Raw genomic sequence first — 115,343 nt, forward strand, 5'->3', positions numbered from 1 at the left:
CGCGGCGTTCTTGTAGGCACTGGGCAGTTCGGAGATGTCGGTCACGCCGCAGAAGAAGCGGGCGTCGATGCCCCTGGTCTCTTCGGCGAAGATCTCCTCGTTCGTCCGTCCCGCCTTCTGCCTGCGGTGCTGGGTGCGCGAGAAATTGCGCCCGGCACCGTGCGGCGAGAAGCCCAGTCCGTTCGGGGCGTTCTTCCCGCGGGCGATCAGCACCGGCTCCGCCATGTTGAGCGGGATCAGCGTCAGCTCCGTCGCGTCATCGGCCCAGTTGTCGAAGGCCGGCGTCGCACCCTTGCCGTGGTAGAACAGCCCGTCGGAACGCCTGAAGACGAAGTTGTGCTCGTTCCAGAACCGGTCCGCGACCTTGGCCGACAGGCGTTCGGCGGCCATGTCATGGATCAACTCGTGGTTCGCCTTCGTCCAGGCGCGGATCGTCTGCAGGGCTTCCCAGTAGTCCTCGCCCTCGCTTGTGTCGGCCGGGATCCAGGCATTCTGGGGCAGCGTCTCAGGCGAGAGCTGCTTGCGGTAGCTCTCGGCGATCTTCATGCCCTTGCTGTAGAGCCTGGCGCCCGGGGCTCGCGAGCCATGATGGGTCACCAGTGCCGTTTCTCCCGTCGACTTGATCGTGCCGACGAAGGCGAAATGGTTGCCGTCTCCCTGCGTGCCGAAATGCTCGATCGCGGCGCTCATGACGTCGCGCAGCAACGGGTTGGCGTCGATGCGCTCGGCAACATCCTTCGGCGGCCGCACCTGCTGGCCACGCGGCCGGCCGCCCGGACCAAAATGCGTCACGGCGTGAACGGCATCGAGCAGTGCAGCTGGCGCCACGCCCGGAAAGGTCGAGATCGCCATCGAGCAGCAGATGTCGGCCGAATGCATGCCGGGGTGGATGGCCTCGGAGATCGCCACGCCACCGACCGGGATCGTGCCGGATGGACCGGCAGGGCACGCATCGGGCATGATCGCGCCGGCCTTGATGACCGGCGTGCGCATCAGCTCCGTCATGCTCCGGCTCACCGCCTCGACATTGGCGGCTTCCTCGGGCGTTTCCGCTTCGATGTTCACGTGGAAAGGCACCGACCCGGCAGGATGCAGGGCAATCACCGGCGGCGGCGCGAAGCCCTGCGCCACCTGCATCGCTTCATCCATCGAGCCGCCGCGTTCGAGCACGGCATTGGCCGCGGCCAGCGCCTTGCCGAACCACTTGCCCTGCGCCAGTCCGGCGTCGATCAGATCCTGTCCACTCAATACGTCAACCATAACCTCATTCCCTTCAATCGATCGTGATGGCCGAATAGCGGCCAGGATCGGCAAGACTTGTTCCGCCACTTCGCAACCGCTGCGAAGGAAGGACACGAACCTTCACGTCTTTCGACACCTGCCTGCGCAGGTCGCGTCTACCTGTAGTCTGGCCTGCATCCGCCATTCGGCCAGGAAGACGACAAGTCCCTGCAGGACAATTCGGCGGAAGCCGCCTGGCGGATTCGAACCGCCAATCCCAATGTAGTCCTGCGTTCATTCGTCTTCCCCGCGAACACGGCGACAAGATTTGCGAGACAGTACTGAGCTACTTTTCCGGAAAATCCGGAAAGGGGTGGATTGAACACCCGACCTCCTGCCTCTCTCAAGGCAGGCGCTCTATCCCTGTAGTCCCGCAGGCATTCGCCGCACCGGCGACGAGATCGGCAAGACCGTTTCTGCTGCGCCACTTCGCCCGACGGCGAAGGGATGATTTGAACATCCGACCTCCCGTCTTGCGACGGGCGCGCTACCTGTAGTCCTGCCAGCATTCGCCGGTTATTCGTAGCCGCGGCGACAAGGATGGACGAAACTCCGGGATCCCGCTCGTGCCAGAGAGCGCCTGCAAGGCGAGGAGTCGAACCTCGCGGATTTTCCGATGAGTGCTGTAGTTCCGTCCGGCATTCGCCGCGTCTGTCTTTCTGTAGCTTCCAATGATCCGAGGTCATGACGACAAGAATGATGAAACGTCGCCGGTCCGTTCGGATCGGCACCTGCTCTAACCGCTGAGCTACGGACCCGTATCTGGTGGATCCGGCGGGATTCGAACCCGCGACCTGGAGGGTAACAGCCTGTAGTTCCATCGGCATTCGTCATGCCTTGTTCGATATCTCCGTTTATCGATCCCGGCGGATCATCCGCCGGGATCGTCGCTGGGGCGTTTCCATTTTTCATGGAAACGCTGAAACGCTGTAACTCTTTGTCTTGCTCTAAAGTTCGGTCGCCTCGATGGTGCGGACCCAATGGTCCGGGTCGCCCTTCGAGGAGAGCATTGTCCCGACCACGTCGAAGACCCTGTCGGAGAAACCGCCGACATTCAGGATGTCGGCTTCCGGCTTGGCCTGCACCGTGGTGTAGGGCTGGATGTCGATGCAGACCAGCTTCGCCCCAGGATTCAGCGCCTTGAGCTTGCGCCATTCCTGTATCGTCGCCGTTCCCTGGTGCGGATGGGAGGTCCCATCAACCCAGGACTGGTTGTCCGAAACGAACACCACGAGGTCGACCTTGGCACGCTCCTTGACCAGGCGGGCGAGCGGAGCCGAGCAGTTGGTTCCGCCTCCACCGACCGCTGCAAGCTTCTGTGCGTTGGTCATCACCGAGTCGCGAGCGTTGAGGCGGACATCCACCACATCGTTCTCGAACGGCAGCACCTTCGCCGTCGGGTTGCGCCGCAGCAGCGCCGCCGCCACCAGGGCCGCCACGTCGATGCAGCGCACGACCGAGGTCGACCCCTTGCGGTGGCCGGTCACGGGCGAACCCATCGAGCCCGACACGTCGGGCGCCACCACGACATGGCCGTTCACCTCGGGTACGTTGCCGAGCGCGACTTCCATCGCGTACTGCAACGCATCCCGCACGACATCCGGCACACCGGTGCCGATGGTGCTGAATGCAACCATCAGCTGGTAGGGAAAGACGCGCGCGCGCTTCACCTCCATCGGATCACGCAGCCGAGCCGCCAGCTTCTCGGCGAAACCCTCCACCTCGAACACGCCATTGCGTGCAAAGGTGTTGAGGTTCTGCCGCAGCATCTGCCATCCGGCCGTCTCCGCGATCTGCACCCAATGCGCCTTCGTCAGCGGCATCGAGGTCAGCATCTGGAACGGCACTTCAGGCGCCGGCAGCGACGGATCGCGCTTGAAGGCCTCGAAGGCCTTCACCAGATCCGGCAGCGCCAGCACGTCATGCGGCTTGCCGATCAGGTAGCCGTAAAGCGCTGCACGTGAGGCCGAAGCCGGCTTCGGGTGCATCATCTTCACGACATCGGCTAGCGAAGGGTCGTTGCCGACGGCAGCCCGCATGATCTCGAGGTCCGAGGCGCGCTCGAGCCAGTTGAGCACGAGGCGCTTCGGGCGCGTTCCAAGCGACTTGCGTCCGACCGCTCCCGAGCGCATGACCTGCACGAAGTTGCGCAGCATGCGCCCGTTCTTCACCACTCGCGTGAAGGCGCGTTCGAAGGCGTCGCCCTGCATCATCGACAGCACAGCCAGCAGCAACGCCGGCATGTCCTTCATGTATCCGGTCTCGTAGGCATGCACGGCGGTCTTCGCCAGGAATTCCGGCTCGACCTGCCAGGCCAGCTTCAGAACCTCGTCCAGCTGCTCCCGCGGCTCGGCATAGAAGGTCGCGTTCATCGTTCCCGTCGATGCCAGCTGCGCCAGGGCCTGGTGCGGTGTCAGGGCATAGGCCTGGGCACCCGCATGGTTCATGGCGTCAGCGCGCGGGAGCAGCTTTCCCTTGATCGTCGCAAACACGGATTTGTTTGCCATTGTTCTCGTTCCTTCTGTTCACGCCATCTACATTCCAAGTTGCGTGCCAACTTGCATGCCAAGCACCGGACGAAGGCTCGAATTCTTCGTAATAGTATGATTCTGCTACCATAAAAAAATCATGCCGGTTCGCTGTTCAAAGCGGCGCGATTGAGTTGGTTCCTGGTTCGTGATATTGAGAGATAAGAGATTAGATTTTTGGATAAGAAATGCGCCGTCGGGTCGCTATCGGTTTTCTTGGGACCACGCTGGATATGGGGCGAGGCGGGCGCTGGCAGCGCTGGCGCCCGACCGTCGCACTATGCCAGCAGCCCGACCTCTTCATCGACCGGCTCGAACTGATCCATGGCACAGGATCGGCCGCCGGGCTGGCAGCGCAGGTGACGGCCGACATCGGCGACGTCTCCCCTGCGACCGAGGTGCGGTCGCATGTGATCGACTTCAGGGATCCGTGGGATTTCAGCGAGGTCTACACCAGCCTGCACGCATTTGCCCGCGGTTATCCGTTCGATCCGGACCGCGAGGACTATCTCGTCAACATCACCACCGGCACGCATGTCGCGCAGATCTGCTGGTTCTTGCTCACCGAGGCGCATTTCATTCCGGCGCGGCTGCTGCAGCTTTCGCCGCCGAAGGATCGCGGCGAAGGCGGCAGCGTCGCCGGCAGTCATTCGATCATCGATCTTGATCTCTCGCGCTACGATGCGATCGCGACGCGCTTCGCCGCCGAGCGCGAGGATGCCGCGTCCTTTCTCAAGTCAGGCATCGCCACCCGCAATCCCTCCTTCAACTCCATGATCGACCAGATCGAGAAGGTTGCGATCCGCTCGCGTGCGCCGGTGCTTCTGACGGGCCCGACCGGAGCCGGAAAGTCGCAGCTTGCGAGGCGGATCTACGAGCTGAAGAAAGCCCAGCACCAGGTCAGCGGCGCTTTTGTCGAGGTCAATTGCGCGACGCTGCGCGGTGACCAGGCAATGTCCACCCTGTTCGGTCACGTGAAGGGCGCCTTCACCGGTGCGCAGGCCGCCCGCGCCGGATTGATGAAGGCGGCGGACAGGGGCGTGCTGTTTCTCGACGAGATCGGCGAGCTCGGTCCCGACGAACAGGCGATGTGCCTGCGGGCGATCGAGGAGAAGCGTTTCCTTCCGGTCGGAGCCGACCAGGATGTCGCTTCGGACTTCCAGCTGCTGGCCGGTACCAACAGGGATCTCTCCGTTGCGGTCAGGGAAGGGCGCTTCAGGGAGGATCTGTTCGCGCGGCTCAACCTGTGGACGTTCAGGCTTCCGGCGCTGAGGGATCGTCGCGAAGACATCGAGCCGAATCTCGACTTCGAGCTCAGGCGGTTCTCCGAACGCGAAGGGCAGAACGTGACCTTCAACAGGGAGGCTCGTGACCTCTATCTCGCCTTCGCTATGATGCCGGACGCCGCCTGGCGCGCGAACTTTCGCGATCTCTCGGCATCGGTGACGCGCATGGCGACGCTGGCGCCGGAGGGGCGCATCAACGAGCAAACCGTTCGCGACGAGATCGGCCGTCTCAGGCAACTATGGTCGACGGGCGAGGTTGAGGCATCACCAGACAGGGGTTTGCAGGCGATCCTTGGGGCGGACAGCGTCGAGGCGATTGACCTGTTCGATCGCGCGCAACTGGCGGCGGTGATCGATGTGTGCCGCCAAAGCGCCTCGATCAGCGCTGCCGGCCGCAAGCTCTTTGCCGCCTCCCGTCTCCAGAAGACAAGCGGCAACGATGCCGACCGCCTGCGCAAATATCTCCTGCGGTTCGGGTTGGCGTTCGAGGACCTGACCCCGACGCCGGACAGATGACCCCTCGCTATTGAAGGCAAGGTCTTTCCCCATTTCTGCATTGAAGCAGGGCCCGGCTTCGTCTATGAAGCCGGTGACCGGCTCCAACGGGCTGGTTCGTTTTCTGGATCTCGCGATCCCGGAAGCACCCGTAGCTCAGCTGGATAGAGTACTGCCCTCCGAAGGCAGGGGTCACAGGTTCGAATCCTGTCGGGTGCGCCAGCTTTCCATTTAGGTTGCGAGCTTGGCAGACTTTTTACTCGCCGAGCACATCAAACTTAAAACCTATACTGGCGCAAGGTCGGCCTTTCGACGCTTTACCCCTGTCATGACCCCTCTCGTGGTTGGCGCCTCTGATGTCTCGCCGTCGACGACGATGCAGCCACACCGCTGGCATTATGTAACGGTATCTGCCGAAACCATACCTTGAAAACCATCGGCACCTACCAGCGGAGATCACGTCAGGGCCTATGGTAGGACGTGGCGCCAGCGGATCGGCCACCATGTCTGCCTGAGCCAATCCGATCGGAAATCGACGCCTTGCACGACATGCGCGAATGATGCTTTCTTCCGATGTGGGAGGAACCTATGGCAGATTCGAAGGCCAAGATTGCTCATGACAGAGCAAACGAAAGGTATGAACGACAAACAGACGCGGGAATTCAGTTCGCCAAACAGTCTTTTCAAGCACTTTTGCTGCTGAACGGCGGTGCTTGCATTGCGCTTCTCGGCTTCCTTGCTAACACTTTTGCTAAAGAAAACATGCCGCAGGCGCAGCAACATCTTCTCGCAAGCATGGTTGCATCCTTGCGTTGGTTTGCGCTTGGTGCCTTTGTGACGGTGCTCGCGACCGTAGTGGCTTTCCTGTCCAATCGGGGTTATGCCGATGAAGGTTTGGCGAGAGCTCGAATTGATATTCCGCCATACCTCGTCGAGACGCGAGCCTCACGCATATGGCATCTTTGGGCAACCGCTACATTTTTGGTTTCGTTGATAGGAGCATTGGCAGGCTTGGGTTTCTTTATGGTTGGCCTAATGTCGATCAACGCTTTTATCTAATGGGAAGGTCGCCAAGCCGGGCATCGGCGAGCCCATTCTGTCGACTACAGTCTCCGATATCGTAAGGCGGGTGTGTTCCACATCGAGCCATCTGTCCTCCACAACCAAGTTTCGGACCGGCGCGATCACATTCCGATGACCGCGCGCCGCCGCTTCCCTCGGCATGGAGCTACGCGTTGACGTATCGCAGCAGGGTGATGCCGTCGCCGAACTGTTCGTTCTCGACCAGCGCCAGCCTCTGCGCGTGGTTTTCGGGAAACAGGCGGATGCCGCGCCCGAGGACGGTCGGGTACACCATCAGGCGGTATTCGTCGATCAGGCCATGAGGGGCCAGCTGATGGACGATCGAGGCGCTCCCGTAGATCAGGATGTCACCCTTCGCCTCGGCCTTGATGGATTTCGCCGCCTCGATGAGATCGCCGGCGATCAGCGTGGAATTGTTCCAGCCGGCGGTTTTCAGCGTGGTGCTGGCCACGAACTTGGGCATGGTGTTGATGCGCGCGGCGAAGCCTTCGGGATCGTTGACCGTTGGCCAGACCGCCGCAAAGCCGTCATAGGTCACGCGGCCCAGGATCAGCGCTTCGGCATCCATCAGCTCCTGATGTTTGAACCGGTCCCCCTTGGGTCCGCGGCTGAAAGGGCCGGTCCAGTCGCCAAGGCCTGAGCCTTCCATGCCGACGGGATCCTGGATGACGCCGTCGACGGAAATGTATTGGGTCGTGATGATCTTGTTGGTCATGATCGTCTCCTGTTGGATGTGGGCAAGAGCTACGATGACCTGGGGGCCGGGTCTTGAAAGAAAGCGACAGCGAGGTCTCCCCGCCCGGCGAGCTGGGTGCACACTTTGCAGCCTGTCGGCGGACGGAGTAGGTTCAGCCGATGGAGTGGGCAACCAGGATCTTCTCGGTTGAAAGCCGCACGGAGCCGTCGGAGTTCGTCGAACGGATCTGGCGGACATGGAGCGTGCCCGAAGAGAACATGCTGTCGGTGGCGTTGCCTCACTGGCAGATCGTCGTCGTCAAACCTGCGAACGGCCGGCCGATGACGGTCGTGCGTGGACCGGAGACGACGACGAGCGTGACCGGCATACCGCAGGATGCGGAATTCATCGGCATCGAGTTCAAGCTCGGCGCGTTCATGCCCACAGTCGCGCTCGACGCACTGGTCAATGTCGGGCGGGAACTGGACGCCGTTTCGGCCAGCAGGGTCGCCTTCGCAGGAAGAAGCTGGGAAATCCCGAACTTCGACAATGCCTTCGATTTCGTCGAACATCTCGTGCGCGAGGGTGCGCTGGTCCGCGATCCGGTCGTGCAGCAGGCGATGCTGCGCAAGCCGGTAGCCGTCACCGAACGGTCGGTGCAGCGGCGCTTCCTGCGTGCAACCGGACTGACCTATGGCACGGTGCGCCAGATCGAGCGGGCGGAGCGCACGGTCGAACTGCTGTCGGCAGGGGTGTCGATCCTCGATACCGTCGACATTGCTGGCTATTCCGACCAGGCGCATATGACGCGATCGCTGCAGCGCTTCGTCGGCAGGACGCCCGGGCAACTGGCCGTACGCACGCGATAGCCCCGCATCGCCCTAGCCGGCAGCCGGGATCGAATGATGCTCATGCATGAAAAGCCATCGGTCTCCGGCCTTGCGCAAACCGATGGTCAGCCGGAAATCCAGGTCGCTGGCTTGCCCGTTCTCGACGACGACACAGCGCATCAGGGCAACGGCGAAAGCGACGTCGGTGCCTGCCGTGACGTGGAGCTCGCGAATGTCGAAAACCGGAGGCGTGGGCGAAGCCGCGAAGAACAATGGCCAGGTCGCCCGATAGGCTTCGATGCCCCTGCACCACAGCGGTGGCGGCAGGTCGAACATGACAAAGTCGTCGGCGTGGTCTCGAAGGATCGCGGCCATGTCCTTGCGTCGCACGGCCGCGGCCCAGGCTTCGATCTGTTGCCGGATCTGCGCCTCGTTGTCGGCAGCCAGGTCGTCGCTCATGGTCATGCCCCCTAATGGAATTGAGACAGGTGATGCCTGCTGTCGCGGAAGCGATTTCCGGAACCGGTCTCCTGAACTCGGACCGGATAGGCCCAACAATTTAGCAAATCTAATAATTAGTTAATCTAACAATATTGGCAGCGAAATAAATGTCAAGCGATCCGAAGGAGGCGTCATCGGCGCGATGGCACCGCGCTGCTGCACTCGCCGCGCTGGCAAGAAATCGCGGAGGGTGAGACACCCCGGCGACGACTGGTCGGTCCGTCTGCCGCGAATTTCGCCCTGGATCACGCGACATGCCCAGCGGGCAGGGCGTTACAGGCCGTTGAAAAAGGCCGTCAGCCGTTTCATCCCTTCTTCCAGCCGCTCGTTCGATTCCGAGCCGAAGCAGATGCGCAGATGGCCTTCGCCGGCCTCGCCGTAGAAGCTTCCCGCCTCGACCACCACGTGCGCTTCCCGCAATATCCTGTCGGCGAGTTCCTGCGACGGGATGCCGGTCTCGCTGATGTCGGGAAAGGCATAGATCGTGCCTTGCGGCAGCGCGCAGCGTACGCCGGGCATCTGGTTGAGCGAGCGCACCACGAAGTCGCGCTTGCCGCGGTCTTCCGCGACAAGCCCTTCGAGCACGGCCTCCGGTCCTTCGATCGCGGCGCGGGCGCCATCCTGGACGAAGGTGTTGACGTGCGTCACGTCGTTCATGGCGATCTTCAGCAGGGCCGGCATCAGCCATTGCGGTGCCGCGAGATAACCGATGCGCCAGCCGTCCATGGCGTAGGATTTGGTGAAGGCGAACATCGTCACCGTGCGGTCCTGCATGCCGTCCAGCGCGGCGATGCTGATGTGCCGGGCGCCGTCATAGACGATGTCCTCGTAGACTTCGTCGGCAATGACGATGAGGTCATGGCGTGTCGCCACATCCGCGAGCGCCTGCAGTTCGACACGGCTGTAGACGCGTCCGGTCGGGTTCGACGGGTTGACCAGCACGATCGCACGGGTGCGGGGAGTGATCCTGGCCTCGATCGCCGCGGCGTGGATGGTGTAGTTGTCCTTAGCGTCGAGCGTCGCAAACACCGGCACCGCACCGGCCAGCTCGATCTTGCCGACATGCTGCGGATAGTGCGGCTGCAGCAGGATGACCTCGTCACCGGGATCGAACATCGCCATGAAGGCGACGAAGGCAGCGTGGGTGACGCCGTTGGTGACCAGCACATCCTGCGGGCCTGCCTTGATGCCGTTCTGCCGTGTGAGCTTGGCAGCCAGGGTTTCGCGCAGTTCCAGCGTGCCGCGCGGATCCGAGTAATGGACCTTGCCGGCGTTGAGCGCCGCGATCGTCGCCTGCTTGATGTGGGCCGGCGTGTCGGCATGTGGCCTGCCGACCTCGAGATGAATGAGGTCTTCGCCGGCAAGGCGTGCCGCCTTGTCATACATGCCGAAGCTTTTGGCGGATGTCTGCGATATCCGCTTGGCGACGCGACGCATCTTCAATCTCCTGGGCGAGAAGCCTGTTGCGCCGGAAGCGCGGCTTGGCGGCTCACAGATCCATTCCACCTCGCGGCGGAACACCTTGTGCCAACTGTAAGCGAGGCTGAAAGGCGCTGTAAAGAAACTTTGATCAAAAAATCAAAAAAGCTCCGACGCTTGATGAAAGTGTGGTGATCGCGAAAGTGCGCGTCCAATGCGGTGAAAGCGGGCGAGGATTCCATACCTGGCGCCGATTGTCCTTCGCGCCGCCTGGCATCCAGGCGGTAGGGCAAACGTCAAAAGCCCGCGCGGCTGCACGGGCTTCTCTGAAATGGTTGGCGCTGCAATGTCGGATTGCCGCCCGGGCGGAGCGGGCCCCTAACTGTCGATGATCAGCCGCTTGATCTCCAGGCCGCCCGACTGGCGCTTGGCGGATTCAAGCTGCTTGTCGGCGACGCGCAGCAGTTCGGTGACGGTGGTGGCGTCCTCGAAGGAAATCCCGCCGACCTGCACGGCCAGTTCGATTGCTTTCCCCTGTGGCGCGAGAAAGACCTTGGCCACTTCATCGCGGATGCGCTGACCGACGTCCCGGGCTTCCTCTTCGCTGGCGTGATGCAGGAATATACCGAACTCCGTTTCGCCGAGCCGGCCGACGAAATCCTCCTTGCGCACCGATGCACGGATCGTCGTCGCTATCTGTCTCAGCGCTTCATTGGCCCATTCGAAACCATATTGCTTCGCGGTGGACTGAAGTTGGCCGGCGTTGACCACCAGCAAAGCGCCTCGCGGGCGGGTTGGTCCCATCGGTGCACGGATGCGGCGATCCACAAGGGAAGAAAACACGTCGGCGTGGTAGAACTCCGTTGTCCTGTCGTGGCTGGCCGAATGGGTCAGCTTTCTCCTGAGCCGGCGAATCTCATCGATCTTCAAGCTGAGCAGTGTGAAGACGGGCACGCCAATGATGACAGGCACCGCGAATGCGGTGATGGTTGTTTTTTGTATGGGGGTGAAGGCGCCGAACGACAGCAGGTAGTTGAAGATCGCGGACACACCGATGCAGACGACAGTCCCGATCAGCACCAGCTTTGCAATCAGCAGCCGGTCGGTGGGATATCGGCTTTCATGGTCCTCGTGCGCCAATTGTCGTTCTCCATGCCAACAACAGGGCGAATACACCACGATACGTTCAGCCCTGGTTTCGAGAACCGCTCGTATTGAAGACAGTTTTCAATCTTCTGCGCAGCCTCCGGCAGAGGCCCTACGCAACCAGCGGTTCACTGCAGCCAGTTTACCCGTCCGCCGCAACTTCGACAATCGACCGTTCTCCGCTCCGGTTCCGGTCTCCGACATCCGCGAGAGGCAGCCATCAACATGCGCCGCGCTTCCTTCGAGCTGCTGCGTCGCCGATTTCACCGCTTCTGGAAAGTGAACACTATTTTGCGTCGGGACTGATGCCGGCGAATGCGGCATGCCGCTATCCGGCACGATACGCGGGAAGATCACAAATCCGGCGGCGGGATGGGGATTTTCGTATCCCGCCGGGATCGCGCGGCTCAGCCCTTGGCCTTGCCCCGCCCGCGCTTGGTGCCGGGCTTCCTGCCAAGCCCTAGCTTCTTGGCCAGTTCCGAGCGCTTGGCGGCATAAGCCGGCGCGACCATCGGGTAGTCGACCGGAAGTCCCCATTTGGCCCGGTATTCCTCCGGGGTGAGACCGAGCTTGCCGAGATGGCGCTTCAGCGTGCGGTACTGCTGGCCGTCCTCGAGGCTGATCAGATAATCGTGGGTGAGCGATTTCCGGATCGAAATTGCCGGTTTCTGAGGTTCCGGCGCGACCTCCGCCTGGGTCTGTCCCAGCCTGCCGATGCTGTCTGCCACGCTGGCGATGACGCCAGGCAAATCGGATACCGGAACCGGATTCTTGGTGACATATGCACCCACGATCGCTGCGGTAAGTTCGGTTACCAGATCGTTGGAAACCTTGTTGTCTTCGGCCATGATTGTCCCCTTGCTGCCCACCACTTGCCTAGCCGAGAAACGGAAACTCCGAAAGCTGAAACATTAATTCAAAAGGGAAATAATCCCCTTTTGCGCGGCTTTGAGCCAATTGTGCCGGCTGTGCGAAGCATCCGCTGCTCTCAGCCCGATGCCGGAGACTTCAATCGGGCAGGTATGCTCAAGCGCAGCTGCCGGCGGATATTGCGAAGTGCCTTGCGTGTGCAGCCATCCCCGGAAAAATGAACCCGGAGATCAAACGGCTGGCCGACAGCATGAAACGGCTCCGAACGTCCATGACAGATGGGATGCGAAAACCGGGCAAGCACGGCGCCATCCCGTCCGCCGCGGGCTTCCCTTTCGGCGTTTGTCACAAGAGATCGGGTCGCAAGGCCCTGTGATGCAACCTTTTGTTGCTGGAATGCAACAACGGTCCGCCTTTGGTTGCACGGGTTGCGAGATTGGATTGTAAAATGGATTCGTTTTATACAAACGTCCAATAATGAGTATTTCGATTCGAATATTAGTGCAGTTGAATAGTAAAATCATTCAATATTAGAGTCTCGTCATATTAGTCTTAAATTTCTTTTGGGCCTGCGGAGGTGCGCTTCCGCGGGGAGGATTTCTATTCACTTTTTCTAATATACAAGGTCGGGGGAAGTATTTGGAATTTTGGCGCGAGCGGATCGATTTCCCGGAACTGGGTGGGGTCGCCCATAGGGCATCTCCAGAACACTTCTGCGAAAAGCGGGCGGCTTCCCGCGCCGTTTCCTGGTTCCTCGCGCTGATCGCCGTCCTGATGTTCGTTGTGCCTTCGCAGGCGCAGGTACAGCGCAGCTTCATCAACCAAGGCTTCGAACAGCCCGTTCTCGTTCCTTCCAATGCGGCGAACGGATGTTATGTCCAGGTCACGGACGGCACGGTTCCCGGCTGGTCGACGACACATCCAAACGTACAGGGCAGCGGCAACTGCACCTCGCCTTCGGCGGCCTCCGGCGCGTTGATCGAGCTGTGGCGCGCGCCGTTCAACGGCGTGACGGCAGCCGAGGGCAGCCAGTTCGCCGAACTGAACGCCGAGCGCGCCTCGCGCCTCTACCAGACGGTCTGCCTCGTCGCCGGTGAGCAGTTCGCCTACCGTTTCAGCCACCGCTCGCGCTCGGGCGGCAATGAAGTTGCCGACTTCAACATCGCGCCGACAGCCAATGGCACGCGAACGCAGATCGTGAGGTCAACTGTCTCGGGGTCCGCCTGGGCAAACCGGACAGGCACCTACACGTTCCCCGGCCCATCCGGGGTCCAGACGCTGGGTTTCGAAGCCATCGGCGGCACGACTGCCGGCAATTTCCTCGACAACATCCAGATAACGCTGACGCCTTATCTTGAATTCGTGCCCGGCAACAGTTCGGGCCTGGAAAGCATTGCCACAGCCAACCTGCCCGCGCTGCGCGTGGCCGGCCTTTTGAGCGCACCGACGTCCGTCGAGATCCAGATCACCGGCGGTACTGCCACGCTTGGCACCGACTACACCACGCCATCCGGGACAAACACATTCACGGTCACCATTCCAGCCGGCAACTATGATGGCACCCAGCCGATCGCCACGGGCATGGCCATCATCAACGACACGCTGATCGAGCCCGACGAAACGATCCAGCTGACGATCACGCCGAATCCGGCAAGCTACACGATCGCCAGCACGCAATCCTGCGGCGCCACGCCCTCCGCCACCGGCACCTACACCATCATCGACGACGATGCCCGCATCACGGTGCAGAAGACGCTGGCCGGTCCGCGCGTGGCGGCGAGCGATCAGTTCGCCCTTTCGATCGCCGGTACCAACGGTCCCGTCAACGTCAACACGACGGGAGCCGGCACGACGGTCAACGGTCAGGCGCAGCTTTCAAACATCGCCGTCAACACCAACTATACCATTTCAGAAGCGATGGCGGCCGGCAGCGCCAGCCCGCAGAGCAGCTATGCACCGACCCTGACATGCAGCAACGCCAAGGCGGGCTCGCCCACGGTGTTGCCCGGCGGCGCGGTGCGGACAGGCACGATAAGGCCCATTGCCGGCGACGACATCACCTGCGTCTTCAACAATGCGCCGCGAAACCCGGCCATCACCATCGCCAAGAGCGCGGGCGCGATCGCCGATACCAATGGCAGCGGCGCTCAGGATGCCGGCGACCGGGTCCCCTACACGTTCACGGTCACCAACAGCGGCAACACGACGCTGACCAATGTCCGGATCAACGACGCCAAGCTGGACGCCGCCGCCGTCTGCAGCCCGACGACATTGGCGCCCGGCGCGGTTGCGACCTGCACCGGCACTCACACCCTGACGCAGGCCGAGGTCACGGCCGGCCAGGTGGTGAACACCGCGACGGCGACCGGGTCGCCGCCGGAAGGCGGATCCGACGTCACCAGCCCGCCGGCCACCGCCACCGTGCCGATAACCCAGGCGCCGAAGCTGACCATCACCAAGAGCGCCGGCCCGATCGTCGATGCCAACGGTTCAGGTCGCCAGGATGCCGGCGACAAGATCACCTATACATTCACCGTCAAGAACACCGGCAACGTGCCGTTGACCGGGGTCAATGTCGATGACGCGCGCATCGGTGTCACCGATCTAGCCGTTTCGCCTGCCACGCTGGCGCCCGGCGCCACGGGAACGGCAAGTGTCACCTATACGCTGATCCAGTCCGATATCGATTCCGGCACCGTCAACAACAGCGCCACCGCCAGCGGCCGGCCGCCAAGCGGCGGCGAGGTGACCAGCCCGCCATCCACGACGACCACGCCGATCACCGGCGCGACCTCGATCGTGCTCACCAAGACGGCCAGCGCGATCAACGATCTCGACGGCAACGGGCCGGACGAAGGCGACACCATTTCCTACACCTTCACGGTGAAGAACACCGGCACCGTCACGCTCAACCCGGTGACGGTCAACGATCCGTTGCTCGGCGGCGCCATAACCTGTCCGGTCGCACCGCTGGCTGCGGGCGCTACCGCGTCCTGCGGCGCCGCCGTCACCTATACGCTGACCCAGGCCGACATCAACGCCGGCCAGGTCGTCAACACCGCGACCGCGACAGGCACGCCTCCGTCCGGCCCGCCGGTAACCAATTCCTCCAGCACGACGACACCGATCGCCCAGACGCGGCAGTTGACCGTGACCAAGACGGCGAGCCTCGCCGATACCGTCGTCGTCAACGGTACCGCCGACGCCGGCGAGGTGATCACCTATGGCGTTTCCGTCAAGAACACCGGCAATGTCACCGTCACCGCCCTGACCGTCACGGACAGCCTGGACAGCGCCCCGGCGACGACGCTCAGCTGCTCGCCGCAGACACTGGCGCCAGGCGCAACCGCGACCTGCACGGCCTATACCCACACCGTCACCCAGGCGGAGATCGACCAGCAGGCCGCACTGCGCAATGTCGTCACCGCGGCCGGCAACACGTCGGCCGGGCGTGTCACCGGCACCGACACTAAGACCGTGCCGCCGACGCGCCGTTCGCCGGGCGTCTCGATCACCAAGACGGTCGACAGGAACACGATATCGGCGCCGGGGACGCTGAACTACACCATCGTCGTCAGGAACACCGGCAACACCACGCTGACCGGCGTGAACGTGACCGACACGCTGCCGAACGGCGACCCGGCGACTTTGCCATTGCCCAATGAGAGCGTCACGACCAACGGTGTGCTCGATGTCGGCGAAAGCTGGACCTACACCCTTGCCTATCCCGTCGACCAGGCAACGATCGACAACCCGGCCAACACCACGCTGACCAACAGGGCCTCGGTCACCACCACCCAGACACCGACGCCGGCAAGCAGCCGGGCCGATACCCAGATCGTCCGCAACGCCGCCTTCACGACCAAGAAGACCGTTGACAAGGCGACGATTTCGGCACCCGGCACGCTGACCTACGCCATCGTGCTGACCAACACCGGCAACGTCTCGCTGACCGGCGTCACCCCCACGGACACGCTGCCGAACGGCGACCCGGCGGTGCTGCCGGCACCCACCGAGAGCATCTCCGCCAACAACGTGCTCAATGTCGGCGAAACCTGGACCTATGTCTTCACCTACGCCGTCGACCAGGCCGCCATCGAAACTGGCGGCACGCTGGTCAACACCGTCCAGGTCACGACCACGCAGACGCCGTCGCCACAGGATTCGGCAACGACGACCATCACCCAGTTCCATTCGCTGGCTGTCGAGAAGAAGGTCGACAAGGCCTCGGTCAGCGCACCCGGCCTGTTGAACTACACGATCACCGTGAAGAACACCGGCAATGTCGCGCTGAGCAATGTGACGCCGGTCGACACGCTGCCGAACGGCACGACCGTCACGCTCGCCAACCCGACCGGAGACGTCAACGGCGACGGCAAGCTCGATGTCGGCGAAACCTGGACCTACACGACGACCTACAGCGTGACGCAGGCCGAGATCGAGGCCGGCACCAGCCGGGTCAATTCCGTTTCGGTGACGAGTGCCGAGACACCGACGCCCAAGACGGCCGACGCGACCACGACCATCAGCCAGGCGCCGTCCATGACGGTTGCCAAGACCGTCGATACAACGGCCATCTCCGCACCGGCGACGTTGAACTACACGATCACGGTGAAGAACACCGGCAACGTCTCGCTGGGCAATGTCACCCCGACCGACACGCTGCCCAACGGCACGACGGTGACGCTTGCCAATCCGAGCGGAGACGCCAACAACAACGGCAGGCTCGATATCGGCGAGACCTGGACCTACACGACGACCTATGCCGTCGACCAGGCGCAGATCAATGCCGGCACGGATCGCGTCAATTCCGTTACGGTGACGGCAAATCCGCCAAGCGGACCGGCGCTGTCGGGCAGTTCCTCGGCGACGACGACGATCACGACGACCCCGAAGCTGACCATCGCCAAGCGTGTCGACAAGGCGACGATTTCGGCGCCCGGCACGCTCACCTACACCATCGAAGTGCGCAACACCGGCAACGTGTCGCTGACCGGTGTCAGCGTCACCGACACGCTGGCGCCTGGCGCCCGTCCGATCAATGTCGGCTCGCCAAGCGAAAGCATTTCGAACAACGGCGTGCTCGACGTCGGTGAGACCTGGACCTACACGGCGACCTTCGCCGTCGCCCAGTCCGATATCGACGCAGGCACCAGTCTGGTGAACACCGCTTCGGTCACCAGCACGCAGACGCCGACCCCGGTCGATGCGTCGGCGACAACGACCATCAGCCAGGCGGCTTCGATGCATGTCGAGAAGGTGGTCGATCTCCACTCGATCGCCGCACCCGGCACGCTGACCTACACCATCACGGTCGAGAACACCGGCAACGTCTCGTTGAGCAACGTCACCCCGGTCGACACGCTGCCGAACGGCACCACCGTCACGCTCGCCAACCCGGGCGGAGACACCAACGGCAACGGCAGGCTCGATGTCGGCGAGACATGGACCTACACGACGACCTATGCCGTCGACCAGGCGCAGATCAATGCCGGCACCGACCGCGTCAATTCCGTCACCGTCACGGCCGACCCGCCGAGCGGCGGCGCTGTCTCGAAGACGGACACCGCCACGACGACGATCGCCACGGCGCCGAGGCTGACCGTGGACAAGCGTGTCGACAAGACCGTGATCTCGGCACCCGGCACGCTGACCTACACCATCGAAGTACACAATGCCGGCAACGTGTCGCTGACCGGTGTCAGCGTCACCGACACGCTGGCGCCTGGCGCACGGCCGATCAATCCCGGCTCGCCGGTCGAGAGCGTATCGAACAACGGCGTGCTCGACGTCGGCGAGACCTGGACCTACACGGCGACCTTCGCCGTCGGCCAGGCCGACATCGACGCCGGCACCAGCCTGGTCAACACCGCTTCGGTCACCAGCACGCAGACGCCGACCCCGGTCGACGCCTCGGCGACCACGACCATCAGCCAGGCAGCCTCGATGGAAGTGGTGAAGACCGTCAATCCGACGGCCATCACCGGACCGGCGACGCTGACCTACACGATCACCGTGAAGAACACCGGCAACGTCTCGCTTGGCAATGTCAACCCGACCGACACGCTGCCAAACGGCACGACGGTGACGCTCGCCAATCCGGGCGGAGACGCCAACAACAACGGCAGGCTCGATGTCGGCGAGACCTGGACCTACACGACGACCTATGCCGTCGACCAGGCGCAGATCGATGCCGGCACCGACCGCGTCAACGCCGTCACGGTCACGGCAAATCCTCCGAGCGGACCGGCGCTGTCGGGCAGTTCCTCGGCCACGACGACGATCACCAAGACCCCGAAGCTGACCGTTGCCAAGCGCGTCGACAAGACATCGATTTCGGCACCCGGCACGCTGACCTACACCATCGAGGTGCGCAATGCCGGCAATGTTTCGCTGACCGGTGTCAGCGTCACCGACACGCTGGCGCCCGGCGCCCGTCCGATCAACCCCGGCTCGCCGGTCGAGAGCGTGTCGAACAACAACGTGCTCGATGTCGGCGAAACCTGGACCTACACGGCGACCTTCGATGTCCTCCAGGCCGACATCGAGGCCGGCACCAGCCTGGTGAACACCGCTTCGGTCACCAGCACGCAGACACCGACCCCGGTCGACGCGTCGGCGACGACGACCATCAGCCAGGCACCGGCCATGCTGGTCAAGAAGGCGGTCGACCGCCAGTCGATTTCCGCACCCGGCACGCTGGCCTACACCATCACGGTCGAGAACACCGGCAACGTCTCGCTTGGCAATGTCAACCCGGTCGACACGCTGCCGAACGGCACGACGGTCACGCTTGCCAATCCGGGCGGAGACACCAACGGCAACGGCAGGCTCGATACCGGTGAGGTCTGGACCTACACGACGACCTATGCCGTTGACCAGGCACAGATCGATGCCGGCACCGACCGCATCAATTCGGTCACGGTCACGGCAAATCCGCCAAGCGGGCCGGCGCTGTCGGGCAGTTCCTCGGCGACGACGACGATCACGTCGGCACCGAAGCTGACCATCGCCAAGCGTGTCGACAAGACCTCGATTTCGGCACCCGGCACGCTGACCTACACCATCGACGTGCACAATACCGGCAACGTGTCGCTGACCGGTGTCAGCGTCACCGACACGCTGGCGCCCGGTGCCCGGCCGATCAATGTCGGTTCGCCAAGCGAGAGCATTTCGACCAACAACGTGCTCGACGTCGGCGAGACCTGGACCTACACGGCGACCTTCGCTGTCAGCCAGGCCGACGTCGAGGCCGGCACCAGCCTGGTGAACACCGCTTCGGTAACCAGCACGCAGACGCCGACCCCGGTCGATGCATCGGCGACCACGACCATCAGCCAGGCGCCGGCCATGCAGGTCAAGAAGGAGGTCGACCGTCAGGCGGTCACCGGGCCGGCGACGCTGACCTACACGATCACGGTCGAGAACACCGGCAATGTCTCGCTGAGCAATGTCAACCCGGTCGACACGCTGCCGAACGGCACCACCGTCACGCTCGCCAATCCGAGCGGTGACACCAACGGCAACGGCAAGCTCGATATAGACGAGATCTGGACCTACACGACGACCTATGCCGTCGACCAGGCACAGATCAATGCAGGCACCGACCGCGTCAATTCCGTCACCATCACGGCAAATCCGCCAAGCGGCGCCCCTGTCTCGAAAACCGATACGGCCACGACGACAATCTCGCGCACGCCCGGCCTAAAGCTGGTCAAATCCGCCACCTCCGGCAATGGCTACACCGCTGTCGGCAATGTCGTCACCTACAGCTATCTCGTCACCAACAGCGGCAACACCACCATCACCAGCCCGATCAGTGTCGCCGACGACAAGATCGCCGCACCGAACACGGTCAGCTGCCCCGCGCTTCCGGCCGGCGGGCTGGACCCGGACAAGACGCTTACCTGTACCGCCAGCTACACCATCACCCAGGCCGACCTCAACGCGGGCAAGGTGACCAACACCGCGACCGCCACCGATGGCACAACCACTTCGCCGCCTTCCACGGTGACGGTGACCGCGGTGCAGTCGCCGGCCCTGACGCTGGTCAAGAACGTGACCGCCGGCGACCCCTATGCTGCGGTCAACGACGTGGTCACCTACAGCTACGTCGTCACCAACAGCGGCAATGTCACCATCACCGAACCGATCTCGGTCGACGACAACAAGATCACGCCTGTCAGCTGTCCGGCCCTGCCGGCCGGTGGGCTGGAGCCCACCAGGACGCTGACCTGCACGGCCAGCTATACGGTCACCCAGGCGGACCTCAACGCCGGGTCGGTGACCAACACCGCGACCGCCACCGACGGCGCAACCACCTCCTCGCCGGCCTCGAAGACGGTGAATGCCACGCAGCGGCCGACGCTTACCCTGGTCAAGACCGCGACCGTGCAGGACACCAACGGCAACGGGCGAACGGATGTGGGTGACACCATCGTCTACGCCTTCCGTGTCGAGAACACCGGCAATGTCGTGCTGCGCAACGTCAAGGTCACCGACACCCTGGTGGATATCGTGCTCACCGGCGGCCCGATCGCGACGCTGCAGCCGGCGGCCGTGGACACGACCACGTTCAAGGCAACCTATCTGATCAAGCAGGCGGACCTCGACAATGGTTCTGTCGTCAACCAGGCGACCGCCAGTGGTGCGTCCCCGGCTGGCGGCGCCGTGGACAGTCCGCCCAGCGCCGTGACCACGCCGCTGGTGTCGGCCGCGAGCCTGACGTTCAAGAAGACCGCCGGCAAGATCATCGACGTCAATGGCAATGGCCGCACCGATCCCGGTGACACGGTAACCTACGACTTTGCTGTCACCAACACCGGCACCGTCACCTTGACGAACCTGAAGATCGACGATGCCCGCATCGGCGTCGCCGGGCTCGCGGTGACGCCGGCGACGCTTGCGCCGAACGCCGCCGGCACCGCCACGGCCACCTATGCGCTGACACAGGCCGATATCGACAGCGGTCGCGTCGTCAACCAGGCGACGGCGACGGGCACGCCGCCGAGCGGACCTCCGGTGACCGCTACCTCCGATGACCCGACATTGCCCGGCGACAGCGACCCCACCGTCGTGCCGATCGACAGCAAGCCGGCGTTGGCGCTGAAGAAAACGGCGGATGCGCTGCGCGACGACAATGGTGACGGCGTGGTCGGTGGCGAGGGCGACAAGATCACCTACCGCTACGAGGTGACCAACACCGGCAGCGCGACGCTGCGTGATGTCGCGCCGCTGGACGATGGCCCGACTTTCAACGGAAAGCCGGCCGCCAACAAGCTTTCGAGCTTCTCGCCGGCAAGCGTCGCCGTGCTGACCCCTGGTGCCGTGGCAACGTTCAGCGCTACCTATGTGCTGGGTACCGCCGACGTCGATTCCGCGGCCGGCATAGCAGACGGCGTGAAGAACACCGCCACGGGCGAAGCCTACGCCAATGGCGACCGCACCTCCGGCACGCGCATCGTCTCGCCGGCCAGCACCGCCCTGGTGGCGCTGCCGACCGGCAAACCCGGAACGCTGACGCTGGTCAAGCAGGCCGGGATCAGGCAGATCCGCATCGGCGAGAAGGCGCCGTTCGTCATCTCCGCCACCAACAACGAAGCCCGCAATGTCGGGCCGGTGACGATCGTCGACACCATTCCCGTCGGCTTCCGTTTCGTGGTCGGCTCCGCCTCCATCGACGGCACCGCGGTGACCCCAGAGGTCTCCGGCCGTCAGGTCATCTTCAGGAACATCAACTTCGGCCCGAATGCCAAGGTGCAGATCCGCCTGCAGATGCTGGCGCTGAACACCGCTGGCCCGGGCCGGCACACCAACCGGGCACTGGCGACGGACGAACGCGGCACGCCGCTGTCGGATGAAGCTTCGGCGTGGGTCGAGATCGTCGCCGAGCCGGTGTTCGATTGCGGCGACATCATCGGCAAGATCTTCGACGACAAGAATGGCAACGGCTACCAGGACGAGGGCGAACCCGGCCTGCCCGGCGTGCGCGTGGTGACCGTCAGGGGACTCCTGATCACCACCGATCAATACGGGCGCTTCCATGTCGCCTGCGCCGACCTGCCGGACAAGCGCATCGGCTCCAACTTCATCATGAAGCTCGACGAACGCACCTTGCCCAGCGGCTATCGGCTGACGACCGAGAATCCGCGCGTGGTGCGCCTGACCGCCGGCAAGATGACGAAGCTCAACTTCGGCGCCCGCATCGGCCGGGTGGTGCGCCTCGACCTGAAGGACGAGGCGTTCCAGCGCGGTTCCACGGCACTCGATCCGAAATGGCGGAAAGGGCTCGATCAGCTGATCGCCGTCCTGGCCAGGGAGCAGTCGGTGCTGCGCCTGAGCTACATCGAACCGGGTGCCGACGAGCAGCTCGCCCGCAGCCGCGTCCAGCAACTGGAGAAGGAGATTTCGCAACGCTGGTCGGCCGTCGACGGCCGCTACAGGCTCGAAATCGAAACACGCATAGAGACCGGCCGATGAAAGCAGCCCGCTACCCCCACATCCAGTCCGGGCTGCGCAAGGCTGGCATCGATGCCGCCACGCGTGCTGGCTTCCTGCTGGCCAGCTGTGCCTTCGTCATGCCGGCAGGTATTGGTAGCGCGCTTGCCCAGGGTGCCTGCCTGGAACGCGGATGCGAACCCGCCATCCGCGGCAAGGTGCTGGATGACAGCTCCAGCGAAACGGTGGCGCCCGGCAGCAACACCGAGACCGAGAAGCCTGGCGAGCAGGGCAATATCCCCTTCTCGATCAGCGTCGATGGAGAGCAGGTCGACCGCAGTCCTGGTCAGGAGAACCGGGAAGCCAGCCCCCGTTCAGACAAGGACAATCGCAAGGGACCGCGGCCAAAACCGTCCGGCAAGTCGGTGGACGCCCAGCGAAAGGCCGATCTCGGCCTCAACGCCGTCGACATCCAGGTCAAGTATGACGGGCTGGAGAGCCGTCCGACCCTCAACATCTCCACCACGCCGATCCGCCGCGTCTACAAGGCAGGCGAGCGCATCGATTTCCTGGCCACCGCCAACTATCCGGCTTTCATCGAGCGTTCGGAAATCCGCATCTATCGCACGAACAAGCGGGAAGGGGAGCCGGCGCTGGCGGTGCTCCCTGTCGCCATCAACGGCGAGGGAAACTGGGTCATGCCGGATGAGCGCGACCCCGACACCGGCAAGGAAGTCGGCTATTTCTACGTGTTGCGTGTCTATGACGCGCAGGGCCGCTACGACGAGACGGTGCCGCTGACCATCGCGCGAACCGATGCCGACCTGAAGCCGGTGGCGCCGCGCGAGGCGACGGCACCCGGCATGGGCGAGGATCGCACGGCGCTGCGCAACATCCCGATCCGCGGTGGCGCCGTCACCGTGTTCGGCCGCAACGTGCCGTCCGGCCACCAGGTGGTGGCGCTGGGCGAGACGATACCGGTCGACCCGAACCAGGCCTTCGTCGTGCAGCGCATCCTGCCGCCCGGCGAGCATGACGTCGATGTCGCCGTGCGTGGTGGTGCCAAGACCGGAGCGCTGAATTTCAGCCGCCAGATCAACATCCCCAACAATGACTGGTTCTATGTCGCGCTCGCCGACCTGACCGTCGGCAAACGCTCCGGCGATCCCCAGATCGAGGACGTACGGCCGGGCGAATACGACAAGGTCTATACCAACGGACGGCTGGCCTTCTACCTGAAGGGCAAGATCCAGGGCAAATATCTGCTCACCGCCGCCGGCGACACCGGCAACGACAAGTTCGAGAACATGTTCAAGGGGCTGGATTCGAAGGATCCGCGCCAGTTGCTGCGCCGTCTCGACCCCGATGATTACTATCCCGTCTATGGCGACGATTCGACCGCCATCGAGGACGCTCCGACCAAGGGCAAGTTCTATGTCCGCCTGCAGCGCGGCGACAGCCATGTCATGTGGGGCAACTACAAGACGAGCATCACCGGCACGGAATTCATCCGTTCCGAGCGCGGCCTCTACGGCGCCAACGCGGTCTACCGCTCGGAAGAGACGACCACCTTCGGCGAGCGCAGGACCGAAGCCACCGTCTATGCCGCGCAGCCCGACACGCTGCCGCAGCGCGACGAATTCCTGGGCAGCGGCTCCTTCTACTGGATGAAGCACCAGGACATCACCATCGGCTCGGAAACCATCACGCTCGAGATCCGTGATGCGGTGACCGGCCGGGTGGTGGAGCGGCGCAACCTGCGCTACGGCGACGACTACTCGTTCGACTACATGCAGGGCACGCTGCTGCTGACGCGGCCGATCTTCTCCACGACCGGCTCCAGCGATCCCGTGCGCGACGGGACTCTGGGCGGCAACAAGGTCTACATCATCTCCCAGTACGAATACACGCCGGCCGTCGGCGAGGTCGACGGCTATGTCTATGGCGGACGTGGCCAGCACTGGATCAACGACAAGGTCCGCGTCGGCGTGACCGGCATGGACGAGAACACCGGCGAGGCCCACCAGCGCGCCTATGGCGCCGACATCAAGCTGCGCCAGTCGGACCGCACCTTCCTCGAGGCTGAGGTTGCCCACTCCAGGGGACCGGGTTTCGGCACCTCGCGCTCGGTCGACGGCGGTCTCTCCATCGAGGACATTCCCACCACCGGATCGCGGGACCACTCCGCGATGGCCTGGCGCATGCGCGGCCAGGCGGCGGTGGACGAGCTGTTCGGCGGCGGCCCGAAAGGCGTCGTCGGCGGCTATTTCGAAAAGAAGGACGATGGCTTCTCGACGCTGTCCACGCAGGTGGATGGCAACGAGCGCAGCTGGGGCGCGTTCGCCGATGTCGCCGTCAACAAGGATGTCGGTGTCAAGGTCACCTATGACGACTACCGGGTCGACGATTACAATCGCTATGTCGCACCGCTTTCGGGCATCGATGATCCAGCGTTGAGGACACGTTCCAAGCGCAAGGGCGAAGGCGTGCTGAGCTGGCAGTGGGACGAATACTGGAAGGTTTCGTTCGGCGTCACCTATACCGAACTGTCGGATCCGCTCCGAGCCCGGGGATCGGGCTTCCGTTCCGGCTACAATGGCGACAGGGTCGATGGCGGCGTGCGCGTCGAATACCGGCCCGACAGCGACCAGCTGTACTATGCCTTCGGCCAGGGAACGATCAGCCGCTCCGGCGACATCGACCGCAACGACCGCTTCGGCGTCGGCACCGAATACAAGCTGACCGAGAAGATCGGCCTCAACGGCGAGATTTCCTACGGCACCGGCGGTGTCGGCGGCCTGGCCGCCATCACATACAACCCCACCGCCGACGACCAGTATTACATCGGCTACAGGCTCGACCCCACCCGCGCCTTCGATCTCGATCGCAACTATGACCTGATCGGCAGCGACAGCGGCCAGATCGTCGGCGGCGTCAAGCGCAAGATCAACGACACCTTGTCGGCATTCTCTGAAGACAGCTACGACATGTTCGGCAGCCGGCGTTCGCTGAACCAGACCTATGGCGTCATCTACACGCCCGACGCGATGTGGACCGTCAACGCCTCCTTCGAGGCAGGCCGGGTCGAGGATGACGGGATCTATGCCGTGCTCGACCAGAACGGCAAGGAGACTGGCCAGTACCAGCGGCGCGACAGTTTCAACCGCAGGGCGGTGTCGATGTCGCTCGGCTACAATGACGAGGAAGCGGGCATCACCGGCCGCGTGCGCGGCGAGGCCCGCTTCGACAGTTCCAGCACCGGCCGCGGCGACGTCAACACCTATCTCTTCGCTGCCGGCCTGTCGTGGAAGACGGACCCGAACTGGCGCGTGCTCGCCAATCTGGAGGGTGTCTGGTCGGCATCCGGCAATTGCGACGCCAGCATCATCGCCAACAACTGCATCAACTCCTTCCGCGATGGCGACTATGTCGAGGCATCGCTCGGCTACGCCTACCGTCCCGTCGACAACGACCGGCTGAACGCGCTGTTCAAGTACACCTGGCTTTATGACCTGCCCGGAAACGATCAGGTCAGCGCCGTCACGGGCGACCGTTTCGGGCCCTTGCAGCGCAGCCACATAATGTCGGCGGACTTCACCTACGATCTCGTGCCGTGGCTTTCGATCGGCGGCAAATACGGTTTCCGCATCGGCGACGTGCGTTATCGCGAGCGTGTCAGCGGCAACGACGTGGCCATCGATCAGGGCTGGCAACGGTCATCGGCGCATCTCGGCATCGTGCGCGCCGACCTGCACATCGTGAAGCAATGGGATGCGCTGGTCGAGGCGCGCGCCCTGGCGATGCCTGAGGCCGACACGGTCGACTACGGCGCACTCGTCGCGCTCTATCGTCATGCCGGGGAGAACTTCAAGGTCGGCGTGGGCTACAATTTCGGCCGGTTCTCCGACGATCTTCGCGACCTCACGCTCGACGACAGGGGCGTGTTCCTCAACGTCGTCGGCAAGTTCTGAGGCGGTCAGACGAAACCTGGACAATCCCGGTAGGGTGAGGACAGGAGGCAAGGCTCGCCTTGCCTGATTGCCCGCCTCGGCCGCCCGATCTTGCGCATGTCGTTCCTAGCAGGATCGCAGCGCGGCAGGTGTCAGTCGGCCGGGCTTTTCTCCTGCCAGCCGCGGTCGATCGCCTGTCCGGCGATCCACAGTGCGACAAGCGTGCAGATCGCGCCGGAGAGCAGATAGGCGCCGGCCGATATCAGGCCGAAATTGGCTGACAGCAGCAAGGCCGCCAGCGGCGCGAAGCCGGCGCCGAACATCCAGGCGAGGTCGGACGTGATGGCTGAGCCGGTATAGCGGTAGCGACGCGAGAAACGCGAAGCCACCACGCCGGAGGACTGGCCGAAGGAGAGGCCGAGCAGGATGAAGCCCAGCACCATGAAGGCGATCTCGCCCGCGGTGCCGCCGTCGAGAAGCTGCGGCGCGAAGCCGCTGAAGGCGGCGATCGCGATGGCCGTGCTGAACAGCAGCGAGCGCCGGCCGATGCGGTCCGCGATCAGGCCGGACGCGACGATCGCCAGCAGGCCGAACACCGCGCTGCCCGCCTCGATCAGCAGGAAGCGCCCTGGACCTTCCTTGGTGAACAGGAACACCCACGACAGTGGAAACACCGTCACCATGTGGAAGAGGGCAAAGCTCGCCAGCGGTATGAACGCGCCGATGCCGACGACGCGGCCTTCGGCCTTGATCGTCTCGCGGACACGTGTTGGCTGGAGTTCGCCGCTCTCGAACAGGCGCGCGAATTCCGGCGTCACCACAAGGCGCAGCCTGGCGAACAGCGCAACGACATTGATGGCGAAAGCGACGAAGAACGGATAGCGCCAGCCCCAGCCGAAGAAGTCCTCGGCCGACAGGTTGACGACGAAGAAGGCAAACAGCGTGCTGGCCACGATCAGCCCGATCGGGGCACCGAGCTGCGGCACCATTGCATAGAGGCCGCGCCGGTTCTCAGGCGCATTGAGCGACAAAAGCGACGGCAAACCGTCCCAGGTGCCGCCCCAGGCGATGCCCTGGCCGATGCGCGCCAGCGCCAGCAGCCAGGCCGAGGCCGCACCGATGGTGGCATATCCCGGCAGGAAAGCGATGGCCACGGTCGAGGTGCCGAGCAGCAGCAACGCGATCGTGAGCTTGGCGCTGCGGCCATAGCGGCGGTCGACAGCCATGAACAGGATCGTTCCGAGAGGCCTGGTCAGGAAGGCGAGCGCGAAGATGGCGAAGGAGTAGGCGGTGGCCGTCAGCGGATCGGTGTTGGGGAACACCAGCTTCGGGAACACGATCACCGAGGCGATCGCATAGACGAAGAAGTCGAAGAACTCCGACGTCCTGCCGATGACGACGCCGACGGCGATGTCGCCGGGATTGACGTCGTGGTGGTCGCCGTGCGCGTCGGCTTGTGTGGCTTCAGTCATTCCAGCGGTGCCGTCCCAGTGCAGAAGCATGATCCCGAACCGAAGGTCCGCAAAGCAAAAAGTTGCAGACTTTCCGGAAGAGGATCATGCGGCAAAAAACAAGGCCGCGGAGACATACCGCGATGCACCTAAAATCTTGATGCATCGCACTCTCCAGGGGGATTGGACAAATTGTCCAATGTCGGTGCCGTGTCCGGCTCGGCTACTCCATCATCTATCTTGCAGTGCACAATGACGGGCGGACGCTTTCATGTCCACACATTGGTTCTCTTCACATAGACTCGGGCGCAGGCTCGCCAGTCTGCTGATCCTGCCGCTGGCGGCGATTCTCAGCGGCTGCGATTTCGTGGTGCTGGCGCCTGCCGGCGACATTGCTGCGCAGCAGCGCGATCTGCTCGTGGTGTCCACGCTGCTGATGCTGATCATCATCGTGCCGGTGATGGTGCTGATCGTGCTCTTTGCCTGGCGCTATCGGCAGTCCAATGCGTCGGCCACCTACGCGCCCGACTGGGACCATTCCACCAAGCTGGAACTCGTCATCTGGGCGGCTCCGCTGCTCATCATCATCTGCCTTGGCGCGCTGACCTGGCTCGGCACGCACCTGCTCGATCCCTACCGCCGCCTCGACCGCATCGCGCCCGGACAGCCGGTGACCGAAGAACACAGGCCGCTCAGGGTCGAGGTCGTGTCGCTCGACTGGAAATGGCTCTTCATCTACCCCGAATACGGCGTTGCCGCGGTCAACGAGATGGCGGCACCGGTCGGCAGGCCGATCGATTTCCGCATCACTTCGTCCGGCGTGATGAACTCCTTCTACATCCCGGCGCTCGCCGGCATGATCTATTCCATGCCCGGCATGGAGACCAAGCTGCACGCGGTGATCAACCACGAAGGCACCTACAAGGGGTTCTCGGCGAACTACAGCGGCGCCGGCTTTTCCGGCATGCGCTTCGATTTCCATGGCCAGTCGGAGACTGGTTTCGAACAGTGGGTGGCGAAGGCCAAGGCCGCCGGCCAGACGCTGGACCGGGCGCACTACCTGGAGCTGGAAAGGCCGAGCGAGAACGAGCCGGTGCGCCGCTACGGCGCGGTCGATCCCAACCTCTACCAGGCCATCCTCAACATGTGCGTCGAAACAGGCAAGATGTGCATGAACGAGATGATGTCGATCAACGCCAAGGGCGGGCTTGGCCTCGAAGGCGCCTATAACACCTTGCCGCTCGAATACGACAAGTTCGCCCGTCGCGGTTCGATCCTCGGTCCGCGGCCATCCTACGTCGCCACCATCTGCACGGCCGAGGAAGCCGAAGCCGCGTTCCGCGCGGCGCGCGCCGCCGGCGACGACGCCATCGGTCCCAAGGACCATTCTCCGCTCCGCGGTGCCGGCATGCTCCGGCCGTGGATGCGCCCCGAACTGCCCGGCGCGATGTCGCAAATCGACGTCCCCGCTCTTTCTTCAAGGCTCTGACGCATGGCTGTCCCGCAAAACGTGGAAACCACTTTCCTTTTCGGACGTCTGACCTGGGAAGCATTCCCGCTGCACGAACCGATCGTCGTCGCGACCTTCGCGGTCGTGGCGCTGGGCGGCGTGGCGTTGCTTGCCACGCTCACCTGGTTCCGGCTCTGGGGCTATCTGTGGCGGGAGTGGTTCACCTCCGTCGACCACAAGAAGATCGGCATCATGTACATGGTGCTGGGCATCGTCATGCTGCTGCGCGGCTTTGCCGACGCCATCATGATGCGCCTGCAGCAGGCGATGGCCTTCAACGGTTCCGAGGGCTACCTCAACGCCCATCACTACGACCAGATCTTCACCGCCCACGGCGTCATCATGATCTTCTTCGTGGCGATGCCGCTGGTCACCGGCCTGATGAACTATGTCGTGCCGCTGCAGATCGGCGCACGCGACGTGTCGTTTCCGTTCCTCAACAATTTCAGCTTCTGGATGACGGTCGGCGGCGCGGTTCTGGTGATGGCTTCGCTGTTCGTCGGCGAGTTCGCGCAGACCGGCTGGCTCGCCTATCCGCCGCTCTCCAACATCGGCTACAGTCCGTGGGTCGGCGTCGACTATTACATATGGGGATTGCAGGTCGCCGGCGTCGGCACGACCCTGTCGGGCATCAACCTGGTGTGCACCATCGTCAAGATGCGCGCACCCGGCATGTCGCTGATGAAGATGCCGGTCTTCACCTGGACCTCGCTCTGCACCAACGTGCTGATCGTCGCCTCCTTCCCGGTGCTGACGGCGGTGCTGGCGCTGCTCTCGCTCGACCGCTACGTCGGCACCAACTTCTTCACCAACGACTTCGGCGGCAACCCGATGATGTATGTGAACCTCATCTGGATATGGGGTCACCCGGAAGTCTACATCCTCATCCTGCCGCTGTTCGGCGTTTTCTCGGAAGTGACATCGACCTTCTCCGGCAAGAGGCTGTTCGGCTACACCTCGATGGTCTACGCCACCGTCGTCATCACCGTCCTGTCCTATCTCGTGTGGCTGCACCACTTCTTCACCATGGGCTCGGGCGCCAGCGTCAATTCCTTCTTCGGCATCACCACGATGATCATCTCGATCCCGACGGGCGCCAAGATATTCAACTGGCTCTTCACCATGTATCGCGGCCGCATCCGCTTCGACCTGCCGATGATGTGGACCGTGGCCTTCATGCTGACCTTCACGGTCGGCGGCATGACCGGCGTGCTGCTGGCGGTTCCACCGGCCGACTTCGTGCTGCACAACAGCCTGTTCCTGATCGCGCATTTCCACAACGTCATCATCGGCGGCGTGCTGTTCGGCCTGTTCGCCGGCATCGCCTACTGGTGGCCGAAAGCGTTCGGCTTCAAGCTCGACCCGTTCTGGGGCAAGGTGTCGTTCTGGTGCTGGGTGGTCGGCTTCTGGCTCGCCTTCATGCCGCTCTACATCCTCGGCCTGATGGGCGTCACCCGCCGCATGCGCGTGTTCGACGATCCGTCGCTGCAGATCTGGTTCATCATCGCCGGTCTGGGTGCTGCCCTGATCGCGGTCGGCATTGCCGCCATGCTGCTGCAGTTCTTCGTCTCGATCATGCGGCGCGAAAAGCTCGCCGACGACACCGGAGATCCCTGGGATGGCCGCACGCTCGAATGGTCGACCTCGTCGCCGCCGCCGGCCTACAATTTCGCCTTCACGCCGGTCGTGCATGACAACGATGCCTGGTGGGACATGAAGAAGCGCGGCTACAGCCGGCCGCTCTCCGGCTATCGCCCGATCCACATGCCGAAGAACACCGGCACCGGCGTCATCCTGGCAGGGATCAGCACCGTCGTCGGCTTCGCCCTGATCTGGTACATCTGGTGGCTGGCGGCGGTGGGCTTCTTTGCCCTGCTGGTCGTCGCCATCGGCCACACCTTCAACTACCACCGCGACTTCCATATTCCGGCCGAGGAAGTCACGCGCGCGGAAGAGGCGAGAACCCAGCTCCTGGCGGTGCGGTCGTGAGCGCCGTCGCGGTGACGGCCGCCGAAAAAGCCGTTCCGACCTTCTATGTGAAGGATGAGCACGACCACGCCGAGGGCGGCAGCACCATGCTCGGCTTCTGGATCTACCTGATGAGCGACTGCCTCATCTTCGCGATCCTGTTTGCGGTCTATGGCGTGCTCGGCACCAATTATGCCGCCGGCCCGGCACCGAAGGACCTGTTTGACCTGTCGCTGGTGGCGGTCAACACGACGATGCTGTTGCTGTCGTCCATCACCTATGGTTTCGCCATGCTGGCGATGGAGAAGAACCGCGTCGCGGCCACGCAGGTATGGCTCGGCGTGACGGGCCTGTTCGGCCTCGCCTTCCTCGGCATCGAACTCTACGAATTCGCCCATATGATCCATGAAGGGGCGACGCCGCAGCGCAGCGGCTTCCTGTCGGCCTTCTTCACCCTGGTCGGCACGCACGGGCTGCACGTCACCTTCGGCATCATCTGGCTGGTGACGCTGATGATCCAGGTCGGCCAGCAAGGCCTGATCGCGGCCAACCGCCGCCGCCTGATGTGCCTGTCGATGTTCTGGCACTTCCTCGACGTGATCTGGATCGGCGTCTTCACCTTCGTCTACCTGATGGGAATGCTGCGATGAGCGCGCACCACGATACCGCCGCCGCCCATGACAAGCATGACGCCCACAGCGCGCATGCCCACGATACGCATGACGACGGCCATGGCCATGCCTCGCTGAAGGGTTACCTGACCGGCTTCGTCCTGTCCGTCATCCTGACGGCGATCCCGTTCTGGCTGGTCATGACCGGCGCGATCGAGAACAAGCAGGCCGCCGCCATCGTCATCATGGTCTTCGCGGTCGTGCAGATCGTCGTGCACATGATCTACTTCCTGCACATGAACTCGTCGTCGGAAGGCGGCTGGTCAATGCTGGCGATGATGTTCACCATCATCGTGGTGGTGATCGTGCTGACCGGGTCGCTGTGGGTGATGTATCATCTCAACACGAACATGATGCCTGGGCTGCACGAAATGAGCGAGATGCCGTGAGCGCCGGCGAGGGCGCAGGGGGAACCGACGTCGGCGAAAACAGCAACGGATCGAGAGAAGCGGGGGAGCTTCGCCCCCGGCGCTCACCCGTGATCCGTTTCGTGCCCCTTGCGCTTTCGCTGCTTTGCATCGCCACCCTGATCGGCCTCGGCATCTGGCAGGTCGAGCGGCGGGCATGGAAGCTGGACCTCATCGCCCGTGTCGAACAGCGCATCCATGCTCCGGCGGTTGCGATGCCGGGGCCTTCCGAGTGGAGCGGGGTCACCGCGCAAAGCCATGAATATCTGCGGGTGCGCCTGAATGGCTCCTTTCTCAATGATCGCGAGACGTTCACGCAGGCGGTGACGGCTTTAGGCGGTGGCTTCTGGGTGATGACGCCGTTCCGGACCGACGAAGGCTCCATCGTCCTGGTCAATCGCGGTTTCGTGCCGCCTGATCGCAAGGCTGCTGCCACACGGCAGGCCGGCCTCGTCGAAGGCGCCACCACCGTCACCGGCCTGTTGCGCATCAGCGAGCCGGGTGGCGGTTTTCTGCGCGAGAACGATCCGGCCCATGATCGCTGGTATTCACGCGACGCCGCTGCCATAGCTGCCGCGCGCGGCCTTGCCGGTGCCGCCCCCTTCTTCGTGGACGCGGATGCGATCGCCGATGATGCCTGGCCGCGCGGCGGCCTGACGGTGATCAGCTTCCGCAACAGCCATCTCGTCTATGCGCTGACATGGTTCGGCCTCGCCGCCATGCTTTCGGCTGCATTGGGCTTTGTCCTGTTGCGCGGCCGGCATCACGCCGCCGATGGGAAGCGCCGATGACCTTGACGCCGCCGCCACGCTGGAAGACACACGCCTCGACCGGGTCCGCGACAAGCGGAAACGTTCTGGGGAGGACGATCATTTTCAATCCGGATGCCACCAACAGGAAGAACCTTCTTCTGTTGATCCAGCTGCGCTGGCTTGCCGTAGCGGGACAGGTGATCACGATCGCGGCGATCGAATGGGGGTTCGGCATCGACCTGCCACTGCCGGAAATGGCCGCCGTCGTGCTTTCGCTGGTCGGCCTCAACCTGGCCAGCCTGCTGTTCCTGCGCATGGCAAGACCCGTGTCGAACGGCGTCCTGTTCGCGTCGCTGCTGCTCGACATGACAGCGCTGACGGCGCAGCTCTACCTCAGCGGCGGCGCTTCCAATCCTTTTGTCTCGCTGTATCTGCTGCAGATCACGCTTGGCGCGGTGTTGCTGGCACCCTGGTCGACATGGGTGCTCGTCGCTGCAGCCTCGCTCTGCTTCGTGCTTCTGACGATGGTGTTCCTGCCGATCGAGATGTCGCATCACGGCGGCGATCTCCTCGACCTGCACATTCGCGGCATGTTCGTCTGCTTCATCCTGGCGGCGGGGCTGATCGTGCTGTTCATGACACGCATCAACCGCAACCTGCGCGAACGCGACGCCTATCTGGCGGACCTGCGCCAGCAGTCGGCCGAGGAGGACCACATCGTTCGCATGGGCCTGCTGGCTTCGGGCGCCGCGCATGAACTCGGCACCCCGCTCTCCACGATCTCCGTGCTGCTCGGCGACTGGCGCCATTCCGACATCATCGCGCGGCATCCGGAACTGCTTGGCGATGTCGACGAGATGCAGGCCCAGCTCGACCGCTGCAAGCGCATCGTCTCCGGCATATTGATGTCGTCCGGCCAGGCACGCGGCGAGGGCAGCGTCCACACCACGGCGCGCGGCTTTCTCGACGGGCTGGTCGCCGAGTGGCGCGATCACAGGTCGCCGGCGCAGCTCGACTACGACAACGAGTTCGAACCGGATGAGCCGATCGTGTCCGATGCGGCACTCAAGCAGGTCATCTTCAACGTGCTGGACAACGCGCTCGAGGCATCGCCGCAATGGGTGGGCGTCACCGCCAGGCGGCAGGGGCAGGCCCTGGTGCTGATGGTCCGCGATCACGGCAAAGGGTTCGACAAGGAGATACTCGCGGCGCTCGGAAAGCCCTATATGTCGAGCAAGGGGCGCGAGGGTGGAGGGCTCGGGTTGTTCCTGGTCGTCAACGTGATCAGGAAGCTCGGCGGAACCGTTACCGCGCGCAACACCGGGCGAGGCGCCTGCGTGACGCTGACATTGCCTCTCGATGCCCTGGCGGCAGGAGATGAAAATGGCATCTGACCGTTCGCTCGTGATCGTCGAAGACGACGCTGCTTTCGCGCGCACGTTGGCACGCTCTTTCGAGAAACGCGGCTACCATGTCGATGTCTGCGACAGCGTCCAGGCTCTCACCGACTTTCTCGAACAGGGCACGCCGGAATTCGCGGTTGTGGACCTGAAACTCGGCACCGGCTCGGGCCTCGAATGCGTCAAGGCGCTGCACGGACGCGACCCGTCGATCCGCATCGTCGTGCTCACCGGCTTCGCCAGCATCGCCACGGCCGTCGAGGCGATCAAGCTCGGCGCCAGCCACTATCTCGCCAAGCCCGCCAACACCGACGACATCGAGGCCGCCTTCGGCAGGACCGAGGGCGATGTCGACGTGCCGCTGTCGCAGCGCCCGACCTCGATCAAGAACCTCGAATGGGAACGCATCCACGAGACGCTGGTCGAGACCGACTTCAACATTTCCGAGACGGCGCGCCGGCTCGGAATGCACCGCCGCACATTGGCACGGAAGCTGGAGAAGCGGCCGCTGAAGTGAACGGCCGAGGCTTTCTCGGATGATGGCGTGCTCCTATCGACCTTGCGCGCGCCTCGGCAATCAGTACTCCACCACCCGGTTGTCGTGCGGGTCTGCCCAGCGGGTGTTGGGCACGACCGAGAACCAGCCCGGGCGGGACGGGTCGCGGTCGTAGGGGTAGCCACCGATCGACTTGTAGAGTTCGGCATACTTGCCGAGCTTGTCACGGTCGATCTCGACGCCGAGGCCGGGCTTTGTCGGCACTGCGATCGCGCCGTTCACATATTGCATCGGGCCGCCGACGATGATGTCGTCGACGAGCTGGTGGTAATGCGCGTCGGCATGGAAGACGAGGTTCGGCACCACCGCGCCGAGATGCAGCATGGTGGCCAACTGGATGCCGAGTTCGCCGGATGAGTGGACGGCGATGCCGAGCTGGAAGGTCTCGCAGACGCCGGCGGCCTTGATGCAGGGCCGGATGCCGCCCCAGAAGGTCGTGTCGAGCAGGATGACGTCGACCGCCGGATTGAGGATGTTGGCCGACAGCTGCTCGAAATTGATGACCACCGTGTTGGTGGCCAGCGCCATCGACGTGTTCTCGCGCACGCGCCGCATGCCGTTGAGACCCCAGGTCGGGTCCTCGTAGTAGTCGTTGTTCAGGTCCTCGATGCCCTTGGCGAAACGGATCGCCTCCTCGACACTGAAGGCGGCATTGGGATCATAACGTACGCTGTCGCCGCCCAGCGCCTTGGCCCAGGCGCGGTAGACCTCCAGTTCGTAGTCGGGCGGGAAGACGCCGCTTTTCAGCTTGTGGGAGGTGAAACCGCATTTCTTCTTCAGCGCCAGGGTCTGTTCGATCAGCTGGTCGGCGGTGCGCGTCTCGCCCTCGCCGGTATCCTTGTTCGGCAGGCGGAAGAACATGTAGCTGGCGAAAGGCACCATGTCGCGCATCTTGCCGCCGAGGATGTCATAGGCCGGCACACCCAGGAACTTGCCGATGATGTCGATGCAGGCGAACTCGATCGCCGCATGCATCTGCGTGCGGTTGTTGTACAGGCTGGCGGTCGGATTGCAGATCGCGAAGCGCAACTGCTCGAGCTCGAACGGATCGTGGCCGACGAGATAGGGCTTCAGCGCACGGAACGCAGCTTCCGCGCTTTCGCCGCCGCCGCCCATTTCGCCAAGGCCGATGATGCCGACGTCGGTTTCGATCTCGACAATCGTACGCACGAAGCGCCCCCAGTGCGCACCGTTGGAATGGCGCAGTGGCGCCTCGAGCGGAACCGTGACTGTTGTTGCGCGGATATCGGTGATCTTTGGCCGCTTCATGGAAGGCTCCTGGCATGCGTTTCGAATGGGGTGCCGGCCGCTGCCCCCAGCGGCCGGCGGCCGGTGGGAGACACCGGCTAGCTGATGATGCGGGTCATCTCTTCGACGCTGACGTCGTCGCGCGGCACGTCGAGTACCTTCTGGCCACGCGCCATCGCAACGATACGATCGGAGATCGGGTGGATGTGATGCAGGTTGTGGCTGATGAAGATGGAGGTGACACCCTGCGCCTTCAGTTCGACCACGTGGTCCAGCACCTTGTTGGTTTCCTTGACCGAGAGATGGTTCGTCGGCTCGTCGAGGATCAGCACCTTCGAGCGGAAATGCATGGCGCGGGCGATCGCCACGCCCTGACGCTGGCCGCCGGACAGCGCTTTCACCGGCGTGTCGGGCCCACGCAGGTGCAGGCCCACACCCTTCAGCCCCTCCATGGATTCGCGCCGCATCTTGTCGCGATCGACGACGCCGAGACCGGGACGGCCGAACTTCAGCGGCTCACGACCGATGAAGAAGTTCTGCGCGATCGTCATCTCGGGGACCATCGCCGTGTACTGGTAGATCGTCTCGATGCCGAGGCGCATCGCGACCTCCGGTCCGGTGATGGCGACCTCGCTGCCTTCGATGAAGATCTGGCCCTTATCCTGCGTATGCACGCCCGACAGGATCTTGATCAGCGTCGATTTGCCGGCGCCGTTGTCGCCGACCAGGCCGATGACCTCGCCGCGTTCGGCATGGAAGTCGACATCCTTGAGCGCATGCACCGCGCCGTACCATTTCTGCAGGCTGCTGCACCGGATGATCGGGTTGGCCGATGGCTGCGCGGTGATGACGGGTGCGATTTCGCTGGCGATGGTGCTCATCTCACGCTCCCTTCATGCTTTCGGCCTTGAGCCGGGTCTGCGTGTTGAGAACGACGGCGATGACGATCATTGCGCCGACCGCGAACATGAACCAGTTGGCGTTGACGCCGCTCAGCACGAGGATGTTCTCGATCACCGCGATCAGCAGCGTGCCGACGATCGCGCCGAGGATCGAACCGACCCCGCCGGTCAACGCGACGCCGCCGATGACCGCCGCGGCGATCGCCTGCATCTCCAGCCCGGTGCCGAGGTTCGGCACGATCACCTTGACGCGGAAACTCTGGATGATGCCGGCGAAACCCGCGAGTGTCGCGCAAAGCACGAAACAGGCCATCTTCACCCGGTCGGTCTTGATGCCCATGTCGCGTGCCGCCTGCGGCTGGCCGCCCGTCGCGTAGATCCAGTGGCCGAAATCCATGCGTCGCAGCACGAAGCCGAGCGCCAGCGCGATGGCGATCATGTAGAGCAGCGAAGCGCGCGGTGTGACGATGCCGAGGTCGAGACGTCCGACCAGCCACGATACGTCCAGTTCGCGCGGGAAGATCGGCGGGAAGCCGCCGGCCAGCACCACGGCGAGGCTGCGCGCCATGAACAGCATGCCAAGCGTGGCGATGAAGGAGGGTATCTTGAGCCGCAGCGTCATCAGGCCGTTGGCGACGCCGATGGCCGCTGCCACCAAGAGGCCGATCAGGATCGCGGCCGCCACCGGCCAGCCGGCCTGCATCAGCAGCACGGTCACCATGGGCGAAAGGCCGAAAACGGACCCGACGGACAGGTCGAATTCGCCGGCGATGATCAGGATCGTCATGCCAATGGCGACGATTGCGAGTTCGGGGATCGGTTGCAGATAGACGGTCATGTTGCCGGTCGTGAAGAACCGGGCGTTGAGGAAACTGAACAGGACGACGAGCACGAGGAAGATGGCGAGCGCAGCCATCTCAGGACGTGCCATCAGGGATCTTAGCTTGACGTTCATGAGCTGAACCTTGCTGGAGCAATTCCAGGAAAACGCGTGGCGGCTTCCGTCTGGAGTTGCATGAAAAACAAAGAATTGGATCGGTTCCGCGTTCCCGTGAAAACGGAAGGGTTCCGTGCCTCCCGCCTCAGCGGGAGGCTGTGTCGACGAGGGAAGGCAGGCCGATCAGCGCACCCCCATCTGGACGTATTTTTCGACCGCTTCGACATCCTTCGGTTCGATCAGCGCCTTGCCGGTGTTCACGTCAAAGGCCGACAGGCCGAACTTCTTGATCATCGCCAGCTGCAGGATTGGCAGATAGCCCTGGTAATAAGGCTGCTGGTCGATCGTCAGGTCGACATAGCCCTTCTTCATCTCATCGAGCACTACCGGCACGAGGTCGAAGGTCGCCATGTGGAGCTGGCCGGGCTTGATGCCGAGGTCGCGCAGGCATTCGCCGGCACCGGCACCCCAGAAGCCTGCATCGACATAGGCGTTGGTTTCCGGCTTGCCCTGCACATACTGGCAGATGCGCTGCGCGGTCACCGAAATGTCGTTCGACGAGTCGATCACCTCATAGGTGATCTGGCGGTTCGGATTGGCAGCCTTTGCCTCGTCCAGGAATTTCTTCGCGCCGCCGATACGGTCTTCCGCCCAGCTTTCTCCCGGACGGGACAAACCGAGAAGGGCATGCACCGGCTGATCCTCGGGGATCTTCTTGTACAGGCCCTGCATCAGCAGGTAACCGGCCTGGAAAAGGTCCTGGCCGACAAAGGCGAGGCGGGCGTTGCCGTCGCCACGCTTGGTGTCGTCGACATTGGCGCTGATGACCGGGATGCCCTTGTCGATCGCCTTCTTCACGGCCTCGTCATAGAGGTCGTCATTGACGATGACGGTGACGATGCCGTCGACACCCTGTTCGATCACCGTCTCCAGGTTCTGCAGATGCTTCTGCAGGTCGCCGTTGGGCGTGGTGAACAGCAGCTGACAGTCGGCGTCGAACTGGGCGCAGGCGTCGTCCATGCCTTTCTTGATCGATTGCCAGAAGCTGTTGTCGATGCCGGTCTGCGTCAGGTAGACGAATTTCGGCTTGGCCTGTGCCGGCGCGGCAAACGCAATGCCCAAGGCCAGGGCCACCAACGATTTCCTCAGCATTTCTTCTCCTCCGGTTCTGATTGGCGTGCCCTGTTTCAAGGCCGGGTATCCGCGGAGCGCGCGGCGCGGGTCCGGTGCCTGGGTGTTTCCGCCTTTCGCGGAAACGCTCCAACTCTTTGTTTTCGCAATTCCGGACGGAAAACCGCTACGCACTTTTCCTGGAATTGCTCCTGGTGCTACTTCACCTCCCCAAGAACGCGCAGGATCTCCCAGCACGCGCCGAAGGGGTGGTAGTCGGTCTTGCCGGGAGGGCTCTTGATCTCGCTCCGCTTCACGCCGTCGGGGGAAAGGATGCGGAACCAGCAGCCGTACTCGTGGTCGATCAGGTGCCGCCAGCTGTAACCCCAGAGCCGGTCATAGTCCTGCCAGTAGCGCTCCCGTCCGGTGCGCATCGCCAGGCCTGCGGCTGCAGCCACCGTCTCGCAATGTGTCCAGTGATACTTGTCGAGATCGTACAGCCTGCCGTCAGGCCCATAGCTGTAGTGCATGCCGCCGAATTCGAGATCGGCGCTCCTGGCCAACGCCGTTTCATAGAGCGTGACGGCTGTGGGCAGAAGCCAGTCGCGCGGCCGGTATCGTTCGAGGATCAGCAGCAGCTTGGTCCATTCCGTCATATGGCCGGGCAGGTAGCCATAGGGACGGAACAGGTGTTTGGGATCGTCCCTGTTGTAATCCCAATCGACGGACCAGTCCTCGTGATAGTGCTCCCACACAACGCCCTGTGCCTGGCCGGCGAGTTCCACGCAGATGCGCCTTGCCAGTGTCTCTGCCCGGTCAAGATAGCGCGTCTCGCCGGTCGTCTCGTAGGCGGCAAGCATCGCCTCGGTCATGTGCATGTTGGCGTTCTGGCCGCGGTAAGGCGATACGGTGGACCAGTCGCGGCTGATCTCGTCCCTGTAGAGCTGGCGCGCTGGCTCCCAGAAGCGCTGTTCCAGCAGGTCCCAGGTCTCGGCGACCTTTTCCTTCGCGCCGGCGATCCCGGCCCTGGCGGCCGAGGCATAGGCCAGCAGCACGAAGGCGTGGCCGTAGCAATGCTTGGTTGTGTCTGCGGGCTCACGCCCGTTCATCACCCAGAAATAGCCGCCATGGTCCGGGTCGCGATGCACCTCGGCGAGATACCGCACGCCATGCGCGGCGGTATCGATGTAGTCGCGCCGGCCGAGCACATCCGCCGCTATGGAGAAGTTGAAGATGAACCGCGTGGTGGAGACGATGTGCTGGGTCTTGGCATCGGTGATGAGCCCGTCGTCGCGATATTCGTTGAAATAGCCGCCATCGAGGGTGTTCAGGCAGATCGGATGGTAGAAATCCATGATCTCGCGCATATGCGCGATGAGGAAATCCTTCGAGCGGAAGTCGGGCGCCGGCTTCATCCCTGTCATCCTATTCGGGCAGCACGATGCCGAGTTTCGACAGGGCGCCGCCGTCGATCTTCATGTCGGCACCGGTGATGAAGCGCGCCTTGTCGCTGGCGAGGAACGCCACCAGGTCGGCCACTTCCGACGCCTTGCCGACGCGGCCGATCGGGTGCCCCTTGCCCCAGGCCTCCAGCGTCCTTTCGGCGGTGCTGTCGCCTTTCCACAGATCCGCTGCCCAGCGCAGCATCGGCGTGTCGATCGAAGCCGGGCAGACTGCGTTGACCGTGATGTTGTCCGGGGCATGATCGAGCGCCATCGCGCGCACCAGGGCGTTGATGGCGCCCTTGCTGGCGGTATAGGCGGCCACGCCAGCCTGCGAGGCGTAGGACTGCACCGATGATATCGCCACGATGGCACCGCCGCCGCGCTTCCTCATCTCCGGGATGGCGAATTTCGCAGCGAGGAAGATGCCTTTCAGGTTGATGTCGAGAACATCGTCCCAGACGTCTTCCGCGGTATCCACCACCGTCCCGTAGCGCTGGATGCCGGCGCAGCAGACCAGAATATCGACGCCGCCGTGCTTCTCGACAGCGAGGCCCATTGCCGCCCGCATGTCATCGGCCTTGCGCACATCGCCGACAAAACCCGCCGCATTCGTCCCGATCTCGGCGACAGCCGTGTCGACCGAGGCCTTGTCGTTGGCGATGACCAGCACCTTGCCGCCGGCGCTGGCAAAACGCTCCGCGCAGGCGCGGCCCATGCCCAGGCTGCCGCCGGTGACGACGATGCTCCTGCCGCTGAATTCGGCCATCATCTCTGCTCCTTTTCGACGGATAGGGGTCCCGGACCGAATTTTGGTTCCGGACGGCCTCGGACACCTGGATTGAGCGCGAACACGCCGCCCTCGAGCGGATGCGCCGCAAGATGATCCGGGGTCATGGTGAAACGGGCCGAGGTGACGTAGAGCGTCGACAGATCGTCTCCACCAAAGGTGCAGCTTGTCGGCCATGTGGCGGGCAGGTCTACCATGCGCAGCAGGCGACCGTCGGTGTCGAAGTTGGCAACGGCGGCACCGCCGACGACGCGGCAGTTCCACAACGTGCCTGCCGCATCCATGCACGACCCGTCAGGCAGGCCCGGCGCGAACCCCGACACGATCGTGCGCCGGTTGCCGATTGTCCGGCCATCGACGTCATGGTCGAACCGGTAGATCTCGTTGGCGACGGTATCGGCGAAGAGGAAGCCGCCGTCGTCGGTCCAGGCCATCGTGTTCGAGATGCCGTATTCGTTGGGTGTCAGCTGTTTCACGGTCCCGTCGGGGTCGATGCGGTAGACCGCGCCCGAAGCCCGATCCATCTCCCTGGGCGAGCCATCCGGGTTCAGGTTGTTCTGCATGGTAGCCACCCAGAACGAGCCGTCCGGCGCCACCTTGCCCTCGTTGAGGCGGTTGTCCGGCAGGTCGGGCTCGGGGACAGCGAAAGTCTCGAAACCGCCATCCGGCGCCCACAGGCAGACGTCGCGCTGCATGCCGACGATGAAGCCGCCGTCGCCGCGCATGCCGATCGACGTGACGATGGTCGGTGTCGGCCAGAGGTTGTGGCGACCGTTTGCTGGTTCCAGCCGATGGATACGGCTGCCGCCGATGTCGACCCAGTAGAGCGCCTTCTCCGCGGGAGACCAGATGATGCTTTCGCCGACAATATCGCCCGCGTCGAAGACCAGCTCAGCCATGCAGGCCGCCTTGGCTGCTCGTCCCGCATCTCGCCCGATCACTCGACATCACAGGCTTCCTCCCCTGTTTGTATCCTTGTATGCAAGAATATGATCGAGTGTCAAGCGAGCGATATCTGGGGCTTCGTCGCCCGAGGCAACCCGATATGCTTGACAGTTCGCGAACTTGCATACAAGAAAACACAGGGAATGGAGATTGGCGGATTGGCGCAAGAGTCCAAGATTTCGGCGGCAGAGCACTGCTATCGCACGCTGTCGCACAAGATTGTCTCGCTTGAACTCAAGCCGAACGAGCCGGTTGGCGAGCAGGCGCTGGCGAAGATGCTTGGGGTAAGCCGTACGCCGGTCCGCGAGGCGCTTTCGAGACTGAGCGCCGAGCGTCTGGTCGATTTGCGGGCGCGGGCAGGTGTCATCATCGCGCCGATCCGCCTCGATGCTGTGCGCACCGCGCAGTTTGTTCGCGAAAAACTGGAGATGGCCATCGTGGCGGAGGCGGCCACCCAGTCGAACAGGCGCATCCTGCTCGGGATCAGGCAGGCGATCGAGGAACAGGAACTGGCGATCTACGAGAACAGCCCCGAGCTTTTCTTCGAGGCCGACGAACGCATGCATGGCCTGTTCTGCGCGCTGGCGGGACGGGAGAGCGTCTGGAGTTTCATTTCCGATGCAAAGAAGCACATGGACCGGCTGCGCAAGCTGTCGATCCAGAGCGGCCATATGGATGTGCTGGTCGACGACCACCGCCGCCTGACAGAGAAGGTGGCGGCGGCGGACGCGGACGGCGCGGCGGGGATCATGCAGATTCATCTGCGCAGGGTGCTGGACGACCTGCCGGAGATTCGCCGGAGTTTTCCGCATTTCTTCGAAGCGGACGCTTCATAGCCCGAGTGTCCGTACAGTTGCATCCTGCGGAGCGGGTGAAAACATGGCATTCTGGAATGCGGCAGCCTCAGGATGCGGAGCGATCTGCCGGATCGACGTTGCAGGAAGGGGTGATCCGCATGGACGACCAGAAGAAGGAGTTCGAGAGCGAGATTGCCGGCTACCGACAGCCGATGGTCACGTCCGTCGGCATCGTCCTCGGCTTCCTGCTGGCGTTCCTGGCCAACTGGGCCTCGCAGGCCGATGGCTCGTCGCCCGCTCTTTACAGTGCTTCTGACTTCATCATCGCGCTGGCGCTGTTCGGCAGTGCCGTTCTCTTCACCATCGTCCTGTTCCGGATGCTCAACAACCGCATCCACGCGGATGCGGCGACCCGCTATCAGACCACGTTCCGCATCTATATCTGCGGCTTCCTGCTGGCTTTTTCGGGTCTGGCGGTGGCCCTGGTCGTTTGATGGCCCCTGAACGTCTGTCGCATCGCTGAGCGGGAGGCAGACATCACGCCCCGGGGCGGTGATGTCTGTTGCCGGGGCAATCAAACGCACCTCGGATTGAGGCATTCCGACCAAGCTTCGACATGACGCCGGCATGCACAGGCGGGGACCGCCATTGTTCGCGGCGGCCATGCTGCGCCTGTCGGATCGCAGGCGCTTCCTGAACGAGCATCCTCGGTCGCCGACACCGATTTTCCACCGCTGGTCCGGTCTTTGCGGCGCCCGATACGATTGCGCCCGACGCCTCTTTCCTGTCGTGGACAGGCGGCCTGGCAGCGTTTTTATCCACTTGTCAAAATTTTCCTTGACGACTGAATATTTTTACTTGACGCTTGACAAGTCGGCTTCGGCCGGAGGGAGAGGGAGAGAGCATGACCAGACCGCGCCACTGGATGAGCCCGATCGCGCTTGCTGCATCGGTCTTGTTTGCCGTACCCGCGAATGCAATTGACATCATGCCCGGCGACTACACGGTGCTGCCTGCCGGGACCAATGCGCTTTTGCTTTACGGGCAGTATTCGCAGAGTTCGAAACTGAAGGTAGACGGGGTCGGCGAAGTGCCGGATTCCAAACTCGGCCTCGGAATCGGGATCGCACGCTATCTGCACTACACCAGCGTTGGCGGGGTACCGGTCGGACTGCAGGCCTTCCTGCCGTTTGGCGGTTTCACCGAGGCACGGATCGGAGGGGCCGAACCGCTGACGAAGAGCGGCATTGGCGACTTGACGTTCGGTATCACCGCATGGCCGCTGAGCAGCGCCGACCCGACCGGCACCACGCTTGGCGTCACGGCCTATGTCTCCCTCCCCACCGGCGCTTTCCGCGACGAACCGGGGGCAATCAACATCGGCTCCGGCACCTGGACCTTCACGCCGCAGATCGGCCTGATCCAGGGCCTCGGCAATGGCTTCTTCTTCGACGGCGCTCTCGACGTCGCCGTGCGATCCGACCATACCGAGAACGGGATCGAGTTCTCGCGTGACGCCTCCGTCCAGGTTCAGGCGTATCTTCGCTATCAGTTCTCGGCGACGACCAATGTTTCGTTCGGCTATTCGGGCACCTTCGGCGGCAAGGATTTCGTCAACGACACTTATGCCGGCACGAAGACCCGTTCCGACCAGTTGCGGCTGTTCGGCAGCACATTCCTGACGCCGACCTTGCAGGTGCAGGGGATGATCGGCACCGACCTCAACACTCAGGGCGGCTTCCGCAACGATTTCATCGGCACCGTTCGGCTGATGAAGCTTTTCTAGAGTTTCTCCAAGCCGGTTCTGTTTGGGGACGCGGCAGGCGATCTGGTGGAACAGGCACTCCGTGAGCCCATGTTCCACCCGACGGATCGCAGGCTTCGCAATGAATCTTGACACTTGTCAAAAGAAAACTTGACAGTCGTAAAGCATCGTTTCCATACTGGTTTGTATCGATCAGCGATCTACGGGAGGAGAGTCGGATGGTTTCGAAAAAGCGAGGTATGCATTTCAACGGCGACTGCAGCCCATCCAGGCCGAGCGGGTGCTGACATGGGAGATCTCAAGGGGAGGAAGGCTCTCGTTACCGGTGGCGCTCAGTCGATCGGCGCAGCCATTGCTGCCGCTTTGGTTGCGGCCGGCGCCGATGTCGTGATCGGCGATATTCAGGATGATGTTGGCCGGGCGACCGCCAAGGACCTCGCGGCCAAGGGAGCCAGGACCGGCTTTGTCCATCTTGACGTCACCAAGGACAAGGACTGGGAAGCCGCCGTTCCGCAAATCATCGAGCAGATCGGTGGCCTCGACATCGTCGTCAACAATGCGGGCATCGAAGTCACGGCGCTCGTGGCCGATATCGATGCCGACAGCATGTTGCGGATGTTCAACATCAATTGCGTTGGCACGGCACTGGGCATGAAGCATGCCTTTCGTGCCATGCGGCCGGGCGGCCCCGCAGGCAACGGCGGCTCGGTCGTAAACATTGCTTCGGTCGCCGCGACGATCGCATTTCCGGCCATCGCCGCCTATTCGGGCAGCAAATCCGCGGTCGATCGCATGACCCGCGTCGCGGCGGTCGAGGCCGGCAAGCTTGGCTATGGCGTGCGTGTCAATTGCGTCTATCCGGGACTGATCGCCAATTCGATGGGCGTCGCCCTGGCCAATGACATCGTCGCGCTCGGCCTTGCGCCGGACGTCCCGACAGCGGTCGGCGGCGTTGTCGAGCAGACGCCGCTCGGGCGGTTGGCCGAGCAGCCGGAAGTCGCCGACGCCGTGGTTTTCCTCTGCTCCGATGCCGCACGCTTCATCACCGGCATCGGGCTTCCGGTCGACGGCGGCATGGGAACCTAGGGCTCGCGCCCATTTGAACCCGCGATAATTCACCTAACTTTCAGGGTAGTTCCATGAGCGACAAGAAGCCTGTCATCGTATACGGCGCGTCTGGTTACACGGGCCGCCTCATCTGCGAATACCTGCGCGAACTGAACGTGCCTTTCACGGCGGTCGGCCGCAACGAAAAGCTCGTCAAGGACGTCATGGACAAACTGCCCGGCACCGAAACCGCGCGGTTCGACGTCACCACCGTCAAGCACGACAAGGCCTCCCTGGTGAAGCTGTTCAAGGGCGCTTCGGTGGTCTGCAACACCGTCGGCCCGTTCATCTCCTATGGCGGTGACGTGGTCGAGGCCTGTCTGGAAGCCGGCTGTCATTATCTCGATACCACCGGAGAGCAGGACTGGGTCCTGGAGTGCAAGGAAAAGTGGGGCGCCGATTTCGCCAGGAAAGGCCTGCTGCTCTCTCCTGGCGTCGCGCACATGTACACTACCGGCGAGATCGCGGCACAGATCGCGCTGGAAACCCCGGGCCTCGACACGCTCGACATATTGACGCTGTGGGGCGGGTTCCCGACCACGGCATCGACGCAGACCATTTTCACCATCCTGAAGGCGAAGTGGTACTATCTCGAGCAGAATGAATACAAGGAATGGCCGACCAGCACCAAGTTTGACGTCGTCGTTCCCGGCCAGCACGAGATGGGTCTTGCCCTGCCGTGGGGCGGCACCAGCCATCCGATCTGGTTCAAGGACGATCCGCGCGTCGCCAATGTGAAGGTGGCAGCCGGCGTGTTTGCGCGCCCGGTCATGGAAGGCGTCATCGCCACGGTGAAGATGTACGAAGACAACATCAAGCCGTTGCCGATGGACAGGCAGATCGAGGAATTGCAGAAGATCGCCTCGTCGATCCAGTCGAACATGCCGCCGCGCGAAAATCCGCGCATCAACCGCTCGATCGACTCGGTCCACGCCTCCGGTCCGCTGACCCGCGTGCATGTCGTCATCCATGGCAACAGCAACTACAAGCAGACCGGTCTTCTGCAGGCCTACGCTGCCTATTCACTGATCCAGCAGCCGCCAAGGCGTGCAGGCTTCGCTTCGGCCGGCCAGGCTTTCGGCCACCGCGAGCTGCTCGGCGTGCTGCAGAGTTTCGGCTTCGTCGGCGAGCCGATCGTCACGGTCAATCGGTAGCTCGATGCGCGGCTTGCCGCGCGAGAGACCATGACCCCTGGCTGACGGCGATCGACGGATGCGTCGTCAGCCCTTTTGTAACCGGAAAAGAGCCGGCCGATTGGAGGAGCGCTCGGCTGTTCGCCGTGCGCCAGGGAGATGCCGCGTCCATGCAGGTCGTCGTTGCGGGGGTTGGAGCAATCCCCTTCAGGAAGCCGGATGCCGGCGACAGCTATGTGCGCATGGGCGCAGAGGCAATTGCCCTGTGCCTGCGGGATGCAGGCTTGCCTTACGATGTCATCCAGCAGGTCTATGCCGGTTATGTCTACGGCGACAGCTGCGCGGGACAACGCGTCGTCTACCAGGCGGGCATGACCGCAATCCCCATCTTCAACGTCAACAACAATTGCGCGACAGGCTCCTCGGCTCTCTTCCTGGCGCGGCAGGCGGTGGCGAGCGGCGCGGTCGAGTGCGCATTGGCGGTCGGTTTCGAGCAGATGCGCCCAGGCGCCATCGGCAATGTCTTCACCGACCGCGAAAGCCCGTTCGACCTGTTCGATCAGGAAGCCGACAGGCTGGCGGGCCATGCGGAGCTTCCGATCGCCATCCGCTATTTCGGTGGCGCCGGCCTGGCGCATATGCGGCAGTACGGGACCAGGCTGGAAACCTTTGCCAGCATCAGGGCCAAGGCCAGCCGTCACGCCGAACACAATCCGATGGCGATTTTCCGCAAGCCGCTGAGCGTGGAAGACGTCATGGCTTCACCCATGTTGTGGGACGGTGTGATGACCCGTCTCATGGCCTGCCCGCCGACATGTGGTGCCGCGGCGAGCCTGCTGTGCTCGCCCGCATTCGCCCGCAGGCACGGGCTCGACATGCGTGTGGTGATCTCGGCTCAGGTCATGACGACCGATCCGGCAATCGATCCGGCAACGCGCGATATGCGCGACGTGGTCGGAGCGGGAATGGCGCGGATGGCGGCGAGGCAGGTCTATGACAAGACGGGCATCGACCCTCGCGACATCGATGTCATCGAACTGCACGACTGCTTTGCCCACAACGAGCTGATTACCTACGAGGCGCTCGGCCTGTGCGGTCCCGGAGAGGCCGAAAGGCTCGTCAGCGACAACGACAACACCTATGGCGGCGCCGTCGTCGTCAACCCGTCCGGAGGCCTCCTGTCCAAGGGACACCCCCTTGGCGCCACCGGACTGGCACAATGCGCCGAGCTGACCGCGCAACTGCGCGGCGTCGTGGGCGCGCGCCAGGTGGAGGGCGCGCGTCTGGCCCTGCAGCACAATCTGGGTTTGGGCGGTGCCTGTGTGGTCACGCTGTTCGAGAAGGTGAGCTGAAACGGAAAAGCACGGCGGGACAACCGCGAAGGGAGGAGAAATGGGACGCGTTCAGGACAAGGTGGCGATCGTGACCGGCGGAGCCAAGGGGCTTGGCCTGGCATCGGCGGAGGCGCTGGTGCGCGAAGGCGCCAGGGTGATGATCGCCGACGTCGATGCGGCCAGCGGAGAGGCCGCCGCCAGGACGCTGGGCGACAAGGCAGCCTTTCACAGGCTGGACGTGACGGATGCCAAGGCCTGGGATGCCGCGCTGAATGCTACGGAAAAGGCGTTCGGACCGCTCGACGTGCTTGTCTCCAGCGCCGGTGTCGGCTCGATCGCAAGCGTCGAGGATATCTCGGACGCCGAGTGGAACCGCACAATCAACATCAACCTCAACGGCATCTACCTGGGCACCAAGGCTGCAATCGCCCGGATGAAGGGCAGGGGAGGATCGATCGTCCACATCGCTTCGGTCGAGGGCATGGTCGGCGATCCTGGTTTGCCGGCGTACAATGCGAGCAAGGGCGCGGTCCGCATGTTCACCCGCTCGGCCGCGATCCACTGCGCGCGCAGCGGCTACGGCATCCGCGTCAATACGGTAAGCCCCGGTTTCGCCGGCACGCAGATGGTGGCCGATGCGCTCGCCGCGCTCGACCCCGGGGACGCGGAAGCCTTTGCCGGGCGCTCGCTGGCACGCATTCCGATGGGTCGTTTCGCCGAACCGGCCGAGATAGCCAATTGCGTCCTTTTCCTTGCCTCGAGCGAAGCCAGCTACATCACGGGCAGTGACCTCGTGGTGGATGGCGGAATGATTGCCTGAGGTCGCCATGAGTGCGGTGCCAGCAACATCAGAATTCGTGGGAGGTGAAAATGGTCAGTGAAGGCGAATTGCTGTGGGCGCCGAAGCGGGCGTTCGTCGAACGCTCCAACCTGCATGCGTACATGCAGTGGCTGAAGACGGAGCGCGGTCTCGACTTCCCGGAATACGAACCGCTGCGGCAATGGTCGGTCACCGAGATCGAGGCGTTCTGGGCCAGCATCTGGGACTATTTCGACGTGCAATCGGGCACGCCCTACGCGCAGGTGCTGGACAGTCGGCGGATGCCGGGCGCGAAGTGGTTCGAGGGATCGACGGTCAATTATGCCGAACATCTCCTGCGCTACGAGACGAAGGCGCGGCCGGACGACGTTGCCTTCCATCATCTCTCGGAGATACGGCCTCTCGGGCGGATGGGATGGGCCGAGCTCGGCAACGATGTGCGCAAGCTGGCGACGCAATTGCGCAAGCTGGGCATAAATCCGGGCGATCGCGTGGTTTCCTACATGCCGAACCTGCCCGAAACGGCGGTGGCGATGATCGCGGTCATCGCCATCGGCGCGATCTGGTCGAGCGCAGCACCGGAATTCGGCGTCAAGACCGTGATCGAGCGTTTCGCGCAGATCGAGCCGAAACTGATCTTCGCCGCGGACGGCTACCGTTTTGGCGGCAAGGATTTCGACCGGCGCGGCGACGTCAAGTCGATCACCGATGCGCTGCCGACACTTGAGCACGTGATCTGGCTGCCCTACCTCGACCGGAATGCCAGGCTGGAGGGCGTCGCCAATGTCACCCAGTGGCACAGCCTGATGGATGCTCAGGCGCCGTCGCGCGCGGACTTCAAGTTCGAGCGCGTGGCGCACGACCATCCGATCTGGATCCTGTTCTCGTCGGGGACCACGGGCCTGCCGAAAGCGATCGTGCACAGCCATGTCGGTGTTCTCGTCGAGCATCTGAAGCTCATGCACTTCCAGCTCGATCTCAAGCCCGGATCGAACATGTTCTTCTATTCGACAACCGGCTGGATGATGTTCAACCTTCTGGTGGCCGCGCTCCTGACCGGCTCGGCCGCCACGCTTTATGACGGCAATCCCGCGCACCCCGAAACGGACTTCCTGTGGAAGCTCGCCGCCGATACCGGGGCGACGATGTTCGGGGCCAGCCCGACCTTCGTGCAGATCATGGAAAAGGCCGGGCTGGAACCGGGCAGGAAATTCGACCTGTCGGCGCTGGAATGCGTGATGGCGGCGGGCGCCCCTTCGACGCCGGAAACCTTCGCCTGGTTCTACAAGGGCGTGAAGAAGGACCTCTGGGTTACGTCGCAGTCCGGTGGCACCGAGATCTGCTCGGGCTTTGTCGGGGCGGCGCCGAGCCTGCCGGTCCATGCCGGCGAGATCCAGACCCGTATGCTGGGCATGGACGTGCGTTCCTGGGGCGATGACGGCAGGGAGCTGGTGGATGAGGTGGGCGAACTGGTCGTCACCAATCCGTTTCCATCGATGCCGGTGAAGTTCTGGAACGATCCGGACGGCAAGCGCTATCACGAATCCTACTTCGACGTGTTCGCCGGCGTCTGGCGTCACGGCGACTTCCTCAAGATCAACCGGCGCGGCGGCTGCTACATCTATGGCCGGTCGGATTCGACACTGAACCGCTACGGCGTCCGCATCGGCACCGCAGAGATCTATCGTTCCGTCGAACAGCAGCCGGAAGTGGCCGACAGCCTGATCGTGTGCTGCGAACTGCCGGGCGGCAATTTTTTCATGCCGCTCTTCGTCAGGTTGAAGCCGGGCTTCGAGATGTCCGACGAGATCCGCGCCGGCATCAACAGGCGTCTCAGGCAGGACTACAGCCCTCGGCACGTACCGGACAGGATCTACGCGATCGACGCCGTACCCTACACGCTGACCGGCAAGAAGATGGAAGTGCCGATCCGCAAGATCCTGATGGGCTGGGAACCCGGGAAAGCGGCGAGCCGTGATGCGATGGCGAACCCGGATTCGCTTGCCTATTTCATAGAATTCGCAAGGTCGTCCACCGACTATCAGTGGCGCGCGGAGGCATCCGCATGAACGCCGGAAAGCGGGCACAGACCGCGCCGGCCAATGAGGGCGGGCCGGCCAGCGAGCAGGTCAGGCGGACGATCGACAGCGCCCTCGGCCAGAATGTGACGGGCGATTTCCTGCCGTCCGATTTGTACGGGACCGCGGTCGATCTGCTGTTCCGGGCGGCGCGCCAGCCGATGGCACTCGGCAGGGCGACGCTCGGTTTCTGGACCGATATCGCCAGGATCGCCACCGGCACGGCGGAGAAACGGCAGCCTGAGCAGGGCGATCGCCGGTTCGGTGACAAGGCCTATACCGAGAACCTGTTCTATGCGGGACTGCTCCAGGGCTACCTCGCCTGGCGATCCGCGCTGAGGGGGTTCGCGGACGTCGCGCTGAACGAGAAGGAACGTTTCCTGCTCGATCAGCTCGTCGAGGCCGGTGCTCCGACCAACAGCCTGCTTGGCAATCCGGCAGCGATGCGAGCCGCCATCGAAACCGGCGGCGCCAGCCTGGTGCGTGGGGCAAGGAACCTGGCCGGGGACATCGCAAAGCTGCGCCCGATTCCATCGCAGGTCGATGACAGCGCGTTCAGGGTCGGCGAAAACCTGGCTGTGTCGCCGGGCTCGGTCGTGCTGCGCACCGAGATGTTCGAACTGATCCAGTATCGGGCGCAGACCGAAAAGGTGCACGAGCGCCCGATTGTGATCGTGCCTTCCATCGTCAACAAGTTCTACATTTTCGATATCGCGCCGGGCCGCTCGATCATCGAGCACTACATCAGGAACGGCCACACTGTTTTCATGCTGGCCTGGCGTAATCCGCAGAAGCGGCACGATCGCTGGGGCATGGGCGAATACCAGGACTCGATCGATACCGCCATCGGCACGGCCTCCGCGATCACCGGTTCGAACGATGTCAATCTGTGGGCGGTGTGCGGCGCCGGCCCCGTCGCCGTCTCGCTGGCCGGCTATTATGCCGCCAGGAAGACCCGCAAGATCAACAGCCTGCTGCTGGTTGTCTCGCCGCTCGACACCAAGGCGATGGCGCAGGCGCCCTCACTCAGCGCCTTTGCCGAGCCGCGCAACGGGATGGCCCGCCAGATGGTGCGCAAGGTGAGCCGTAACAAGCGCATCAGCGCCAATGAATTCACGCTGCTGTTTGCCATGCTGCGGCCCAACGACCTGATCTGGAACTACTGGGTGTCCAACTATCTGATGGGCATCACGCCCGCCGCTTTCGACGTGCTTTACTGGAACGGCGACGGGACCGGCATGACCGCGCAGTTCAACCATGATTTTTCAGCGTTCGTGGAGGCGAATCCGTTCCTTGCCGACGGTGCCATGGATGTGCGCGGTACCGCGATCGCGCCGGTGTCGCAGCTCGGTATCGACAGCTATGTCCTGGGCGCCGCCAACGATCATCTCTGCGTCTGGCAGAGTGTGTACCGCAGCGCCCGGCTTCTGGGTGAGCGCAGCCAGTTCGTGCTCGGCAACAGCGGCCACATCCAGACCATCGTCTCGCCCCCCGGCAATCCGAAGGCCAGCTTCTTCACCAATGAGAACAAACCGGAGTCGGCGGAAGAGTGGCTGACGACGGCGGAAAGACACGCGGGCAGCTGGTGGGATCATGGCGTTGCCTGGACCTCCGCCCGCGCCGGCAGGATGGTTGGCGCGCCACGAGCGGAAGGCAACGCCGAATTCCCCCCACTATGTGCCGCACCCGGGACCTATGTTCATGAGCGTGGATGAGACCTTGCGGCGCAAGAACGAGACAGTCTCCGAACACCGGGCTCGCGACCCCGACAGGCGCGAGATGTCCTCGCGCCAGCTCAGGGTTTTCGGCAAGAATATCCGCGTCGCCGTCTGGCCGTGTCACGGCAAGGCCAGGACCCCGCTGCTGCTGCTGAATGGCATTGGCGCCAGCCTGGAGATGCTGATGCCCTTTGCCGATGCGCTCGAGGACCGCGAGATCATCGCCTTCGACGTGCCGGGTTCGGGAAAATCCGAAGCCACCATCCTGCCCTACCGCCTGTGGATGCTGTCCATGCTGGCATCGGCTGTGCTGGACAGGCTGGGCTACGGCCGGGTGGACGTGCTGGGCGTATCCTGGGGCGGTGCTCTTGCGCAGCAGTTCGCGCTGCAGAATCCGCGCCGCTGCCGCAAGCTGGTTCTCGCAGCAACCTCGCAAGGCATGCTGATGGTGCCGCCAAGGTTCTCGGTGCTGTCAAAATTCATGACGCCGAGGCGGTTCAATGACGCCAGCTACCGCAAGCAGATCGCCGGTGAGATTTATGGAGGCAAGGCGCGCACCGAGCGCCTGCTTGTCGAGGAGTTTCGCACGACGAGCCGTCGTGGCTATCTCTACCAGCAACTGGCGCTGCTCGGCTGGACCAGCATGCCCTGGCTTCCACTGCTCGCGCAGCCGACGCTGGTATTGGCCGGTGACGACGACCCGGTCGTTCCGCTCGCCAATGCACGCGTGCTCTCGATGCTGATCCGCGACAGCCGTCTGCGTGTCCTCAACGACGGTCATCTGTTTCTGATCTCGAGCGCGGACGAGGCCGCCAAAGCGGTTACCGAATTCCTGGATGCCAATGGGAGGGACAACAATGGGAAAGCTTGACGGCAAGGTGGCGCTGATAACAGGTTCCGGCCGCGGCATCGGCCGCGAGATCGCATTGAAACTCGCGGGTGAGGGCGCCAGCATCGTCATCAATGATCTCGATGCTTCCCTGGCGGAGGAAGCAGTCGAGGCGGTGAAGCTGTCGGGTTCCGGAGCGGTCGCCTGTGTCGGCTCGGTGACGAATCCCGATTTCGGCGATCGCCTGGTGAAGACGGCCCTCGACGCGTTCGGTGGCATCGACATCATCGTCAACAATGCCGGCTACACATGGGACAACACCGTCGGCAAGATGACCGACGAACAATGGTACGCGATGGTCGACGTTCACATGACGGCGCCGTTTCGTGTGTTGCGGGCGGCGTCGGACTTCATCCGGCTGGCGGCCAGGAGGGAGGCCGAGGAGGGCCGCGAGGTCTTCCGCAAGGTGGTGAACATCTCCTCGCTTGCCGGCGTCGGCGGCAATGCCGGCCAACTGGGCTATGGCGCGGCCAAGGCCGGCGTCAACGGCATGACCAAGGTCATGGCGAAGGAGTGGGGGCGCTACAAGGTCGACGTGAATTCCGTCGCCTTCGGCCTGATCAGGACTCGCCTCACCGAAGTCGCGGGCGGTGCCGGCGCGATCAAGATCGAAGGCAAGGACATCAAGGTGGGAGTCAATCCCGACGTGATGAAGGCCATGGAGGCCGGCATCCCGCTTGGCCGCGCCGGCACGCCGGAAGAAGCCGCGGGAGCGGTCTATCTGTTCTGCATTCCGGAATCGAATTACGTCAGCGGCCAGGTACTCGTCTGCAGTGGTGGCTACATGTTCTGATTTGGGAAACGCCAGAATGTCACGGTCGCAAAGCGGCCGCGCACGTTGAACTTACTTAAGCAATAAACCATATTGCCGCGAGAGAGTTGGAAATGAAGGCATTTGATGCAAACTGCCCCGCGACAGCGTACCGAGCGGCGACCTCCGGTGGATAAGTACCTGGAACGTCGGGCCGAATTGGTCGAAGCGGCCCTTCAGACATTGGCGGAGATGGGTTATGCGCGCACGAGCCTGCGCGAAATCGCGCAGAAGTCGCGCTTCTCCCACGGTGCCATCCACTACTATTTCAGCGACAAGGTCGACCTGATTGCCTATTGCGTGCGCGAGTACAAGGCAAAATGCGTCAAGCGTTACGACCAGATCGTGCTTGACGCGACCTCCTACCAGGAACTTGAAAGCCGGTTCGCCGAGGGGCTTGTCCAGACCCTGCGCGAAGAGGCCCTGCTTCACCGCCTGTGGTATGACCTGCGGGCGCAGGCGCTCTATGAAGACGCGTTTCGCGCGGACGTGCACGAGATCGACAAAAGTCTGGAGCAGATGGTCTGGCGCGTGATTTCGCGGGCATTTGCCCTGAGCGGCAAAGAGCCCGGCATATCGCCGCCGGTCGCCTACGCGGCCCTCGACGGTCTGTTCCAGTCGGCCTTGCTGAACTTCCTCAACGAGGATCCGGACGCGTTGCCCAATCTGAAAGACAGGGTGTGCGAATTCCTTTCGCTGGCTTGCCAGACCCAGAAACCAGCCGGAAGTTAATCGTGGCCTGTCGATCGGCTCCAAGCCGGACAGTCCGCGACATCCGGCCCGCCTTCATCCAAGCCAACGGTCTTCATCATGGCAGCCCAGTTTTCCTGGTTCAATGAGCCCAAGTCCTGGTCCGGCGATGCCGGTGCACTGAAGCTTACGACCGAGCCGGATACGGATTTCTGGCGCGAGACCTTCTACGGTTTCATCCGCGACAGCGGCCATGCCTACACCTGCGCGGTCGCCGATGATTTTTCGGCGGAAGCGACGGTGCTCGGCGACTATGCCGATCTCTATGACCAGGCCGGTCTTTTCCTGCGGCTGGACGAACGGCACTGGATCAAGGCCGGCATCGAATACACCGACGGCATGATGCATTTTTCCGTCGTCGTCACGCGCGGCGTGTCCGACTGGTCCGTCATTCCGCTGCCTGCTGCCAAGCCGACCGATCCGGTTCGTATCCGCCTGACCCGGCACGGCGATGCCGTGCGCGTGCAATATTCGGTCGGCGACATGGCCTGGCAGATGGCGCGGCTGTGTCCGTTCCCGGCGGCCGATGCCCGGGTCGGCGTCATGGCCTGCTCGCCGCAAGGCCCGGGGTTTGACGTATCATTCTCCGACTTTACCGTCGGCGAAGCGATCCCGCGCGATCTGCACGCCGGTTAAGCTTCAGTCAGACGATACTGCCGCGGTCGTTGCAAAGGCACCTGCCTGCACCGGCCGGCAGGAATTGCGCACCATCAGCCGGCCTTTCAGCACCAGCCGGCGCGACGGTGCTTCACGATTGCCGTTCAGGCGGTCGAGCAGCAGGCTCGCCGTCTGTTCGCCGATCGCCTGAACCGGCTGGGCGATCGTCGTCAGCTGCGGGTTGAAGACGTCGGCCCAGGGGAAATCGTCAAAGCAGATGACGGAGACGTCCTCCGGGCAGGACAGGCCGAGGTCGCGGATCGCCTTCATCGCGCCGACCACCATCGGATTGTTGGCGGAGAAGATCGCGGTCGGGCGCTCATGCAGGGAAAGCAGTTGCATGGCGGCAGTGTAGCCGTCGGCTTCGTGCAGGTCGCCGGAGCGCACCAGGCTCTGGTCGAAGTTGAGCCCGGCATCGAGCAGCGCCTCGTGATAGCCGGTCATGCGGTCACGCATCGGCGTGATGTTGAAGGCGCCGGTGATGTAGCCGATGCGCCGGTGGCCGAGTTCGACAAGGTAGGTGATCGCCTCGAAGACGGCCTGATGGTTGTCGAGCACCACCCTGTCGCTGTCGACCCCGTCGACTTCGCGGTCGAGCAGCACCACCGGCACGTTGGCGCGTTCGACGGTCTCTCTCAGATAGGCGCCGTCGCCGACGCGGGCGATGATCAGGCCGTCGACCATGCGGTCGAGCAGAAGCCGGATCTGCTCGTCCTGGTTGTTCAGATCCTCGTCGGTGCAGCACAGCATCACCGCATAGCCGGCACGGTCGAAGGCCTGCTGGATGACGGAGACGACGTCAGTGAAGAACGGGTTGGTGATGTGTGGCACCGTCAGGCCGATGGTGCGAGTGGTGCCGATCTTCAGACTGCGTGCAATGGCGTTGCGCTTGTAGCCGATCTCGCGGATCGCTTGCTCGATGCGGCCGGAAAGCTCCTGGCTGACCGTGGTCGTGCCGTTGATATAGGCTGAGACCGTCGCCACCGAAACGCGTGCGGCCTCCGCCACATGCAGCATGGTGGGCGCGCCGCTCCTTCGGGATCTTTTGGGACTTGGCTCGGTCATTTTCGAAACGTTTTGAAGCGCATCAATTGCCAATACCTATGGAATTCTCCTGTTTTTAGCAAGAATCAAAAAAACATCGCCTTGATGGCCCGACTCCATCCTTGACTAATTCGAAACGTTTAGATTAGCTTTTTGCATGACTGGCAGCACGGTAGGGAGGCCGTTCCTGTCATGGCCGACCGTGAGTTTCCGCAGGATCATGGCGTCCCACCGTCGGGGCAGCCTGTCCTTGCCGCCAGTAATGTCTCGAAGGCTTTCGGCGGCGTCGTTGCGCTGAGCGACGTCGGCTTCGATCTGCGGCGCGGCGAGATCCATGCGCTGATGGGTGAGAATGGCGCTGGCAAGTCGACGCTGATGAAGATCCTCTCCGGCGTCTACACCGACTATGAGGGCACGGTTTCGGTTGCCGGGCAGCAGGTGCGGTTTTCCGGCGTGCGCGACGCCGAGGATGCCGGCATCGCCATCATCCACCAGGAATTGAACCTCGTTCCCGAACTCACCGTGGCCGAGAACATCTTCCTTGGCCGGGAAAAGCTGATCGCCGGGCTGATCGTCGACCGCAAGGCCAGCCTCACCGCATCGCGCTCCCTGCTCACCTCGCTCGGCATCGACCTCGATCCGGAAGCACGCGTTGGTGGCCTGCGGGTTGGCGAACAGCAACTGGTCGAGATCGCCAAGGCGCTGTCGAAGGATGCGCGCATCCTGATCATGGACGAGCCGACATCGGCGCTGTCTCCGGCCGAGTGCCAGCGGCTGTTCCGCATCATGCGCCAGCTGGCCGCGCAGGGCGTCGCCATCGTCTACATCTCGCACCGCATTGACGAGGTCATGCATCTTGCCGATCGCACCACGGTCTTCCGCGACGGACGCCATGTGCTGACGCGCGCCATGAGCGAGTTGAACGAGGACAGGCTGATCGCCGCCATGGTCGGGCGCACCCTGCTCGACGCATCCACGGCGATGCGCGCCGCCCACTACGACACGCCGATCCTGACGGTGCGCGACCTTTCCTTCGACCGAGCCGACCGCAGTGGCTGGCGCAGGGTGATCTCCGGCGTCGGCTTCGATCTCGGACGCGGCGAGATCCTCGGCATCGGCGGGCTGCTCGGTTCCGGCCGTACCGAAATCCTGCAAGCGATCTTCGGCAGCGCGCAAGGCAGGGTCGACGGCGACGTCCGGCTGGACGGCAAGCCGGTGGCGATCCGTTCGCCGCGCGATGCGCGCCATCTTGGCATCGCACTGGTCACTGAGGACCGCAAGGCGGAAGGGCTCTATCTCAAGGCCTCGATCGTCGACAATGTTGCACTGCCGCTGGTCGGCGCGCTGTCGCGTTTCGGCCTGCGCTCGGTATCGGGTGAAAAGGCGCTCGCCGATGACGCGGTCAAGGCGCTGGGCATACGCTGCAGCGGCATCGACCAGATCGCCAACACGCTGTCCGGCGGCAACCAGCAGAAGGTGGTGATCGGCAAGTGGCTGGCCACCAAGCCGCGCGTGCTGCTGCTCGACGAACCGACACGCGGCATCGACATCGGCGCCAAGCGCGAGATCTACGACCTCGTCTTCAGGCTGGCCGATGAAGGGCTCGCAATCATCGTCGTCAGTTCCGAGATGCCGGAGCTGCTGCATCTTTCCGACCGCATCCTGGTGATGGCCGAAGGCCGCCAGACCGGAATTCTCCCCCGCAACCAGGCCAGCGAGGAACGCATCATGCAACTGGCAGCACCCCGGCATGCCAAGGGACGGACGGCGGCATGAGTGCGCTGAGGGTCCTGTCGCGCACCAAGCTTTACTGGGGGCTGATCGCCATCTTCCTGATCGGCGTGTTCTCCTCGCCGGTCACCTCCAAGGGCAGCAACATCTTCCTGTCCTACGGCAACCTGCTCGACGTGCTGCGGCAGGTCTCCACCACAGGTCTTATCGCTACCGGCATGACCGCGGTCATCATCACCGGCGGCATCGACCTCTCGGTCGGCTCACTGATGGCGATCTGCACCGTGGTGACGGCGATGCTTTTGACCATGCCTGGCGCCACGCCGGCAGCCGTCATGGGCATCCCGGCCGTGGCTTTCATCGCCCTGTTCCTCGGTGTCGTCGTCACACGCTTCCTGTTCGCCAATCTGGCCAAACCAGCGGCCGGCACACAGCATCGGACCACCCAGCTCGATGTGACGCGCGGCGTGGCGCTGCCTGCCGTGGTTGGTGTGATCCTCTGCGCCTTCGCGCTGTGGTTCCTGCTGCCTCAGGTCGGTTCGAAATTCGGCGTGCTCGGCGTTCTGATCGTAGCGCCCTGCGTCGGTCTGCTGTTCGGCGCCCTGAACGGCGTCATCATCGTCGCCGGCCGGCTGCAACCCTTCATCGTCACGCTGGCCATGATGGTGACGGCACTCGGTATAGCGCGCCTGACCGCCGGGCAGAACAACGCTGTGCTGCCGGTCTATACCGGCTCCAACGCGACTGAGGATTTCGAGGTCCTGCGCTCGCTCGCCTTCGGCTTGATCCCGATGCCGGGACTGTTCTTCCTCGGTGCCATCGTCATCTATGGCGCCGTGCTGCGCTTCACGCCATTCGGACGTTACGTCTATGCCATCGGCGGCAATGAGGAGGCCGCCCGGCTTTCCGGTATCGCTGCCGGCCGCGTCAAGATCGCCACCTATGCCATGTCTGGCCTGCTCGCCGGCATCGCTGCGGTGCTCTATGTGGCGCAATACCGCCAGGGCAAGCCGGACGCCGGCGCCGGGCTGGAGCTCGACGCCATCGCCGCCGTCGTCATCGGCGGCACCAGCCTGATGGGTGGGCGCGGCAGCCTCGCCGGCACATTCTGCGGCGTGCTGATCTTCGGGCTGCTGTCCAACATCCTGCAGCTGCACAATATCAATTCCAACCTGCAGCTGGTGCTGAAGGGCCTGATCATCATCGGCACGGTGCTGGTGCAGGAGCGCAATGCCGCCGACCTCTTTTCCCATTTGCGCCTGCCGCGAAAGCGGTCGGCGTCGACGCCACCGTCCGCGGAGGAGCGGACGACAAAAATGTCCGCGGAGGAGCGGACGACAAAAGAGACGCAGTCTCGAACAATCGGAGGAAACGCAAATGAAACGCCGTGAATTCCTGGGGCTGGCAGCCCTGACGACAGTGCTTGCCGCCACCACCGTGCTGATGCCGGGCAGTGCCTTCGCCGAGGACAAGAAATGGACCATCGGCTTCAGCCAGGTCACCACCATCGAGCCGTGGCGGGCGCAGTTCAACAAGGACATCCTCGCCGAAGCCGCCAAGCATCCGAACGTCAATCTCATCATCACCGACGGTGAGGACAAGACCGAGAAGCAGGTTGCCGATGTCGAGAACCTGATCCAGCAGGAGGTCGACGCGCTTCTGATCTCGCCGAAGGAATCGGCTGGTCTCACCGGCGTGGTGCAGAAGGCGATCGAGGCCAAGATCCCGGTCTTCGTGCTCGACCGCAATGTCGAGACCAATGATTTCACGCAGTTCGTGGGCGGCGACAACAAGCTGATCGGTCGCGCGGCGGGCGAATATGCCGTCGGGCTGCTCGGCGGCACGGGCAAGGCCGCCGGCAATGTCGTCGAGATCTGGGGCGGCATGGGCACGCAGGCCGCGCATGACCGTCATGACGGCTTCCACGAATTCACCGACAAGGAGTCGGGCATCAAGTACCTGCTCGACAAGCAGTCGGGCGACTGGAAGCAGGACCAGGCCTACAACATCATGGCGACCGCGCTGCGCAACAACGAGAAGATCGATCTCGTCTATGGTCACAACGACCCGATGGCCTATGGCGCCTATCTCGCCGCCAAGGATGCGGGCCGCGAGAAGGAGATGAAGTTCATCGGCATCGACGGCCTGCCCAATGAAGGCGTGCAACTCGTCAACAAGGGCGAGTTGTCGGCAACCTTCCTCTACGCCACGCCGGGCGCCGAAGGCCTGCGCCAGGCGCTGAAGTTCCTCGGCGGCGAAAAGGTCGAGAAGACCGTCATCCTGCCGACCCTGACGATCACCAAGGAAAACGCGCCGCAGATCCTGAAGGACAATGGGCTGTAAGCGAGGCGATCTGGACTACAGCGGCCGGCATGTTGCCGGTCGCTGTTGTGTTTCGCCGGAACGCTGATGCGATGAAGCGTTCCAGACCCACAGGGCTACGTCACTCGATGGTGGCGCGCAGCGCCCTGACGATTTCTTCCGCGAACATGGAGGTCGCCAGGCCGTGCGAGCGTCGCTCGCGCTGCACCAGCGAGAGGATGTTCTTTCCCATGGCGCGATCCCGGATCGGCAGATAGGCCAGCGTGCCGCTGCGGTATTCCTCGGCGATGTCGAATTTGCTGAGGAAGGCGACCCCGTTACCGGCCGCCGCCAGGTATTTCATCGACTCGATCGAGTTGGTCAGGAAGCTCGGCTCGACATCGAGCCCGGCCTGGTGGAAGGCATCCGTCATGATGTCGAACATCAACATGCTGCGATCGGCGAAGATCAGCGGATAGTCCGCGCAATGCGCCAGCGGCACTGTTTCCATGCCGGCGAGCGCATGTTCGGGCGACACGATGGCGCCGAGGCGGCCATCCATCCTGGTCAGCACTTCCAGCTGCTGCTGTTCCGGCAGGTTGAAGGCGAAGCCGAGGTCGGCCTCGCCATCGGCCACGGCCTGAACGATGTCGCGGATGAACATCACCCGGATCGATATCTTGATCTTCGGATGCCGCGCGCAGAAGGCGGCGGCCACCTGCGGGACGATGCCGCCGGCCAGCCCGTTCATCGTGGCGATGATGACCTCGCCGCTTTGCAGTGCCTTGAGATCGCGGATCTCCGCTTCGACCTGGCTGTATTCGCGCATCGTCCTGCGCACATGGGCGACCAGGATTTCACCGGCTGGCGTCAGGCGCAGGCCGCGCGGCAGCCGTTCGAACAGCGGCTCGCCGATCGCTTCCTCCAATTGCAGCACGTGTTTGTTGATGGCGGATGAAGCGACGTGCAGCCGCTCTGCCGCGCCGCGGATCGAGCCGCTGCGCGCGACCTCGTCGAGATAGCGCAGGATGCGTGAATGCAGCACCGGATACCCTCATCTTACTGCTCTCGAAAAGAGAGCGATGCGTGCAGAAAATACTGCTTTTCGGAAGCGGTTCAATCGCTTCTTATCAGCCGCATAAGCACGGCGAGGGAGGAGCGGCCACGATGCAGCACGTCAAGATCGATCACTACGAGAAGGTCCGGGCGATCTTCGACATCCTGCACGGCAAGAAGGAGGCCGATCTTCTCCTGAAGAACCTCAACATCCTCGATGTGCATGGCGAGACGGTCTACCAGGGTTCGATCCTCGTCTACGACAAGCGCATCGTGGCGCTGAATCCCGACGAGGCGACAATCCAGGTCAGGCAGGTCTTCGACGGAGAGGGGCTTTACGCGATCCCCGGTCTGATCGACGCGCACCTGCATTTCGAATCACAGCTCGCCAATCCGACCGCGCTGGCCGAAGCGATGGTGCCTTGCGGCACCACGACGATCTATGCCGAGTGCCTGGATCTGCTGAGCGCTGCCGGCGAGGACGGCGTCCAGGCGGCGAAGGACCTGTTCCGGGATTACCACAAGCTGCCCTATCGCCTCTACGCCTTCGCGCCGGGCAAGAAGACCGCGGCTTCGGTGACGAAGGCCGTGCTCGAGATGGAGCCGGTCATCGGGCTGGGTGAATTCGAACACTTCACCTACAGTTCGGGCAGCGAAGACGACTTCCACAAGGCGGCCTGGGTACGGGAGAAGGGCGGCTTCCTCAACGGCCACTGGGGCGTTACCGCGCTCTCCGACATGGTGCTGAACTACCTGCCGGCGATCGGCGTCTCCAACAACCATGACGTCTGGACCGGCGACGATATCGAAAAGAGCATCCGCTACGGCTTCCCGACGCACATCAAGTTCGGCGTCGGCAGCAACGAGGTGATCAAGGCGCTGCTGCGCAGCATCGTCGACCGCAAGTTCCCGACCGACAATTTCATGCTGTGCACCGACAACATCTCGATCGAGCGCTTGCAGAAGATGGGCCATATGGACTGGATCATCTCGCTGTGCGCCGACATGGGCATCAACCCCATCAAGGCGATCAAGATGGCGTCCTACAACACCGCCAGGTCGTTCCACATGGACGACCAGATCGGTTCGCTGACACCGGGCCGTTTCGCCGACATCGTGCTGACCGACAGCCTGTCCAGGATCAATCCGCTCTACGTCTTCAAGGATGGCGAGCTGATTGCCGAAGGCGGCAAGCTGCTGCGCAATGCCGACATCGACTATTCCGGCATGCGCACCGCCGGACGTCCGGGTCTGAATGACCTGGCTCCACAGGCGCTCGACATTGTGCCGCTGGAGGTTTCGGCCGATGGCAGCCAGGCCAAGGTCCTGCTGTTCGACGTCTATGGGCGCGGCCATGCCAAATTCCACCGGGAGATCTGGGTTCCCTTCAGGGACGGCAAGGTCGTCCAGGAACACGACGGCAAGACGCTGAGCCGGCTTTGCGTCGTCCAGCGTTATGCCGAAGGCAAGCGCCACATCGTCAGCGGCCTGTTCAAGGGTGTGAACGTGACCCGTGGTGCCGTCGCCACCTTCTGGCCAGCCCCGACGCCGTATTTCGTCGCCGTCGGACAGGACAGCGATGAGATGTGTCATTGCCTGAAACAGGTCGACCGCTATTCCGGCGCCTGCATCGTCACCGACAACAGGGTGGAGAAGGCGGTGATGCCGCTCGAAATCCATGGCGTCATGGCGGATATGACGGTGGATGAATTGACTGCCAGCGCCGCCGCCATCGATGCCGCGCTGGAAGAGATGGGCAACCGCAACGAGGGCGAGCCCGTCGTCAACAAGCTGCTCAGCCTGTTCATTTCATTGCACCGCTTCCGGTTCATGGAATAGCCGGCAGCCGAAGATCACGACACCCTGGCGGGCGGAGGAGGCCCGGCGGGTGGAAACGGAACAAAGGGGAGGGAACATCCATGGCGCATCAAGCAGCCTCGGACGAAATGCAAAGCACCGGCAGCCTCAAGGCGCGGTGGATCATGTATCTGCTCGGCATCTACATCTTGACTGTCGGCGTCAGCCTGGCGATCAGGGCCGGCATCGGCATCTCGCCGCAAAGCAGCCTGACAAGGACGATGACGCTGGTGTTTCCGCCGCTCAGCCAGGGAACCTACAACTTCATCCTCGAGCTGATCATGCTGTTCCTGACCTATCTGGTGCTGCCGAAGGACTTCAAGCTCACCAATTTCGCCTCGCTGATCCCGGCCTTCGCGCTTGCCGTGTTCCTGGATTTCAACCTCAAGATGACCAGCTTCATCGCGCTCGATGTCTATTACCAGAAGGTGCTGCTGCTGGTGTTCGGCGACGCGGCGCTGGCCTTCGGCCTGTTCCTGATGATCCGCGCCAATCTGGTGCTGATGCCTATCGACATGTTCGTCAACACGGTCTTCAAGCGGACGGGCCGGAAATGGGGCAACATCAAAACCGCCTTCGACTGCACCTTGCTGGTGGTGGCGGCCTGCATCGGCCTGCTCTTCCTGCACCAGATCATGTTCATCCGCGAAGGCACGATCCTGAACGCGATCCTCGTCGGCCAATATGTGAAGCTGTATTTCTACCTGCACAGGAAATGGCAGGCGAGGAATGTCCCGGCCGGTTCCGGAAACGCCACCCTCGCGAAGGGATAGCAGTCTCCTTGAGCAACGCTTCGTTCCACCGCCGGGACTCCTGCGGTGGAATCGCGGTCTGCCCGCGCCGGCTGTCACCCTTGCCGGCACGCCACAATTTGACATTGAATTCTGCCGTCATGTCGAGTAGGTGAGAGCCACCAGGCCGGGCCCCTCTGGCAGCCATCCAGGCTGTGATGTCGGACTGGGATTTTTCAATCCGGTGGCCTGGCTTAGACGTCCCTGAATTCTGGCAATAAATGTCGATACGCTAGCGCGATCGCGCCAGAGCAGCTCTGAAAGCTACGCCGCCCTTCAGATATCAAGGGTGCCGTATGACAGAAATTATCAATTCCTTTTTCACCCCCGAAGCGATGACGGCGCTGTTCCAGGTCATCATGATCGACCTGGTTCTGGCCGGCGACAACGCCGTCGTCATCGGCCTTGCCGCGGCCGGCCTGCCCAAGGACCAGCGCGCCAAGGCGATCCTGCTCGGCATCATCGCCGCCACCGTCCTGCGCATCGGCTTTGCTGCCGCCACCACCCAGCTTCTGCAGATCGTCGGTCTGCTCTTCGCCGGCGGGCTGCTGCTTCTGTGGGTCTGCTGGAAGATGTGGAAGGAACTGCAGCATGGACATGGCCAGCAAGCGCTTGAAGGCGTTGCCGGCGAAGACGCGCATGGCGGCACGGCCGCGCCGAGGAAGACCTTCGCGCAGGCCGCCTGGCAGATCGTGATCGCAGACATCACCATGTCGCTCGACAATGTGCTGGCCGTCGCCGGCGCGGCGCGCGAGCATCCCTGGGTGCTGGTGTTCGGTCTCGTCCTGTCCATCGCGCTGATGGGCATCGCCGCGAGCTTCATCGCCAATCTGCTGCAGAAATATCGCTGGATCGCCTATGTCGGCCTTGCCGTCATCCTCTATGTCGCCGGCGACATGATCTACCGCGGTGGACTTGAGCTGCTGCCTTACGTGAGAGGAGCATAACATCCTCTGAAGTCAGGCGACTGGCATCTGGCGATGCCAGTCGCCTCCCGTGCGCGGTGCCCCCACCGCGCGCGATTTGCCGCTTTTGCCTCCGCGCGTGCTCCGCACGGAGTTTCTCTAGCGCGTGAAGCTCTGGGCGTTGCCGGCGTCGACATTGATGATGTTGCCGGTCGATTTCGCCGACATGTCGGACGCCAGGAAATACACCGCTTCGGCGATGTCTTCCGGAAACACCGAGCGTTTCAGCATCGAGCGCTTGCGGTAGTGCTCTTCCAGCTCATCCGGCTGCATCGCATAGGCGGCCGCGCGTTGCTCACGCCATTCGCCGGTCCAGATCTTGGAGCCGCGCAGCACGGCATCCGGGTTCACCGTGTTGACGCGGATCTGATGGTCCGCGCCCTCCAGCGCCAGGCAGCGGGCGAGATGGATCTCGGCCGCCTTGGCGGTGCAGTAGGCGGCTGCATTGGGTGAGGCGGCAAGTCCATTCTTGGAAGCGATGAAGACGATGTTGCCGCCGAGCTTCTGCTGCTTGAAGGTGCGGAAGGCCTCGCGCGACACCAGGAAATAGCCCTTGGCCAGGATGTCCATGTTGCGGTTCCACATCGACAGTTCCGTATCCTCGATCGGCGCCGAGGAGGAAATGCCGGCATTGGAGACCAGGATGTCGACGCCGCCGAATGCGACGGCGCTGTCGGCGTAGGCTGCGGCCACGCCGGCCTCGTCGGTGACGTCGAGCCTGACGCTGCGCACGAAATCCTTGCCGAAGACCTTGGCCAATTCATCCTGCGCAGTTCCGAGTGCCGCCTCGTCGATGTCGGCCAGCACCACGCAGGCGCCTTCGCGCAACAGGCGGATGGCGGTTGCCTTGCCGATGCCGCCGGCGCCACCGGTGACGAAGGCGATCTGACCGGCCAGCGATTTCGGTTTCGGCAGGCGCTGCAGCTTGGCTTCCTCCAGCAGCCAGTATTCGATGTCGAAGGCATCCTGTTCCGGCAGGCCGGCATAGGAGGAGACCGCCGCCGCGCCACGCATGACATTGATGGCGTTGACGTAGAACTCGGCCGAGATGCGCGCGGTGGCCTTGTCGCCGGCGAAGGTGAACATGCCGACGCCGGGCATCAGGTAGACCACCGCATTGGGGTCACGGATGGCGGGCGAGTCGGCATATCTGCAGCGCTCGTAGTAAGCCTGGTAGTCGGCGCGATAGGCGTCGAGCGCCGCGGGCAGGGTTGCCGTCACCGCGTCTATGTCCGGGTTGGCCGGATCGAAACCAATGACCAGCGGCCTGATCTTGGTGCGCAGGAAATGGTCGGGGCAAGAGGTGCCGAGCGGGGCGAGCGCCGGCAGTTCGGCCGAATTGACGAAGTCGAGCACCGCGTCGGAATCGTCGAAATGACCGATCTTCATCGCGCCCGGCTTCGAGATCATGCCGCGCACGATCGGCATCAATCGTGCCGCGATGGCGCGCCGCTCGGCCGCCGGCAAGGCTTGCGTGATCGCGCCGCCGAAGGCTGGCTTGCCTTTCGTTTCGCGCTCGAACCAGTCGATGGCCTGGTTGATCACGTCGACCGTGGTCGTGTAGCACGCCTTGGGTGTGTCGCCCCAGGTGAACAGGCCATGGCTTTCCAGGATGACACCGCGCGCCTGCGGGTTCTCGGCGCAGAACTTGGCCAGCCACAGGCCGAGCTCGAAGCCGGGCCTTTTCCACGGCAGCCAGCCGATCGCGTCGCCGAAGATCTTCTGTGTCAGCGTCTTGGAATTCCTGGCGGCGGCGATGGCGATGATCGCGTCGGGATGCATGTGATCGACGAAAGGCTTCGGCACATAGGCGTGTAACGGCGTGTCGATGGAGGCGGCGCGTGGGTTGAGGTTGAAGGTGCAATGCGGCAGATAGCCGACCATCTCGTCTTCATGTGCCACGCCGCGATAGAGATTTTTCAGCGCGCGCAGTCTGTCCATGTAAAGGGTGGCAAAGCCGTCGAGCTTGATCGAGGCGCTGTCGCCGCCCGAACCTTTCACCCACAGCACCTCGACGTCCTCACCTGTCAAGGGATCCTTCTGCCAGACCTTCGATGACGTGTTGCCGCCACCGTAGTTGGTGATGCGCTTGTCGGAACCCAGCAGGTTGGAGCGATAGACGAGCCGTTCCGGTTCGCTCATCGCCGCCGCTTTCCCGTCATTCCAGAGATTGGCGAGCCGTGCCGGCTGTTTGTCGAGCATGTCTGGTCCTCCCGCCGGCCTCCCAGGCGCGGCATGAGTGCTAAAATCAGTCCAAGGCATGCGGTTTGTCAATCATGAAAGATTGAAGTCGCTCATATCGCAGATGCTAACTGCGTTATATGCATCGCAATATGAGCAAAGTTTTTCACAAATGACTTGCGCGCCCATCGATTTTGCGTAACTTGGATCATGACGTTCGGTTGTCGATCGTCTTGGGAGGATTTTGGCTTGAACGACTTGGTCCGCCATCGGCAGATCATCGAGCTGCTGCGCGACCGGCCCTTTGCGTCGGTGCGCGAGCTGCAGGAACAGCTTGGCGTTTCGGCAGCCACCATTCGGCGCGACATCGACAAGATCGACCAGTCCGGCGGTGCGCGGAAGGTCTATGGCGGCATCTCCGCGCTCGACGGCGCGGCCTCGCAGACGACCGCGTTCGCACGGCCCTATGATGAAAATCGCGACCTCGCCGTCGACGCCAAGCGCCAGATCGCCGAACTGGCGTCGACCATGGTGATGGACGGCGATGCCGTCATCGTCAATGGCGGTTCGACCTGCTACCACCTTGGCGTCAAGCTGGCCGAACGCAACGTTCGCCTCTTCACCAATTCCATGCCGCTCGCCGCCTATCTTGGCGAGCACGGCAAATGCAGCCTGACGATTGCAGGCGGCGAACTGTACCGCGAGCCGCGTGTCCTCTATTCACCGTCGCAGCCGGCCTTCTTTGCTTCGAAGTTCTTCCTCGGCGCGCAGGGCATCAGTGCCGACGGGTTGCTGGAATCGCATCCGCTCATGGTGCGCGCCATCCAGGATCTCAGCCGCAATGCCGACCAGGTGATCGTGCTGGCCGACAGCCGCAAATTCTCCATCCATGCGCGCCACGCCGCCCTGCCGCTGACCCGCATCGGTGTCCTGATCACCGACGACGGCCTGTCGGACCAGCATGCCAAGATGCTGGAGGCCGCCGGTATCGCCCTTCGCATCGCCCCAAGCGGGGGGCTGGGAGGATGAGCGACGCACTCGCAGTTTTCGATCTCGGCAAGACCAATTCGAAGCTGTTCGTGTTCGCACCCGACGGCGCCCTGCTAGACGAGCGCCGCACCAGGCCGGTCTGGAAGGAATATCGGGGCCGCCATGTGCTCGACGACGAGCGCCTGTTTGCCTGGATGAGCCGCGAGCTTGCCGACGTCGTCGCCCAACACGATGTCGGTGGGCTGATGGTTTCCGCCCATGGCTGCGCCTTCGCCCTGGTGCGTGGCGCGGAGCTTCTGCATCCCGTGCTGGATTACGAGCAGGAAATCCCGCCATCGATCGCGCGGGTGATCGATCCGATGCTGCCGGATTTTTCAGAGACCTACACGCCCTGGCTGCCGCTCGGCTTCTCGATCGCGCGCCACATCTATTGGCTGAAGCAGGAGGAGCCGCGCGTCTTCGCCGATGCGGAGGCGATCCTCTGCTATCCGCAATATTGGGGCTGGCGGTTTTCCGGCCGCCCGCTCGCGGAATGGTCCTATCTCGGCGCGCACAGCCAGTTGTGGGCGCCGCTGAAGCGCGATTTTTCCTCACTGGTCGACCGGCTGGACTGGCGCGGGAAGTTCCCCGAGATAGAGCCCGCCGGCGCGATCATTGGCGAAACCCGTGTGGCGCTGCCGGACGGGTCCAGCCGGTCGATCCGCGTCCACAACGGCGTGCACGATTCCAACGCCGCCCTTGCCTACTACCGCATGACCGGCCTGTCCGGCTTCACGCTGGTATCGACCGGCACCTGGGTCATCATCATCAATCTCGATTGCCCGCTCGATGCGCTCGACCGCGAGCGCGACATGATCGCCAACGTCACGGTCGATGGCGAGCCGGCGCCTTCGCTGCGCTTCATGGGCGGGCGCGAGTATGACCTGATCAGCGAAAGCTGGAACCAGCCGATCTCGCAGCAGGCGGTCGAGCGGGTGATGGCGCGCGGCATCTTCGCGCTGCCGTCATGGGCTGCCGGCGGCCCGTTCCCGGAAACCAGCGGCAAGATCGTCGGAGGTGATGTCGAGGGCGAGGAGCGTGCCGCCGTTGCCGCCCTCTATGTGCTGATGATGACGGACCTGTCGCTCGACCTTATCCGCTCCGACAATCTTCTGGTCGTCGATGGCGGTCTCGCCAAGATCGAACTGTTGACGGCGATGCTGGCGCAACTGCGCCCGGCCCAGACGGTGATCCATTCCGAGATGAGCGAAGGCTCGGCCACGGGCGCTGCCGCTCTTGCCTTCAAGGCGCTCGGAACGACGCCGTTCCGCGACGAGACGGTGCCGGTTGCGGCGAGCAGCGTGCCCGGTCTCGAAGTCTATCGCGACCACTGGCGCGAACTGGCCGGCAATGCCCGCGATGCCGCACGTGCCGAGAAAAGGGAGGCAAGCCTGTGACCGCCGCTCCCTATGTCAGCCTCGCCGGCATGTCGAAATCCTTCGTCGGCGTGAAAGCGCTGAAGGACGTCAGCTTCGACGTGCGCCCGGGCGAGGTGCATGCGCTGCTCGGCGAAAACGGCGCCGGCAAGTCGACGCTGATCAAGATGATGTCCGGTCTCTATTCGCCCGATGCCGGCACCATCACGGTCGACGGCAAGGAAGTGAGGTTTGCTTCCACGCGGGACGCTTCCGCCGCCGGCATCGCCACGGTCTACCAGGAACTGCTGCTGTTTCCCGAGCTGACCGTGGCGGAGAACGTCTTCCTCGGCAACTATCCGCGCCGGCCCGGCGGCTGGATCGACTGGGGCGAGGTGCGGGCGCGTACGCGTGCCTTGCTCGACCAGCTCGACACGTTCGACCTCGATGTCGACGCCAAGGTGCTGACGCTGTCGGTGGCGCAGCGCCAGCGCGTCGAGATCGCCAAGGCACTCTCCAAGGATGCGCGCATCCTGATCATGGACGAGCCGACCGCGTCGCTGGTGGAGGCGGATGTGCAGCGTCTGATGGCGGTGGTGCGGCAGCTGCGCGAGCGCGGCGTCGGCATCGTCTATGTCAGCCACCGCATGCCGGAGATCTTCGCGCTGGCCGATCGCGTCACCGTGCTGCGCGACGGCGGCTATGTCGCCACACGCGACATCGGCGAGGTCGATGAGGCCGCTCTCGTCTCCATGATGGTCGGCCGGCCGATCGACAGCCTGTTCCCCAAGGCCGAAGCCGTCATCGGCGACACGGTGCTTGAGGTGAGGAACCTCAATCACGGCCGCCATGTGCAGGACATCTCCTTTTCCCTGCGGCGCGGCGAAATTCTCGGCGTTGCCGGCCTGGTCGGCAGCGGCCGTACCGAACTCGCGCTCACGCTGTTCGGCATGACGCCGGCGACCTCGGGCTTGATTTCGCTCGAGGGCAGGACGGTCAGCATCACCTCGCCGCGCCAGGCGCGCGACCTGGGCATCGCTTATGTGCCGGAGGATCGCGGCCAGCAGGGCCTGGTGAAGCAGATGGCCATCCGCAAGAACGTGTCGATGGCCTCGATAGAGCGCTTCTCGTCCGGAATTTTCATCAAGGCGGGTGAAGAGGCGCAGCGCGCACTCGACGCCGTCAAGCGGCTCAGCGTGCGCTGCCGCAACATCGGACAGCCGGTCGGCGAACTGTCGGGCGGCAACCAGCAGAAGGTGGTGATCGCCAAATGGCTGGAGACCAATCCCAAGGTGCTGATCCTCGACGAGCCGACGCGCGGCGTCGATGTCGGCGCCAAGGCCGAGATCCACACCATCATGGGTGAGCTGGTGAAGCAGGGCGTCGCCATTCTGATGATCTCCAGCGAGCTGCCGGAGGTGCTCGGCATGAGCGACCGCGTGCTGGTGATCAGCGGTGGCCGCCTCACCGGCGAGATCGACCGGGCCGACGCCACGCCGGAACGCGTCGGCATGGCGATGACGGCACATCAGAGCGGGGAGGCGGCGTGATGAGTGTTATCGTCGATCTTCCGCCAACCCGTCCGTCCCCGGCCGCACAGCGGCCCGGCTTCTTCCGGCGGCTGTTTGCCGACTATGGACAGGAGCTCGTCGTCCTTGCCGCGATCGTTGCCCTGTTCGTCGTGGTGACGATGGTCAATCCGCGCTTCATCAGCGCCAACAACCTGACCACGATCTTTTCCGGCAATGCCTATATCGCCGTTGCCGCCATCGGCATGGCCATGGTCATCATCACCGGCCATATCGACGTGTCGGTCGGCGCGCTGATCGGTGTGCTGGCGACGATCTCGGGCACGCTGGCCGTGGCCGGCTACCCGGTCTGGATCGCCTGGCTCGCACCGGTGCTGGTCGGCATGGCGGTCAATGCCTGTATTGGCGGTCTGGTCGCCTATGCGCGCATTCCTTCGATCGTGGTGACCCTGGGCGCCCTGTCGATCATGCGCGGCGGGCTGATCAGCGTCACCGGCGGCACCTGGATCACCAATCTGCCGCCCGACTTCCTGATCGCCCAGAAGAGTGTCTTCGGCCTGCCGGTGCCGCTGGTGTTCATGGTGGTTCTGACTGTGCTTGCAGCACTCTGGATGCGCTACTCGGCCTTCGGTCGCTCGCTTTATGCCATCGGCGGCAATGCCGAGGCGGCACTCGCCACCGGCATTCCGGTCGAGCGCCGCACCGTCGCGGTCTTCGTCATCCACGGTGCCTTCGCCGGGCTGGCGACCATCCTGTTCGCCACGCAGCTGCAGGTGATCCAGTCGACGGTGCCGCCCAATCTGGAGCTCACCGTCATCACCGCAGCCGTCATCGGCGGCGTGTCGATCCTTGGCGGCTCGGGTACCGTCATCGGCTCGACGCTGGCGACGATCCTGTTCGCCACGATCGGCTCGGCGCTGATCTTCGTCAACGTCTCGGCCTACTGGCTGCGTGCGGTCATCGGCCTGCTGATCCTGGCCACGGTGCTCGCCGACATGCTGCGCCGGCGCGGCAGGATATGAGGAAGCACGGATGAACTGGAAATCCCTGCTCCGTCACGAAACCTTCCTGGCCCTGCTCCTGGTTGTCGTGCTGGTCGTGCTGTCGTTCCAGTCCGATCGTTTCTTCACCGTCTCCAACCTGCTCAACCAGGGCCGGCTGATGACGGAGATCGGCCTCATCGCCATCGCCATGACCTTTGTCATCGCCACGGGCGGCATCGATCTTTCGGTCGGCTCGATCCTCGGCCTGACCGCGATCCTGACCGGCGTGTTCTGGCAGAATGTCGGCCTGCCGCTGCCGGCGGCTGCGGTGACCGCGATCGCCGTCGGCACGTTTGCCGGCTTCGTGAACGGCCTGATCATCACCCGCTTCACCGTGCCGCCGCTGATCGCGACACTGGCGACGCTGGCGCTCTATCGCGGACTGGCCGAAGGCATCAGCCAGGCGCGCTCGGTGCGCGGCTACCCGGACTGGTTCTATGTGCTCGGCCAGGGCGAGGTACTGGGCGTGCCGACGCAGCTCTGGATCCTGGTGGCGGCGGCGGTCATCGCCTCGATCATCCTTGCCTACACGCGCTGGGGCCGCACGGTCTATGCCATCGGCTCCAACGAGGTCGCCAGCCGCTTCTCGGGCCTTTCGGTGGAAAAGACCAAGCTTGCCCTCTACACCGCTTCGGGTTTCGCGGCGGCCGTGGCCGGCGTGATCTTCGTGTCGCGCGTCTCGACCACGCGCTCCGACATGGGCACCGGCATCGAACTCGACGCCATCACCGCGGTGGTGCTCGGCGGCACCTCGATCTTCGGTGGCCGCGGCACCATCGCCGGCACCATGATCGGCCTTTGCCTCATCCAGGCGCTGAAGAATGGCCTGTCGCTCGCCGGTGTGAAGGGCGACGGCACCATCATGCTCATCGGCGCGGTACTCATCCTGGCGATCCTCGCCAGCAACCTCTTCGAGAGGAGCGGCACTCGATAACAAGGGAGAAGCGTCCTTCACTGCCGCTCATCAGTGTCCGGACGAATAATTGGAGGATGAAATGCGTAATAAAGTGCTCAGCGCACTGCTGGCCTTGTCCTTCTCGACAAGCCTCAGCCATGCCCAATCCGCCGCCTGGACCGGCGGTGACGACCTGCCGACCAATCCGCTCGCCTGCGATGCCACGCCGGCAACGGTCGCCGCCAAGCCTTATGACGGCGGCGCGCCGACCAATGCGCCCGACCGCAAGGGCAAGACGCTGAAGGTCGTCGACGTGCCGAAGCTGGTCGGCATCGGCTATTTCAACGCCACGTCCAAGGGCATTGCCGACGCCGCCAAGGAAATCGGCACGATGGATGCCAAGACCGACGGTCCGAGCAAGGCCAACATCGATGACCAGATCACGCTGATCGACAACTACATCACCAGCGGCGTCGACGGCATCCTGTTCGCCGCCAACGATCCGGTGGCGATCGCCCCGGTGCTGAAGAAGGCGCTTGCCGCCGGCATCAATGTCGTCGGCTATGACGCCAACTCGACGCCGGATGCACGCCAGTGGTTCGTCAACCAGGCCGAGTTCAACGGCATCGCCAAGGCGATGGTCGATTCCATGGCCAAGGAAGCCGGCGAGGAAGGCGCCTTCGCCATCGTCACCTCGACCTTCACCACGCCGAACCAGGCGCGCTGGATTGCCGAAATGGCGGCCTACCAGGCCAAGTGCCATCCGAAGATGAAGTGGCTGGAGACGGTGGAGGCACAGGAGGACAACATCCTGTCCTTCAACCAGACCAACACGCTGCTCAACAAATATGGTGACGAGCTGAAGGGCGTCTTCGGCATGACCAGTGTCGCCACGCCGGCTGCCGCCGACGCGGTCACCCAGGCCAAGAAGTGCGGCAAGGTCGCGGTCGTCGGCCTCGCCACGCCGAACGCCATGAAGCCTTATGTCGCCGCGGATTGCGTGAAGTCGGTGGTGCTGTGGAATCCTGTCGATCTCGGCTACGCCGCCGCCCATGTCTTGCGCGCCGTCGCCGACGGTACGCTGGCGCCGGGAGCAACCTCGGTGAAGGCCGGCAAGCTGGGCGATCTCTCCGTCATCAACGGCTCGGAGATCCTGCTCGGCGCGCCGACCGTCTTCACCAAGGACAACATCAACAACTTCGACTTCTGAGTTTGCGGGAGGAGACGCTCGTTGGTGTCTCCTCCCATGAAATCGGCCGGCCCGCCTGCCGGCCGATTTCGCCACTGAATCTGGAAAGGATCGCGTCATGCCTGCGGTCGATTGGCGAGCCGAGCTTGCCGCGCTGAAGACCCTGTCGGCCCGTATCGGCAACGACCCCTTGCTGACGCAGGGGGCCGGCGGCAACACGTCGCTGAAAGTCGACGGCACGCTCTGGATCAAGGCGTCCGGAACCTGGCTCGCCCATGCCGCCGAGCGTGACATCATGGTGCCGGTCGAGATGGCGCCGCTGATCGCGGCAGTCGAGGCTGTCGACCCCGCTGCCGAACAGGCGCAGCAATTCGTCGTCACCGAACGCAACGGCTCGGGCCTGCGCCCATCGATCGAAACCACCGTGCATGCACTGATGCGGCATCGCGTTGTTCTGCATGTGCATTGCGTCGACACGATTGCTTTTGCCGTGCGCAGCGACTGCGTCGATCAGGTTGCCTCTCGCCTGGCTGGTCTCAACTGGGCCTATGTGCCTTATGCGCGGCCCGGTCTGCCGCTGGCGCTCGCCATTGCGGAGAACAGCGGCAACCGGCCGGACGTGCTGGTTCTCGCCAATCACGGCCTGGTCGTCGGCGCCGGCACGGTGAAAGAGGCCGAGGCGCTGCTTTCCGACGTCAAGGCAAGGTTGCATGTCGCTCCGCGTGCCGCGCCCGGCGCGGACTTGGACCGGCTGGCCCGGCTGATCGCCGGCAGCGATTACCGGTTACCCTCGTCCGAAGCGGCCCATTGGGTCGCGACCGATCCGCAGAACACCGCGCTGGCGGCTCGAGGCAGCCTCTATCCGGATCATGTGATCTTTCTTGGCGCCGGTTCGGTCATCGCCTCGCAGGATGAAGACGCCGCCGGCGTGGTCGCGCGCCTGGGTACGGCGCCCGTCACGATCCTGTGGCCTGGGGTCGGCGTTCTCATGCGTGGCGATGCCGTGCCGGGGGCCGACGCCATGGCGCGCTGCCTTGCCGATGTGACGGCGCGCATTCCTGCCGATGCGCCGGTCCGTGTGCTGACCGATGAGGAGCATCGGCAGCTGACCGACTGGGATGCGGAGAAGTACCGGCAGGAGCTTGCCCGGAAGAAGATCGCCTGATGAACGAACCGCTCGCGCAATTCCAGCAAAAGTCGGAGCGTTTCCGCGTTTCCGAAGGCGGAAATGCTCTGGCCATTGGCATCGATCTCGGCACGTCCGGCGCGCGCGCCGTAGCGATGACGCCGTCCTTCGAAATTGTGGCGCAAGGTGCTGCCCGGCTCGCGGAATTCGGGCCCGACCCGCGCGATCCGGCGATCTGGTGGAAGGCGGTGGAGCGCGCACTGACGGCAGCGCTTGCAGGGATTGATCGAGCCGGCGTGCATGCCATCGCGATCGACGCCACGTCAGGAACATTGCTGCCGGTCAGCGCCGATGGCGAGCCGCTCGCCGCGCCGCTGATGTACAATGATCGGGTCGAGGATGATGGGTTGCTGGCGCGCATCCGTGCCGTCATCCCGGCCGAGAGCGGCGCCCATGGCGCCACATCCGGGCTCGCCAAGGCGCTGCGTTTCCAGGCCGTGCCGGGTGTCGCGAAAGTCCTGCATCAGGCCGATTGGATCGCCGGGCGGCTGGCCGGCCATTTCGGCACCACCGACGAGAACAATGCCCTGAAGACGGGCTACGATCCGGTCGAGCGGCTATGGCCGGAATGGATCGCAGCGACCGGGCTCGACATGAACCTGCTGCCGCGCGTGGTTGCACCCGGCGCACCGGTGGAAACCATCGCAGCTGACATGGCCAGGACGTTCGGGCTTGGCGAAGAGGTCGTGATCGTTGCCGGCACGACCGATGGCTGCGCTTCCTTCCTGGCGACCGGCGCCGACCGGCCGGGCGATGGCGTCACCGCGCTGGGCTCCACGCTGACGCTGAAGCTTTTGTGCGACCGGCCGATCTTCGCGCCGGACTACGGCGTCTACAGCCACCGCATCAACGGCATGTGGCTTGCGGGCGGCGCCTCCAACACGGGCGGCAAGGTGCTCTCGCATTTCTTTTCCGCCGAAGAAATTGTTCGGCTGTCGGCCGCGATCGATCCGGCGGTTTTGACCGGCCTGCACTTCTATCCGCTGCTGGAGCCGGGCGAGCGCTTCCCCGTTTTCGATCCTGCTTTCGCGCCGCGGCTGCAGCCGCGTCCGGCCAGCGACGCCGACTTCCTGAAGGCGATGTTCGAAGGCATGGCGGCGATCGAAAAACGTGGGTTTGACCGTCTGGCTGGTCTCGGCGCCGACCCGCTTCAATCGGTGCGCAGCGTCGGCGGTGGTGCCGCCAATGCGCAATGGAACGCGATACGGCAACGCGAACTGCAGGTGCCGTTCCTACCTGCCCAATCCACCGAGGCAGCAGCGGGCGCTGCGCGGCTTGCCTTGGGTGGCCTGCAGGCCGTGGGGGATCTGTGATGGTGCACGAGCTTTCCGGCATCCGCGATCTTGCCGACCGCTTCGATGTCTTCATCCTCGACCAGTTCGGCGTGCTGCATGACGGCTCTGCACCTTACCCCGGCGCGGTCGAGACGCTGGTGCGGCTGAAGCAGGCCGGCAAGCCGATCTTGCTGCTGTCCAATTCGGGCAAGCGCTCGGCGCCCAATGAAGCGCGGCTCGAAAAGCTTGGTTTCGTTCCCGGAAGCTGGGGGCATTTCCTCTCTTCCGGCGAGGTCGCCTGGCAAAGCCTGCGCGGCTCGCTTGCCAGCGGGAAGAATGTGCGCTGCCTGCTTGTTTCGCGCGATGGCGATCGGTCGGCGGTCGATGGGCTGCCGCTGACGCTGGTCGATCATGGTTCGCAAGCCGATATCGTGCTGCTTGCGGCGAGCGAAGGCGATCGCTTCGATCTCGGACACTATCGCCTCCTGCTCGAACCTGCCGCGGCGCGTGGCGTGGTCTGCCTTTGCACCAACCCCGACAAGATCATGCTGACGTCCGTCGGTCCGCGTTTCGGGGCGGGGGCGATTGCCGAACTCTACGTCGAACTCGGTGGGCCGGTGACCTGGATCGGCAAGCCGTTTGCCGAGATCTACGCCGCCGCACTGAAGCTGCTGGGCAACCCGGACCGCGCTCGCGTCGTCTGCGTCGGCGACAGCATCGAGCACGACATCGCCGGCGGGCAAGGGGCGGGACTCAGCACCGCTCTGGTGACGACCGGTATCCTCGAGACCGCGACAGCCGTCGAAAAACAGCGGCTTTACGCCGAGCATCAAGCGACGCCGGATTTCCTGCTGCGCGCTTTCACATGGTGAGGAGGAAGATATGGAAACGGTGATCGCGGGTGATGACGTCGAACAGAGCAATGCCGCGCGCCGGAAAGCGCTCGAGGCTGACTATGCGGCACTCGGCGAACAGCTCGACCGGCGCGGCATTTCCGTCGATGCTATCCTGGAGAAGGTCGAGGCCTTCGGCGTGGCGATCCCGTCCTGGGGTGTCGGCACCGGCGGCACGCGCTTCGCCCGTTTCCCGGGGCCGGGCGAACCACGCGATGTGTTCGACAAGATCGAGGATTGCGCCGTCATCAGCCAGCTGACGCGGGCGACGCCGACCGTCTCGCTGCACATCCCCTGGGACAAGGCGGACCCGAACCGCCTCAAGCAGGCAGCTTCGCGCTTCGGCCTCGGTTTCGACGCGATGAACTCCAACACCTTCTCCGATGCGCAAGGCCAGAAGCTCTCCTACAAGTTCGGCTCGCTGTCGCATGCCGATGCCGGCGCGCGCCGCCAGGCGGTCGAGCACAATCTCGAATGCATCGAGATCGGCAGGACGATCGGCTCCAGGGCGCTGACGGTATGGATCGGCGACGGTTCGAATTTCCCCGGCCAGGTCAATTTCGCGCGCGCCTTCGAACGCTATCTCGACGCCATGAAGGCGATCTATGCCGCGCTGCCGCAGGACTGGCGCCTGTTCACCGAACACAAGATGTACGAGCCGGCCTTCTATTCCACCGTCGTGCAGGACTGGGGCACCAACTACATCATCGCCAGGGAGCTCGGCGACAAGGCCTATTGCCTCGTCGATCTCGGCCACCATGCGCCCAATGTGAACATCGAGATGATCGTGTCGCGGCTGATCCAGTTCGGCAAACTGGGCGGCTTCCACTTCAACGATTCCAAATATGGCGATGACGATCTCGACGCCGGTTCGATCGACCCCTACCGGCTTTTCCTCGTCTTCAACGAGCTGGTCGATGCCGAGCTTGCCGGCGCGAAGGATTTCCAGCCGGCGCATATGCTCGACCAGAGCCACAACGTCACCGACCCGATCGAGAGCCTGATGCTGTCGGCGATCGAGGTGCAGCGCGCCTATGCTGCGGCACTGCTGGTCGACCGCAAGGCGCTGGAAGGCTTTCAGGAAGCGAACGACGCGCTGATGGCGACGCAGACGCTGAAGGCGGCCTACCGCACCGACGTCGATCCGATCCTGGCCATGGCGCGCCTGAAGCGGGGCGGGGCCATCGATCCGGTCTCGGCCTACCGCGCCAGTGGCTATCGGGCGAAAGTCGCCGCGGAACGGCCGGCCATTGCCGCGGCTGGCGGCGGCATCGTCTGAACGGAGCGGCGGCCATGCCAGAACGCATAGCCTTTCGAATGGTGCTCGATCCCGGTCAGGCCGACGAGTACAGGAAGCGGCACGACGCGATCTGGCCGGAACTGCGGCAGGCGCTGCGCGAGGCAGGCGTCTCGGACTATTCGATCTGGCTCGACCCCGAGACCAATCATCTGTTCGCGACGCTGATGCGGGCCGACGACCATGCCATGGACGCGCTGCCGCACACCGAGGTCAACCGCCGCTGGTGGGATTTCATGGCCGACATCATGCAGGTCAACGACCGCAACGAACCGTTGGTCGTGCCGCTGCAGCAGGTTTTTCATATGGAGTAGTGGACAATGAGTGGAGCAACCAGCAGCGACAGGGCCTTGCGCGAGGAGATGGTGTCGATCTGCCGGCGCATGAATTCCAGTGGCATCAACCAGGGCACTGCCGGCAATCTGTCGGTGCGCTCGGGCGACGGCTTCCTGGTCACCCCGTCGGGCATGCCTTATGAAACCATGGATGCCGACGACATCGTCGCGATGGATTTCGAGGGTGGTTATGTCGGCCGGATGCCGTCATCGGAATGGCGTTTCCATCGCGACATCCTCACCAGCCGCAGCGATGTGAATGTCGTGCTGCACTGCCATTCGGTGCATGCCACGACACTGGCCTGCCATCACAAGACGATTCCGGCCTTCCACTACATGACCGGCGTCGCCGGCGGTTCGACCATACGCTGCGCGAAATACGCCACCTTCGGCACACAGGCGCTGTCCGACCATGCCTTGGTTGCGCTCGAAGGACGGCTGGCCTGCCTGCTCGGCCAGCACGGGCAGATATCGCTGGGCACGACGCTGGAAGCGGCACTCTGGCTGGCGATCGAGGTCGAGACGCTGTCGCACATGTATGTCCAGGCGCTGATGCTCGGCGAGCCGCCGATCCTGCCCGAGGACGAGATGGAGCGCGTCATCGAGCAGATGCGCCGCATGAGCTACGGCCTCGCGCCCAACGAGGAAGGCAAGGGCGGCGACGCACACCGGCGCTAGACCAGAGCGTTTCCGTTTTTCACGGAAACGCGGAAACGCTCTAAGTTTCTGTTTTCGGGGCATTTTTGTAACGCCAAATGGTTCCACTTGGCTACAAAATGCTCTGGGTGGATTGGCAGATGCACTCGATCCAGATGTCGCGGCCCAAAAGGCTCTGGCGGAGTTTGGCGGCGTCTGCTCGGCATAGTCACGGCGCCAGAGCCGCCACCCTCTGGCGTCGCAAGTCACACTATCGAGGAACTTCAGCGGCAATCTGACGGCCAGTTGAAGCCAATTTCAGGAAGAGCTGAAGCCTCGCAAGATCGCGATTTCACCCACGCCGCAAAGCGCCGTTTTTTCTACACCGTCCGAGTTGACAGGGTGCGGCCCGCAGCGTCGGCCGGCCCATCTTGAATGTCGCTGAACAACGCCTCGATGCGTTCGCTTTCGGAGCGCCTGTGCGGAATCGCATAGGACAACACGACATAGATCGTGGTGTTGACGATCAGCCCGACGATGCCGGAGGTGATGCCGCCAAGCGCCGGGATTGACACCGGATAGAGATATTGCAGCACCACCGCCGTGGCGAAGCCGACCAGCATGCCGGCAACGGCGGCCGATGCATTGCCGCGTTTCCAGAAGATGCCGAGATAGAGCGCCGGCGCCAGCTGGACGATGCCTTGATACGAGGCGAGTGCCAGCGTCAGCAGACCGGAGGTGACATTGACCGTGAGGACCGCGCCGATGATTGCAAGAACGGTGACGACGACAATGGTGGCGCGGGCGGCGCGCGTGGTCGTCGCCTCGTCGGCGCCGATGTGGAGAATGTCCTGGGCGGTGTGGGTGCCGATTGCGGCGGTGATGGCGTTCACATTGCCGACGGTGGCTGCAAAGACCGCAATGCCTGCCAATGCGAGGACGAATGGTCCGCCATGGGCGGCTGTGAGAAACCAGACATTGTCAGGTGCCGCCGCGACCTCGGGCAATTGCGAGGCCAGAAGGCTCATGGTCAGCAATATCGCCAGAAAGAGAAACATCAATGGCGCGGCTTTCACCGATGAGTTGCGCACCGCCTGGGCGCTGCGGGCGGTGAACAGCCGCACGAAGATGTCCGGCCAGCACCAGGAACCAAGCGCGCCGGTTGCGACGATCGAGAAATAATAGAGCGGTCCAAGATCGCTGCCGACACCGGGAAGCGTCGCAAAACTTGGCGGAAGGCTGTCGAAGCCATGGCCCTGCGCCAGCAGCCAGACGATCAGGCCTATGGCGACAAGACCGCCGACGCCATAGGCAAAGATGCCTTGCACCATGTCTGAAATGACGATGCCGTGCATGCCCATGCGAACCGTCCAGATCTGACGGATTCCCAGCACCACAATGCCGATGAAAACCGCGACGGTAGGCGAGACGACCCCGAAGGACAGATAGGAAAACACCAGGCCGAGCGACTGAAAGCCGAGCACCAGCCATGGAAACGCCGAGATGACGCCGATGACCGCGGCGACTTTGCGGACATTGGTGGAATTGTAGCGCATGCCGACAAAATCAGCCTGTGTGCGCAGATTGAACGAGCGGCCCCAGTCGAACACTTTCTGCGCCATGAAAAACATGAACAGCACGGCCAGCAGCGAATAGGAGATGACATAATAGCCGATGACGCCGGCCGAGGCGGCAAGGCCGGCGAAAGCGATGAAGATGGTGCCAGGCAACCAGGTGTTGAGGAAGGCCATGGTCTGGAACCAGGATCCGAAGGATCGGCCGGCCACGGCATAGTCGGTGAAGTTTTTGCTTTCGCGCTGGTTGCGTTCGAGAACGAAGACGACAATTGCGAAAAATGCTGCCAGCATTCCATAGCCGATTAGCATGTTCATCGACGCTACTCCTGACCATGCTGCATCTTCGACTGCAGATGCAGCATGGTCAGGACAAGCATCGCACCGCTGCCCAGAAAGAAGAGCAGCGCCATGTCGATGCTTCCGCTTGCGAAATAGAGGTGGATCGGCGGAAAGAGCATCAATACCAGGTTGAAGATCAGTACCGCCCGCCCGTGCGGGGCGCGTTGCTGGGTGGTTCGCATTGTCCCTGTTCCCCTGTTTTCGGCCAGCGGTTCTCCACGCCGGCCATCATCCGCTAAAGGCCACAGGCCTTCGCTACGTCGTCGACCAGTATTTTCTGGTTCTGCTGTAATTTCTGCCCCGGCAAATCCTGCCAGAACTGCAAATAGGGGTCCTCGACGCCGGTGCGCACGCCGCTCAGCGTTTCCACCACCGCCAGTCCGCAGAATGGCACGTAGAAGGGCGAGTAGCCGCCCTCATGGCTCATCACCAGCCGGCCACCACACAGCGTCTCGGCCGCCTCCATCAGCCTGCGCGTCATTTCGATATAGGCGCGCGACGTCAGCATCATACGGCCCAGCGGGTCGGCATTGCTCGCGTCGAACCCGCTGGCGACCAGGATCAGTTCCGGTCTGAAACGCTGCAGCGCCGGCAGGACGACCCGGTCGAACGCATAGAGATATGCGCCTTCGCCTGACCCCGCCGGCAGTGGCAGATTGATGGCCGAACCGGCACCCTTACCGACGCCGCGATCGGTGACCTTGCCGGTGTCCGGCGGGAAATTGCCGTCCTGATGCAGGGAGATCGTCAACACATCGGGGTCGGATTCGAAGCAGGCCTCGGTGCCGTTGCCATGGTGCACATCCCAATCCACGACAGCAAACCGTTCGACGCCAAGCTTTGCCCGGGCGTGGGCGATGGCCACGGCGACATTGGCAAACATGCAAAAACCCATGCCTTTTTCCGGACGCGCATGGTGTCCCGGCGGACGCACAAGCGCATAGGCATTGTCTACATCGCCCGAGACAACAGCCCGGGTGGCCGAGATGGTGCCGCCGGCAGCCAGCAGGGCAAGTTTGTAGCCGCCCAGGCCGAAGGGCGAGACATTGTCACCCATATCGCCGCCGCGGGCATCGTCACCCAGCAGCTTCATCTTCGTGAGATGGTCGCGTGTGTGGACGCGCAGGATGTCTTCTTCCCCGGCAGCCACGCAGTCGAGACGGCGCAACGATTTGGCCAATTCGGAAACTTCGATGAGAGATGCAAATCTTGCCTTGGATTCCGGCGATTCAACATGCTGCATCGGCTGCAGAAATTCGCCTTTCAGAAATCCCGCCGCTGTGCCCGTGTCGTGCCAGCCAAAGCGCTCATGCCACAACCAACCTGTCGTCATTACGATCCTCCCGCGGCGATGGAGAAACGTTAGCCGGTTCGGCGAACCTGCGAATGATGCAGATGCACTATGGAATCGGTGAAGAATGGCAAACAGCCTGTGCTCGGCCACGCGCCTTGCCGTTGCGGCAAGCCGTCGGTAGTGTGATCAACACTGCCCAAGACACCTACTGCGCCAGTACAACTGACGGGACTTGTGGTGATTTCGAAGCTCAAGGCATTTTCGCTCTTTGCCGCCGATCTCCAGAAGCTGGCCGGTGAACGGGATATTCAGGCGATTGCAGCCTTCGGGGTGCAGAAGCTGAAACCGGTGCTGGGCTTCGAAAGCGCCTGGTACGGCTGGTCGCGTTTCGAGCCGGGCCGAACCGTCGTGCCGGCCTCGGCGACGGTCAATCTGCCGGGTGGGTTTGCCAAATTCTGGTCGACAATCGAGAGCCAGGATCTGGTGGCGCGGGCGTTTCGGGAGAAACGGACGCTGATCGGCACCTATGATCGGACCCAGCCTGCGCAGACCGATGGCATGATCGCCCTGTGCGAGCGCTATCATCTGCGCAAATGGGCCAGCGCCATGCACCACAACCGGCGCAGTCGGACCGCCTTTTTCGTCTCGATCTATCGTGGCGACACGCGCAGCCGCGACTGGCAACCGGATGAGCTCGAGCTTTTGCAATGTGCGGTCGACCATATCTCGCTGGCGATGGAGGTGTCGACACGTCATGCTCGCGGGACGCTGGGTGAACAGATGCTGGTTGTCGACGCAGAGGGCGGCTTGCATATCGCAAACAGCGAATCGCAGGCATTTCTGCGTGGTGTCTGGCCGGGTTGGCGCGGCGAACAATTGCCGAAATCGCTGCTGCGCTATGTCCGTGAACCCGGTACGTTCTACATCAGGGGGCGAGGCGTCGTATTGTCGTCCTCGCTGGTTACCCTCGAGAACTCGCATCTTGTCGCATTGCGTCTCAGGGAGACGGCAAAATCTGACCGGCTGTCGCCGCGCGAGGCGCAGGTGGCCCGGGCGCTTGCGGCTGGGGCAACCTACAAGCAGGCGGCTGCGGCCCTCGGTTCGGCGCCAGCAACCATCCGAAACCAGACGCAGGCCATCTACACCAAGCTCGGCATTGCCTCGCGGGCGCAACTTGCGACCTTGCTGTCGAAAGAAGGCTGAGCCGCCAGGCTCTGGTGTTTGCCGCCCTGCTCCCTTGATCTCAACCCAATTGAGCAGGCCCTCGCCAAGACCAAGCACTGGGGCGCCAAGCCAGAAGCGCTCGGCGAGCCGCCGATCCTGCCCGAGGACGAGATGGAGCGCGTCATCGAGCAGATGCGCCGCATGAGCTATGGTCGCGCCCAACAGCTCGGAGAGCGCCATGACCCAATGGACTGCTGATCATGCTGTCTCGCGTGATGGCACGATCATCGGCTACCGGCAGATCGGTGCCGGTCCCAGCCTCGTGCTGCTGGCGGGCGGCATGCAGAGCAGCCGCAACTTCAGCCAGCTGGCGGAGTTGCTGGCCGATCGCTTCACACTGCATGTGCCTGACCGACGCGGGCGTGGCCTCAGCGGGCCGCCGGGGCTGGACTACGGCATCGACAGCGAGGTTGACGATCTGTCGGCGGTGCTGGCGCAAACAGGCGCACGTGACGTATTCGCCCTGAGCTCCGGCGCCATCGCGACGCTGTGGACGGCGCTGCGCCGGCCGCAGGCGCTGGGCAGAATTGCGCTGTACGAGCCGCCGGTGCCCGTCGGCACGCCATCGCCGCTGGACTTTGTGCAACGCTACGAGCGCGAGCTTGCCGCCGGCAATCTGGCCGCCGCCATGGCCACGGTGATGAAGGGGACGCGCGATCGGCGCGACTGGTTCACAGGCTTGCCACGCCTGCTGCTGGTCCCGATCATGGGCATGGCGCTGCGCGGCAGCGGCGAGGAGGCGACAGCCATCCGTGAACTGGTGCCCACTTTCCGCTACGATGCGCAACTGATCGCCGCCACGGCCGGGCAGGTGCAGCGCTTCAGCGCCATCCGCATACCGGTCCTGCTGATGGGCGGCGACAATTCCAACCCCTATCTGCCAATGGCGCTCGACGCATTGCAGCATGAGTTGCCGCGGGCGGAGCGGGTCGAGCTCAAGGGCGTCGGCCACATCGCGGCGGACAATGTCGGCAAGCCAAAGTTGGTCGCCAGCGAACTGCGGCGGTTCTTCGCCGAGCCTGTCTGAGCCGAACCGCAGGCAGCTATTGCGCTGCCGTATAGAGCAGGCGGGTGGTCGAGCCGGTGGGGTTCAGCGCCCGCTGCAGCAGCGCTTCGGCATGGGCGTTGCGCTGGCGGGCCGTATCCGCGCCCATCACCACGACCACGAAACGCTTGCCGTCGGCATCGTAGGAGGTGACGATGTTGAAGCCGGATGCGCGGATGTAGCCGGTCTTGATGCCGTCGACGCCATAGACGCGGCCCAGCATGTCGTTGTGGCCGCGCACCAGCTTGCCGCGGAACATGAAATCGGCCTCCGAGAAGTAGTGATAATGCTGAGGGAAGTGCGCCCTGAGCGCGAGGCCGAGCACGGCCATGTCGCGCGCCGTCGTCTGCTGGCCGTCATCGGGCAGTCCGGATGCGTTGCGGAAAGTGGTCGACCGCATGCCGATCTGGCGTGCCTTGGAGGTCATCGCGGCGGCGAACCCTTCTTCCGAACCGCCGAGATATTCGCCGACCGCCACGGCGACGTCATTGGCGGATTTCACCACCAGCGCGCGGATGGCGGAATCGACGTCGATCGTCTCGCCGGGCCGGAAGCGCAGCTTGGTCGGTGGCTGCGAGGCGGCGTTGGCCGAAACCGGGATCTGCGTTTCCTTGGTGATGCGGCCGCCCTGCAGCGCCTCGAACAGCAGGTAGAGCGTCATCATCTTGGTGAGCGAAGCCGGATAACGCGGCGTGGTCGAGTTGACTTCGAACACGGTCGCGCCGGTCTTGGCGTCGACGACGATGGCCGCGTATTTCTGCGCCGGCGCCGGTACGGAAAGCACCTGCTCGGGCGGCGTCGCAGCCGTACAGCCGGCGACGAAGGTCACCGTGACAAGGGCAACGAGACATCCGCGGGCGAAAGCGAACAGGGGAGAGGCTGGCAGGGTGGGCATTCCGGGAAGGCTTGAGACGATGCGCTGAGATGAGCGGACCCTAGCCGAGCCGATACACGGCGTCCATTCACCTTGGCTGATTCTCGCCGCCGGAATGCGCCTTTGGCGCCGGTTTCACACCATTTTGTGCGGAAAAGCGCGAAAGACATGGGACTTTGGTGCCGATATCCCGCTCTGGCGCTTTCTAACATGCCGTTTCCATATGTGATCGATGGGCGCGCCGCGCGTCGGGATCGAGTTAGGGTTCCATGCGGGCGGTGTGTGAATTCAAGGCTTTAGGTCATGTTTGACCTTGTGGAGCGACCTGTGGCACCCCGACGGTAAAAAGGATGATTGGCAGTGGAAAAGCCGAGGCGCAGAATGCTTGCGTGCAAGGCGGCCTGTTCTTATATACGCCGCAACCGTGCGGGCCGCCCGAAAGGCAGCCTGGCGCGGAATTTCTGTGAACAGGGGCTTTCGCCGGAACGCCTGACAGGGTCCTTGAAAGCCTGCTTAGTGGAGAGACTAGATGGCAAAAGTAATCGGTATCGACCTCGGGACGACCAATTCCTGCGTCGCCGTCATGGACGGCAAGGACGCGAAGGTCATTGAAAACGCGGAAGGCGCGCGCACCACGCCTTCGATCGTCGCCTTCAGCGGCGACGGCGAGCGCCTCGTCGGCCAGCCGGCCAAGCGCCAGGCGGTCACCAATCCTGAAAACACCGTCTTCGCGGTCAAGCGCCTGATCGGCCGCCGCTATGACGATCCGGTGACGGAAAAGGACAAGAAGCTTGTCCCCTATGAGATCGTCAATGGCGACAACGGCGACGCCTGGGTGGAAGCCGGCGGCAAGAAGCAGTCGCCTTCCCAGATCTCGGCCATGATCCTGCAGAAGATGAAGGAAACGGCGGAAGCCTATCTCGGCGAGAAGGTCGAGAAGGCGGTCATCACCGTTCCTGCCTATTTCAACGACGCCCAGCGCCAGGCCACCAAGGACGCCGGCAAGATCGCCGGTCTCGAAGTGCTGCGCATCATCAACGAGCCGACCGCTGCCGCGCTCGCCTACGGCCTCGACAAGAAGGATGGCAAGACCATCGCCGTCTATGACCTTGGCGGCGGCACCTTCGATATCTCGGTGCTCGAGATCGGCGACGGCGTGTTCGAGGTGAAGTCGACCAATGGCGACACCTTCCTCGGCGGTGAAGACTTCGACATGCGCCTGGTCGAGTACCTGGCGGCCGAGTTCAAGAAGGAACAGGGCATCGACCTGAAGAACGACAAGCTTGCCCTGCAGCGCCTCAAGGAAGCTGCCGAAAAGGCCAAGATCGAGCTGTCGTCTTCCGCTCAGACCGAAATCAACCTGCCCTTCATCACCGCGGATGCTTCCGGTCCGAAGCACCTGACGCTGAAGCTCACCCGTGCCAAGTTCGAATCGCTGGTCGACGACCTGATCCAGCGCACCATCGAGCCGTGCAAGGCTGCGCTCAAGGATGCCGGCCTCAAGGCTGGCGAGATCGACGAAGTCGTTCTGGTCGGCGGCATGACCCGCATGCCGAAGGTCCAGGAAGTGGTGAAGCAGTTCTTCGGCAAGGAGCCGCACAAGGGCGTGAACCCTGACGAAGTTGTCGCACTCGGCGCCGCCATCCAGGCCGGCGTGCTGCAGGGCGACGTCAAGGACGTGCTGCTGCTCGACGTGACCCCGCTGTCGCTGGGCATCGAGACGCTGGGTGGCGTGTTCACCCGCCTGATCGAGCGCAACACCACGATCCCGACCAAGAAGAGCCAGGTGTTCTCGACCGCCGAGGACTCGCAGAGCGCGGTGACCATCCGCGTCTTCCAGGGCGAGCGTGAGATGGCTGCCGACAACAAGATACTCGGCCAGTTCGATCTGGTCGGCATTCCACCGGCGCCGCGCGGCGTGCCGCAGATCGAGGTCACCTTCGATATCGACGCCAACGGCATCGTCAACGTCTCGGCCAAGGACAAGGGCACCGGCAAGGAGCACCAGATCCGCATCCAGGCGTCTGGTGGTCTGTCCGACGCCGACATCGAGAAGATGGTGAAGGACGCCGAAGCCAATGCCGAAGCCGACAAGCAGCGCCGTGCGCTGGTCGAGGCCCGCAACCAGGCCGAGGCTCTGGTGCATTCGGCCGAGAAGTCGCTGAAGGATTATGGCGACAAGGTCTCCGAAGCCGACCGCACCGCGATCGCCGACGCGATCGCCGCGCTGAAGACAGCTGCCGAAGGCGACGACGCTGCCGACATCGAGGCCAAGAGCCAGGCGCTGACCGAGGCTTCGATGAAGCTTGGCCAGGCGATGTACGAGGCTTCGCAGAAGGAAGCCGCGGAAGCCGATGCCAAGGCGGATGCTGCCAAGGATTCCGATGTGGTCGACGCCGATTTCGAGGAAATCGACGACAAGGACGACAAGAAGAAGTCGGCTTAAGTGGCCTGAGGGCCGAAAATCCAGAAAAGCCCGGCGCCAAGCCGGGCTTTTTTGCAACCATGCACCGGAAAAGTGCAGCGTTTCCTTGCCGGTACTGGCATTAGCGCGGCATCGTTACTAAATCGGAGGCCAGTCTTTGGACGACTGGTCGAAACAATGCGCTAAGGACGTTGGCCTTTGCTTGAGCCATCGGTCGGCGGGATTGGAACAGGCTCTCGATGAAAGCTGATTTCTACGAAACGCTTGGCGTGCAAAAGGGCGCCGACGAGAAGGAGCTCAAAAGCGCCTTCCGCAAGCTGGCGATGCAGTTCCACCCCGACCGCAATCCCGGTGATGCCTCCTGCGAGCACAAGTTCAAGGAAATCAACGAAGCCTACGAGACGCTGAAGGACCCGCAGAAGCGTGCGGCCTATGACCGTTTCGGCCATGCCGCCTTCGAAAATGGCGGCATGAATGGCGGCGGTGCCGGTTTTGCCGCCGGCGGCTTTGCCGACATCTTCGAAGACATCTTCGGCGAGATGATGGGTGGCGGACGCCGCCGCAGCTCCGGCGGCCGCGAGCGCGGCGCCGATCTGCGCTACAACATGGAGATCAGCCTCGAGGAGGCCTATGCCGGCAAGACCGCGCAGATTCACGTGCCGGCGTCGCTGACCTGCGACGAATGCTCGGGGTCAGGTGCCAAGCCGGGCACGCAGCCGGTCACCTGCTCGATGTGCCACGGCCACGGCAAGGTGCGCGCCAGCCAGGGTTTCTTCTCGATCGAGCGCACCTGCCCGCAATGCCAGGGCCGCGGCCAGACCATCAAGGACCCATGCCCGAAATGCGCCGGCCAGGGCCGTATCACCGAGGAGCGTTCGCTCTCGGTCAACATTCCGGCCGGCATCGAGGACGGCACCCGCATCCGGCTTGCCGGTGAGGGCGAGGCCGGGCTGCGCGGCGGCCCGTCGGGCGATCTCTATATCTTCCTGGCCATCAAGCCGCATGAGTTCTTCCAGCGCGACGGTGCCGATCTTTATTGCAAGGTGCCGATCTCGATGACGACCGCCGCCCTCGGCGGTTCATTCGAGGTGACGACGCTGGACGGCAGCCAGACACGCGTGAAGGTGCCGGAAGGCACGCAGAACGGCCGCCAGTTCCGCATGAAGGGCAAGGGCATGCCGGTGCTGCGCCAGCCGCAGATCGGCGACCTCTACATCCAGACCGCGGTGGAGACGCCGCAGAACCTGACACGGCGCCAGCGCGAGCTTCTGGAGGAGTTTGAACAGTTGTCGTCGAAGGAGAACAGCCCGCAGTCGAGCGGTTTCTTCTCGCGCATGAAGGATTTCTTCGAGTCATTCAGCGAACGCTGAGCGGCGACAAAAAATGTCTTGTCCACGACATTGGTGGACGTTTGCCTTGCCTACCCCTGCGTAACTGCTAAGTAGCATCCATAGTGGGTTCCGGGGGAGCCGGTCAGGAGAGCTTGATGGGACGTGGCCCTGGATTGAGGAAGTCGCTCGCCGAGAAGTTTGACGACGAGCTGAAATTCTTCAAAGGATGGATCGACAAGCCGAAGGCTGTCGGCTCCATCGTGCCGACGAGTTCGATCACCGCCCGCAAGATGGCGTCTATCGTCGATACCGGCTCCGGCCTGCCGGTCCTGGAAGTCGGCCCCGGCACCGGCGTCATCACCCGCGCCATTCTGGAGCGCGGCGTGAAGCCGGAAAACCTCTACGCCGTCGAATATTCCCACGATTTCGTCCAGCATCTGCGCCGCCTCTATCCGGGCGTCAACGTCATCGAGGGCGATGCCTTCAACCTCAATGATACGCTGGGTGAACATAGCGGCCTGACCTTCGATTCCGTGGTCACCGGCGTTCCGCTGCTCAATTTCCCGGTCGCCCAGCGCATCAGCTACCTCGAAAGCCTGCTCGACCGCATCCCGGCCGGCCGGCCGGTGGTGCAGCTGACCTACGGGCCGATGTCGCCGATCCCGCCCGGACGCGGCAACTACACGGTGGAACATTTCCATTTCGTGCTGCGCAACATCCCGCCGACACGGCTGTGGATCTATCGGCGGCCTGCGAACTAGCAAGCTCAGCCGACCCTTTCGAACGTATCCGCGTTGATGGTCATGGCAGGCCGCCAGTTGAGCTGGCTGGACTGCGCCTGTGCGCTTTCTTTCGCAGCGTCCAACGACCGGTCCGTTGCCACGGCCGCCGTGCGGATGAGCGTCGGTTGTCGGACACCAATGCGCCGTGCAGGGGGCACGCTTGACGAAAGTAGAACGATCGTTCTACTTATTTTGAATGAGCAAGAAGCGTGATGACATCGTCGATGCCGCGAACCGCACCTTCTATCGGGATGGTTTCGCGGAAGTCGGCATTGATCGTGTCGTGGGCGATGCTGGCGTCGCGCTGGCGACGTTCTATCGGCATTTCAAAACCCGCTCCGAGGTGGTCGCGGCCGCGCTGCAGCGGCGGCATGGCAGCTTTCTCCATGCGCTCGAAGAAGGAGATGGAAGCGCTGTCGAAAGCGTTCTCGAGCTCTTCGACAGGCTTGAAGCATGGAGCACGCAACAGGGTGGAAACGGGTGCTTCTTCCTGCGCGCGGCGGCTGACTATCCGGCTGACGAAACCATTTGCAGCGTGGCACGGAGCCACAAGCAGCAATATCTTGCCGAGATCGAGAAGCGACTGCTGCAAGGCGGCTGGTCGAACACGCAGGCCGGGCAACTCGCCCTCACGGTCTTCGTTCTCCTGGAGGGCGCCGTCGCCGCGGCTTTTACGCTCGGCGACAGCGCTGCCATCGCAACGGCCAGGAATGCAGCCGCGCATCTCCTGGTCAACGCAATGGCGGAGCCGGGATGAAAAGCCCCGCGCTTCCCCTCGCAGCACTGGAAGCCGGCCTGATTGTGGCCTGGAGCTCCGGATTCATCGGTGCCCGTTTCGCCGCGGATGCGGGGTCTGTGTTCCTCGTGCTGTTCTGGCGTTTTGTGATTGTCTCGTTCGTCCTGCTGCCATTGTTGATCCGCGCAGTGCGTCGGGGTTTGACGGTGAAATCGCTGATCCTGCAATCGGTGCTGGGCGCCTTTGCGATGTTCGGATACCTGGCACTGGGGGTGAAGGCGATCGACCTTGGCGTTCCGGCGGGTACGGCAGCGCTGATCTCCGCCCTTCAACCTGTCGCGACCGCCGCTCTGGCTGGCCCCATTCTGCATGAGCGGGTGAACCGCCTCCAATGGATGGGATTGGCCCTCGGCCTCGCGGGCGTGTCGCTCGCCGTGGGTGGTTCGTTGGGTGGAGCATCCTTCCTGGCCTATGTTTTGTCGGCGGCCTCCACGCTCAGCCTGGTCACCGCGACAATCGTCGCCAAGGCCATGCCGGACAGCACGCCCCTCCTGCCGTCATTGGCCATACAAAGCATCGTCGCTGCTCTCCTGTTTGCTCCGCTTGCGCTTCTGGAAGGGGGAATGGCGCCGGTTCTCGATCTGCGGTTCATCGCAGCCGTGGCGTGGTTCATCCTGTTCTCCACGATCGGCGGCTATGGTCTGTACTGGCTATGCCTCCGCACGAGCACGGCAACCCGCGTCGGCAGCCTGATTTACCTGACCCCGCCCGTCACCATGATCTGGGGCTGGCTGATGTTTTCAGAAACGATCACCATCGCGGCGGTGATCGGCTTTGTCATCTGCATCGCTGGCGTATTTCTGACGCGGCCGACAACGTCAGTGCGCAGAGCCTGACTGGACCGACCGGATTCATGACCCGATCGACGCGTCGCTCTTGATTCGGCGGCGCTATCGCCTATAGCTGCCGGACGGCAAAGGAGCGCCATGCCGTGATTCCCAGGATTCTCATCTTCGCGGGCTCGATCCGCAGCGGTGCTTTCAGCGGCAGGACGGCCGATGTCGCGCAGAAGGCGCTGGCCATGCAGGGCGCGGATGTGACCCGCATCTCGCTGGCCGACTACCCGATGCCGATCTTCGACGAGGATATCGAGAAGGAAACCGGCATCCCGGAAAACGTCATGAAACTGGCACGCCTGCTTGGCGCCCATGACGGGCTGCTGCTGGTGACGCCGGAATACAACGGCTCCGTGTCGCCACTGCTCAAGAACGCCGTCGACTGGATCAGCATCGTGCGCCATGACGGCGGCCGGCAGCTGAAGCCGATGGCCGGCAAGACGGTGGCGCTTTGCTCCTCGTCGAAAGGGCATTTTGCCGGCGTGCGCGCCATCAACCATCTGCGCGCCATCCTGCTGCGCTGCCACATGGACATCGTCACGCCGGAATGCTCGGTGCCGAACGGCGGCAGCGCTTTCGACGCGGACGGCAATCTGGTCGACGAGCGGCTTCGCCACGCCATGGACCTGGTGGCGCAGGCGCTTGTCGAGCGGGCTCGCCAGACAATGAGGGGATAGACATGACCGATATGCGCGACAGGCTGATCGTCGGCCTCGACGTTCCAACCGTTACCGAGGCTGAGAGGGCGGTGCAGGAGCTTGGCGACACCGTCTCCTTCTACAAGATCGGCTATCAGCTCGCCTTCGCCGGCGGGCTGGAGTTCGCGCGCGACCTTGCCGCCGACGGCAAGAAGATCTTCCTCGACATGAAGCTGCTCGACATCGACAACACCGTCGCCAAGGGTGTCGAAAACATCGTCAGGATGGGTATGACCATGCTCACTTTGCACGCCTATCCGAAGACGATGCGTGCGGCGGTGGAAGCCGCCAAGGGCAGTGATCTCTGTCTGCTCGCCGTCACCGTGCTCACATCGATGGACGAGCAGGACGTCATCGATGCCGGCTACGAATATGATCCCCACACGCTGGTGCTGCGGCGCGCCGAACAGGCGCTGTCGGCGCGCATGGGCGGCATCGTCTGCTCGGCGGAGGAGGCATCGGCCGTGCGCAAGGTCGTTGGTCCCGACATGGCTGTGGTGACACCCGGCATCCGGCCGGCCGGCGCTGACCGCGGCGACCAGAAGCGTGTCGTCACCCCGGCGGACGCGATCCGCAACGGCTCCAGCCACCTCGTTGTGGCGCGGCCGATCGTCGGCGCGGTTGACAGGCGCGCTGCTGCCCAGGCTATCCTGGACGAGATGGCGGCTGCCTGAGCCAGCCGAAACGTTGAAGCTTCGTATGGAGACTGCTTATGGCCAAGGGATACTGGATCGCTCGCGTCGATGTGCGTGATGCGGAAGGCTACAAGGCCTATGTCGAGGCTGCGAAGCTCGCCTTCGACCGTTTCGGCGCGAAGTTCCTCGCCCGCGGCGGCGACCACGAAAAGGCCGAGGGACAGGGTCGTGGCCGCAACGTCATCATCGAGTTCGAGAGCCTGCGGGTGGCGCATGACTGCTACCACTCGCCGGAATATCAGCGCGCCGTCGCCATCCGCCAGAAGGTGGCGGACGGCGAGATCGTGCTTGTCGAGGGTGTCTGAGCACGTCGTTCAGGCGACGAGATCCGGCACTGGACCGATGTAACGCGACTGCGGCCGCATCAGCCGGCCGGTTGCCTGCTGCTCGCGCGCATGGGCGATCCAGCCGGCCATGCGCCCCGCAGCGAAGACGCAGGTGAACGCATCTTCCGGGAACTCGGCTGCCTCCAGCAAAAGTGCCGTGTAGAATTCGACATTGGTCTGCAGCACCCGGCCGGGCTTGGCCCGCCTCAGGACGTCGAGCGCTGCCTGTTCCACCGTTTCGGCGAAAGCCAGGCGGCGGCTTGCCGCACCATCGGGGATGCGGCGCACCACGGTCTTCAGGACATCGGCGCGCGGGTCGCGCACGCGATAGATGCGGTGGCCGAAGCCCATGATGCGGCGGCCTTCGGCCAGTTCCCTGCTCAGCCATTCCGTCGCTTCTCCAGCCTCGGCAATGGCATCGAGCATGGCGATCACCGGGCCTGGCGCACCGCCATGCAGCGGGCCTTTCAGGGCGCCGAGACCGGCAAGTGCCGCCGAGGTGAGACCCGCCTGGGTCGAGGCCACCACCCGCGCGGCGAAGGTCGAGGCGTTGAGGCCGTGATCGCAGACCGTGACGAGATAGGTGTCTAGCGCGGCGCTCAGGCCGCGTTCGTCCGTGTCGGTGAGCATGGCCAGCATGTCGGCGGCGTGGCCTGCGTCGGCATTGGGAGCAATCGCATCGAGGCCCTTGCGCAGGCGCAAGAGCGCGGGCGTCAGCACAGCCGGCGCGGCGATCAGGCGCAACGCATCGTCAAGCGTATCGCCATCGGGCATCAGCGCCGTACCGGCACGCATGCCGTCGTAGACGGAGAGTGCGGCAAGCGTCGGCAGCAGCGCCTGCACACGTTCGAACACCTCGACGCGGGCACGTCCAAGCCTTGCCGCCAGCTGCTTCTCGTTGGGAAGATCGGTGAAGAAACCGTCGAAAAGCAGATGTGTCACGCTGGCGAAATCGCGGCGGCCGGCAAGATCGCGCAGGGCATGTCCTCGGATCGTCAGGTGCCCGCCCTGCCCGTCCACTTCCGACAGCACGGTTTCGGCGGCAATCACATCGTCCAGTCCGCTTGTCATCATCTTGCTCCTTGACCAATTTTCGATCCGAGATAATGCTGTTGTTGATTGTCATCAATCTTGATCAATAGAATCAATATATGGTCGATATGGGCACCTGGCTGACACGTGACGAGGCGCTGGACAGGCTGGGGGTGCGCGCGCAGACGCTCTACGCCTATGTCAGCCGCAACCAGGTCGGCATGCAGCCCGATCCTGCCGATCCTCGCCGCAGCCTCTATCGATCGGAGGATATTGAGGCGCTGACCACGCGCCGGGCGCGGGGGCGCCGCGTCGCGGCGATCGCTGAAAGTGCGGTCGCCTGGGGCGAGCCGGTGTTCGCCACGGAACTCTCCACCGTCATCCACGGCAGGTTGATCTACCGTGGCGAGGATGCGGTGACCTTTTCGCGCGATGCCAGCCTGGAAGACGCCGCACGGCTGTTGTGGGCCACCACTGCTGCTCCCCGCTTCGCAACATCGGGAGCACCTGCCGAGACAGGCATCACGCAGGCTTTTTCCGTGCTGGCTGGGTTGGCGGCCAGGGGACAGCCCTCGCTGGGGCGCAACGCCGGCGTGTTGCAGGCGGACGCGATGCCGGCCATCGCGGCGCTCGCCGGCGCATTGGGGGCGGCACCCGGTGCGGAGCCGGTGCACCTCAGGCTGGCAAGGGGCTGGCGGGTGGAACAGGCGGCGGAGGTGTTGCGCCGCGTCATGGTGCTGGTGGCCGATCACGAACTCAATGCCTCGGCCTTTGCGGCCCGCGTCGCCGCTTCCACCGGCGCGCCGCTCGTCGCCTGCCTGCTGGCCGGCTTGTCGACACTCTACGGCCCTCGCCATGGCACTGCGGCCGATGCCGTCGCCATGCTTGTGGACGATGCGGCACGGATCGGCGTGCGCGCGGCGATGGCACGCTGGCTCGATCACGACCGGCCGCTGCCTGGTTTCGGCCATCCGCTCTATCCCGATGGCGATCCGCGCGGAGCAGCATTGCTGGCCGACATGCGGCTGGACGACGATATTCTCGAGCTGCGCCAGGCAGCCCTTGATGCCACCGGCGCGCAGCCGACAGTCGACTTTGCGCTGGTGGCTCTGACCCGTTCCTACCGCTTGCCGAGCGATGCGCCCATCCGCCTGTTTACGCTCGGCCGCAGCGTCGGCTGGACAGCGCATGCCATCGAGCAGGTCATGTCAGGCAAGCTGATCCGCCCGCGCGCCCGTTATGAGGGCCCGCTGCCGGCTGGCGCTTGAGCAACGCATTTTGGCTGGAACTGCCTAGAACAGCCGGAACGGAATGCCGGTCAACAGCGCCTTTACATAACGCCGCCGCTGATAGTGGCCATTGAGGGAGACGCGTGGCAACTCCGTCGGCTGGCTGAAGCTGTCCGCCGTCAGCACGCCGGGACGTGTGGTGACGGCCAGCTTGATGCCGGCCTTCGCAACGGCGTCGAATTCACGCCGCGATATCGCAACCTTGGTTCCGTAGGGATAGGCGAAGGTGGTCGGCCTGTAGCCGACATAGGCCTCGACGGCATCCATCGACCCTTTGATTTCCTCTGCGAGCCGCGCTTCATCCACTCTCGCCATGGCGATGTGGGTCTGCGTGTGCGCGCCGAAGCGCACCAGCGGGTCGTCGGACAGGGTCCGCAATTCGTCTGCCGTCATGATCAGCTGGTCGACGATGGCGAGCGGGTCGATCATGCGCGAGCGGGCGGCCCGGTCGATCTCCGCCACTGCCGCATCTTCGTTGTTCGAATGCACGAAATGGACGATCCGTTCGTAAGCGTCCTGCTTCTGGGCAACGGTTCGTGTGGTGACCGTCTCCGTGCCATTGCCGAAATCGAACTCGAACTGGTCCTTGGAGCGCGTCAGCACCTTGCCGGTTTCCCACCACATCGAGCGGCTGCGTTCGACGAAGCCCTTGGCGATGAAAATGGTGTACGGCACGCCGTGGCGGCGAAACACCGGTGCGGCGTGTTCGGCATTGTCGCGCAGGCCGTCATCCAGCGTGAAAGCGACGAAGCGGCGCTTGTCGTTGGGATCGGTGAGCAAGCGCGGCAGATCGTCCAAGGCCGCCGGTGTCAGGCCCGACTCGACACAGACGCGGATCGCCTCGTCAAGGAATTCCGGCGTGACAGAAAGCGTCGCAATGGGGTCGAAGCCGCCACGCCGCGCCGGGCGCACGTGATGCAGGGTGAAGATCACCCCGCGCCCCGCGGCCGCCGGCCACAACATGCCTGCACGTGTCAGCGCGACGCCTTCCAGGCCGGCACGGATCGCGCCGTGCTTGAGGAATCTCTTGGCGGAGCCTTTCAGCGACATGCCGTCGCCTCGATGCCATCGACAAGGCGGCCTTCCAATCGGGGATGGCGATGCACGGACATTTCTCGGCTCCGATGCGCGTCCGCAGGATGCGGACGGTGGCCGATGCGACGGCCGAAAGGAGCTTATTGCAGCGCCAGTTAATAAACTGCCCGCACGCGGCCGGTTTCAGCCGCAATTCCAGGAAAACCGTGCAACGGCTTTCTGTTCGGAATTGCGTGAAAACAACGAGTTAGCGCGTTTCCGCATTTCCGTGAAAAACGGAAACGCTCTGACGGCGATCGCCCTGGTGCGCAAGGTGATCGCCTCGAGCATGTCAGCGGTATTTCATGTAGCCGACGAAGCCGGTAATGCGCCAGCGATCGCCGTCATTGCGGCAGAAATAGAGTGTCTGCCAGTTCAGCCGGTCGACACCGCCATCGGCCAGCGGCACGGTGCCGTCGAACTTCTTGTGCGCCACGGCGACATTGCCGTTGATGTCGATGCGGTTGAGCGTCACTGCCTTGAGCAGCGCCGAAGGCAACGGCTCGGCATAGGCGACCGACGCGGATTCGGCGGCCTGGCGCAGCCACTCATCGCGATAGGCCTGCAAGGTTGGGAAGGCGGCGTTCCAGTCATCGTGGTTGGGCGAATTGTGGGCATGGATGCCGAGGAAACGCATTTCGTCGAAGTCGCCGGCCACCATCGACCAGTCCTGCGCGGCGAAAGCCTCGAAATCGCGCGGCATCAGCATTTCCCAGATGAAGGCGCGGTCCGCGTCGCCGGCAAATGGGTTCTTGGATTCAGACATGAAGGCTCCGTTCGTCTGGGTTCAGGAAAGCTTGCCGCGCGCGGCGACCGGCAATACCTCGACGACGCGGTCACCGGAAACCAGGTAGACCTCGTCGAACAGGTTGGTGACGACGCAGGCATGATCAGGCAGCACGCGCACGCGGTCGCCGACCGCGAGTGTCGCACCACCGCTCAGTTCGACCTTGCCGTGTTCTTCGCTGAGCGCCGTCACGCGGGCACCTGGAATGCCGACCAGTTCGCCATGGTCGGGCAGGCCGAGCAGGTCGCTGGAAAGTGCCTTGGAGCCGCTGTCGAGGATGGCGCGGGTCGGTGTCGGTGCCGAGACCACGGTTGCGAGCACGGTCAGCGCGCAATCGTCGGCTGTCGCCGCACCCTGTTTCACCTGGTAGCGGTCCATGTAGATATAGGTGCCGGGCCGGTACTCGGTGACGATCGCCGCATCCTGCTTCCGCCACATGTCGGGTGTGCCGCCGCTGGTCACGGTTTCGCAGGCAAGGCCTGCCTTTTGAAGCAGGTCGCGCGCGGCGGTGAGCCAGGCTTCGGCGTCTTCCGGCGCGCCGGCGGCTGGATAGGTCATCAGGCCGCCGAAGGCGAGACCCGGCGCCGCATCGATCTGCCTGGCCAGCGCCAGCGCCTGCTCGGCGGTCTGGACACCGCAGCGGGCAGCACCCGTATCACATTCGACCAGCACCTTGAGCGGACGACCGGGATCGGTGAAGGTCTCGGCAAGACCAGCAATCGTCGTTGCACTGTCGGCGGTCACCGACAGCGCGATGCGCCTGTGCAGCGCCAGAAGCCGCTCCAGCTTCGCTTTGCCGATGATGTTGTAGGGCAGGAATATGTCGGTCAGGCCGGCATCGGCCATCACTTCGGCCTCGCCGATCTTCTGGCAGGTTATACCGATGGCGCCCGCCTCGACCTGCTTCTTCGCAAAGAAGGGCAGCTTGTGCGTCTTGATATGTGGCCGCAGCTTCACGCCGGCGGCTTCTGCCGCCTTCTGGGCATTGGCGATGTTGCGTTCGGCGCGATCGAGGTCGATCAGCACGGCTGGCGTGTCGATTTCAGCAATGGTCTTGGGGCGTGGGCTCATCTTCATTCTCTCGTCGGCAGAAACGATTGTCGATTGATCAAGGCTGGGCGGACCGCCAGCCCTCGATCAGTTCGCGATACCAGCGGGCGCTCGATTTGAGCGTTCGCTGCTGGGTGTCGAAATCGACATACACGATGCCCCATCGCTTGGTGTAGCCAAGTTCCCATTCGAAGTGATCCAGGAACGACCAGATGAAGTATCCGTCGATACGGATGCCGGATCGTATCGCCTCGGCAAGCACCTGCAGATGGCCTGCTAGGAAGCGGATTCGCTGCGGATCATCGACGCGACCTTCCTCGGAGAACTGGTCGGCCATTGAGCAGCCATTCTCGGTGATGACGATCGGCGGCAGGCTGTCACCATAACGGTCGCGGAGAGTGGTCAACACTTCGCCGAGGCCGGCCGGCACGACCGGCCATCCCATGGTTGTTTCCGGCTCGCCGCCGGATACGGCGATATCGAAAGGCTCTGGTGAGGCGGCGGCCTTTGGGGCGCTCACCGCGATCGGGTGGAAATAAGTCAGGCCGAGCCAGTCGATCGGGGTCTTGATGATGTCGAAGTCAGCCTCACGAACGGCCGACCAGTCGGCATCGGCAAGGGCTTCCAGTTCTTTCGGATAGTGGCCGAGCAGGACGGCATCGGTGACGGTATGGTTGCGCAGGGCGTCGAACATCGTGTTCGCCGCAACGTCTTCGGTCGCCTGCGAAATAGGCCGACAAGGCGAGGAATGGTTGGTCAGGCCAACTCTTGCTTTGGAATGCGAGCGGATTGCCCGGGTGGCAAGACCGTGGCCGAGCAGAAGATGATGCATCACCGGCAGCGCTGCGCCGCTTGACAGTCGAAGGCCGGGCGCGTGCTCGCCGAGCACATAGCTGTGACGCATCAGGGTGTAGGGTTCGGCAATGGTGAACCAGCTGCCGACCCGGTCGCCGATCCTTCTTGCCACATGCTCCGCGAAATCGCCGAAGCGTGCACTCGTTTCGCGTGCGCACCAGCCGCCGATATCCATCAGCGCGGCGGGCATGTCGGAATGGAAGAGCGTGGCGACGGGTTCGATGTTCCGTTCCAGCAGGCCGTCGACAAGGCGGTCGTAGAAGGCGAGTCCCGCTTCGTTGACCACGCCGCCACCGGTCGGCTGGACCCTGGACCAGGAAATGGAGAAACGATAGGCGCCGAGGCCGAGCTCGGTCATGATGCCGAGATCCTCGCGCCAGCGATGATAGTGGTCGGCCGCGACCGCGCCATCGCTGCCATCGATCACAAGCCCGGGTTGGCGCAGGAAACGATCCCATACCGATTCGCCACGCCCGTCTTCGGTCAGGGCCCCTTCGATCTGATAGGCCGCGGTGGCGACGCCAAACAGGAATTCGCGCGGGAAGGCAGCACCCAGAGCTTTCGGAGAAGGAAATGCCACTGTCAGTCCCCCAGCGGCAGGCGCGGATCAGCCACCTTCAGCGTGTTCACGCTTTGCTTGATGCGGCGCAGGTTCTCCAGCGCCTTCGGTCCGCGCGCTTCGGCAGTGGCTGTGGCGATGATGTCGACGATGGCAAGCAGGGCAAAGCGCGAGGATGTCGGCTTGTAGATGTTGCCGTCCTCGAACGGCTGGAACGGGATCAGCGTCTCCGCTGCCTTGGCCAGCGCGGAATCGGGTGCGGTGACGGCGACGGTGGTGGCGCCGTACTGGCGTGCCACCTGGACGGCTTCGACCACCGAACGCGCATAGCCGGAGACGGAGAAGGCCAGCACCGTGGTTTCAGGTGTTGCCACCGAGGCGTACATGCGCTGCAGCTGGCCGTCGACCTGTGCCAGTGCGGACAGCCCCAGCCGGAACAGCCGGTTCTGCATCTCGGTCGCCATCATCGATGAGATGCCGCCCGAACCGATGCACAGGATGTTTCCGGAAACGGCGATGCGTTCGGCGATCTCGATCAGCTTCGGCATCGGCAGCATGGCGCTGGCGCGCTGGATCGCGGCGATCGCGGCTTCGGTGATGGCGGCAGCGATGCGCTGGTCGCGCACGTCGCCGGCCGGAGCTTCCGCGGAAAGATACTGGCCACCGATGGCGATGGCCTGGGCGAGATAGAACTTGAAATCGCGCAGGCCGTCGCAGCCGAGATTGCGGCAGAAGCGCGTCACCGTCGGTTCGCTGATGCCGGCGCGAGCGGCGATCTCCGAGATTGCCGCCTTGGAGACAAAATCGGGATCGGACAGCACCATGCCTGCGAGCCGACGGTCCGATTTGGTGCCGTCCTGGGCCATCATCTGCAGGCGGGTGATGATGTCCGCCGGTGTCTTCACAGCGGCAGGCCCGTGGCTGTGTCGAACAGATGGATGTTGCCAGGCGCAACGCTGACCGGCAACCGGTCGCCTGGCTTCACAGCGATGCGGTCGCGAAACACCGCACGGATGGCGTCATCGCCGATGGCGCCATAGACGTGGGTCTCCGAGCCGGTCGGCTCGACGACGTCGACGCGCAGACTGACGGCGCTGTCGCCGCCGACGATGAAATGCTCCGGGCGGATGCCGGCTTCGATCGCTCCGGAGGCCGTGCGGTCGCTGTCGAGTTTCAGCTTGCCGCCGCCCGACGGTTCGAACCAGATACCGTCGCTTTCTGATTTGAGTGCCCCGGAAACGAAGCTCATCGACGGTGAGCCGATGAAAGAGGCGACGAACTTGTTTGCCGGCTTGTCGTAGAGGTCGAGCGGCTTGCCGACCTGCTGGATGCGGCCCTTGTCCATCACCACGATGCGGTCAGCCATGGTCATCGCTTCGATCTGGTCGTGCGTGACATAGACGATGGTGGATTTCAGCCGCTGGTGCAGCGCCTTGATTTCGGTGCGCATCTGCACGCGCAGCTGGGCGTCGAGATTGGAAAGCGGCTCGTCGAACAGGAACACGGAAGGCTCGCGCACGATGGCGCGGCCCATGGCGACGCGCTGGCGCTGGCCACCGGACAGTTGCCGCGGATAACGGTCGAGATAGGAGAACAGGTTGAGGATTCCGGAGGCCTTCCTGACCTTCTCTTCGACCACCGGCGCGCTTTCGCCGCGGATCTTCGGGCCGAAGCCGATGTTCTGCGAGGCTTTCAGATGCGGAAACAGCGCGTAGGACTGGAACACCATGGCGATGTTGCGCTTTTGCGGCGGCAGGTCGTTGGAGCGCATGCCGCCGACGAGAAGATCGCCGGAGGTGATCGTTTCCAGTCCGGCCAGCATGCGCAGCAGCGTGGACTTGCCGCAGCCGGACGGGCCGACCAGCACGACGAATTCGCCACTGGCGATCTCCAGGTCGATGTCCTCGAGGATCTTGTGCTGACCGTAGGATTTCGACAGGCCGCGGAACGAGACGTCGGTCATGGCTAGCCTCCCAATATGTCGTCGATGAAGGGCAGGAAACCCGCAGTCAGACCGGCATCCACCGGCATCACCACGCCGGTGATGCCCGAAGCGCGAGGCGATGCCAGGAAGGCGACAGCCTCGGCGACCTCACGGGCCTCGACGATGCGGCCAAGCGGGTAGAGCCGTTTCAATTTGCCGAGAACCTCCGGGTTCTTCTCGAGCCGATGATCCCAGGCCGCGGTGCGGATCGAGCCGGGGCAGACGACATTGGCGCGGATGCCGCTGCGGCCGAGTTCGACCGCGAGCGCCTTGGCATAGGCGTTGATCCCGGCTTTGGCCGCTGCATAGGCCGGGTTGCCGAAATGCGCGATGGCGTTGACCGACGAAACGAAGACGACGCTGCCGCTGCCGCGCCCGGCCATCGCCTTGGTCAGCGGATCGGCGAAGGTCATGACGCCGGTGAGATTGAGATCGAGCTCGCGTTCGATGGTTGCCGCGTTGAGCGCGGCAAGCGTTTCCGCGCGTGTCCAGCCGGCATTGTTGATCAGGATGTCGGGTATGCCGTCCCGCGCGATCACCGCGCTGGCCGCGGCCTCCATCTCCTCGCGCCGGGTCAGGTCGAAGACATGGCGGGAGGTTATGGCCTCGTTGCTCAGGGCCTCGACCGACTGATCGCAGCCGACCACCCGTGCTCCCCGTTCGGCAAACAGCGCCACGAGCGCCGAGCCCAGCCCGCCGCCGGCCCCGGTGATCACCACGGTCTTGCCCTGGAATTCCGTACTGGACATTGCCCGTGCTGTCTCCTCCAACCTGGCAGGGTGCGAAAATGGTATCAAAAATGTAATTAAGCAACAAAAAAATCAGCTTGAAAGCCGCGTTTTGCACGATAATGTAGGAAAATAACATGAAGGGCAAAAGCCGCATGTTGCTGCTCGGGGCATCGGTCCGCAAGGACGGTGGGCTCGCAATGACAATGGGAGAGAGTTTATGAAACTGGCACGATGGACTGCCGGCCTTCTGGCCGGGTTGAGCATGTTGGCGGTGGCCGCGCAGGCCGAGGCGGGTGAAGTCCGCGTGACCGTTGCGGAATACTCTTCGAAGACCGGCCCCTATTTCGAAGAGGTCAAGAAGGGCTTCGAGGCCGCCAATCCCGGCACAACCCTGAAGGTCGAAGTGGTGCCGTGGGACGTGCTGCTGCAGAAGCTGACCACCGACATCACCGCCGGCACCAATGCCGACCTTTCGATCATCGGCACGCGCTGGCTGATCGATTTCGTGCAGCAGGGTGTGGCCGAGCCGCTCGACCAGTATCTGACGCCCGATTTCAAGGGTCGCTTCATCGAGACGTTCCTGTCGCCGTCGATCATGGAGGGCAAGACCTACGGCCTGCCGATCGCCGCTTCGGCGCGCGCCATGTACTACAACAAGGAGCTGTTCGAGAAGGCCGGCATCGCCAACCCGCCCGGAACCTGGGCCGAGCTGCAGGAAGACGCCCGCAAGATCAAGGCGACCGGCGCCTTCGGCTACGGCATCCAGGGCAAGGAGATCGAGACCGACGTCTATTATTATTACGGCATGTGGTCGTTCGGCACCGAGATCCTCAACAAGGACGGCACCTCGGGCCTCTCCACACCGGGCGCGCTGGAAGCGGCCAAGCTCTACAAGTCGATGATCGACGAAGGCCTGACGCAGCCGGGCGTCACCTCGATGAACCGCGAGGACGTCATGGCCCTGTTCAAGCAGGGCAAGGTCGGCATGATGATCACCGCTCCCTTCATGATGAACCAGATCAAGGAAGAGGCGCCCAACCTGAAATATGGCGTGGCGGCGATCCCGGCCGGTCCGACCGGCGCGCGCGGCACCTATGGCGTCACAGATTCCATCATCATGTTCAAGAACTCCAAGAACAAGGAAGAGGCCTGGAAGCTACTCGACTACCTGTTCACCACCGAGCAGCGCGCCAAGTTCACCCAGAATGAAGGCTTCCTGCCGGTGAACAAGGAAGAGGCGAAAATGCCTTATTACGTCGACAACGCCGGTCTCGCAGCCTTCACCGCCCTGCTGCCCGACGCCCGCTTCGCGCCGATCATTCCGGGCTGGGAAGAGATCGCCCAGATCACCTCGGATGCCGTCCAGAAGATCTATCTCGGACAGGGTGAGCCCGAGGCCATCCTGAAAGAAGCCGCTGCCAAGGCAAACGGTGTGCTGAAGAAGTAACTCCAAACAGCGGCGCGTCCCTCCAGCGGGGCGCGCCGCTGGCTTTCATGTCCGTGGCATCCCCGTCGCGGCGACAAGAAACTCTCAGACACAGTCCCGGATGCACAATCGCGCGCTGCCTTACCTGCTCATCCTGCCCAGCCTGTTCCTGGCGGCGGTGGTGATCTTCTGGCCGGTCTATGACCTGGTGCAGATCTCGACCCATGACGTCAGCCGCTTCGGCCAGCTGCGCGATTTCACCGGCCTGGCCAATTTCGCGGCACTGATGAGCGATCCCGACTTCATGGCGGCGCTCTGGCGCACCGGCCTGTGGACGCTTTCGGTCGTTGCCGGCGCGCTGATCCTCTCCATTCCGGTGGCGATGATCCTCAATTCGGATTTTTATGGCCGCGGCCTTGCCCGCGTCATCATCCTGCTGCCCTGGGCGGTCTCGCTTACCATGACCGCCGTGGTCTGGCGCTGGGCGCTGAACGGCGAAAGCGGCATGCTGAATTCGGCGCTGATGGGCCTCGGCATCATCGACCAGAACATCCAATGGCTGGCCAGCGCCGGCACCGCTTTCCCGATGCAGGTGTTGATCGGCATCCTGGTCACCGTGCCGTTCACCGTCACCATCTTCCTCGGCGGCCTGTCCTCGATCCCGGACGATCTCTACGAGGCGGCAGCACTTGAAGGCGCCTCGACCTGGCAGCAGTTCCGCACCATCACGCTGCCGTTGCTGAAGCCGTTCATCAACATCGCCATCGTGCTGAACATGATCTACGTGTTCAATTCCTTCCCCATCATCTGGGTGATGACGCAGGGTGGGCCGGCCAACTCCACGGATATCCTGGTGACGTACCTCTACAAGCTGGCATTCCGTGTCGGCAAACTGGGTGAGGCTTCCGCCGTCTCGCTGGTGATGTTTGCCATCCTGCTCGTCTTCACCATGATCTATGTGCGCCTGGCCATGCGGGAGCGGGAAGCATGAGAAAAAGCAAGCTCGTCCGCTCCATCGTCGCCTGGCTGCTGTTGTCGCCGCTGATCGTGGTGACGCTGTTTCCCTTCGCGGTGATGTTCCTGACCGCGGTCAAACCGCGCACCGAAGTGCTGACGCCGAACTGGTGGCCAAGCGAATTCCGCTGGTCGAACTTCGCCGACATGTGGGTGGCGACCGGCTTCGGCCGCGCCTTGCTGAATTCGCTCTATGTCTCGGTGCTGGCGACTGTCGGCGCCATCATCGTCGCCATCCCGGCAGCCTATGCCATGTCGCGCTTTCGTTTTGCCGGCTATGGTGCGATGCGGCAGTTCCTGCTCGTCTCGCAGATGATCTCCTCGATCGTGCTGGTGCTCGGCCTGTTCCGGCTGATCGCTGCCTGGGGGCTGATCGAAAGCACGACCGCCGTCGGCGTTGTCTACATGGCCTTCAACGTCGCCTTCACCGTTTGGATGCTGCAGAGCTATTTCGACACCATTCCGCGTGACCTCGAAGAGGCCAGTTGGATGGAGGGAGCGGGCCGCTGGCTGACCTTGCGCAAGGTGTTCCTGCCGCTGTGCCTGCCGGCGATCGCGGTCACCGCCATCTTCACCTTCATCAATGCCTGGAACGAGTTCATCATCGCATTGACCATTCTGCGCAGTCAGGAGAACTACACGCTGCCGATCCAGGTGTTCGCGCTGGTTGCAGGGCGCTACACCATCGAATGGCATCACGTCATGGCGGCGGCGCTTCTGGCCACCTTGCCGGTGGCGGTGCTGTTTGCCTGGCTGCAGCGTTATCTCGTCCGGGGCCTTGCCCTGGGCGCCGTCAAATAACAGGAGAATTTCAGAAAATGTCACGCAAGCAGGTTTTCGGAACGTCGCATGTGCCGCTGTCGCCGGCGGTGCGCGCCGGCGATTTTGTCTTTGTTTCCGGCCAGGTGCCGGTACGTGCGGATGGTTCGGTGGTCGATGGCGGCATCGAGCCGCAGACCCGGCAGGTTCTGGAGAACGTCAAGGCGGCGCTGGCGCTGGCTGGGGCCACCATGGACGACGTCGTCAAGACGACGGTGTGGATCGAGGACGCGCGCGACTTCGGCGGCATGAACAAGGTCTACGGCTCTTTCTTCGCCAAAGAGCCGCCGGCCCGCACCACCGTGGAATCGCGGCTGATGATCGACATCAAGGTCGAGATCGAAGCGGTTGCCTACGCGCCGGTGAAGTAGTTGCCGGATGCCCTCCGCCGATCACCGGCGGAGGGCAACCTTCCGACGGATCAATCGAGTAAAGCGCATGCGTATCTTCACCGCCTCGCTGGCGACCGAGACCAACACCTTCTCGCCGGTGCCGACCGACAGGGCGTCCTTCGAGATGGCCTTCTATGCGGGGCCTGGCCAACATCCGGAAACGCCGACGCTGTGCTCCTCGCCGATCGTCGCCCTGCGCCGCCGCGCGGCGGCCGAGGGCCTTACCGTCATCGAAGGCACGGCGACATGGGCCGAGCCCGGCGGGCTGGTGCAGCGGCAGACCTTCGAGGCGCTGCGCGACGAGATCCTCGACCAGTTGCGGGCTGCCCTTCCGGTCGACGCCGTCATCCTCGGCCTGCACGGCGCCATGGTGGCGCAGGGCTATGACGACTGCGAAGGTGATCTTCTCGCCCGCATCCGCGACATCGTCGGGCCAGACGTCGTTGTCGCTTCCGAGCTCGACCCGCACAGCCACCTCACACCGAAGCGCGTGGCCGCGGCCAATGTGCTCGCTGCTTTCCTGGAATTTCCGCACACCGATTTTTATGAGCGCGGTGAACATGTCGTCGAACTCGGGCTTGCCGCGGTCCGCGGCGAGATCAAGCCGGTGATCTCGACCTTCGACTGCCGCATGATCGAGGTGATGCCGACCAGTCGCCAGCCGATGCGCGGCTTCGTCGACCGCATCAAGGCTTTGCACGGCAAGGACGGCGTGCTGTCGGCTTCCGTCATCCACGGCTTCATGGCCGCCGACGTGCCGGAGATGGGCGCGCGCATCATGGTCGTCACCGACAACAACAAGGCCAAGGGCGATGCCCTGGCCGAGCAGTTGGGGCGCGAGCTTTACGCGCTGCGCGGGCAGCTGGCCATGCCGATGCTGGCGGCCGACCAAGGCATCGACCGAGCCCTGGAGGTGCGCGCGGTCAGCACGGCAAAGCCGGTGGTGATCGCCGATGTCTGGGACAATCCGGGCGGTGGTGTCGCCGGCGACGGTACGTCCTTGCTGCGTGCCATGCTGGCGCGTGGCCTGGACAATGTCGGTGTCGCCACCATCTGGGACCCACTCGCCGTCACCTTCTGCCATGCCGCCGGCGAGGGCGCGGTCATCGACCTGCGTTTCGGCGGCAAGGCCGGCCCGCTTGCGGGTGAGCCGATCGACGCCAAGGTGCGCGTGGTGAAGGCTGTCGCCGAGAGCTGGCAGAGCTTCGGGCCGAGCCGCGTCACCTTGGGCGCCTCCGCGCTGGTCAGGCTGGAAGGCACCGAGATCGACGTCATCCTCAACACCAACCGCACGCAGACCTTCGAGCCGGACATCTTCTCCAACCTCGGTCTCGATCCGCTGTCGAAGGACGTGCTGCTGATCAAGTCGACCAACCATTTCTACGCCGGCTTCGAGCCGATCGCGGCCGAGATCATCTATGTGTCGTCGCCGAGCTCTTACCCGAGCGATCCGGCTGCCACCGATTATGAAAAGCTGAAACGCCCTGTCTGGCCGCGTGTTGCGGAGCCCTGGGGCGTTGGCGGCAAGTGAAGCGCCCGAAGTCGAGATTCATACCTGGAAGAAGCTGAGTTGATAGTCCTCCAGGTCGTCGGAGTCATCGGGATGGTAAAACTCGACAGCGAATTTGCGATCCGGGAATTGGAACGCAAGCTTGGCTGTGTAGATTTCGCATAGCAGTTCCCCCAGAAAGATCAGCTTGTCGGCGGCGATATCCGGGCAACCCCAATATTGGATGTCCGCGATGTGAAGGTGGTTCATCACCTGTTCGATGGACTCCCGCGTTGCTTCGGGATCTCGTTCGAAAGAACGCAGGCCCTCGAGATGGAAACCCTCCATGAGAACATAATTTTCGAACGCGACGAAACGCGGCCAGAAGACTTCGGTGTAGCCAACGGCGAGTGAAAAATTTCCGCTATTGGCCGTCCAGTCCCAAAGACTGATCCCTCGGCCATCATTCCAGCTGGCCAGTGCCGGCTTCATGCTTTCAGGAATGTCGGTCATTGCCTGTCCTTGTCTCAAGCCCGGCTGAGACGAGGCTAACCGATCGCTTGGTTTGAAGGAAAGGGGCTGCCCTGGGTTTCAGCGGGGTGAAATCTGTCTTCCGCCGCTTCGATGCGCCTGGCATCGGCCTGCCCGTTGGTTGGATCCGAAGTCCGCCCTTTCTTGGCGTCATGCCGGTAGGACTGGACAGCCTCGCCACAAGCTGCAAAACCATATCCGACCGGGGAGAGGACATGGTTGCGCAACTGACGGGGGCGGATTTCGAGCCGCATATCGGTACGGATTTCGATGTGGCGGAAGCCTCCGTGCCGCTTGCGCTGCAGCTGCTCGAGGTGCGGCAGCTGGGAACGGCCCTGCGCAGCGGTGGCGCCTTCGCGCTGACCTTCCGTGGTCCGCTGGCCGAGCCTTTGTCGCAGGCCATCTACCCGCTTGTCCACCCCAGGCTCGGCAGGCTGGATATCTTCATTGTGCCGATCGCACGTCACAATGACGGCATGCGCTACGAGGCGATCTTCGCCTGATTCGGCCGCCGGCAGGACAGAGCTTCGGGTCTATATGATTGTGTGGGTTGGATCCGCGGCGCCGCCCGGATGCTCCATCAGCAGATAAACACCCTTGTCCTCGATCTCCTGGAAACCGATCCGCCTGTAGAGGGACAATGCCGGATTCATGCGTTCGACATGGATCGAGACTGATTTGCCGGCTGAGATTGCCTCTTCGATGATGTCTTCCAGCAGGGCGGTGCCGAAGCCCTTGCCGCGCGCCTCGGGCATCAGGGCGATGTCGATGATGCGGATTTCCTGAGGCCAGTGAACGAAGTAGAGCCGTCCCACGGCTGTGGCATCGCATTCGACGATCAGCCAATGCGCCCCGGCATAGTGGCGCATGTAGTGCTGGTGCTGGGCAAGGAATTGCTGGTTGAGGAAGCCGCGTTTTGCGGCCTCCGGCCAACCGGTCTGGGCGAGCTCTTCCATGCGTGTCGAGGTGTAGAGAGCCGCAAGAAACACCATGTCGCCATCGCCGATAGGGCGAAACGACAGGCTGGCCGATCTCGTGCTGGGCCATTCGGCCAACGAGGCTTCCGCTTGCATCATCGCATTCAGCCGGCCGGCGGCGTCAGATCGCGCACCACCGAATATTGCTGGATGCTGCTTGCTGCGAGTTGTGTCCACTCCAATTCCCATTCCGTGCTGTCGATCGCGGCCTGCGATATCGTCCACAGGCCGCCAATACCGGAACCCGGCGGCAGCAGCCAATGCGAGAACAAGGCGAGCCGGCCGTCGGCGTTGTAGTCGAGCGCGAGCTGCACTGGCCATGACGAGTTGGCCATGTCTTGCCAGCCGGTCCAGGCAAGCGCGGCAGGATCGGTCTGCGTGTTGGCTGAAATCACATTCGTTGCATCGGCAGCCACGAGCATCAGGTGGCCGTTGCCGTCCAGGCCGGTCGCCACCATGTTGAAGCCGGTGCGTGAGAAGCCGTTGCGCAGCCATGGCGTCCAGGTGTCTGAAGCAGCCGGCTGCTGCAGCGTGTGGATCACCTGTTTGTTCGTGTTGATCGCGAACAGATGCAGTGCGCCAAGGGGACCGACGACCGGCGCCATGTAGAGGATCTTGCCGGTGAGGGCGTCGTCCATCTGTACCCATTGCGACCAGTCGCCGACCTTCAGGGCCGTGGCCGTGGCCTGCACGCTGCGATAGAGGTTGTTGTTCGAATTTATGCCAAACAGCGCGATGCGGCCGTCGCCCTGACGGCAAGCCTTGATGCTGATCAGGCCGCCGGGGATCTGCTGCCAGGCACTCCATGGCGTTGCCGGAGGAATGCGCTCCTGCACCTTCACAGTGATCGGTGTGGTGGTGCCGGGCGGTGTGATCGTCACGTCTTTTTCGACGATCTGGTCCGGGTTCTGGTAGATCCACCAGATGGTGCCGGTGGTAGCGGCCACGGCGAAGATCTCGACGCGGCCATCGACGTCGCGCGCCATCGACAGGCTGACGATGTTGACATTGCCGCCAGGCGAGCCGAGCAGGGTCGGCGCGTTCCACCGCTCGATGCCACCTGACTGATCGATGGATTCATCGATATAGGCAATGCCGCCGCCCTGGATCTGGCCCGCGACGGCGACACGCCCGTCCTTCGTCAGCCCACTGGTCACAAGCGTATAGATGTATTTCTTGTCGATCGGCGTCCAGTTCGTCTCCCAGGGGCCGTTCGGCTTGGTCTGCGCCTTGTAGGAGAGGAATGACGTCGAGGTGTCGACGGCCACGACCATCAACCGCGACAACTCGAAAAAGGCTGGCTGTCCGGCACCGGGTGCCTCGGCGACCGGCGCCGCTGCAGCTTCAGTATTGGCCATGATACCCCTCCCGGGCGTCGGTTTGGATCAGCCTCGCGGCGGGAAAACGCCTTGCAGCGCGATGCAGAAATAGCAGGTGAGATAGGGTTGCATGTTGTTGTGCGGCGCGTCGCCTCCGGCGGGGGCGAGAGCCTGCGCCGACATGGGCACCAGAGAGGCACTCGCGGTCGTTGTTTGGTACAAGGTGCCGCTAACCGATGTGGCGAGGGTTATACCCTGGGCCAAAGTGCCCTGCGTACCGTCTTCAACGGTCCCCCGCAGTGGGTGAGAATGGTTGGGGATCTCGCTTTCAAGCAAAGTGACCGTTTCCGAGCCGCCGGTTTCGCCCAGATCGTGCAGCGAAAGACCCGGCCCCTGGCCTGGATGCATTGGTGCCATGCCCTGAAGGTCCGGCAATGCGAAGTTCGACTTGCCGTTTCCTCCGTAGGTCGTGCCAAGCAAGGAGAAAAGGGCTGTGTTCTGCGATAGCGGCAACAATTGGCCGTCGCACCAAGCCCAGCCCCTGGGAGCAAAATTAAACGGGAAAATTCGGATTTCAGCGACGAAAGGGTCGGCCATGTCGTTCTCTCAAGACGGTGACGGGAATATCCCGAACAGCGATATGATGAAATTGATGCAGAGGTACGGCTGGAAGTTGGTATGCGCACGGCTTCCGCCAACCGTTCCGATCGAAGTGGGAGCTAAACTGGCGGTTGCGTTTTCATTCGCGTAGGGCTTCACGACAGTCGAGCTCGCCAGAACATTGTTTTGAGGGTTTGCCTGTGCACCGTTGCCGGTCGACCCGAGCAGGGGATGGCTATGCGCCGGCATCTGGGTAACCGTCAACGTTATCTCTTCGGCTCCACCGGTCTCGGCGAGGATGAAATCATTGCTCTGATGGATAGGGATGCGGCCACGCAGATCCGGCAGCGCGAAAGTGGATTGACCATCGCCGCCATAGGTCGTGCCGATAAGCTGGAACAGCGTCTCGTTTTCTGAGATGGGCAGAAGCTGCCCCTCGCAGAACATCCATCCTGCCGGAGCGAAGTTGCCACCGAACATGCGGATTTCGCCAACATAAGGTTGTGCCATGGATGTCTCCTAGGTCGGCGAAGGAAAGATGCCCTGAAGCGCGATGCAAAAGGACAGGGTCAGGAATGGTTGCATGTTGAGATGCGCCTGGCTTCCGCCCACATTGGCGACGGATCCTACGTTGAGCGATGCGGCACCGGGAGAAAACCCCGGCGAATAAACGTTTCCGGGATCCTGTGCGAGAACGTTGCCCGTGCCCGCGAAATTCGGGTTGTTGGAATTGCCGGTCTGGCTCGACGCAAGCAGCGCGTGAAAATGCTGCGGTATCTCCGATATCGACAGCGTGTGTGCCTGCTCTCCGCCTCGGTCGCCGAGCGTATGTCCCGAACCGACATGGATGGGTGTTCTGCCGCGATAGTCGGGCAGTGCGAAGTTCACTCTGCCGTCACCGCCGAAAGTCGTGCCGAGGAGTGAGAAGAGCGCCTGGTTCTGGGCGATCGGCAGAAGCTGTCCGTTGCACAGTGCCCAACCTCTCGGTGCGAACACGAATGACATGATCCGGATTTCAGACAGAAACGGTTCCGCCACGGTATGCCCCCTTTTTCACCCAAGATCAATAATGCACGATCTCATTTTGAAGTAAATAAAAAACCGTAAATCAATCCTGCATCACTATTATATCAATATAATTCGTTCTTGATTGTAGCAATATACGCCTCATTTTACTGTTGAAGCTGAATAGTAACTTTCCTGCGGACTGTATATGGTGACCGGAAGGCGTCGCTCTCCTGGTGTAAATGCATCATACATCAAGGTGGAGCTGTCATCGACGGCGTGGCCGTCGCCAAGACCAAGTACATGGCCGAATTCGTGCATGACGGTGGTAAGCAAGTCATATCGTCCGGCAGGCGCGGCTGTTCCGTCGGCAAACAGGAGCGTTTCGCCGACACGGTTGGCAAATTCCTCATCGCTGAGTGGAGTGAGGTCGACATACCAGCCGAGGCCATTGCCATTGTCGTCGAGCCGGATCACGTTGCCGCTCGCCAGGCCGAGATAATTGCCGCCGAGATCAGCGATCTCGAAGGTCGTGGCGTTGAGAGCCGCGAGCTGTTCGTCGGTCAGGCCGGTGGCGGCCCAGCGTTGGATCGCGGCGGCGATGATGCTGTCCAGCGTTTCGCCGGTCAGCACGTCGCCCCACAAGTCGTCGCCCGGAGCCTGAACACCGCCGGGAGCTGCGAGCAGCGGCAGTGGATTGGTTGTCGGCAGTGGTGGAGTGCCCTGGTTGAAGGAAACCGTTCCGCCGACACTGATCTGCACGTCGGTGACGCCAGTGTTGACGGCCTCGAGCGAGGCCGGGCCACTTGCCGGGGCGCCCTGCGTCACACGGAAGATGCCGTTATCCTGATCCAGACGAATCTTCGAGCCGTCGCCGGCCTGGCCGCCAATGAAGCCGCTGATGGTGTTGCCGGAGAGGTTGACGAACACCGTGGGCTGCGGGCCTGTCGCGCCGTTGCTTTCATCCACCACGATGGCGCGGCTGTCGTGGATATCGCTGATGGCGTTGTTCGTGATTGTCAGGTTGGTCGTACCACCGCCAGTTGGCGATCCCACGATTCCGATGTTGGAGCCGATACCCGCGCTGCCGGTGCTTGTCAGTGTTCCCGGCGTGCCGATGTCCTGGATCGT

At 63.3% G+C, this 115,343-nt stretch carries 98 protein-coding genes and 1 tRNA gene (2 of these 99 running past the window's edge); 62 read left to right on the top strand and 37 right to left on the bottom strand.

All coding sequences use genetic code 11. The features are described from left to right. Window positions 1-1,260, bottom strand: the 5' portion of a protein-coding gene (locus ACFWYE_RS14405) for an RtcB family protein (RefSeq protein WP_379064323.1). It extends 129 nt beyond the left edge of the window; only the first 1,260 of its 1,389 coding nucleotides appear in the window; its start codon is at window positions 1,258-1,260; its stop codon lies off the left edge, out of view. Window positions 1,261-2,228: 968 nt separating this feature from the next. After that, complete coding sequence (locus ACFWYE_RS14410; protein WP_379112192.1) at window positions 2,229-3,788, bottom strand: RNA-binding protein; 1,560 nt, start codon at window positions 3,786-3,788, stop codon at window positions 2,229-2,231. A gap of 209 nt (window positions 3,789-3,997) precedes the next feature. On the opposite strand from ACFWYE_RS14410, the gene rtcR reads away from it, so the two are divergent. From rtcR to ACFWYE_RS14425, 3 genes are all read left to right on the top strand, one after another. Next, complete coding sequence (gene rtcR / locus ACFWYE_RS14415) at window positions 3,998-5,611, top strand: RNA repair transcriptional activator RtcR (RefSeq protein WP_379112193.1); 1,614 nt, start codon at window positions 3,998-4,000, stop codon at window positions 5,609-5,611. Window positions 5,612-5,735: 124 nt separating this feature from the next. Beyond that, window positions 5,736-5,812: transfer RNA gene (locus ACFWYE_RS14420), tRNA-Arg, on the top strand. Between the two features lie 366 nt (window positions 5,813-6,178). Then, complete coding sequence (locus ACFWYE_RS14425) at window positions 6,179-6,649, top strand: hypothetical protein (RefSeq protein WP_379112195.1); 471 nt, start codon at window positions 6,179-6,181, stop codon at window positions 6,647-6,649. A gap of 169 nt (window positions 6,650-6,818) precedes the next feature. Here the strand turns inward: ACFWYE_RS14425 and ACFWYE_RS14430 are convergent, their stop codons facing one another. Then, window positions 6,819-7,388 carry a dihydrofolate reductase family protein gene (locus tag ACFWYE_RS14430; protein ID WP_379112197.1) on the bottom strand — a complete coding sequence of 190 codons (570 nt, stop codon included), beginning with the start codon at window positions 7,386-7,388 and terminating at the stop codon, window positions 6,819-6,821. A gap of 140 nt (window positions 7,389-7,528) precedes the next feature. Between ACFWYE_RS14430 and ACFWYE_RS14435 the strand changes: the two genes are divergently transcribed. Then, complete coding sequence (locus tag ACFWYE_RS14435; RefSeq protein ID WP_379112199.1) at window positions 7,529-8,218, top strand: helix-turn-helix domain-containing protein; 690 nt, start codon at window positions 7,529-7,531, stop codon at window positions 8,216-8,218. A gap of 12 nt (window positions 8,219-8,230) precedes the next feature. Here ACFWYE_RS14435 and ACFWYE_RS14440 read toward each other — a convergent pair whose 3' ends face one another. From ACFWYE_RS14440 to ACFWYE_RS14455, 4 genes are all read right to left on the bottom strand, one after another. Continuing rightward, a complete protein-coding gene (locus tag ACFWYE_RS14440) occupies window positions 8,231-8,638 on the bottom strand; it encodes a nuclear transport factor 2 family protein (protein ID WP_379112201.1) in 408 nt (135 codons plus the stop codon). A gap of 315 nt (window positions 8,639-8,953) precedes the next feature. Next, complete coding sequence (locus ACFWYE_RS14445; RefSeq protein WP_379112202.1) at window positions 8,954-10,117, bottom strand: pyridoxal phosphate-dependent aminotransferase; 1,164 nt, start codon at window positions 10,115-10,117, stop codon at window positions 8,954-8,956. A gap of 360 nt (window positions 10,118-10,477) precedes the next feature. Further along, a complete protein-coding gene (locus tag ACFWYE_RS14450) occupies window positions 10,478-11,239 on the bottom strand; it encodes a GGDEF domain-containing protein (protein ID WP_379112203.1) in 762 nt (253 codons plus the stop codon). A gap of 413 nt (window positions 11,240-11,652) precedes the next feature. After that, window positions 11,653-12,093 (bottom strand): MucR family transcriptional regulator, encoded by a 441-nt coding sequence (locus ACFWYE_RS14455; protein ID WP_379112205.1) that lies wholly within the window; start codon window positions 12,091-12,093, stop codon window positions 11,653-11,655. 661 nt (window positions 12,094-12,754) lie between these two features. Between ACFWYE_RS14455 and ACFWYE_RS14460 the strand changes: the two genes are divergently transcribed. Both ACFWYE_RS14460 and ACFWYE_RS14465 read left to right on the top strand, forming a co-directional pair. Next, the gene (locus ACFWYE_RS14460; RefSeq protein ID WP_379112207.1) at window positions 12,755-22,594 is read left to right on the top strand and encodes a hypothetical protein; all 9,840 of its coding nucleotides are present in this window, start codon (window positions 12,755-12,757) and stop codon (window positions 22,592-22,594) included. Then, the gene (locus ACFWYE_RS14465) at window positions 22,591-26,523 is read left to right on the top strand and encodes a TonB-dependent receptor (RefSeq protein WP_379112208.1); all 3,933 of its coding nucleotides are present in this window, start codon (window positions 22,591-22,593) and stop codon (window positions 26,521-26,523) included. The genes ACFWYE_RS14460 and ACFWYE_RS14465 overlap by 4 nt, the downstream gene beginning before the upstream one ends. 131 nt (window positions 26,524-26,654) lie before the next feature. On the opposite strand, the gene ACFWYE_RS14470 is transcribed toward ACFWYE_RS14465, so the two are convergent. Beyond that, entirely contained in the window at window positions 26,655-27,974 is a 1,320-nt protein-coding gene (locus ACFWYE_RS14470; RefSeq protein WP_379112210.1) for an MFS transporter, read from the bottom strand. 250 nt (window positions 27,975-28,224) lie between these two features. Here ACFWYE_RS14470 and cyoA point away from each other — a divergent pair, with 250 nt between their 5' ends. Genes cyoA through ACFWYE_RS14505 form a run of 7 tightly spaced genes read left to right on the top strand, consistent with a single transcriptional unit; the run spans window position 28,225 to window position 35,178 of the window. Next, window positions 28,225-29,442 (top strand): ubiquinol oxidase subunit II, encoded by a 1,218-nt coding sequence (gene cyoA, locus ACFWYE_RS14475; RefSeq protein ID WP_379112211.1) that lies wholly within the window; start codon window positions 28,225-28,227, stop codon window positions 29,440-29,442. Window positions 29,443-29,445: 3 nt separating this feature from the next. After that, window positions 29,446-31,452: a cytochrome o ubiquinol oxidase subunit I gene (gene cyoB / locus ACFWYE_RS14480; protein WP_379112213.1), complete on the top strand. Its 2,007-nt coding sequence runs from the start codon at window positions 29,446-29,448 to the stop codon at window positions 31,450-31,452. Next, window positions 31,449-32,081 (top strand): cytochrome o ubiquinol oxidase subunit III, encoded by a 633-nt coding sequence (cyoC, locus tag ACFWYE_RS14485; RefSeq protein WP_379112215.1) that lies wholly within the window; start codon window positions 31,449-31,451, stop codon window positions 32,079-32,081. Before cyoB ends, cyoC begins: the two co-directional genes overlap by 4 nt. Continuing rightward, complete coding sequence (gene cyoD, locus ACFWYE_RS14490) at window positions 32,078-32,491, top strand: cytochrome o ubiquinol oxidase subunit IV (protein WP_379112217.1); 414 nt, start codon at window positions 32,078-32,080, stop codon at window positions 32,489-32,491. The genes cyoC and cyoD overlap by 4 nt, the downstream gene beginning before the upstream one ends. Beyond that, a complete protein-coding gene (locus ACFWYE_RS14495) occupies window positions 32,488-33,300 on the top strand; it encodes an SURF1 family protein (RefSeq protein ID WP_379112219.1) in 813 nt (270 codons plus the stop codon). Before cyoD ends, ACFWYE_RS14495 begins: the two co-directional genes overlap by 4 nt. Further along, window positions 33,297-34,655 (top strand): ATP-binding protein, encoded by a 1,359-nt coding sequence (locus ACFWYE_RS14500; protein ID WP_379064112.1) that lies wholly within the window; start codon window positions 33,297-33,299, stop codon window positions 34,653-34,655. Before ACFWYE_RS14495 ends, ACFWYE_RS14500 begins: the two co-directional genes overlap by 4 nt. Beyond that, window positions 34,645-35,178 (top strand): response regulator transcription factor, encoded by a 534-nt coding sequence (locus tag ACFWYE_RS14505; RefSeq protein ID WP_379064110.1) that lies wholly within the window; start codon window positions 34,645-34,647, stop codon window positions 35,176-35,178. Before ACFWYE_RS14500 ends, ACFWYE_RS14505 begins: the two co-directional genes overlap by 11 nt. Window positions 35,179-35,238: 60 nt before the next feature. Here ACFWYE_RS14505 and ACFWYE_RS14510 read toward each other — a convergent pair whose 3' ends face one another. The 7 genes from ACFWYE_RS14510 to ACFWYE_RS14540 form a co-directional block, all read right to left on the bottom strand. Continuing rightward, a complete protein-coding gene (locus ACFWYE_RS14510; RefSeq protein ID WP_379064108.1) occupies window positions 35,239-36,486 on the bottom strand; it encodes an enolase C-terminal domain-like protein in 1,248 nt (415 codons plus the stop codon). A 77-nt stretch (window positions 36,487-36,563) separates the two neighbouring features. Continuing rightward, the gene (locus tag ACFWYE_RS14515) at window positions 36,564-37,346 is read right to left on the bottom strand and encodes an ATP-binding cassette domain-containing protein (protein WP_379064106.1); all 783 of its coding nucleotides are present in this window, start codon (window positions 37,344-37,346) and stop codon (window positions 36,564-36,566) included. 1 nt (window position 37,347) lies between these two features. Continuing rightward, window positions 37,348-38,298: an ABC transporter permease gene (locus ACFWYE_RS14520; protein ID WP_379112220.1), complete on the bottom strand. Its 951-nt coding sequence runs from the start codon at window positions 38,296-38,298 to the stop codon at window positions 37,348-37,350. Between the two features lie 189 nt (window positions 38,299-38,487). Then, a complete protein-coding gene (locus ACFWYE_RS14525) occupies window positions 38,488-39,438 on the bottom strand; it encodes a sugar ABC transporter substrate-binding protein (RefSeq protein WP_379112222.1) in 951 nt (316 codons plus the stop codon). A gap of 194 nt (window positions 39,439-39,632) precedes the next feature. After that, window positions 39,633-40,829: an AGE family epimerase/isomerase gene (locus tag ACFWYE_RS14530; RefSeq protein ID WP_379064101.1), complete on the bottom strand. Its 1,197-nt coding sequence runs from the start codon at window positions 40,827-40,829 to the stop codon at window positions 39,633-39,635. Window positions 40,830-40,839: 10 nt separating this feature from the next. Next, window positions 40,840-41,625, bottom strand: coding sequence for an SDR family NAD(P)-dependent oxidoreductase (locus ACFWYE_RS14535; protein ID WP_379073205.1), 786 nt, complete (start codon window positions 41,623-41,625; stop codon window positions 40,840-40,842). Further along, window positions 41,625-42,545, bottom strand: coding sequence for an SMP-30/gluconolactonase/LRE family protein (locus tag ACFWYE_RS14540; RefSeq protein WP_379064099.1), 921 nt, complete (start codon window positions 42,543-42,545; stop codon window positions 41,625-41,627). The genes ACFWYE_RS14535 and ACFWYE_RS14540 overlap by 1 nt, the downstream gene beginning before the upstream one ends. 204 nt (window positions 42,546-42,749) lie before the next feature. On the opposite strand from ACFWYE_RS14540, the gene ACFWYE_RS14545 reads away from it, so the two are divergent. The 13 genes from ACFWYE_RS14545 (at window position 42,750) to ACFWYE_RS14605 (ending at window position 56,429) form a co-directional block, all read left to right on the top strand. Then, window positions 42,750-43,427 (top strand): GntR family transcriptional regulator, encoded by a 678-nt coding sequence (locus tag ACFWYE_RS14545; protein ID WP_379064097.1) that lies wholly within the window; start codon window positions 42,750-42,752, stop codon window positions 43,425-43,427. Window positions 43,428-43,483: 56 nt separating this feature from the next. Further along, window positions 43,484-43,882 (top strand): hypothetical protein, encoded by a 399-nt coding sequence (locus tag ACFWYE_RS14550; protein WP_379064095.1) that lies wholly within the window; start codon window positions 43,484-43,486, stop codon window positions 43,880-43,882. Window positions 43,883-44,292: 410 nt separating this feature from the next. After that, window positions 44,293-45,174, top strand: coding sequence for a transporter (locus ACFWYE_RS14555; RefSeq protein ID WP_379112224.1), 882 nt, complete (start codon window positions 44,293-44,295; stop codon window positions 45,172-45,174). A 267-nt stretch (window positions 45,175-45,441) separates the two neighbouring features. Beyond that, entirely contained in the window at window positions 45,442-46,239 is a 798-nt protein-coding gene (locus ACFWYE_RS14560; RefSeq protein ID WP_379112226.1) for an SDR family NAD(P)-dependent oxidoreductase, read from the top strand. Between the two features lie 53 nt (window positions 46,240-46,292). After that, entirely contained in the window at window positions 46,293-47,414 is a 1,122-nt protein-coding gene (locus ACFWYE_RS14565) for a DUF5938 domain-containing protein (protein ID WP_379112227.1), read from the top strand. A gap of 149 nt (window positions 47,415-47,563) precedes the next feature. Continuing rightward, window positions 47,564-48,745 carry a lipid-transfer protein gene (locus ACFWYE_RS14570; RefSeq protein ID WP_379112229.1) on the top strand — a complete coding sequence of 394 codons (1,182 nt, stop codon included), beginning with the start codon at window positions 47,564-47,566 and terminating at the stop codon, window positions 48,743-48,745. Between the two features lie 40 nt (window positions 48,746-48,785). After that, complete coding sequence (locus ACFWYE_RS14575) at window positions 48,786-49,547, top strand: glucose 1-dehydrogenase (protein ID WP_379112231.1); 762 nt, start codon at window positions 48,786-48,788, stop codon at window positions 49,545-49,547. A 50-nt stretch (window positions 49,548-49,597) separates the two neighbouring features. Continuing rightward, window positions 49,598-51,616, top strand: coding sequence for an acetoacetate--CoA ligase (locus ACFWYE_RS14580; protein WP_379112232.1), 2,019 nt, complete (start codon window positions 49,598-49,600; stop codon window positions 51,614-51,616). Beyond that, window positions 51,613-53,340: an alpha/beta fold hydrolase gene (locus tag ACFWYE_RS14585; RefSeq protein WP_379112234.1), complete on the top strand. Its 1,728-nt coding sequence runs from the start codon at window positions 51,613-51,615 to the stop codon at window positions 53,338-53,340. Before ACFWYE_RS14580 ends, ACFWYE_RS14585 begins: the two co-directional genes overlap by 4 nt. Next, entirely contained in the window at window positions 53,327-54,214 is an 888-nt protein-coding gene (gene phaZ / locus ACFWYE_RS14590) for a poly(3-hydroxyalkanoate) depolymerase (RefSeq protein ID WP_379112235.1), read from the top strand. Before ACFWYE_RS14585 ends, phaZ begins: the two co-directional genes overlap by 14 nt. After that, the gene (locus ACFWYE_RS14595) at window positions 54,201-55,025 is read left to right on the top strand and encodes an SDR family NAD(P)-dependent oxidoreductase (RefSeq protein ID WP_379112237.1); all 825 of its coding nucleotides are present in this window, start codon (window positions 54,201-54,203) and stop codon (window positions 55,023-55,025) included. The genes phaZ and ACFWYE_RS14595 overlap by 14 nt, the downstream gene beginning before the upstream one ends. Before the next feature lie 147 nt (window positions 55,026-55,172). Then, window positions 55,173-55,775 (top strand): TetR/AcrR family transcriptional regulator, encoded by a 603-nt coding sequence (locus ACFWYE_RS14600; protein ID WP_379112239.1) that lies wholly within the window; start codon window positions 55,173-55,175, stop codon window positions 55,773-55,775. A 78-nt stretch (window positions 55,776-55,853) separates the two neighbouring features. Continuing rightward, window positions 55,854-56,429 carry a DUF1349 domain-containing protein gene (locus tag ACFWYE_RS14605; RefSeq protein WP_379112241.1) on the top strand — a complete coding sequence of 192 codons (576 nt, stop codon included), beginning with the start codon at window positions 55,854-55,856 and terminating at the stop codon, window positions 56,427-56,429. Window positions 56,430-56,432: 3 nt separating this feature from the next. Here ACFWYE_RS14605 and ACFWYE_RS14610 read toward each other — a convergent pair whose 3' ends face one another. Further along, window positions 56,433-57,467 carry a LacI family DNA-binding transcriptional regulator gene (locus ACFWYE_RS14610; RefSeq protein ID WP_379112243.1) on the bottom strand — a complete coding sequence of 345 codons (1,035 nt, stop codon included), beginning with the start codon at window positions 57,465-57,467 and terminating at the stop codon, window positions 56,433-56,435. Between the two features lie 219 nt (window positions 57,468-57,686). On the opposite strand from ACFWYE_RS14610, the gene ACFWYE_RS14615 reads away from it, so the two are divergent. The 3 genes from ACFWYE_RS14615 to ACFWYE_RS14625 are packed head-to-tail and all read left to right on the top strand — an operon-like array spanning window position 57,687 to window position 61,568. Next, the gene (locus ACFWYE_RS14615) at window positions 57,687-59,270 is read left to right on the top strand and encodes a sugar ABC transporter ATP-binding protein (protein WP_379112244.1); all 1,584 of its coding nucleotides are present in this window, start codon (window positions 57,687-57,689) and stop codon (window positions 59,268-59,270) included. After that, window positions 59,267-60,616: an ABC transporter permease gene (locus tag ACFWYE_RS14620; RefSeq protein ID WP_379112246.1), complete on the top strand. Its 1,350-nt coding sequence runs from the start codon at window positions 59,267-59,269 to the stop codon at window positions 60,614-60,616. Before ACFWYE_RS14615 ends, ACFWYE_RS14620 begins: the two co-directional genes overlap by 4 nt. Continuing rightward, entirely contained in the window at window positions 60,603-61,568 is a 966-nt protein-coding gene (locus ACFWYE_RS14625) for a substrate-binding domain-containing protein (protein WP_379064066.1), read from the top strand. Before ACFWYE_RS14620 ends, ACFWYE_RS14625 begins: the two co-directional genes overlap by 14 nt. 100 nt (window positions 61,569-61,668) lie before the next feature. Here the strand turns inward: ACFWYE_RS14625 and ACFWYE_RS14630 are convergent, their stop codons facing one another. Continuing rightward, on the bottom strand, window positions 61,669-62,571 hold the full coding sequence (locus ACFWYE_RS14630) for a LysR family transcriptional regulator (RefSeq protein WP_379064064.1): 903 nt from the start codon (window positions 62,569-62,571) through the stop codon (window positions 61,669-61,671). Window positions 62,572-62,693: 122 nt separating this feature from the next. On the opposite strand from ACFWYE_RS14630, the gene ACFWYE_RS14635 reads away from it, so the two are divergent. The 3 genes from ACFWYE_RS14635 to ACFWYE_RS14645 all read left to right on the top strand — a co-directional run bounded on the left by ACFWYE_RS14635 (window position 62,694) and on the right by ACFWYE_RS14645 (window position 66,177). Further along, a complete protein-coding gene (locus ACFWYE_RS14635) occupies window positions 62,694-64,421 on the top strand; it encodes an amidohydrolase family protein (protein WP_379112247.1) in 1,728 nt (575 codons plus the stop codon). Window positions 64,422-64,501: 80 nt separating this feature from the next. Further along, window positions 64,502-65,212, top strand: a complete 711-nt coding sequence (locus ACFWYE_RS14640) for a YitT family protein (RefSeq protein ID WP_379112249.1) — start codon at window positions 64,502-64,504, stop codon at window positions 65,210-65,212. A gap of 314 nt (window positions 65,213-65,526) precedes the next feature. Continuing rightward, on the top strand, window positions 65,527-66,177 hold the full coding sequence (locus ACFWYE_RS14645; protein WP_379112251.1) for a TerC family protein: 651 nt from the start codon (window positions 65,527-65,529) through the stop codon (window positions 66,175-66,177). Window positions 66,178-66,294: 117 nt separating this feature from the next. On the opposite strand, the gene ACFWYE_RS14650 is transcribed toward ACFWYE_RS14645, so the two are convergent. Continuing rightward, window positions 66,295-68,397, bottom strand: coding sequence for a bifunctional rhamnulose-1-phosphate aldolase/short-chain dehydrogenase (locus ACFWYE_RS14650; protein ID WP_379112253.1), 2,103 nt, complete (start codon window positions 68,395-68,397; stop codon window positions 66,295-66,297). A 228-nt stretch (window positions 68,398-68,625) separates the two neighbouring features. Here ACFWYE_RS14650 and ACFWYE_RS14655 point away from each other — a divergent pair, with 228 nt between their 5' ends. The 12 genes from ACFWYE_RS14655 to ACFWYE_RS14710 all read left to right on the top strand — a co-directional run bounded on the left by ACFWYE_RS14655 (window position 68,626) and on the right by ACFWYE_RS14710 (window position 81,079). After that, window positions 68,626-69,405 carry a DeoR/GlpR family DNA-binding transcription regulator gene (locus ACFWYE_RS14655; protein WP_379112255.1) on the top strand — a complete coding sequence of 260 codons (780 nt, stop codon included), beginning with the start codon at window positions 68,626-68,628 and terminating at the stop codon, window positions 69,403-69,405. After that, a complete protein-coding gene (locus tag ACFWYE_RS14660) occupies window positions 69,402-70,802 on the top strand; it encodes an FGGY-family carbohydrate kinase (RefSeq protein ID WP_379112257.1) in 1,401 nt (466 codons plus the stop codon). Before ACFWYE_RS14655 ends, ACFWYE_RS14660 begins: the two co-directional genes overlap by 4 nt. Continuing rightward, window positions 70,799-72,310: a sugar ABC transporter ATP-binding protein gene (locus ACFWYE_RS14665; protein WP_379112259.1), complete on the top strand. Its 1,512-nt coding sequence runs from the start codon at window positions 70,799-70,801 to the stop codon at window positions 72,308-72,310. Before ACFWYE_RS14660 ends, ACFWYE_RS14665 begins: the two co-directional genes overlap by 4 nt. Further along, window positions 72,310-73,311: an ABC transporter permease gene (locus ACFWYE_RS14670; protein ID WP_379112261.1), complete on the top strand. Its 1,002-nt coding sequence runs from the start codon at window positions 72,310-72,312 to the stop codon at window positions 73,309-73,311. Before ACFWYE_RS14665 ends, ACFWYE_RS14670 begins: the two co-directional genes overlap by 1 nt. A 10-nt stretch (window positions 73,312-73,321) precedes the next feature. Continuing rightward, complete coding sequence (locus ACFWYE_RS14675) at window positions 73,322-74,266, top strand: ABC transporter permease (protein ID WP_379112263.1); 945 nt, start codon at window positions 73,322-73,324, stop codon at window positions 74,264-74,266. A 61-nt stretch (window positions 74,267-74,327) separates the two neighbouring features. Beyond that, the gene (locus tag ACFWYE_RS14680) at window positions 74,328-75,437 is read left to right on the top strand and encodes a substrate-binding domain-containing protein (RefSeq protein WP_379112265.1); all 1,110 of its coding nucleotides are present in this window, start codon (window positions 74,328-74,330) and stop codon (window positions 75,435-75,437) included. A gap of 97 nt (window positions 75,438-75,534) precedes the next feature. Next, window positions 75,535-76,581 (top strand): class II aldolase/adducin family protein, encoded by a 1,047-nt coding sequence (locus ACFWYE_RS14685; protein WP_379112266.1) that lies wholly within the window; start codon window positions 75,535-75,537, stop codon window positions 76,579-76,581. After that, the gene (locus tag ACFWYE_RS14690; protein ID WP_379112268.1) at window positions 76,581-77,915 is read left to right on the top strand and encodes an FGGY-family carbohydrate kinase; all 1,335 of its coding nucleotides are present in this window, start codon (window positions 76,581-76,583) and stop codon (window positions 77,913-77,915) included. The genes ACFWYE_RS14685 and ACFWYE_RS14690 overlap by 1 nt, the downstream gene beginning before the upstream one ends. Continuing rightward, window positions 77,915-78,748, top strand: coding sequence for a TIGR01459 family HAD-type hydrolase (locus ACFWYE_RS14695; RefSeq protein WP_379112270.1), 834 nt, complete (start codon window positions 77,915-77,917; stop codon window positions 78,746-78,748). Before ACFWYE_RS14690 ends, ACFWYE_RS14695 begins: the two co-directional genes overlap by 1 nt. 10 nt (window positions 78,749-78,758) lie before the next feature. After that, window positions 78,759-80,048 (top strand): L-rhamnose catabolism isomerase, encoded by a 1,290-nt coding sequence (gene rhaI / locus ACFWYE_RS14700; protein WP_379112272.1) that lies wholly within the window; start codon window positions 78,759-78,761, stop codon window positions 80,046-80,048. 14 nt (window positions 80,049-80,062) lie between these two features. Further along, window positions 80,063-80,380 carry an L-rhamnose mutarotase gene (rhaM, locus tag ACFWYE_RS14705; RefSeq protein WP_379112274.1) on the top strand — a complete coding sequence of 106 codons (318 nt, stop codon included), beginning with the start codon at window positions 80,063-80,065 and terminating at the stop codon, window positions 80,378-80,380. Window positions 80,381-80,386: 6 nt separating this feature from the next. Beyond that, window positions 80,387-81,079 (top strand): class II aldolase/adducin family protein, encoded by a 693-nt coding sequence (locus ACFWYE_RS14710; protein WP_379112276.1) that lies wholly within the window; start codon window positions 80,387-80,389, stop codon window positions 81,077-81,079. A 338-nt stretch (window positions 81,080-81,417) separates the two neighbouring features. Here ACFWYE_RS14710 and ACFWYE_RS14715 read toward each other — a convergent pair whose 3' ends face one another. The 3 genes from ACFWYE_RS14715 to ACFWYE_RS14725 are packed head-to-tail and all read right to left on the bottom strand — an operon-like array spanning window position 81,418 to window position 84,286. Beyond that, entirely contained in the window at window positions 81,418-82,929 is a 1,512-nt protein-coding gene (locus tag ACFWYE_RS14715) for a sodium:solute symporter (protein WP_379112278.1), read from the bottom strand. Window positions 82,930-82,934: 5 nt separating this feature from the next. Beyond that, window positions 82,935-83,135, bottom strand: a complete 201-nt coding sequence (locus ACFWYE_RS14720; protein ID WP_379112280.1) for a hypothetical protein — start codon at window positions 83,133-83,135, stop codon at window positions 82,935-82,937. Window positions 83,136-83,188: 53 nt separating this feature from the next. Further along, on the bottom strand, window positions 83,189-84,286 hold the full coding sequence (locus tag ACFWYE_RS14725; protein ID WP_379112282.1) for a class II histone deacetylase: 1,098 nt from the start codon (window positions 84,284-84,286) through the stop codon (window positions 83,189-83,191). 198 nt (window positions 84,287-84,484) lie between these two features. Between ACFWYE_RS14725 and ACFWYE_RS14730 the strand changes: the two genes are divergently transcribed. Genes ACFWYE_RS14730 through ACFWYE_RS14740 form a run of 3 tightly spaced genes read left to right on the top strand, consistent with a single transcriptional unit; the run spans window position 84,485 to window position 86,498 of the window. Then, window positions 84,485-85,450 carry a response regulator transcription factor gene (locus ACFWYE_RS14730; protein WP_379112284.1) on the top strand — a complete coding sequence of 322 codons (966 nt, stop codon included), beginning with the start codon at window positions 84,485-84,487 and terminating at the stop codon, window positions 85,448-85,450. Window positions 85,451-85,468: 18 nt separating this feature from the next. Then, window positions 85,469-85,669, top strand: coding sequence for a hypothetical protein (locus ACFWYE_RS14735; RefSeq protein ID WP_379112533.1), 201 nt, complete (start codon window positions 85,469-85,471; stop codon window positions 85,667-85,669). Next, the gene (locus ACFWYE_RS14740) at window positions 85,650-86,498 is read left to right on the top strand and encodes an alpha/beta fold hydrolase (protein WP_379112286.1); all 849 of its coding nucleotides are present in this window, start codon (window positions 85,650-85,652) and stop codon (window positions 86,496-86,498) included. Before ACFWYE_RS14735 ends, ACFWYE_RS14740 begins: the two co-directional genes overlap by 20 nt. A gap of 16 nt (window positions 86,499-86,514) precedes the next feature. Here the strand turns inward: ACFWYE_RS14740 and ACFWYE_RS14745 are convergent, their stop codons facing one another. Beyond that, window positions 86,515-87,411 (bottom strand): D-alanyl-D-alanine carboxypeptidase family protein, encoded by an 897-nt coding sequence (locus ACFWYE_RS14745; RefSeq protein ID WP_379112288.1) that lies wholly within the window; start codon window positions 87,409-87,411, stop codon window positions 86,515-86,517. A gap of 508 nt (window positions 87,412-87,919) precedes the next feature. Between ACFWYE_RS14745 and dnaK the strand changes: the two genes are divergently transcribed. The 8 genes from dnaK to ACFWYE_RS14785 all read left to right on the top strand — a co-directional run bounded on the left by dnaK (window position 87,920) and on the right by ACFWYE_RS14785 (window position 95,258). Continuing rightward, a complete protein-coding gene (dnaK, locus tag ACFWYE_RS14750) occupies window positions 87,920-89,836 on the top strand; it encodes a molecular chaperone DnaK (protein WP_379064023.1) in 1,917 nt (638 codons plus the stop codon). Window positions 89,837-90,054: 218 nt separating this feature from the next. Continuing rightward, the gene (dnaJ, locus tag ACFWYE_RS14755; protein WP_326890680.1) at window positions 90,055-91,185 is read left to right on the top strand and encodes a molecular chaperone DnaJ; all 1,131 of its coding nucleotides are present in this window, start codon (window positions 90,055-90,057) and stop codon (window positions 91,183-91,185) included. A gap of 116 nt (window positions 91,186-91,301) precedes the next feature. Beyond that, the gene (gene pmtA / locus ACFWYE_RS14760; protein WP_379064020.1) at window positions 91,302-91,907 is read left to right on the top strand and encodes a phospholipid N-methyltransferase PmtA; all 606 of its coding nucleotides are present in this window, start codon (window positions 91,302-91,304) and stop codon (window positions 91,905-91,907) included. A gap of 217 nt (window positions 91,908-92,124) precedes the next feature. Continuing rightward, on the top strand, window positions 92,125-92,685 hold the full coding sequence (locus ACFWYE_RS14765) for a TetR/AcrR family transcriptional regulator (RefSeq protein ID WP_379112291.1): 561 nt from the start codon (window positions 92,125-92,127) through the stop codon (window positions 92,683-92,685). Beyond that, window positions 92,682-93,560, top strand: a complete 879-nt coding sequence (locus tag ACFWYE_RS14770; protein ID WP_379112293.1) for a DMT family transporter — start codon at window positions 92,682-92,684, stop codon at window positions 93,558-93,560. The genes ACFWYE_RS14765 and ACFWYE_RS14770 overlap by 4 nt, the downstream gene beginning before the upstream one ends. Before the next feature lie 95 nt (window positions 93,561-93,655). Next, window positions 93,656-94,237 carry an NADPH-dependent FMN reductase gene (locus ACFWYE_RS14775; protein WP_379112295.1) on the top strand — a complete coding sequence of 194 codons (582 nt, stop codon included), beginning with the start codon at window positions 93,656-93,658 and terminating at the stop codon, window positions 94,235-94,237. A gap of 2 nt (window positions 94,238-94,239) precedes the next feature. Next, complete coding sequence (gene pyrF / locus ACFWYE_RS14780; RefSeq protein WP_379112297.1) at window positions 94,240-94,932, top strand: orotidine-5'-phosphate decarboxylase; 693 nt, start codon at window positions 94,240-94,242, stop codon at window positions 94,930-94,932. Between the two features lie 38 nt (window positions 94,933-94,970). Further along, window positions 94,971-95,258 carry a DUF1330 domain-containing protein gene (locus ACFWYE_RS14785; RefSeq protein WP_379112299.1) on the top strand — a complete coding sequence of 96 codons (288 nt, stop codon included), beginning with the start codon at window positions 94,971-94,973 and terminating at the stop codon, window positions 95,256-95,258. A gap of 9 nt (window positions 95,259-95,267) precedes the next feature. On the opposite strand, the gene ACFWYE_RS14790 is transcribed toward ACFWYE_RS14785, so the two are convergent. Next, the gene (locus tag ACFWYE_RS14790; protein WP_379112301.1) at window positions 95,268-96,350 is read right to left on the bottom strand and encodes a citrate synthase/methylcitrate synthase; all 1,083 of its coding nucleotides are present in this window, start codon (window positions 96,348-96,350) and stop codon (window positions 95,268-95,270) included. Window positions 96,351-96,439: 89 nt separating this feature from the next. Between ACFWYE_RS14790 and ACFWYE_RS14795 the strand changes: the two genes are divergently transcribed. Beyond that, the gene (locus ACFWYE_RS14795) at window positions 96,440-97,579 is read left to right on the top strand and encodes a citrate synthase (protein ID WP_379073202.1); all 1,140 of its coding nucleotides are present in this window, start codon (window positions 96,440-96,442) and stop codon (window positions 97,577-97,579) included. A 24-nt stretch (window positions 97,580-97,603) separates the two neighbouring features. On the opposite strand, the gene ACFWYE_RS14800 is transcribed toward ACFWYE_RS14795, so the two are convergent. The 7 genes from ACFWYE_RS14800 to ACFWYE_RS14830 form a co-directional block, all read right to left on the bottom strand. Next, a complete protein-coding gene (locus tag ACFWYE_RS14800; protein WP_379112303.1) occupies window positions 97,604-98,650 on the bottom strand; it encodes a polysaccharide deacetylase family protein in 1,047 nt (348 codons plus the stop codon). A gap of 316 nt (window positions 98,651-98,966) precedes the next feature. Beyond that, a complete protein-coding gene (locus ACFWYE_RS14805; RefSeq protein ID WP_379112305.1) occupies window positions 98,967-99,440 on the bottom strand; it encodes a hypothetical protein in 474 nt (157 codons plus the stop codon). 21 nt (window positions 99,441-99,461) lie between these two features. Next, the gene (locus tag ACFWYE_RS14810; RefSeq protein ID WP_379112307.1) at window positions 99,462-100,532 is read right to left on the bottom strand and encodes a D-TA family PLP-dependent enzyme; all 1,071 of its coding nucleotides are present in this window, start codon (window positions 100,530-100,532) and stop codon (window positions 99,462-99,464) included. A 37-nt stretch (window positions 100,533-100,569) separates the two neighbouring features. Beyond that, window positions 100,570-101,946 (bottom strand): GH1 family beta-glucosidase, encoded by a 1,377-nt coding sequence (locus ACFWYE_RS14815; RefSeq protein ID WP_379112309.1) that lies wholly within the window; start codon window positions 101,944-101,946, stop codon window positions 100,570-100,572. 2 nt (window positions 101,947-101,948) lie between these two features. Further along, the gene (locus ACFWYE_RS14820) at window positions 101,949-102,830 is read right to left on the bottom strand and encodes a MurR/RpiR family transcriptional regulator (protein WP_379064002.1); all 882 of its coding nucleotides are present in this window, start codon (window positions 102,828-102,830) and stop codon (window positions 101,949-101,951) included. Beyond that, the gene (locus ACFWYE_RS14825) at window positions 102,827-103,888 is read right to left on the bottom strand and encodes an ABC transporter ATP-binding protein (RefSeq protein WP_379112311.1); all 1,062 of its coding nucleotides are present in this window, start codon (window positions 103,886-103,888) and stop codon (window positions 102,827-102,829) included. Before ACFWYE_RS14825 ends, ACFWYE_RS14820 begins: the two co-directional genes overlap by 4 nt. Window positions 103,889-103,890: 2 nt before the next feature. Beyond that, the gene (locus ACFWYE_RS14830) at window positions 103,891-104,658 is read right to left on the bottom strand and encodes an SDR family oxidoreductase (protein ID WP_379063998.1); all 768 of its coding nucleotides are present in this window, start codon (window positions 104,656-104,658) and stop codon (window positions 103,891-103,893) included. A 199-nt stretch (window positions 104,659-104,857) separates the two neighbouring features. Here ACFWYE_RS14830 and ACFWYE_RS14835 point away from each other — a divergent pair, with 199 nt between their 5' ends. The 5 genes from ACFWYE_RS14835 to ACFWYE_RS14855 all read left to right on the top strand — a co-directional run bounded on the left by ACFWYE_RS14835 (window position 104,858) and on the right by ACFWYE_RS14855 (window position 109,822). After that, a complete protein-coding gene (locus tag ACFWYE_RS14835) occupies window positions 104,858-106,087 on the top strand; it encodes an ABC transporter substrate-binding protein (RefSeq protein WP_379063996.1) in 1,230 nt (409 codons plus the stop codon). A gap of 100 nt (window positions 106,088-106,187) precedes the next feature. Then, window positions 106,188-107,057 carry a carbohydrate ABC transporter permease gene (locus ACFWYE_RS14840; RefSeq protein WP_379112313.1) on the top strand — a complete coding sequence of 290 codons (870 nt, stop codon included), beginning with the start codon at window positions 106,188-106,190 and terminating at the stop codon, window positions 107,055-107,057. Next, window positions 107,054-107,881 carry a carbohydrate ABC transporter permease gene (locus ACFWYE_RS14845; RefSeq protein WP_379112315.1) on the top strand — a complete coding sequence of 276 codons (828 nt, stop codon included), beginning with the start codon at window positions 107,054-107,056 and terminating at the stop codon, window positions 107,879-107,881. The genes ACFWYE_RS14840 and ACFWYE_RS14845 overlap by 4 nt, the downstream gene beginning before the upstream one ends. Window positions 107,882-107,898: 17 nt before the next feature. Continuing rightward, entirely contained in the window at window positions 107,899-108,270 is a 372-nt protein-coding gene (locus ACFWYE_RS14850) for a RidA family protein (protein WP_379063989.1), read from the top strand. A gap of 67 nt (window positions 108,271-108,337) precedes the next feature. Further along, window positions 108,338-109,822 carry a M81 family metallopeptidase gene (locus ACFWYE_RS14855; RefSeq protein WP_379112317.1) on the top strand — a complete coding sequence of 495 codons (1,485 nt, stop codon included), beginning with the start codon at window positions 108,338-108,340 and terminating at the stop codon, window positions 109,820-109,822. An 18-nt stretch (window positions 109,823-109,840) separates the two neighbouring features. Here ACFWYE_RS14855 and ACFWYE_RS14860 read toward each other — a convergent pair whose 3' ends face one another. After that, on the bottom strand, window positions 109,841-110,293 hold the full coding sequence (locus ACFWYE_RS14860) for a hypothetical protein (protein WP_379112318.1): 453 nt from the start codon (window positions 110,291-110,293) through the stop codon (window positions 109,841-109,843). Between the two features lie 233 nt (window positions 110,294-110,526). Between ACFWYE_RS14860 and ACFWYE_RS14865 the strand changes: the two genes are divergently transcribed. Further along, on the top strand, window positions 110,527-110,814 hold the full coding sequence (locus ACFWYE_RS14865) for a DUF6916 family protein (RefSeq protein ID WP_379112319.1): 288 nt from the start codon (window positions 110,527-110,529) through the stop codon (window positions 110,812-110,814). A 30-nt stretch (window positions 110,815-110,844) separates the two neighbouring features. Here ACFWYE_RS14865 and ACFWYE_RS14870 read toward each other — a convergent pair whose 3' ends face one another. The 6 genes from ACFWYE_RS14870 to ACFWYE_RS14895 all read right to left on the bottom strand — a co-directional run. Beyond that, window positions 110,845-111,366 carry a GNAT family N-acetyltransferase gene (locus ACFWYE_RS14870; protein ID WP_379112321.1) on the bottom strand — a complete coding sequence of 174 codons (522 nt, stop codon included), beginning with the start codon at window positions 111,364-111,366 and terminating at the stop codon, window positions 110,845-110,847. A 26-nt stretch (window positions 111,367-111,392) separates the two neighbouring features. Then, entirely contained in the window at window positions 111,393-112,646 is a 1,254-nt protein-coding gene (locus ACFWYE_RS14875; RefSeq protein ID WP_379112323.1) for a hypothetical protein, read from the bottom strand. Between the two features lie 27 nt (window positions 112,647-112,673). Then, entirely contained in the window at window positions 112,674-113,204 is a 531-nt protein-coding gene (locus ACFWYE_RS14880; RefSeq protein WP_379112324.1) for a phage tail protein, read from the bottom strand. A gap of 9 nt (window positions 113,205-113,213) precedes the next feature. After that, on the bottom strand, window positions 113,214-113,717 hold the full coding sequence (locus ACFWYE_RS14885; protein ID WP_379112325.1) for a phage tail protein: 504 nt from the start codon (window positions 113,715-113,717) through the stop codon (window positions 113,214-113,216). 9 nt (window positions 113,718-113,726) lie between these two features. After that, window positions 113,727-114,212 (bottom strand): phage tail protein, encoded by a 486-nt coding sequence (locus ACFWYE_RS14890; protein ID WP_379112327.1) that lies wholly within the window; start codon window positions 114,210-114,212, stop codon window positions 113,727-113,729. 162 nt (window positions 114,213-114,374) lie between these two features. Further along, window positions 114,375-115,343: the 3' portion of a hypothetical protein gene (locus ACFWYE_RS14895; RefSeq protein ID WP_379112329.1), read on the bottom strand. 12,438 nt of this gene lie beyond the right edge of the window; the window shows 969 of its 13,407 coding nt (coding positions 12,439-13,407); the start codon falls outside the window, past its right edge — the gene reads right to left on this strand; the stop codon is at window positions 114,375-114,377.

Source organism: Mesorhizobium sp. NPDC059025 (assembly GCF_042739655.1).
GTDB lineage: Bacteria > Pseudomonadota > Alphaproteobacteria > Rhizobiales > Rhizobiaceae > Mesorhizobium.

Coding starts and splice junctions, on each gene's coding strand:
- ACFWYE_RS14410 (WP_379112192.1), bottom strand. CDS start 3,788: ATGGCAAACAAATCCGTGTTTGCGACGATCAAGGGAAAGCTGCTCCCG.
- rtcR (WP_379112193.1), top strand. CDS start 3,998: ATGCGCCGTCGGGTCGCTATCGGTTTTCTTGGGACCACGCTGGATATG.
- ACFWYE_RS14425 (WP_379112195.1), top strand. CDS start 6,179: ATGGCAGATTCGAAGGCCAAGATTGCTCATGACAGAGCAAACGAAAGG.
- ACFWYE_RS14430 (WP_379112197.1), bottom strand. CDS start 7,388: ATGACCAACAAGATCATCACGACCCAATACATTTCCGTCGACGGCGTC.
- ACFWYE_RS14435 (WP_379112199.1), top strand. CDS start 7,529: ATGGAGTGGGCAACCAGGATCTTCTCGGTTGAAAGCCGCACGGAGCCG.
- ACFWYE_RS14440 (WP_379112201.1), bottom strand. CDS start 8,638: ATGAGCGACGACCTGGCTGCCGACAACGAGGCGCAGATCCGGCAACAG.
- ACFWYE_RS14445 (WP_379112202.1), bottom strand. CDS start 10,117: ATGCGTCGCGTCGCCAAGCGGATATCGCAGACATCCGCCAAAAGCTTC.
- ACFWYE_RS14455 (WP_379112205.1), bottom strand. CDS start 12,093: ATGGCCGAAGACAACAAGGTTTCCAACGATCTGGTAACCGAACTTACC.
- ACFWYE_RS14465 (WP_379112208.1), top strand. CDS start 22,591: ATGAAAGCAGCCCGCTACCCCCACATCCAGTCCGGGCTGCGCAAGGCT.
- ACFWYE_RS14470 (WP_379112210.1), bottom strand. CDS start 27,974: ATGACTGAAGCCACACAAGCCGACGCGCACGGCGACCACCACGACGTC.
- cyoA (WP_379112211.1), top strand. CDS start 28,225: ATGTCCACACATTGGTTCTCTTCACATAGACTCGGGCGCAGGCTCGCC.
- cyoB (WP_379112213.1), top strand. CDS start 29,446: ATGGCTGTCCCGCAAAACGTGGAAACCACTTTCCTTTTCGGACGTCTG.
- cyoD (WP_379112217.1), top strand. CDS start 32,078: ATGAGCGCGCACCACGATACCGCCGCCGCCCATGACAAGCATGACGCC.
- ACFWYE_RS14500 (WP_379064112.1), top strand. CDS start 33,297: ATGACCTTGACGCCGCCGCCACGCTGGAAGACACACGCCTCGACCGGG.
- ACFWYE_RS14505 (WP_379064110.1), top strand. CDS start 34,645: ATGGCATCTGACCGTTCGCTCGTGATCGTCGAAGACGACGCTGCTTTC.
- ACFWYE_RS14510 (WP_379064108.1), bottom strand. CDS start 36,486: ATGAAGCGGCCAAAGATCACCGATATCCGCGCAACAACAGTCACGGTT.
- ACFWYE_RS14515 (WP_379064106.1), bottom strand. CDS start 37,346: ATGAGCACCATCGCCAGCGAAATCGCACCCGTCATCACCGCGCAGCCA.
- ACFWYE_RS14520 (WP_379112220.1), bottom strand. CDS start 38,298: ATGGCACGTCCTGAGATGGCTGCGCTCGCCATCTTCCTCGTGCTCGTC.
- ACFWYE_RS14530 (WP_379064101.1), bottom strand. CDS start 40,829: ATGAAGCCGGCGCCCGACTTCCGCTCGAAGGATTTCCTCATCGCGCAT.
- ACFWYE_RS14535 (WP_379073205.1), bottom strand. CDS start 41,625: ATGGCCGAATTCAGCGGCAGGAGCATCGTCGTCACCGGCGGCAGCCTG.
- ACFWYE_RS14540 (WP_379064099.1), bottom strand. CDS start 42,545: ATGGCTGAGCTGGTCTTCGACGCGGGCGATATTGTCGGCGAAAGCATC.
- ACFWYE_RS14550 (WP_379064095.1), top strand. CDS start 43,484: ATGCGGCAGCCTCAGGATGCGGAGCGATCTGCCGGATCGACGTTGCAG.
- ACFWYE_RS14555 (WP_379112224.1), top strand. CDS start 44,293: ATGACCAGACCGCGCCACTGGATGAGCCCGATCGCGCTTGCTGCATCG.
- ACFWYE_RS14560 (WP_379112226.1), top strand. CDS start 45,442: ATGGGAGATCTCAAGGGGAGGAAGGCTCTCGTTACCGGTGGCGCTCAG.
- ACFWYE_RS14565 (WP_379112227.1), top strand. CDS start 46,293: ATGAGCGACAAGAAGCCTGTCATCGTATACGGCGCGTCTGGTTACACG.
- ACFWYE_RS14570 (WP_379112229.1), top strand. CDS start 47,564: ATGCAGGTCGTCGTTGCGGGGGTTGGAGCAATCCCCTTCAGGAAGCCG.
- ACFWYE_RS14575 (WP_379112231.1), top strand. CDS start 48,786: ATGGGACGCGTTCAGGACAAGGTGGCGATCGTGACCGGCGGAGCCAAG.
- ACFWYE_RS14580 (WP_379112232.1), top strand. CDS start 49,598: ATGGTCAGTGAAGGCGAATTGCTGTGGGCGCCGAAGCGGGCGTTCGTC.
- ACFWYE_RS14585 (WP_379112234.1), top strand. CDS start 51,613: ATGAACGCCGGAAAGCGGGCACAGACCGCGCCGGCCAATGAGGGCGGG.
- phaZ (WP_379112235.1), top strand. CDS start 53,327: ATGAGCGTGGATGAGACCTTGCGGCGCAAGAACGAGACAGTCTCCGAA.
- ACFWYE_RS14595 (WP_379112237.1), top strand. CDS start 54,201: ATGGGAAAGCTTGACGGCAAGGTGGCGCTGATAACAGGTTCCGGCCGC.
- ACFWYE_RS14605 (WP_379112241.1), top strand. CDS start 55,854: ATGGCAGCCCAGTTTTCCTGGTTCAATGAGCCCAAGTCCTGGTCCGGC.
- ACFWYE_RS14610 (WP_379112243.1), bottom strand. CDS start 57,467: ATGCTGCATGTGGCGGAGGCCGCACGCGTTTCGGTGGCGACGGTCTCA.
- ACFWYE_RS14615 (WP_379112244.1), top strand. CDS start 57,687: ATGGCCGACCGTGAGTTTCCGCAGGATCATGGCGTCCCACCGTCGGGG.
- ACFWYE_RS14620 (WP_379112246.1), top strand. CDS start 59,267: ATGAGTGCGCTGAGGGTCCTGTCGCGCACCAAGCTTTACTGGGGGCTG.
- ACFWYE_RS14625 (WP_379064066.1), top strand. CDS start 60,603: ATGAAACGCCGTGAATTCCTGGGGCTGGCAGCCCTGACGACAGTGCTT.
- ACFWYE_RS14635 (WP_379112247.1), top strand. CDS start 62,694: ATGCAGCACGTCAAGATCGATCACTACGAGAAGGTCCGGGCGATCTTC.
- ACFWYE_RS14640 (WP_379112249.1), top strand. CDS start 64,502: ATGGCGCATCAAGCAGCCTCGGACGAAATGCAAAGCACCGGCAGCCTC.
- ACFWYE_RS14645 (WP_379112251.1), top strand. CDS start 65,527: ATGACAGAAATTATCAATTCCTTTTTCACCCCCGAAGCGATGACGGCG.
- ACFWYE_RS14650 (WP_379112253.1), bottom strand. CDS start 68,397: ATGCTCGACAAACAGCCGGCACGGCTCGCCAATCTCTGGAATGACGGG.
- ACFWYE_RS14660 (WP_379112257.1), top strand. CDS start 69,402: ATGAGCGACGCACTCGCAGTTTTCGATCTCGGCAAGACCAATTCGAAG.
- ACFWYE_RS14670 (WP_379112261.1), top strand. CDS start 72,310: ATGAGTGTTATCGTCGATCTTCCGCCAACCCGTCCGTCCCCGGCCGCA.
- ACFWYE_RS14675 (WP_379112263.1), top strand. CDS start 73,322: ATGAACTGGAAATCCCTGCTCCGTCACGAAACCTTCCTGGCCCTGCTC.
- ACFWYE_RS14680 (WP_379112265.1), top strand. CDS start 74,328: ATGCGTAATAAAGTGCTCAGCGCACTGCTGGCCTTGTCCTTCTCGACA.
- ACFWYE_RS14685 (WP_379112266.1), top strand. CDS start 75,535: ATGCCTGCGGTCGATTGGCGAGCCGAGCTTGCCGCGCTGAAGACCCTG.
- ACFWYE_RS14690 (WP_379112268.1), top strand. CDS start 76,581: ATGAACGAACCGCTCGCGCAATTCCAGCAAAAGTCGGAGCGTTTCCGC.
- ACFWYE_RS14695 (WP_379112270.1), top strand. CDS start 77,915: ATGGTGCACGAGCTTTCCGGCATCCGCGATCTTGCCGACCGCTTCGAT.
- rhaI (WP_379112272.1), top strand. CDS start 78,759: ATGGAAACGGTGATCGCGGGTGATGACGTCGAACAGAGCAATGCCGCG.
- rhaM (WP_379112274.1), top strand. CDS start 80,063: ATGCCAGAACGCATAGCCTTTCGAATGGTGCTCGATCCCGGTCAGGCC.
- ACFWYE_RS14710 (WP_379112276.1), top strand. CDS start 80,387: ATGAGTGGAGCAACCAGCAGCGACAGGGCCTTGCGCGAGGAGATGGTG.
- ACFWYE_RS14715 (WP_379112278.1), bottom strand. CDS start 82,929: ATGAACATGCTAATCGGCTATGGAATGCTGGCAGCATTTTTCGCAATT.
- ACFWYE_RS14720 (WP_379112280.1), bottom strand. CDS start 83,135: ATGCGAACCACCCAGCAACGCGCCCCGCACGGGCGGGCGGTACTGATC.
- ACFWYE_RS14725 (WP_379112282.1), bottom strand. CDS start 84,286: ATGACGACAGGTTGGTTGTGGCATGAGCGCTTTGGCTGGCACGACACG.
- ACFWYE_RS14740 (WP_379112286.1), top strand. CDS start 85,650: ATGACCCAATGGACTGCTGATCATGCTGTCTCGCGTGATGGCACGATC.
- ACFWYE_RS14745 (WP_379112288.1), bottom strand. CDS start 87,411: ATGCCCACCCTGCCAGCCTCTCCCCTGTTCGCTTTCGCCCGCGGATGT.
- dnaK (WP_379064023.1), top strand. CDS start 87,920: ATGGCAAAAGTAATCGGTATCGACCTCGGGACGACCAATTCCTGCGTC.
- dnaJ (WP_326890680.1), top strand. CDS start 90,055: ATGAAAGCTGATTTCTACGAAACGCTTGGCGTGCAAAAGGGCGCCGAC.
- pmtA (WP_379064020.1), top strand. CDS start 91,302: ATGGGACGTGGCCCTGGATTGAGGAAGTCGCTCGCCGAGAAGTTTGAC.
- ACFWYE_RS14765 (WP_379112291.1), top strand. CDS start 92,125: ATGAGCAAGAAGCGTGATGACATCGTCGATGCCGCGAACCGCACCTTC.
- ACFWYE_RS14770 (WP_379112293.1), top strand. CDS start 92,682: ATGAAAAGCCCCGCGCTTCCCCTCGCAGCACTGGAAGCCGGCCTGATT.
- pyrF (WP_379112297.1), top strand. CDS start 94,240: ATGACCGATATGCGCGACAGGCTGATCGTCGGCCTCGACGTTCCAACC.
- ACFWYE_RS14785 (WP_379112299.1), top strand. CDS start 94,971: ATGGCCAAGGGATACTGGATCGCTCGCGTCGATGTGCGTGATGCGGAA.
- ACFWYE_RS14790 (WP_379112301.1), bottom strand. CDS start 96,350: ATGACAAGCGGACTGGACGATGTGATTGCCGCCGAAACCGTGCTGTCG.
- ACFWYE_RS14795 (WP_379073202.1), top strand. CDS start 96,440: ATGGGCACCTGGCTGACACGTGACGAGGCGCTGGACAGGCTGGGGGTG.
- ACFWYE_RS14800 (WP_379112303.1), bottom strand. CDS start 98,650: ATGTCGCTGAAAGGCTCCGCCAAGAGATTCCTCAAGCACGGCGCGATC.
- ACFWYE_RS14805 (WP_379112305.1), bottom strand. CDS start 99,440: ATGTCTGAATCCAAGAACCCATTTGCCGGCGACGCGGACCGCGCCTTC.
- ACFWYE_RS14810 (WP_379112307.1), bottom strand. CDS start 100,532: ATGAGCCCACGCCCCAAGACCATTGCTGAAATCGACACGCCAGCCGTG.
- ACFWYE_RS14825 (WP_379112311.1), bottom strand. CDS start 103,888: ATGACCGACGTCTCGTTCCGCGGCCTGTCGAAATCCTACGGTCAGCAC.
- ACFWYE_RS14830 (WP_379063998.1), bottom strand. CDS start 104,658: ATGTCCAGTACGGAATTCCAGGGCAAGACCGTGGTGATCACCGGGGCC.
- ACFWYE_RS14835 (WP_379063996.1), top strand. CDS start 104,858: ATGAAACTGGCACGATGGACTGCCGGCCTTCTGGCCGGGTTGAGCATG.
- ACFWYE_RS14840 (WP_379112313.1), top strand. CDS start 106,188: ATGCACAATCGCGCGCTGCCTTACCTGCTCATCCTGCCCAGCCTGTTC.
- ACFWYE_RS14845 (WP_379112315.1), top strand. CDS start 107,054: ATGAGAAAAAGCAAGCTCGTCCGCTCCATCGTCGCCTGGCTGCTGTTG.
- ACFWYE_RS14850 (WP_379063989.1), top strand. CDS start 107,899: ATGTCACGCAAGCAGGTTTTCGGAACGTCGCATGTGCCGCTGTCGCCG.
- ACFWYE_RS14855 (WP_379112317.1), top strand. CDS start 108,338: ATGCGTATCTTCACCGCCTCGCTGGCGACCGAGACCAACACCTTCTCG.
- ACFWYE_RS14860 (WP_379112318.1), bottom strand. CDS start 110,293: ATGACCGACATTCCTGAAAGCATGAAGCCGGCACTGGCCAGCTGGAAT.
- ACFWYE_RS14865 (WP_379112319.1), top strand. CDS start 110,527: ATGGTTGCGCAACTGACGGGGGCGGATTTCGAGCCGCATATCGGTACG.
- ACFWYE_RS14875 (WP_379112323.1), bottom strand. CDS start 112,646: ATGGCCAATACTGAAGCTGCAGCGGCGCCGGTCGCCGAGGCACCCGGT.
- ACFWYE_RS14880 (WP_379112324.1), bottom strand. CDS start 113,204: ATGGCCGACCCTTTCGTCGCTGAAATCCGAATTTTCCCGTTTAATTTT.
- ACFWYE_RS14885 (WP_379112325.1), bottom strand. CDS start 113,717: ATGGCACAACCTTATGTTGGCGAAATCCGCATGTTCGGTGGCAACTTC.
- ACFWYE_RS14890 (WP_379112327.1), bottom strand. CDS start 114,212: ATGTCATTCGTGTTCGCACCGAGAGGTTGGGCACTGTGCAACGGACAG.